The 115,343-nt window shown below is 42.8% G+C and carries 112 protein-coding genes and 1 tRNA gene (2 of these 113 cut by a window edge); 55 read left to right on the top strand and 58 right to left on the bottom strand.

The features are described from left to right. Both QY309_11870 and QY309_11865 read right to left on the bottom strand, forming a co-directional pair. A protein-coding gene (locus tag QY309_11870; GenBank protein ID WKZ58563.1) for a cupin domain-containing protein crosses the window boundary here: on the bottom strand, positions 1 to 168 show its 5' portion. The gene continues 192 nt to the left of window position 1, outside the view; the window shows 168 of its 360 coding nt (coding positions 1-168); it begins with the start codon at positions 166 to 168; the stop codon falls past the left edge of the window. Next, a complete protein-coding gene (locus QY309_11865; protein WKZ58562.1) occupies positions 165 to 1,019 on the bottom strand; it encodes a CPBP family intramembrane metalloprotease in 855 nt (284 codons plus the stop codon). Before QY309_11865 ends, QY309_11870 begins: the two co-directional genes overlap by 4 nt. Before the next feature lie 185 nt (positions 1,020 to 1,204). On the opposite strand from QY309_11865, the gene QY309_11860 reads away from it, so the two are divergent. Beyond that, positions 1,205 to 1,528, top strand: a complete 324-nt coding sequence (locus tag QY309_11860) for a helix-turn-helix domain-containing protein (protein WKZ58561.1) — start codon at positions 1,205 to 1,207, stop codon at positions 1,526 to 1,528. A gap of 82 nt (positions 1,529 to 1,610) precedes the next feature. Here the strand turns inward: QY309_11860 and QY309_11855 are convergent, their stop codons facing one another. The 6 genes from QY309_11855 to QY309_11830 form a co-directional block, all read right to left on the bottom strand. Further along, entirely contained in the window at positions 1,611 to 1,760 is a 150-nt protein-coding gene (locus QY309_11855) for a hypothetical protein (GenBank protein ID WKZ58560.1), read from the bottom strand. 102 nt (positions 1,761 to 1,862) lie between these two features. Continuing rightward, a complete protein-coding gene (locus tag QY309_11850) occupies positions 1,863 to 2,486 on the bottom strand; it encodes a hypothetical protein (GenBank protein WKZ58559.1) in 624 nt (207 codons plus the stop codon). A 37-nt stretch (positions 2,487 to 2,523) separates the two neighbouring features. Then, on the bottom strand, positions 2,524 to 2,895 hold the full coding sequence (locus QY309_11845; protein WKZ58558.1) for a hypothetical protein: 372 nt from the start codon (positions 2,893 to 2,895) through the stop codon (positions 2,524 to 2,526). 222 nt (positions 2,896 to 3,117) lie between these two features. Next, positions 3,118 to 3,741, bottom strand: coding sequence for a hypothetical protein (locus QY309_11840; GenBank protein WKZ58557.1), 624 nt, complete (start codon positions 3,739 to 3,741; stop codon positions 3,118 to 3,120). Positions 3,742 to 3,822: 81 nt separating this feature from the next. Next, positions 3,823 to 4,404 carry a cyclic nucleotide-binding domain-containing protein gene (locus QY309_11835; GenBank protein WKZ58556.1) on the bottom strand — a complete coding sequence of 194 codons (582 nt, stop codon included), beginning with the start codon at positions 4,402 to 4,404 and terminating at the stop codon, positions 3,823 to 3,825. Positions 4,405 to 4,921: 517 nt separating this feature from the next. Beyond that, positions 4,922 to 5,920, bottom strand: coding sequence for an aldo/keto reductase (locus QY309_11830; protein WKZ58555.1), 999 nt, complete (start codon positions 5,918 to 5,920; stop codon positions 4,922 to 4,924). A 233-nt stretch (positions 5,921 to 6,153) separates the two neighbouring features. Between QY309_11830 and QY309_11825 the strand changes: the two genes are divergently transcribed. The 4 genes from QY309_11825 (at position 6,154) to QY309_11810 (ending at position 8,504) form a co-directional block, all read left to right on the top strand. Next, the gene (locus QY309_11825) at positions 6,154 to 6,945 is read left to right on the top strand and encodes a hypothetical protein (protein WKZ58554.1); all 792 of its coding nucleotides are present in this window, start codon (positions 6,154 to 6,156) and stop codon (positions 6,943 to 6,945) included. 229 nt (positions 6,946 to 7,174) lie between these two features. Then, a complete protein-coding gene (locus tag QY309_11820; GenBank protein WKZ58553.1) occupies positions 7,175 to 7,387 on the top strand; it encodes a hypothetical protein in 213 nt (70 codons plus the stop codon). 10 nt (positions 7,388 to 7,397) lie between these two features. After that, a complete protein-coding gene (locus QY309_11815; GenBank protein ID WKZ58552.1) occupies positions 7,398 to 7,901 on the top strand; it encodes a dihydrofolate reductase family protein in 504 nt (167 codons plus the stop codon). A gap of 24 nt (positions 7,902 to 7,925) precedes the next feature. After that, positions 7,926 to 8,504, top strand: coding sequence for a YkgJ family cysteine cluster protein (locus QY309_11810; protein WKZ58551.1), 579 nt, complete (start codon positions 7,926 to 7,928; stop codon positions 8,502 to 8,504). Here QY309_11810 and QY309_11805 read toward each other — a convergent pair. Next, positions 8,489 to 8,686, bottom strand: a complete 198-nt coding sequence (locus QY309_11805) for a hypothetical protein (protein ID WKZ58550.1) — start codon at positions 8,684 to 8,686, stop codon at positions 8,489 to 8,491. The genes QY309_11810 and QY309_11805 overlap by 16 nt on opposite strands. 230 nt (positions 8,687 to 8,916) lie before the next feature. Here QY309_11805 and QY309_11800 point away from each other — a divergent pair, with 230 nt between their 5' ends. Further along, positions 8,917 to 9,474, top strand: a complete 558-nt coding sequence (locus QY309_11800) for a DUF255 domain-containing protein (GenBank protein ID WKZ58549.1) — start codon at positions 8,917 to 8,919, stop codon at positions 9,472 to 9,474. An 81-nt stretch (positions 9,475 to 9,555) separates the two neighbouring features. Here the strand turns inward: QY309_11800 and QY309_11795 are convergent, their stop codons facing one another. The 3 genes from QY309_11795 to QY309_11785 all read right to left on the bottom strand — a co-directional run bounded on the left by QY309_11795 (position 9,556) and on the right by QY309_11785 (position 11,449). Continuing rightward, positions 9,556 to 9,684, bottom strand: coding sequence for a hypothetical protein (locus tag QY309_11795; GenBank protein WKZ58548.1), 129 nt, complete (start codon positions 9,682 to 9,684; stop codon positions 9,556 to 9,558). 77 nt (positions 9,685 to 9,761) lie between these two features. After that, entirely contained in the window at positions 9,762 to 10,301 is a 540-nt protein-coding gene (locus QY309_11790; GenBank protein WKZ58547.1) for an HD domain-containing protein, read from the bottom strand. Continuing rightward, entirely contained in the window at positions 10,301 to 11,449 is a 1,149-nt protein-coding gene (locus QY309_11785; GenBank protein ID WKZ58546.1) for a tetratricopeptide repeat protein, read from the bottom strand. Before QY309_11785 ends, QY309_11790 begins: the two co-directional genes overlap by 1 nt. Before the next feature lie 133 nt (positions 11,450 to 11,582). Between QY309_11785 and QY309_11780 the strand changes: the two genes are divergently transcribed. From QY309_11780 to QY309_11740, 9 genes are all read left to right on the top strand, one after another. Continuing rightward, the gene (locus QY309_11780) at positions 11,583 to 12,077 is read left to right on the top strand and encodes a nuclear transport factor 2 family protein (GenBank protein ID WKZ58545.1); all 495 of its coding nucleotides are present in this window, start codon (positions 11,583 to 11,585) and stop codon (positions 12,075 to 12,077) included. Between the two features lie 181 nt (positions 12,078 to 12,258). Further along, positions 12,259 to 12,768, top strand: a complete 510-nt coding sequence (locus tag QY309_11775; protein ID WKZ58544.1) for a phosphoglycerate mutase family protein — start codon at positions 12,259 to 12,261, stop codon at positions 12,766 to 12,768. Positions 12,769 to 12,877: 109 nt separating this feature from the next. Next, positions 12,878 to 13,867, top strand: a complete 990-nt coding sequence (locus QY309_11770) for an aldo/keto reductase (protein ID WKZ58543.1) — start codon at positions 12,878 to 12,880, stop codon at positions 13,865 to 13,867. 29 nt (positions 13,868 to 13,896) lie between these two features. Next, the gene (locus QY309_11765; protein WKZ58542.1) at positions 13,897 to 14,307 is read left to right on the top strand and encodes an OmpA family protein; all 411 of its coding nucleotides are present in this window, start codon (positions 13,897 to 13,899) and stop codon (positions 14,305 to 14,307) included. A gap of 133 nt (positions 14,308 to 14,440) precedes the next feature. After that, positions 14,441 to 15,118, top strand: coding sequence for an ABC transporter ATP-binding protein (locus tag QY309_11760; protein ID WKZ58541.1), 678 nt, complete (start codon positions 14,441 to 14,443; stop codon positions 15,116 to 15,118). Between the two features lie 4 nt (positions 15,119 to 15,122). Beyond that, positions 15,123 to 16,460 carry a TolC family protein gene (locus QY309_11755; protein ID WKZ58540.1) on the top strand — a complete coding sequence of 446 codons (1,338 nt, stop codon included), beginning with the start codon at positions 15,123 to 15,125 and terminating at the stop codon, positions 16,458 to 16,460. Positions 16,461 to 16,841: 381 nt separating this feature from the next. Then, positions 16,842 to 18,635 (top strand): 30S ribosomal protein S1, encoded by a 1,794-nt coding sequence (rpsA, locus tag QY309_11750; protein WKZ61702.1) that lies wholly within the window; start codon positions 16,842 to 16,844, stop codon positions 18,633 to 18,635. A 73-nt stretch (positions 18,636 to 18,708) separates the two neighbouring features. Continuing rightward, positions 18,709 to 18,779: transfer RNA gene (locus tag QY309_11745), tRNA-Cys, on the top strand. Positions 18,780 to 18,864: 85 nt separating this feature from the next. Continuing rightward, the gene (locus QY309_11740; protein ID WKZ58539.1) at positions 18,865 to 19,062 is read left to right on the top strand and encodes a hypothetical protein; all 198 of its coding nucleotides are present in this window, start codon (positions 18,865 to 18,867) and stop codon (positions 19,060 to 19,062) included. A gap of 653 nt (positions 19,063 to 19,715) precedes the next feature. Here the strand turns inward: QY309_11740 and QY309_11735 are convergent. Beyond that, positions 19,716 to 20,903 carry an FAD-dependent oxidoreductase gene (locus tag QY309_11735; GenBank protein ID WKZ58538.1) on the bottom strand — a complete coding sequence of 396 codons (1,188 nt, stop codon included), beginning with the start codon at positions 20,901 to 20,903 and terminating at the stop codon, positions 19,716 to 19,718. A gap of 3 nt (positions 20,904 to 20,906) precedes the next feature. Then, the gene (gene pyrE, locus QY309_11730; GenBank protein ID WKZ58537.1) at positions 20,907 to 21,557 is read right to left on the bottom strand and encodes an orotate phosphoribosyltransferase; all 651 of its coding nucleotides are present in this window, start codon (positions 21,555 to 21,557) and stop codon (positions 20,907 to 20,909) included. Positions 21,558 to 21,732: 175 nt separating this feature from the next. On the opposite strand from pyrE, the gene QY309_11725 reads away from it, so the two are divergent. Next, complete coding sequence (locus QY309_11725) at positions 21,733 to 22,386, top strand: NUDIX domain-containing protein (GenBank protein ID WKZ58536.1); 654 nt, start codon at positions 21,733 to 21,735, stop codon at positions 22,384 to 22,386. Here QY309_11725 and coaD read toward each other — a convergent pair. The 4 genes from coaD to QY309_11705 all read right to left on the bottom strand — a co-directional run bounded on the left by coaD (position 22,383) and on the right by QY309_11705 (position 25,139). Beyond that, positions 22,383 to 22,838, bottom strand: a complete 456-nt coding sequence (gene coaD / locus QY309_11720; GenBank protein ID WKZ58535.1) for a pantetheine-phosphate adenylyltransferase — start codon at positions 22,836 to 22,838, stop codon at positions 22,383 to 22,385. The genes QY309_11725 and coaD overlap by 4 nt on opposite strands. Positions 22,839 to 22,892: 54 nt before the next feature. Next, on the bottom strand, positions 22,893 to 23,774 hold the full coding sequence (locus QY309_11715; protein ID WKZ58534.1) for a DUF3822 family protein: 882 nt from the start codon (positions 23,772 to 23,774) through the stop codon (positions 22,893 to 22,895). Position 23,775: 1 nt separating this feature from the next. Continuing rightward, complete coding sequence (locus QY309_11710) at positions 23,776 to 24,588, bottom strand: hypothetical protein (protein ID WKZ58533.1); 813 nt, start codon at positions 24,586 to 24,588, stop codon at positions 23,776 to 23,778. 74 nt (positions 24,589 to 24,662) lie between these two features. Then, on the bottom strand, positions 24,663 to 25,139 hold the full coding sequence (locus QY309_11705; GenBank protein WKZ58532.1) for an NUDIX hydrolase: 477 nt from the start codon (positions 25,137 to 25,139) through the stop codon (positions 24,663 to 24,665). 121 nt (positions 25,140 to 25,260) lie between these two features. On the opposite strand from QY309_11705, the gene QY309_11700 reads away from it, so the two are divergent. Beyond that, on the top strand, positions 25,261 to 25,671 hold the full coding sequence (locus QY309_11700) for a DUF1573 domain-containing protein (protein ID WKZ58531.1): 411 nt from the start codon (positions 25,261 to 25,263) through the stop codon (positions 25,669 to 25,671). Between the two features lie 50 nt (positions 25,672 to 25,721). Here QY309_11700 and QY309_11695 read toward each other — a convergent pair whose 3' ends face one another. Both QY309_11695 and QY309_11690 read right to left on the bottom strand, forming a co-directional pair. After that, positions 25,722 to 26,102 carry a DUF423 domain-containing protein gene (locus QY309_11695; protein WKZ58530.1) on the bottom strand — a complete coding sequence of 127 codons (381 nt, stop codon included), beginning with the start codon at positions 26,100 to 26,102 and terminating at the stop codon, positions 25,722 to 25,724. Between the two features lie 5 nt (positions 26,103 to 26,107). Further along, the gene (locus QY309_11690; protein WKZ58529.1) at positions 26,108 to 26,800 is read right to left on the bottom strand and encodes a YggS family pyridoxal phosphate-dependent enzyme; all 693 of its coding nucleotides are present in this window, start codon (positions 26,798 to 26,800) and stop codon (positions 26,108 to 26,110) included. 51 nt (positions 26,801 to 26,851) lie between these two features. Here QY309_11690 and QY309_11685 point away from each other — a divergent pair, with 51 nt between their 5' ends. Both QY309_11685 and QY309_11680 read left to right on the top strand, forming a co-directional pair. Further along, complete coding sequence (locus QY309_11685; protein WKZ58528.1) at positions 26,852 to 28,408, top strand: GH3 auxin-responsive promoter family protein; 1,557 nt, start codon at positions 26,852 to 26,854, stop codon at positions 28,406 to 28,408. Continuing rightward, entirely contained in the window at positions 28,392 to 29,024 is a 633-nt protein-coding gene (locus tag QY309_11680) for a LysE family transporter (protein ID WKZ58527.1), read from the top strand. The genes QY309_11685 and QY309_11680 overlap by 17 nt, the downstream gene beginning before the upstream one ends. On the opposite strand, the gene QY309_11675 is transcribed toward QY309_11680, so the two are convergent. From QY309_11675 to QY309_11665, 3 genes are read right to left on the bottom strand one after another with little or no spacing between them, the layout of a single operon-like run. Further along, positions 29,021 to 30,073: a VWA domain-containing protein gene (locus tag QY309_11675; GenBank protein WKZ58526.1), complete on the bottom strand. Its 1,053-nt coding sequence runs from the start codon at positions 30,071 to 30,073 to the stop codon at positions 29,021 to 29,023. The genes QY309_11680 and QY309_11675 overlap by 4 nt on opposite strands. Continuing rightward, on the bottom strand, positions 30,066 to 30,977 hold the full coding sequence (locus QY309_11670) for a hypothetical protein (protein ID WKZ58525.1): 912 nt from the start codon (positions 30,975 to 30,977) through the stop codon (positions 30,066 to 30,068). The genes QY309_11675 and QY309_11670 overlap by 8 nt, the downstream gene beginning before the upstream one ends. A gap of 4 nt (positions 30,978 to 30,981) precedes the next feature. Beyond that, on the bottom strand, positions 30,982 to 31,860 hold the full coding sequence (locus QY309_11665) for a DUF58 domain-containing protein (protein ID WKZ58524.1): 879 nt from the start codon (positions 31,858 to 31,860) through the stop codon (positions 30,982 to 30,984). A 67-nt stretch (positions 31,861 to 31,927) separates the two neighbouring features. Here QY309_11665 and QY309_11660 point away from each other — a divergent pair, with 67 nt between their 5' ends. Together QY309_11660 and QY309_11655 are read left to right on the top strand one after the other, a co-directional pair. Beyond that, positions 31,928 to 32,326 carry a DUF4296 domain-containing protein gene (locus QY309_11660; protein WKZ58523.1) on the top strand — a complete coding sequence of 133 codons (399 nt, stop codon included), beginning with the start codon at positions 31,928 to 31,930 and terminating at the stop codon, positions 32,324 to 32,326. After that, positions 32,310 to 34,679 (top strand): endonuclease MutS2, encoded by a 2,370-nt coding sequence (locus QY309_11655; GenBank protein WKZ58522.1) that lies wholly within the window; start codon positions 32,310 to 32,312, stop codon positions 34,677 to 34,679. The genes QY309_11660 and QY309_11655 overlap by 17 nt, the downstream gene beginning before the upstream one ends. A 48-nt stretch (positions 34,680 to 34,727) precedes the next feature. Here QY309_11655 and QY309_11650 read toward each other — a convergent pair whose 3' ends face one another. The 6 genes from QY309_11650 to QY309_11625 all read right to left on the bottom strand — a co-directional run bounded on the left by QY309_11650 (position 34,728) and on the right by QY309_11625 (position 40,676). Next, positions 34,728 to 35,210: a hypothetical protein gene (locus QY309_11650; GenBank protein ID WKZ58521.1), complete on the bottom strand. Its 483-nt coding sequence runs from the start codon at positions 35,208 to 35,210 to the stop codon at positions 34,728 to 34,730. 127 nt (positions 35,211 to 35,337) lie between these two features. Beyond that, entirely contained in the window at positions 35,338 to 36,000 is a 663-nt protein-coding gene (locus QY309_11645; protein WKZ58520.1) for an ATP-binding cassette domain-containing protein, read from the bottom strand. 65 nt (positions 36,001 to 36,065) lie between these two features. Continuing rightward, positions 36,066 to 36,854 carry an acyl-ACP--UDP-N-acetylglucosamine O-acyltransferase gene (lpxA, locus tag QY309_11640; protein WKZ58519.1) on the bottom strand — a complete coding sequence of 263 codons (789 nt, stop codon included), beginning with the start codon at positions 36,852 to 36,854 and terminating at the stop codon, positions 36,066 to 36,068. Next, complete coding sequence (locus QY309_11635; protein ID WKZ61701.1) at positions 36,851 to 38,245, bottom strand: bifunctional UDP-3-O-[3-hydroxymyristoyl] N-acetylglucosamine deacetylase/3-hydroxyacyl-ACP dehydratase; 1,395 nt, start codon at positions 38,243 to 38,245, stop codon at positions 36,851 to 36,853. Before QY309_11635 ends, lpxA begins: the two co-directional genes overlap by 4 nt. A 110-nt stretch (positions 38,246 to 38,355) precedes the next feature. Beyond that, positions 38,356 to 39,414, bottom strand: coding sequence for a UDP-3-O-(3-hydroxymyristoyl)glucosamine N-acyltransferase (lpxD, locus tag QY309_11630; GenBank protein WKZ58518.1), 1,059 nt, complete (start codon positions 39,412 to 39,414; stop codon positions 38,356 to 38,358). 35 nt (positions 39,415 to 39,449) lie between these two features. Continuing rightward, positions 39,450 to 40,676: an HD domain-containing protein gene (locus QY309_11625; GenBank protein ID WKZ58517.1), complete on the bottom strand. Its 1,227-nt coding sequence runs from the start codon at positions 40,674 to 40,676 to the stop codon at positions 39,450 to 39,452. A 40-nt stretch (positions 40,677 to 40,716) separates the two neighbouring features. Here QY309_11625 and QY309_11620 point away from each other — a divergent pair, with 40 nt between their 5' ends. The 4 genes from QY309_11620 to QY309_11605 are packed head-to-tail and all read left to right on the top strand — an operon-like array spanning position 40,717 to position 44,674. Continuing rightward, entirely contained in the window at positions 40,717 to 42,279 is a 1,563-nt protein-coding gene (locus QY309_11620; GenBank protein ID WKZ58516.1) for a bifunctional response regulator/alkaline phosphatase family protein, read from the top strand. Continuing rightward, positions 42,269 to 42,739 (top strand): tRNA (adenosine(37)-N6)-threonylcarbamoyltransferase complex ATPase subunit type 1 TsaE, encoded by a 471-nt coding sequence (gene tsaE, locus QY309_11615; protein ID WKZ58515.1) that lies wholly within the window; start codon positions 42,269 to 42,271, stop codon positions 42,737 to 42,739. Before QY309_11620 ends, tsaE begins: the two co-directional genes overlap by 11 nt. Next, positions 42,711 to 43,934: an alanine dehydrogenase gene (locus QY309_11610; protein WKZ58514.1), complete on the top strand. Its 1,224-nt coding sequence runs from the start codon at positions 42,711 to 42,713 to the stop codon at positions 43,932 to 43,934. Before tsaE ends, QY309_11610 begins: the two co-directional genes overlap by 29 nt. 11 nt (positions 43,935 to 43,945) lie before the next feature. Continuing rightward, on the top strand, positions 43,946 to 44,674 hold the full coding sequence (locus QY309_11605) for a hypothetical protein (GenBank protein ID WKZ58513.1): 729 nt from the start codon (positions 43,946 to 43,948) through the stop codon (positions 44,672 to 44,674). On the opposite strand, the gene QY309_11600 is transcribed toward QY309_11605, so the two are convergent. Together QY309_11600 and QY309_11595 are read right to left on the bottom strand one after the other, a co-directional pair. Next, positions 44,675 to 47,308, bottom strand: coding sequence for a valine--tRNA ligase (locus QY309_11600; GenBank protein WKZ58512.1), 2,634 nt, complete (start codon positions 47,306 to 47,308; stop codon positions 44,675 to 44,677). A gap of 82 nt (positions 47,309 to 47,390) precedes the next feature. Next, positions 47,391 to 48,761 carry an rRNA methyltransferase gene (locus tag QY309_11595; protein WKZ58511.1) on the bottom strand — a complete coding sequence of 457 codons (1,371 nt, stop codon included), beginning with the start codon at positions 48,759 to 48,761 and terminating at the stop codon, positions 47,391 to 47,393. Between the two features lie 60 nt (positions 48,762 to 48,821). Here QY309_11595 and fahA point away from each other — a divergent pair, with 60 nt between their 5' ends. Both fahA and QY309_11585 read left to right on the top strand, forming a co-directional pair. Continuing rightward, positions 48,822 to 50,093 carry a fumarylacetoacetase gene (gene fahA, locus QY309_11590; protein ID WKZ58510.1) on the top strand — a complete coding sequence of 424 codons (1,272 nt, stop codon included), beginning with the start codon at positions 48,822 to 48,824 and terminating at the stop codon, positions 50,091 to 50,093. A 10-nt stretch (positions 50,094 to 50,103) separates the two neighbouring features. Further along, positions 50,104 to 50,964: a flavin reductase family protein gene (locus tag QY309_11585; protein WKZ58509.1), complete on the top strand. Its 861-nt coding sequence runs from the start codon at positions 50,104 to 50,106 to the stop codon at positions 50,962 to 50,964. 10 nt (positions 50,965 to 50,974) lie between these two features. Here QY309_11585 and QY309_11580 read toward each other — a convergent pair whose 3' ends face one another. Then, positions 50,975 to 51,955, bottom strand: coding sequence for a pyruvate dehydrogenase complex E1 component subunit beta (locus tag QY309_11580; GenBank protein ID WKZ58508.1), 981 nt, complete (start codon positions 51,953 to 51,955; stop codon positions 50,975 to 50,977). A gap of 154 nt (positions 51,956 to 52,109) precedes the next feature. Then, a complete protein-coding gene (locus tag QY309_11575) occupies positions 52,110 to 53,888 on the bottom strand; it encodes a hypothetical protein (protein ID WKZ58507.1) in 1,779 nt (592 codons plus the stop codon). A 182-nt stretch (positions 53,889 to 54,070) separates the two neighbouring features. Here QY309_11575 and QY309_11570 point away from each other — a divergent pair, with 182 nt between their 5' ends. Next, the gene (locus QY309_11570) at positions 54,071 to 54,298 is read left to right on the top strand and encodes a PspC domain-containing protein (GenBank protein ID WKZ58506.1); all 228 of its coding nucleotides are present in this window, start codon (positions 54,071 to 54,073) and stop codon (positions 54,296 to 54,298) included. Here QY309_11570 and QY309_11565 read toward each other — a convergent pair. Genes QY309_11565 through hisS form a run of 5 tightly spaced genes read right to left on the bottom strand, consistent with a single transcriptional unit; the run spans position 54,282 to position 60,867 of the window. Next, positions 54,282 to 55,313 carry a glycosyltransferase family 2 protein gene (locus QY309_11565; protein ID WKZ58505.1) on the bottom strand — a complete coding sequence of 344 codons (1,032 nt, stop codon included), beginning with the start codon at positions 55,311 to 55,313 and terminating at the stop codon, positions 54,282 to 54,284. The genes QY309_11570 and QY309_11565 overlap by 17 nt on opposite strands. A gap of 28 nt (positions 55,314 to 55,341) precedes the next feature. Further along, positions 55,342 to 55,677, bottom strand: a complete 336-nt coding sequence (locus tag QY309_11560; GenBank protein WKZ58504.1) for a YbaB/EbfC family nucleoid-associated protein — start codon at positions 55,675 to 55,677, stop codon at positions 55,342 to 55,344. Positions 55,678 to 55,724: 47 nt separating this feature from the next. After that, positions 55,725 to 57,620: a gliding motility-associated C-terminal domain-containing protein gene (locus QY309_11555; protein ID WKZ58503.1), complete on the bottom strand. Its 1,896-nt coding sequence runs from the start codon at positions 57,618 to 57,620 to the stop codon at positions 55,725 to 55,727. Beyond that, positions 57,617 to 59,152, bottom strand: coding sequence for a histidine ammonia-lyase (gene hutH, locus QY309_11550; GenBank protein WKZ58502.1), 1,536 nt, complete (start codon positions 59,150 to 59,152; stop codon positions 57,617 to 57,619). Before hutH ends, QY309_11555 begins: the two co-directional genes overlap by 4 nt. Beyond that, on the bottom strand, positions 59,116 to 60,867 hold the full coding sequence (hisS, locus tag QY309_11545; GenBank protein ID WKZ58501.1) for a histidine--tRNA ligase: 1,752 nt from the start codon (positions 60,865 to 60,867) through the stop codon (positions 59,116 to 59,118). Before hisS ends, hutH begins: the two co-directional genes overlap by 37 nt. A 139-nt stretch (positions 60,868 to 61,006) precedes the next feature. Here hisS and QY309_11540 point away from each other — a divergent pair, with 139 nt between their 5' ends. The 4 genes from QY309_11540 to QY309_11525 all read left to right on the top strand — a co-directional run bounded on the left by QY309_11540 (position 61,007) and on the right by QY309_11525 (position 64,262). Then, positions 61,007 to 61,159, top strand: a complete 153-nt coding sequence (locus QY309_11540) for a hypothetical protein (GenBank protein WKZ58500.1) — start codon at positions 61,007 to 61,009, stop codon at positions 61,157 to 61,159. 126 nt (positions 61,160 to 61,285) lie between these two features. Next, entirely contained in the window at positions 61,286 to 61,861 is a 576-nt protein-coding gene (locus tag QY309_11535) for a hypothetical protein (protein WKZ58499.1), read from the top strand. Between the two features lie 12 nt (positions 61,862 to 61,873). After that, positions 61,874 to 63,409 carry an SPFH domain-containing protein gene (locus tag QY309_11530; GenBank protein WKZ58498.1) on the top strand — a complete coding sequence of 512 codons (1,536 nt, stop codon included), beginning with the start codon at positions 61,874 to 61,876 and terminating at the stop codon, positions 63,407 to 63,409. A gap of 76 nt (positions 63,410 to 63,485) precedes the next feature. Then, positions 63,486 to 64,262 carry an exodeoxyribonuclease III gene (locus QY309_11525; GenBank protein ID WKZ58497.1) on the top strand — a complete coding sequence of 259 codons (777 nt, stop codon included), beginning with the start codon at positions 63,486 to 63,488 and terminating at the stop codon, positions 64,260 to 64,262. Between the two features lie 271 nt (positions 64,263 to 64,533). Here QY309_11525 and QY309_11520 read toward each other — a convergent pair whose 3' ends face one another. The 4 genes from QY309_11520 to QY309_11505 all read right to left on the bottom strand — a co-directional run bounded on the left by QY309_11520 (position 64,534) and on the right by QY309_11505 (position 70,114). Beyond that, positions 64,534 to 65,562 carry an outer membrane beta-barrel protein gene (locus QY309_11520; GenBank protein ID WKZ58496.1) on the bottom strand — a complete coding sequence of 343 codons (1,029 nt, stop codon included), beginning with the start codon at positions 65,560 to 65,562 and terminating at the stop codon, positions 64,534 to 64,536. 164 nt (positions 65,563 to 65,726) lie between these two features. Continuing rightward, positions 65,727 to 67,031, bottom strand: coding sequence for a UDP-N-acetylglucosamine 1-carboxyvinyltransferase (murA, locus tag QY309_11515; protein ID WKZ58495.1), 1,305 nt, complete (start codon positions 67,029 to 67,031; stop codon positions 65,727 to 65,729). 107 nt (positions 67,032 to 67,138) lie between these two features. Continuing rightward, on the bottom strand, positions 67,139 to 67,819 hold the full coding sequence (locus QY309_11510; protein ID WKZ58494.1) for a DUF4290 domain-containing protein: 681 nt from the start codon (positions 67,817 to 67,819) through the stop codon (positions 67,139 to 67,141). 36 nt (positions 67,820 to 67,855) lie between these two features. Next, the gene (locus tag QY309_11505) at positions 67,856 to 70,114 is read right to left on the bottom strand and encodes a 3'-5' exonuclease (protein WKZ58493.1); all 2,259 of its coding nucleotides are present in this window, start codon (positions 70,112 to 70,114) and stop codon (positions 67,856 to 67,858) included. 115 nt (positions 70,115 to 70,229) lie between these two features. Here QY309_11505 and tcmP point away from each other — a divergent pair, with 115 nt between their 5' ends. Then, positions 70,230 to 71,081 carry a three-Cys-motif partner protein TcmP gene (gene tcmP, locus QY309_11500; GenBank protein ID WKZ58492.1) on the top strand — a complete coding sequence of 284 codons (852 nt, stop codon included), beginning with the start codon at positions 70,230 to 70,232 and terminating at the stop codon, positions 71,079 to 71,081. Positions 71,082 to 71,335: 254 nt separating this feature from the next. Further along, positions 71,336 to 71,896 (top strand): DUF3109 family protein, encoded by a 561-nt coding sequence (locus tag QY309_11495; protein ID WKZ58491.1) that lies wholly within the window; start codon positions 71,336 to 71,338, stop codon positions 71,894 to 71,896. Positions 71,897 to 71,942: 46 nt separating this feature from the next. Here the strand turns inward: QY309_11495 and accC are convergent, their stop codons facing one another. From accC to pdxA, 8 genes are all read right to left on the bottom strand, one after another. Continuing rightward, on the bottom strand, positions 71,943 to 73,292 hold the full coding sequence (gene accC, locus QY309_11490; GenBank protein ID WKZ58490.1) for an acetyl-CoA carboxylase biotin carboxylase subunit: 1,350 nt from the start codon (positions 73,290 to 73,292) through the stop codon (positions 71,943 to 71,945). Positions 73,293 to 73,393: 101 nt separating this feature from the next. Then, the gene (accB, locus tag QY309_11485) at positions 73,394 to 73,888 is read right to left on the bottom strand and encodes an acetyl-CoA carboxylase biotin carboxyl carrier protein (protein WKZ58489.1); all 495 of its coding nucleotides are present in this window, start codon (positions 73,886 to 73,888) and stop codon (positions 73,394 to 73,396) included. 92 nt (positions 73,889 to 73,980) lie between these two features. Continuing rightward, positions 73,981 to 74,544: an elongation factor P gene (efp, locus tag QY309_11480; protein ID WKZ58488.1), complete on the bottom strand. Its 564-nt coding sequence runs from the start codon at positions 74,542 to 74,544 to the stop codon at positions 73,981 to 73,983. A gap of 52 nt (positions 74,545 to 74,596) precedes the next feature. Then, positions 74,597 to 75,592, bottom strand: coding sequence for a beta-ketoacyl-ACP synthase III (locus QY309_11475; protein WKZ58487.1), 996 nt, complete (start codon positions 75,590 to 75,592; stop codon positions 74,597 to 74,599). Between the two features lie 142 nt (positions 75,593 to 75,734). Continuing rightward, a complete protein-coding gene (gene rpmF, locus QY309_11470; protein ID WKZ58486.1) occupies positions 75,735 to 75,926 on the bottom strand; it encodes a 50S ribosomal protein L32 in 192 nt (63 codons plus the stop codon). Between the two features lie 2 nt (positions 75,927 to 75,928). Further along, on the bottom strand, positions 75,929 to 76,456 hold the full coding sequence (locus tag QY309_11465; GenBank protein WKZ58485.1) for a DUF177 domain-containing protein: 528 nt from the start codon (positions 76,454 to 76,456) through the stop codon (positions 75,929 to 75,931). 91 nt (positions 76,457 to 76,547) lie between these two features. Further along, a complete protein-coding gene (locus QY309_11460) occupies positions 76,548 to 76,934 on the bottom strand; it encodes a TerB family tellurite resistance protein (GenBank protein WKZ58484.1) in 387 nt (128 codons plus the stop codon). A gap of 94 nt (positions 76,935 to 77,028) precedes the next feature. Continuing rightward, complete coding sequence (pdxA, locus tag QY309_11455; protein WKZ58483.1) at positions 77,029 to 78,045, bottom strand: 4-hydroxythreonine-4-phosphate dehydrogenase PdxA; 1,017 nt, start codon at positions 78,043 to 78,045, stop codon at positions 77,029 to 77,031. Between the two features lie 97 nt (positions 78,046 to 78,142). On the opposite strand from pdxA, the gene rsmA reads away from it, so the two are divergent. The 5 genes from rsmA (at position 78,143) to QY309_11430 (ending at position 82,425) form a co-directional block, all read left to right on the top strand. Then, positions 78,143 to 78,979: a 16S rRNA (adenine(1518)-N(6)/adenine(1519)-N(6))-dimethyltransferase RsmA gene (gene rsmA, locus QY309_11450; protein ID WKZ58482.1), complete on the top strand. Its 837-nt coding sequence runs from the start codon at positions 78,143 to 78,145 to the stop codon at positions 78,977 to 78,979. Then, on the top strand, positions 78,957 to 80,312 hold the full coding sequence (gene mgtE / locus QY309_11445; protein ID WKZ58481.1) for a magnesium transporter: 1,356 nt from the start codon (positions 78,957 to 78,959) through the stop codon (positions 80,310 to 80,312). Before rsmA ends, mgtE begins: the two co-directional genes overlap by 23 nt. Before the next feature lie 278 nt (positions 80,313 to 80,590). After that, positions 80,591 to 81,436 carry a pentapeptide repeat-containing protein gene (locus tag QY309_11440; protein WKZ58480.1) on the top strand — a complete coding sequence of 282 codons (846 nt, stop codon included), beginning with the start codon at positions 80,591 to 80,593 and terminating at the stop codon, positions 81,434 to 81,436. A gap of 111 nt (positions 81,437 to 81,547) precedes the next feature. Further along, positions 81,548 to 82,024 carry a transcription elongation factor GreA gene (greA, locus tag QY309_11435; GenBank protein ID WKZ58479.1) on the top strand — a complete coding sequence of 159 codons (477 nt, stop codon included), beginning with the start codon at positions 81,548 to 81,550 and terminating at the stop codon, positions 82,022 to 82,024. A 2-nt stretch (positions 82,025 to 82,026) separates the two neighbouring features. After that, the gene (locus QY309_11430; protein ID WKZ58478.1) at positions 82,027 to 82,425 is read left to right on the top strand and encodes an HIT family protein; all 399 of its coding nucleotides are present in this window, start codon (positions 82,027 to 82,029) and stop codon (positions 82,423 to 82,425) included. Here QY309_11430 and QY309_11425 read toward each other — a convergent pair. Genes QY309_11425 through QY309_11415 form a run of 3 tightly spaced genes read right to left on the bottom strand, consistent with a single transcriptional unit; the run spans position 82,422 to position 85,441 of the window. Then, positions 82,422 to 83,483: an NAD(P)H-dependent glycerol-3-phosphate dehydrogenase gene (locus tag QY309_11425; protein ID WKZ58477.1), complete on the bottom strand. Its 1,062-nt coding sequence runs from the start codon at positions 83,481 to 83,483 to the stop codon at positions 82,422 to 82,424. The two genes, QY309_11430 and QY309_11425, sit on opposite strands and share 4 nt — an antisense overlap. Next, a complete protein-coding gene (locus QY309_11420) occupies positions 83,461 to 85,155 on the bottom strand; it encodes a 1-acyl-sn-glycerol-3-phosphate acyltransferase (GenBank protein WKZ61700.1) in 1,695 nt (564 codons plus the stop codon). Before QY309_11420 ends, QY309_11425 begins: the two co-directional genes overlap by 23 nt. 46 nt (positions 85,156 to 85,201) lie before the next feature. Next, a complete protein-coding gene (locus tag QY309_11415; GenBank protein WKZ58476.1) occupies positions 85,202 to 85,441 on the bottom strand; it encodes a hypothetical protein in 240 nt (79 codons plus the stop codon). 142 nt (positions 85,442 to 85,583) lie between these two features. On the opposite strand from QY309_11415, the gene QY309_11410 reads away from it, so the two are divergent. The 3 genes from QY309_11410 to fabD all read left to right on the top strand — a co-directional run bounded on the left by QY309_11410 (position 85,584) and on the right by fabD (position 89,860). Further along, on the top strand, positions 85,584 to 88,496 hold the full coding sequence (locus QY309_11410; GenBank protein ID WKZ58475.1) for a gliding motility-associated C-terminal domain-containing protein: 2,913 nt from the start codon (positions 85,584 to 85,586) through the stop codon (positions 88,494 to 88,496). Next, a complete protein-coding gene (locus QY309_11405) occupies positions 88,493 to 88,909 on the top strand; it encodes a thiol-disulfide oxidoreductase DCC family protein (protein ID WKZ58474.1) in 417 nt (138 codons plus the stop codon). The genes QY309_11410 and QY309_11405 overlap by 4 nt, the downstream gene beginning before the upstream one ends. Positions 88,910 to 88,984: 75 nt before the next feature. Continuing rightward, positions 88,985 to 89,860, top strand: coding sequence for an ACP S-malonyltransferase (fabD, locus tag QY309_11400; GenBank protein WKZ58473.1), 876 nt, complete (start codon positions 88,985 to 88,987; stop codon positions 89,858 to 89,860). Here fabD and folK read toward each other — a convergent pair. Continuing rightward, a complete protein-coding gene (folK, locus tag QY309_11395; GenBank protein WKZ58472.1) occupies positions 89,857 to 90,351 on the bottom strand; it encodes a 2-amino-4-hydroxy-6-hydroxymethyldihydropteridine diphosphokinase in 495 nt (164 codons plus the stop codon). The two genes, fabD and folK, sit on opposite strands and share 4 nt — an antisense overlap. Before the next feature lie 64 nt (positions 90,352 to 90,415). Between folK and sppA the strand changes: the two genes are divergently transcribed. The 9 genes from sppA (at position 90,416) to QY309_11350 (ending at position 105,671) form a co-directional block, all read left to right on the top strand. Next, entirely contained in the window at positions 90,416 to 92,164 is a 1,749-nt protein-coding gene (sppA, locus tag QY309_11390; protein WKZ58471.1) for a signal peptide peptidase SppA, read from the top strand. A gap of 246 nt (positions 92,165 to 92,410) precedes the next feature. Then, complete coding sequence (locus QY309_11385) at positions 92,411 to 96,454, top strand: PKD domain-containing protein (protein WKZ58470.1); 4,044 nt, start codon at positions 92,411 to 92,413, stop codon at positions 96,452 to 96,454. A gap of 4 nt (positions 96,455 to 96,458) precedes the next feature. Further along, the gene (locus QY309_11380) at positions 96,459 to 100,703 is read left to right on the top strand and encodes a DUF6443 domain-containing protein (GenBank protein WKZ58469.1); all 4,245 of its coding nucleotides are present in this window, start codon (positions 96,459 to 96,461) and stop codon (positions 100,701 to 100,703) included. Beyond that, positions 100,697 to 101,230, top strand: a complete 534-nt coding sequence (locus tag QY309_11375; protein WKZ58468.1) for a hypothetical protein — start codon at positions 100,697 to 100,699, stop codon at positions 101,228 to 101,230. Before QY309_11380 ends, QY309_11375 begins: the two co-directional genes overlap by 7 nt. A 100-nt stretch (positions 101,231 to 101,330) precedes the next feature. Next, entirely contained in the window at positions 101,331 to 102,068 is a 738-nt protein-coding gene (locus tag QY309_11370; protein ID WKZ58467.1) for a hypothetical protein, read from the top strand. 3 nt (positions 102,069 to 102,071) lie between these two features. Continuing rightward, the gene (locus QY309_11365) at positions 102,072 to 102,644 is read left to right on the top strand and encodes a hypothetical protein (protein WKZ58466.1); all 573 of its coding nucleotides are present in this window, start codon (positions 102,072 to 102,074) and stop codon (positions 102,642 to 102,644) included. Continuing rightward, complete coding sequence (locus QY309_11360; protein ID WKZ58465.1) at positions 102,641 to 103,882, top strand: hypothetical protein; 1,242 nt, start codon at positions 102,641 to 102,643, stop codon at positions 103,880 to 103,882. Before QY309_11365 ends, QY309_11360 begins: the two co-directional genes overlap by 4 nt. Positions 103,883 to 103,935: 53 nt before the next feature. After that, positions 103,936 to 104,547 (top strand): response regulator transcription factor, encoded by a 612-nt coding sequence (locus QY309_11355; GenBank protein WKZ58464.1) that lies wholly within the window; start codon positions 103,936 to 103,938, stop codon positions 104,545 to 104,547. A gap of 74 nt (positions 104,548 to 104,621) precedes the next feature. Further along, positions 104,622 to 105,671, top strand: a complete 1,050-nt coding sequence (locus tag QY309_11350) for an IS481 family transposase (GenBank protein WKZ58463.1) — start codon at positions 104,622 to 104,624, stop codon at positions 105,669 to 105,671. A gap of 201 nt (positions 105,672 to 105,872) precedes the next feature. On the opposite strand, the gene QY309_11345 is transcribed toward QY309_11350, so the two are convergent. Further along, on the bottom strand, positions 105,873 to 106,571 hold the full coding sequence (locus QY309_11345; protein WKZ58462.1) for a histidine kinase: 699 nt from the start codon (positions 106,569 to 106,571) through the stop codon (positions 105,873 to 105,875). Positions 106,572 to 106,636: 65 nt separating this feature from the next. Here QY309_11345 and QY309_11340 point away from each other — a divergent pair, with 65 nt between their 5' ends. Continuing rightward, on the top strand, positions 106,637 to 108,187 hold the full coding sequence (locus QY309_11340; protein ID WKZ58461.1) for a tetratricopeptide repeat protein: 1,551 nt from the start codon (positions 106,637 to 106,639) through the stop codon (positions 108,185 to 108,187). 12 nt (positions 108,188 to 108,199) lie between these two features. Further along, the gene (locus tag QY309_11335; protein ID WKZ58460.1) at positions 108,200 to 109,663 is read left to right on the top strand and encodes a tetratricopeptide repeat protein; all 1,464 of its coding nucleotides are present in this window, start codon (positions 108,200 to 108,202) and stop codon (positions 109,661 to 109,663) included. Between the two features lie 598 nt (positions 109,664 to 110,261). Here QY309_11335 and QY309_11330 read toward each other — a convergent pair. Both QY309_11330 and QY309_11325 read right to left on the bottom strand, forming a co-directional pair. After that, a complete protein-coding gene (locus tag QY309_11330) occupies positions 110,262 to 110,435 on the bottom strand; it encodes a hypothetical protein (protein ID WKZ58459.1) in 174 nt (57 codons plus the stop codon). Between the two features lie 29 nt (positions 110,436 to 110,464). After that, positions 110,465 to 110,605, bottom strand: coding sequence for a hypothetical protein (locus QY309_11325; GenBank protein WKZ58458.1), 141 nt, complete (start codon positions 110,603 to 110,605; stop codon positions 110,465 to 110,467). 56 nt (positions 110,606 to 110,661) lie between these two features. Here QY309_11325 and QY309_11320 point away from each other — a divergent pair, with 56 nt between their 5' ends. Together QY309_11320 and metG are read left to right on the top strand one after the other, a co-directional pair. Beyond that, on the top strand, positions 110,662 to 112,893 hold the full coding sequence (locus tag QY309_11320) for a tetratricopeptide repeat-containing sensor histidine kinase (GenBank protein ID WKZ58457.1): 2,232 nt from the start codon (positions 110,662 to 110,664) through the stop codon (positions 112,891 to 112,893). A gap of 66 nt (positions 112,894 to 112,959) precedes the next feature. Then, entirely contained in the window at positions 112,960 to 115,047 is a 2,088-nt protein-coding gene (gene metG, locus QY309_11315) for a methionine--tRNA ligase (protein ID WKZ58456.1), read from the top strand. A gap of 1 nt (position 115,048) precedes the next feature. Here the strand turns inward: metG and pth are convergent, their stop codons facing one another. Further along, positions 115,049 to 115,343, bottom strand: partial view of an aminoacyl-tRNA hydrolase gene (gene pth / locus QY309_11310; protein ID WKZ58455.1) — the 3' portion only. The gene runs 266 nt beyond the window's last position; only the last 295 of its 561 coding nucleotides appear in the window; the start codon falls outside the window, past its right edge — the gene reads right to left on this strand; it ends in the stop codon at positions 115,049 to 115,051.

The following is a 115,343-nucleotide window of genomic DNA, read 5'->3' as shown; positions in this document are numbered from 1 at the left end:
CAGTTGCCCGTCAATGATATAGAATAACTCATCTTCATTCTCATGATTATGCCAAGGGACTTCTTGTCCTTTTATTTTTACGACTTTAATATACTGGTCATTTACTTCACCTATAATCCTTGGTGAGAAATAGTTGTCAAGACTTAAAAAAGCATCTTTCAAATTCATCTTTTAAACAGTTTGCTTTTTACAATTTTACCCTCGCTTTTTGCACGATAATAAAGTGTTATTCCAATAAGCAATAAAAATGTTGCTGTAAAAATTGAACCTTCAATTCCAACTGCACCGCCAGTTAATAGTTGATGACCATTAAATTTTGATTGAATGATACTGCCCGCATCATTTAGCCCTGTGAGATTTGAGCCATAAAAAGGCTGAGCAAAATTCCACCCTAAATGGAAGAAAAAGGGTAGCCATATTCTTTTAGTATAGATGAACATCATTGCCATAGTAAACCCCCAAATCATATAAAAGAAAAGACTAAATAGGTTGGAATCGGGATTAAAAATGTGCTGCATTTCTACTAGCATTCCAATAACGAGAGTTAGATTAGTGCCTAACCAATTTTCACACACCCTGATTATTAATCCTCTATGAAATAAATCTTCAACTATGGCCGCAAACATTAATAGCGTGAAAAACTTTATTGAATAGTGAGCTGTTGAAATACTAATAACCTGATAATTCCCTAATAAGTATAAAATGAAAATAGATAATGAAATGGTTAAAAAACCAAAGAAAAACCCTCCAAACATTTCTTTAAAAAAGTATTTTATGGATAGCTCTGTTATTTCTCTTTTATCATATAATCGGAATAAATAGTAATAAGCGGCTAATAAAACTATAATGGAAATACAATGAATGATGGGGTTGGCAATATTTTTATCTTGAATAATGCTGTAAAAAATTGGCTTTAATACAAAGTTTTGAATTACTACGAATAGTGAGAAGCAAACGACAATGCCCACGATAATTTTAGTAATTGGAAAGTACAGTACTCTTTTGATTGTGGCATTCATAATTTTTTCGATTTGTTGTCGCTTTGATTTGGAATTTGGTGAACGCGTTACCCGGTATCTCCAGTATTTAAAGTTTGTGTAAATAGAAATACATAATACCTTTATAACAAGTACATACAAAAATGTACCTTACATACCAGAACTATACTATTGTTGATTGTCAACACTTTAAAAATTTCAAGAAAGTGAAAAAGAAATCGAGTAAAGCATATTGCGCAGTGGATTACGCCTTTCAACGAATTGGAGGAAAGTATAAAGGAAGAATTTTGTGGGTCTTGAAAGATGGTCTTTTACGTTATGGAGAGTTGAAAAGAGCAGTGGTGGGGATAACGCCAAAAATGCTTACCCAGACTCTAAAAGAGCTGGAAGGTGACGAACTTATTACAAGAAAAGTCTATCTGGAGGTTCCACCAAGAGTGGAGTACGCACTTACTTCTACCGGGAAGGAGTTGATTCCGTTTATTAAGCAAATGCGCGCCTGGGGTGAAAGGCAAATGTCTTTAAAGTGAATGGATTTAAATTCCATGTGCATCGTCAATCATGTCACTTGATACGAAGCCATCCCGGTCCACCGTCCAGCCAAAAGATTGGTTATGATACGTTTGCATGAGCAGCCTTAATAATTTGCACAGGGATTTTTAATACTCTTGAACCAGGTTTACTTCTATCTTCTGGAACCATTGGTTCACCTCTCAGTAAAGCATACTCTTGATCCTCAATTTTTAACACTTCTTTCTTCAATAGAGTAAAACCCACATTGTTTTGAGAATAGACCGCTGTAAAAGGTTGTAGAAGTCTCCCAATGCATTTTGTGGTATTTTTTCTGTATTCATAAATGATCAATTAAAAATTAAATCCGAAATGCAGGCCTGGTTCTGGTGTATATTTTGGCCACTTGTCATCTTGTTGTTTAAAACCATCAGGCATTTCAGTGTAATAAGGACGGAAAGCGATACCAAGTGATGGTTCTATAAAGAATCTATCATTAAAGAGTTTAATGTGATAGCCAACGCGAGTAGTGCAGAATAACTGAAAACCACTATCCACCTTGTTCCCGTTTTCATCCTTAAATATTTGATATGTAGGCATTACGTGTTGTGCTGCGTAAAGCCCTTTCCAGAAATACCTCTGATAGGCAAGAGCAATACCATATTCCCTTATATACCCTGGAAATTCATATTCAGGATCTCCATATGAATCGTTATAAAAGGGATTCATACCAAGTGGCCAGGCATATTTCCAAGTTATTAGTTCAATTGAAACAACATCCTTTCCTGTAATCCGATAACCTAAATTAAGTTGAACGAAGCTGGGGGGATTTGTGGGAGCCAAATTACCCAACATAAATAGTGTACTGCCAATAAAGTGTTTTCTGAAAGTATCGTCCTTTTTTGCATATTGAGCATTCACCTGTACACTGCTTACCACCATGAAGGCCAGTCCAATACTTAAAATTTTATTTTGCATTTTTTTAGTTTATGTCAAACAGCTCATTTCTTTGAACTCATCTCGTAAATTCAATTACCTGGGCACTCACAGTTATAGTTCTTCTGACGAAGAAGGGGAAAAAGCCATTGACATGTTCCTCACTCATCACATTGATAATTGCTTTGGAACCATTCAGTAAGTTGGCTTTTTTCAGCATTTCTGAATAAGCATTTTCGTACAATTGCCTTTTATCCATACCTCCAATTGCCATTACATAAGATACCTCTGAACTTCCACTTACCTGATCAATTACCTTGAAGTTGTTGGCACTTAAGTGCACCTCAGTGGCGTTTTGATTGTGGTTGGCAATAAGGGCGGTGCCGATGCCACATGAACTAAGAAATGCCATGAGCAATAATAACACTGAATAAATGATGATCTTTTTCATTTTCGTAATTCTTTGTTGTTAAACATGTATTAAATCTAAAATCCGAGATGCAGGCACAAAGTACCTTCAGCTAGTTCATTAAAACTTTTCCGACATATTGGTGCGCACGGAAAAGTGGCTATGCAGGAAGGTTCTATAAAAAAATGCGCTTGATCAGGGGATGCTGCTGTAGGGAGTTTATACTATGACGAATGGTCTTCGGATAATTTCCAGATATAGATGCTAAAACCTAAATCCAAAATCAAGTCCAGGCTGAATAAAGTAGTTATTCCATTTTTGGTCTTCTGCTTTAAAAGATTCCGGAATATTAGTTCTTACTGGCCAAGTACTAATTCCAATAGCAGGTTCAAAAAAGAAACGGCCTTTGAAAAAATTAAACTGGTAACCCAAATAGAAGTCTAGATATAAGGTGTATCCATTTCCGATCTTCTTATCATTTTCATCCATATATTTTTCAAAAGCATTCATTGCATATACAGATGTATAAACTCCTTTCCACAAAAATCGTTGGTATCCTAATGTAGGTCCAAGTATTCGCACATGGCCGGGATAGTTTAATCCAGGTGCATCAAAGTCAGGCCCAAAAGGAATACCGAGTGGCCATGCATAAATGGATCTTTTGAATCTAAAGGAAACAACATCTTTAGGTGTTACTCTATATCCAACATTTAATTGTATGTACTCAGGTGGATTTGGGTCGTCAGGAATAAAATTTCCCAACATCAGGAGTGAACTCCCCACAAACCACTTTTTATAAGTACCGTCTTGGTTGGTATTTTGCGCATTCACCTGTAAACTGCTTGCCAGTACAAAGGCAAGTCCCATTGAGAAAAAATTCTTTTGCATATCTTTTTTACTGTTAAACGATACTGCAAAAGTGGACTGGCGAGCTACAATAACTCGTTCACTTAAGTGAAGAAATGACTCTTAACCTATATTTTTCTCTGAAATCCTTGCCCTTAACCTGCTTAATGATTGAGGTTTGATGCCTAAATAGCTCGCTAATTGGTGTTGTGGAACACGTTGAGTAAGGTCCGGTCTTTTTTGTAATAGGTTCAGGTACCGCTGTTCGGGTGAGGAGGTCTTAAACTCGTCAAAGTCTATTCGTTGCTTGGCTAACAATTCTTCCGAAAATTTTCTACACATGATTTCGAACTTTGGAAATTTAGTATTTACTTCTTCCTCCATATCAGAATTGGAAACTAAAAGTATACTATCTTCTATACAACCTATATAATATTCAGACGGAGTTTTGTTTATTACACAGGGAGGGGTTAACGCTTCCATTTCTGTGTAGAATGCTGTTGTTTTTTCTTCGCCATCTATGATGTAATAAACCCGAATGCAGCCTTTTAAAACAAAATAGCTCTCTTGTGATTTCTGTCCCACTTTGAGTAAGACCGTCCCTTTCTTTACCGAGCGAAACAAGTCTAACGAAAGCAGTACATTTTTCTCATCTTCTGTCAGAGAAACGTATTTTGATATAAAGTCAAATAGTATATTTTTCATTGTTTTGTTATTACACCTCTTTTTCAGCCATTCAGAGTCCATTTTTAGACTGTCTTTCAAATATAACGTTATTGTCTTTAATTCGGTGGGAGCGGTAGGGATTTGGCTCTTGCCATAGCTTTGGTGTCGCGGTGGGTTTGTGCGGCTATGGCATGTGCCAAATGTGCGGGCAACTCGGAGGGATTTCTTCTTAAAAAAGCGCAGGGTCGGCCTTTATTATCAATCAAGTCTTAGCGTTGATGGTTAACGTTCATCGATTTGTTAGTCGTGTAATTGTCCCATGCTGAATCGCTGTTGGAAAAATTGTCCACCGTTTTTTGGGTTACTTTTTTTGTCGCGACCCTATGGTTGGCAACTTCAGAATATATTCATTGAATATATATCTAATATCTCAACCCTCCAACAGCAGGTCTTTGCGGTAATGATTAACAATATTTTAGCCCAAATTTCCTATGTTTTCTATTGAACCATAGGTACGCATTTCGATTTTTAGGAGCAGAATAGTCATTGACTAGCCTCAAGCTTTAACAAGCTCTAGCGATTTCAATTGTGCATTGATCATTTTAATTTCCTCTTTGCTTAATTGAATATCTACTGCTTTAGCATTTTCAATAGCCTGCTGTGCATTGCGGGCACCGGCAAGGGCAATGGTTATACCCGGTTGTTCAACGGTCCAGCGTAATACCAATTGGCCAAGCGTGGCTTTCTTTTCTTCAGCAAGCGGTTTTATCTTTTCAAGGAAAGCAGTTGTGCGCTTAATGTTTTCATCCGTAAAAAAGTAGGTGGTGCTGCGGTGGTCACCTTCATTGAACTGATAGCCGGGCTTCATTTTTCCGGTAAGCAGACCGCGTTGCAACGGACTGTATGCCAAAATCCCTTTGTTGTGTTTCTGGCAATAGGGCACCAAATCGGTTTCAATGTCGCGCTTCACCATGCTGTAGGGCACCTGGTTGGAGACCAGCTTTAAGGATTGCTCAGCCTCTTCCATCTGGGCTGCATTGTAATTGCACACTCCGGCATAACGAACCTTGCCGGCTTTAATTAATCGATCAACGGCTTCCATGGTTTCATGGATGGGTGTGGTGCTATCAGGCCAATGGATTTGATATAGATCAATATAATCGGTGCCTAACCTACGCAGGCTGTCTTCGCATTCCTGTATGATACTCTCCTTGGCAGCGTATTTATAGATGTCAATGTCCTTGCCTAAATTATCTTTGCTCTTGAAATAAAATTCACCCTTTGCCAGGTTCCAGCGCAAACCAAATTTTGTCAGAATCTGCACTTTATCGCGCGGCAATCCTTTTATGGCCTTACCGGTAATTTCTTCGCTTTCGCCTTGCCCGTAAACCGGTGCGGTATCAATGGCCGTTACGCCTGCATCGTACGATGCCTGGATGGCCTTGATGGCTTCGTTACGTTCTGTTCCGCCCCACATCCATCCGCCAGCAGCCCATGCACCAAAGGTGATAACCGGTAATTTCAGATCAGCGTGGCCGAGGTTTCTGTATTCCATATGTTTTTTTTATAGACAATAATAAAAACATAGGATACAGAATGCTAATGTTAATTGTACAGAATAGTCAGCTATTTTCTCGAGACAAGCAATTTCCAGTGTGATAGATATTGTTCATGTGTTGATTTATTCTGTAGTTTTTTTTAACTTTAATAAATATCTAATCTATTTCTTCCTTACCAATGATTAGAGCCGGATTCAATGTATTTACTCTTTTAACTACACTGCTTTTCATGAGCCAGTGTAATGAAGAAATGGTCGTTGCAGTAGAGTTTCCTGATGACAAGTTTTTAATGGCGCTGATTGACCAGAACGTTGACAAAAATGGCGATGGTATCATCAGTCATTATGAAGCACAGGTCATAACTTCCTTAGATGTAAGTGATTATGGTATTACTGATTTGAGGGGAATTGAAGCATTTGTTAATTTAGATACACTCTTATGTGGGTTTAATTCATTATCCAGACTTGACGTACCGGCAATCACCGGATTGGTATATTTGAGTTGCTCAAGGAATCAGATTAAGACACTGGATGTGTCAGGGCTTGTTTCTCTGAGACGGTTGTATTGTGAAGGAAACGAGCTTTCAGCCCTTGATGTTTCCACTAATTCGGCATTGGAGCTATTATTCTGTCAAGAAAACGAACTTCAGGAAATAGATGTTCAAAATAACTCAGCTTTAAAGATGTTATACTGCCAACACAATTTATTGAGTAGCCTGGATTGTTCTAATAACAGTGCGCTCCAGGTGTTAAGGTGTCATAATAATTTGCTCGAAAACCTAAATGTTTCCAATTGTGGATCTTTGTTTCAATTATTTTGTCATAATAATCCGAATAGACCAACAAACAATCAATTAGTAAACCTCGATATTTCAAGTAATACCGCATTAATAAGCATCCAACTCACTAGTTTGCCTACTCTTCAGCAGGTGTGCGTATGGCAAACACCATTCCCACCCGATGGCGTTTCAGTTAATACTAGTCTCAGTCCCAATGTGTATTTTGCAACGGATTGCAATTAATAAGTTGATCCTGACATATGGCTGTCAGTGCCATTAAAAATATTACAAACTATTTTTTCCTGTTGCCATAGGGCTGTCACTAGTCAATCGTTTTTTTGGTACATGATTCATGCAAAATCTTCAACACCGTTTATTAAGGTTTTATGGCTAATAGCCGGAGTACTTATCGGAGTGTTGATCCTGGTGATTTTGCTTTCGGATCCCTTGTTAACCTAAGTCAATCTAAATTATGGATGTAATTGTGCTTTCAACCTCCGTTCAATCTCCGCTTCAGGTAAAGTCGTTGGCCCCGGTATTGAACGATTTGGCGGGTCAGGGTAACTGGAATTTTGCGTTGGATGACGTAGACCGGGTGCTTCGTATTGTATCGGATAAGGTTAAGCCTGTCGATGCCGTTCAACTTTTGCGTAGCTGGGGTATTGAGTGTAAGGAACTTGAATAAATCTAACGATATGCGAAAAGTAATTTTGGGAGTAGCCGTAAGCCTCGATGGCTTCATCGAAGGCCCGAATGGGGAATACGACTGGTGTCCACCCCCATCAGGTAATGAAATGAGTAATTTCTTAGATGGAATTGATGTGGTGTTTTTCGGGCGAAAGAGCTACGAATTGTTTGGTACAGCCGAGTATGCCAGCAAAACCTGCTATGTATTTTCCAATACGTTGAAAGCTGTAAAAGGTAAGAATACGCACCTGCTTAGTGGCGATGTGGTAAGTGCGGTGAAGAAAATCAAAGCGGAGGAAGGAAAGAACATTTGGTTATGGGGTGGGGCAAGCCTGACAACCACATTTATGAACGCTGGCCTGGTGGATGAATTGTGGCTTGGACTCGTACCGGTAGTGCTGGGTGCAGGAAAGCCATTGTTTCAGGATATCAAACAGCGTGAGCATTTTGAGTTCATCGAAGTCGACAATCAGCAAGGCTATCTTTCACTGAAACTTCGCTACAAAGGCTGATGGTGTTTCCGTTATCTTTGCCTCATGACAATGGAGGAAAAGGTACAGGCCGTTGAATTGGTTTTTGAGAAACTCGATCAGCAAATTTCACAGTTTCAGGGTTGGTCAGGCCTGCATTGTAAGTGGGGGTGTGGCAAATGCTGTTTCAAACCCGACATTGAAGCCACTATTCTTGAGTTTCTTCCATTTGCACATGCCTTGTATCATGCTGATCAGGCATTCGTATGGTTGGAAAAACTAGAGCAATCAGACTCATCCATTTGCTTGATCTTAAGCCCAACTCAATCGGGCGCTGGCTTGTGTACAGAATACAAACATCGGGGGTTGATTTGCCGCCTCTTCGGATTTTCAGCGCGCACAAACAAACACGGGAAGAAGGAATTGGTCACGTGTGAAATCATTAAAACGGAACAAGTTGATCAGTATACAAAAGCGCAAGAGAAAGTTGCGCAGGAACACGAATCAATACCCGTGATGCATCAATACTACATGCAATTACACGCCATCGACTACGAACTCACCAAAGATTTTTATCCGATTAACGTGGCTATCCGAAAAGCTATTGAAACGGTGTTGGGCTGGTATGCCTACAGAAACAACTGAACAACAACCTGTGCCTTCTGCAGTATCAGTTTAAAAGCCTGAAGGGTTACTGCGGGTTGTGCCGTTCCAATATCCGATGATTCAGCAGAAACGGGATTTAACCAGATGACCATTAAAATGATGGCGGCCACCACAATGCCGAGCAGGAGAGAAAGTTCTTTATAGGTTAGCCGCGTTTTCACAAGCCGGTTTTTTACGAAAGCTGTGCCAGTCTTAAAATCGCTTAAAGACGCTTGTTTTGCGGCTTTGCTGGAATTTATGTGTGCGATTCTGGACATACAATTGATTTACTCGTACAGTATACCGGTGGTTTTTGCCAAGGTTACCCGGAAAGCGCCAAAAAGATTAAATCCTGTTTGAACCACATTCCGTATTAAATTTGTTGCTGAACTAACCTCAGGATTACAGGGCCATGCGAATATTCTTCAATATCCTTCTTTTTTTAGTGCTGCTAGTCACCACTTCCTTCCGTTTACCAAAGGAAGAGAGTCCGGTAAAGTGGTTAACCTTTGAGCAGGCCGTTGAAAAGGCCAAGGTTGAAAAACGGAAAATCTTTATTGATGTGTACACCGATTGGTGTGGTTGGTGCAAGGTGATGGATAAGAACACATTCAGTGAACCCCGGATAGCGAAAATCCTGAATGAGAATTTTTACCCGGTTAAATTAGATGCCGAGCAACGCGAAGATATCGTGTATGCAGGGCATACCTTCAAGTTTGTGGAGTCGGGTAGAAACGGATATCATCAACTGGCTGCTTCTTTACTAAATAATAAGTTAAGCTATCCCACGGTTGTTTTTCTGGATGAAGACTTTCGGATCATTCAGCCTTTACCCGGGTATCAGAAACCGGAAGAGTTTCATAAGATCATTCAGTTTATTGGAGAGGATCACTTTAAAAAAATATCCTGGACCGATTGGCAACTCAAGTATAAGTCGCCCTACACAACCGGTACTTCTTCCGGTAGGTAAATCTCAAAAATCCGGGCATAAAAAAACCATCAACGGGTAAACCTGCTAATGGTTGTGATGTGTTAAGCGGGTGTTACCGGCTTAATCCTTATTTTCTTGTTTCTTGGTTTTTTGGAAATCTACGTAGCCGATAGCTGCAGCAAAGCCAATAATCACGGCTACAATGGTGATAAACAGGTTGGCGCCACTTCCTACATATTGTTCAAACATAATGATATCGGTTTTTAATGAAGCAAATGTAGCCGATTGAGGCTAATCGGTAAAATTAATTTGTTATTAATTCGGCATTAAATGCCCAATTCTTCACGGTTTTCGCGTAAAACACCAATAATAAAAGCAATGTGATCGGGCAGGGCCACACCCAACAGTTCGGCTCCTTTGTACACCTCATCGCGTTCCACTTTGGCAGCAAAACTTTTGTCTTTCAGTTTTTTAATAACCGATTTGGGTTCCAGACTGGCAATGCCATCTGGCCGCACCTGGCAGCAAGCCACAATAAAGCCGGTGAGTTCATCGCAAGCCAGTAAAGCTTTGTCGAGTTGGTTGGTATATGGCACATTCCATTTGGCATAGTGAGCCGAAATGGCGTGAGCGATTTTTTCTTCGCCCAGGCTTTTTAACTTTTCAACAATAATGCCCGGATGTTTCTCAGGATAGGCCTCGTAATCTGCATCGTGCAACAACCCGGCTATTGCCCATTCGTCAGCATTTTCGCCATACTGTTTGGCATAGGCTTCCATAACCAATTCAATGCTGCGCATGTGCCGCAGCAAGCTTTGGCTTTTGGTCATTTCAGCTAACAGGGTGCGGGCTTCTTCGCGCGTCATTACTTGAACAACTCTTTTCGTTTGTTCATGAAGATGAAGTTGAAGGCAGCGATTACGAGCAGTATGGCGAGTATAATCAACACAATAAACAGGCGACTACTTTTCAATTGAAGGGTTTTAACTTCATCTTCCTTTTTCAATATTTCATATTGACGTTCCTTCTCGCTTAACTCAAGGGCCATCTCCATTTGAGCAATTCTGCGTGTACTTTCTTCACTGTGAATTCGTTCTCGCGCTGAATCGTATTTAAGCAGACTCTCGTACGCATCTTTTAATTTGTTTTGCCGGTAGTAACTGTATGAAATGTTCTTCAAAATTTCAGGCACCTCGGCATACACCTGAAGTTCATTGGAAAGCGCAAGCGCTTCATTGAGGTATTGCTGTGCAGGACCAGGTTGATTAGCTTTGGTATACGAAATACCAATGTTGGTGAGGCTGTTCAGCATGCCCAGTCTGTTGTTGGTTTGCCGTTCCAGGTCAAGCGCCTTTTGGTAATGTTCAATGGCGCGCTGATAATTGCCTTGTTTGAAAAACACATTGCCCATGTTGTTCAATGGATCTGCCGTAGGCTTACCAATCTTTTCACTGAGTTGATACGCTTCAGAAAAATACCGCATGGCTTTTTCGTATAACTGCAAATCGTTATTCAGGTTACCTAGGTTGTTCATGGAACCCACAAGCTTTTGCGGATCGCCTAACTCTTTAAACAACGCATTCGATTCTTCCAGGAATTTCATGGCCTGACCATAATCCTTTTTGATGGAGTAAATGGTAGCGATGTTATTCTTGGTAGTAGCAATACCTTCTTTGTTTTGAAGTGTATCGTAAATGCTGAGTGAGCGGATGTAGTATTCCAAGGCTTTGTCGAGCGCACCTTGGTTACGATAAACAACCCCCAGGTTGTTATAGCAAGCCGCCATGCCTTTTCTGTCGTCAATTTCGGTTGCCAGGCTTAATGCTTCACGGGTGTAGCCAAGCGCCTTCACAGGATCCGATTGGATGTTCGCACGAAAGAGTTCGTTCAGGGTTTTCACCCGGCCTTCATTTTTGGCGGTATCCAGGGCCGTCATCAGGCTATCGGTTACCAGGTCTTGTGCGAAGGTAGAATATGCGAAAAAGAGGACTAAAAGGGGCAATTTAAACCTCATAGCAAATGTTTTAAGGCGTTAAAGTTAATCTAAAATGCGGTAATTCCGGTAAATTCTCTCCGGCCATTTCCGTCCGGATAAAATATCTTTACCTTCAACGTGGGGATGTTCAAATTTGACAAATTTTACCCATATGAAGAAACCAACCATACTCCTTTTCGCTTTGCTTTCATTTTGTTCGATGCACCTGCAAGCGCAGTCGACCGATGAACAACAGGTTCAACAAGTTATTGAAAATCTTTTTATCGGAATGAAGAAAAGTGACAGCGCTTTGGTGCGCAGCGTGTTCCACGAGACCGTAACCATGGCCACCGCTTTCAAAAATCGCGAACAAAAATCCGTGTTGCGAAGGGAGTCATCCATTGAAGATTTTGTAAAATCAGTAGGCACACCCCGAGCCGATGCCTTGAATGAAGAAATCTGGAACCTGGAAATAAAAGTAGATGGCGATCTGGCACAAGCGTGGTGCGACTATGCCTTTTATGTGGGGAAGAAGTTCAGCCATTGTGGTGTGGATGCGTTTCAACTGTTTCGAACTGAAAAAGGTTGGAAAATTTTCCATCTTGCCGATACACGCAGACCTGCTGATTGCAAAATTCCTGATGCTGTTAGCGCAAAGTATAAATAAGTCTAAAAATCAAATGAACACGTCCAGTTTTCAGTGTGCTCAGACAGCGCCTCGGTCTCCCGATAGCAATCGGGATCGGACTGGAAAGGGCAAGTGGGGATTGGGCGCAGTGCTGGATGAGTACGCGGGGCCATGCGGCCCAGGAGCAAAAGAAATTCAATTCAACTCAAACTTTCACCAAATGAAATCACTGTATCTGAAATTACTTCTTCCGGTCCTGTTTCTTTTTTCTGCTGAACTTTCTGCCCAAGAAAAACTTACCACCTTTATTCTCATCCGCCATGCGGAAAAAGATATGACACAAAGCACCAACGATCCGGATTTATCCGCAGAAGGAAAAAAGCGCGCGGAACGATTAGCGGCATTGTTAAACGAAGGCGAAGTAAACGCGATTTACAGCACGCCCTACAAACGCACCCGACAGACGGTTGAAGTACTGGCCAAGGCCAAAGGACTTTCCATTAATGATTATCAGGTTAACAAGGAAGAAGAAATTGACCGGATGATTACGAGTCATGCTGGAGGTACAATAGTAGTGTCTGGTCACTCGAACACCATTCCCTGGTTTGCCAATAAGTTATTGGGTTACGAAAAATATCGTCCATGGGAAGATGGTGATTATGACAATGTGTTGCTGATCACCGTAACAGAAAGAGGAAAACTGGCCAAACTGGTTTGGTTGAATTATTAGTTATCAAAAACAAGTTGAACTAATTTCTGTTTAAAAGTTAAGCATTGGTTAGAAAAACAATCATATTTATTGCCTACTGCCTACCGCACTTTGCCTACTATCTTATAATATGGAATACAGACGTCTCGGAAAATCAGGATTACAAGTTAGTGCCCTCTCACTCGGCTCATGGTTAACCTTCGGTAAACAAATTGATAATTCAGTAGCTGAAGAGTTGATGGTGCTGGCGTACGATCAAGGCGTAAACTTTTTCGACAATGCCGAAATCTATGCCCGCGGTCGATCGGAGATTGTGATGGGGGAGATTCTAAAGAAATACAACTGGCAGCGCGACAGTTATATTGTTTCCAGCAAAGTATTCTTTGGTTACTTAGGCAAGGATGCAAAACCAACCCAAAAAGGGTTGAGTCGTAAACATGTGGTAGAGGCATGCGAGCAAGCATTAAAGCGCCTTCAACTCGATTACCTCGATTTATATTTCTGTCACCGGCCGGATAAGGAAACCCCCATTGAAGAAACGGTGTGGACGATGCACAACCTGATTCAACAGGGAAAAATTTTATACTGGGGAACCAGCGAATGGAGTGCACAGGAAATAATGGAAGCACACATGGTGGCGCGACAGCATCATTTAATTGGTCCGGTAATGGAGCAGCCACAATACAACATGCTGGAACGTGCGCGTGTAGAGGTTGAGTATGCTCAACTTTATAAAACCGTTGCTTTGGGTACCACGATCTGGTCGCCATTGGCCAGTGGTGTATTAAGCGGAAAATACAATGCTGGTTTTGTAGAAGAAACACGCTTGAGTATACTGGGTATGGATTGGTTGAAAGAATCTGCCCTTCAGGAGGAGAAACTTGAGAAGTCGCGAAAGCTTACGGCATTTGCAAAAGAGCTTGGCGTAAGCTTGCCCGTGCTGGCCATTGCGTGGTGTTTGAAAAATCAACAGGTGAGTACTGTAATCTTAGGAGCATCCAAAAAGGCGCAGTTGCAGGAAAACTTCAATGCGTTGGAAGCGCAACAATTGCTCACCGATGAGGTAATGAACAAAATCGAAGAAATTCTTCAAAACAAGCCCAAATTTCCCGACTACTGATTTAGCGTTTTGCTTCGTAACTTTAAGCTATGCGAAGTTCATTTGCATTTCTGCTGGCACTCATACTAACAACCGGCTTCGGACAGGGTGAAGATGAACTGCGCAAATCCATCTACTTTGGTGGTGGTAGTTTTTACATCGATGAATACCAGGCCGATGAATTGTTTCATTGGCTGGATTCCATCCCCAACCTGTTAGACAAATACGACATTCACCTGATCAGCCACACCGATCCCATTGGTGGTCGGCAATACAACGAGTGGCTTTCCAAAATGCGCAGCCAGGCCGTGTTCGAGTTGCTGTTGCAGCGCAATATTCCCGAGCATAAAATCTCTACCAAAGACTGGGGCCTAGAAAATCCGGTTTACCGCAACGACTCCCGCAGGGGCATGAGCATGAACCGCAGGGTGGACGTTATCCTGTATCCCATCATTTTCTAGCTGTCCGATTTCAGACACCTTTTTGCATAAGCGGACGTACTTTGGTGCAACTTAGGCCACTTTTCTGCGTCTAATACCCGAAATAGCCCCTTGGCACCATAATTGGCTAATGGGCACCTAACCACATGTTAACATGATCAAGCTACGCGACATCGACAAATTTATTGACTCACGCTTTCAGCGCACCTTCATTTTAAAAGGGGTAAACCTTGACGTTGAGCAGGGTGAATTCCTGACCATTATGGGCCCCAGCGGGGCCGGCAAATCCACCTTGATGAACATCATCGGCATGCTGGATGAACCCTCAGCCGGGGAATATTACTTCTACGACCAGCCGGTGCATAAACTCAAAGAGAAGCAGAAGTCGGAGATGCATAAGAACCACATCGGCTTCATCTTTCAGGCGTATCACCTGATTGATGAACTTACGGTTTACGAAAACATTGAAACTCCCTTGTTGTACAAAGGTGTTAGTGGCAGTCAGCGTAAAAGCATGGTAGCCGAAATGCTGGATAGATTTAACATGGTGGCCAAGAAAGACTTGTTTCCCGAGCAGCTTTCAGGCGGGCAGCAGCAGTTGGTGGGTATTGCGCGCGCCATTGTGGGGCAACCGAAAATGCTTTTGGCCGATGAGCCTACCGGAAATTTGCATTCCGATCAGGGCAAACACATTATGGACATTTTCCAGAAACTGAATGAAGAAGGCATGACCATCATTCAGGTAACGCACTCGGAAGAAAATGCACAACGTGGCAAGCGTGTGGTGCGTGTTGCAGATGGGGCGATTGTATCAGACGAAAAAGTGAATTGAATTTATGACACGTAAAAATTACTTAGTTGCAGGATTGTGCATGTTGGTTTTTCAGATTTATGCACAGGAGAGTTTAACATTTAAAGAAGCTGTAAGCATTGGATTGAAAAACAATGTGACATTAAAGCAGCAAGAAAATCTTCTTATTAGTTCGAATATTGCAAAACAATCAAGTTTATTGGCGTTGGGGCCAACTGTTAGTATTAATGGAGAAGCAGCGCGAACTGATGGAAATTCATTTAATCAACAAGAAGGAACGGTGGTAAATGGGGTGGCTGATGCGGTCGGTGCACAAATTTCTGCTTCAATGCCTCTTTTTAGGGGATTATCTACACTTAACAATTACCGACAATCCGTAAGTCAAAATGATGCGCAAGTGCAGTTTGTTAAGAGAACAAAGCAGGATGTCATTCGCAATGTGGCAAACCAGTTTTTGACATGCCTTCTTGATCAACGCTTGGTTTCAATTAGAGAAAGAAGTCTCGAGTATCAGAAAAAACAGTTTGAACAAATTAAAGAGCAAGTTTCTGCTGGAAGTCGTGCAGAGGCAGACCTTCTGAATCAAGAATTTCAAGTTAAGAATGCCGAACTTTTGCTTCTGCGTGCAAAGACCACATTAAGGAATGATAAGACTACTTTAGCCCAAACTTTAATGATTGACCCATATTCCGAATTTACTTTAGTTGATCCTAGTTGGGATATTAATATTTTGAGTTCGGAGCAATTGAATGTTGAATTACTCTATGAGACAGCCAAAAGTCAAAGGGCTGATTACATCCGAACTAAAGCCAATGAAAGGGCATCAGAATTGAACTACACATCATCTAAGGGTAGTTATTTTCCCAATGTATCATTGTTTGCAAATTATGGGTCATTTTACAATTATATTCATGATAGGCCCAACAGGACATTCGAACAACAATTCACGCAGGATAATACTCGATTGAGATATGGGGTTACATTTAGTATACCCATTTATGGTGGCTTTACCAATCGAGCTCAAGTGGTGCAAAATAAAATGCTGTATCAGAATGCACAGTTGGAAAGCGAAAATATTGAAATGACTATTAAGAATGATGTTTTGCGGGCTATGCAAAATTACCAGGATGCCATATTGAGTTATGAATCAGCTGAATCGCAGTTGAGAGCATCTGAAATCTCCTATAATTTGGAGAATGAAAGGTATACATTAGGTGTTTCTGACATTGTTGCTTTGACTTTGTCATTGCAAAACTATACACAAGCGCAAGCTGATTTTGAAAGTGCGAAATACACGCTAATGTTTCAGCGTTTGTTACTAAACTATGCAACAGGAACCCTAAAATTTGAGGATATACCCTAAAATCACCTCATTTCACTCATAATTATCTGATTATCCGGTATTAACGTTCGCTTTTTTTAGCGAAAAGCGTACCTTTGCAGCCCCCAATAAGTATTGGGGGCTTTTTGCTGAAAATCGGCCAAAAAGCAGTGTTTAACCAAAATTTGCGGTACGCTGGCCCGGCTATCGCATGTACATTCGGGCACATTTTATTTTATGGCAAAAGAAAAAGCAAAACCCACCGCTCAGGATGAAGAAGGAAAAGCGGTAAAAAAGAAGGTAGTTGACTCCAAAATCGAGATCGATGAAGAGGATCCGATGAAGGAAGTGAAAGCCCTCGAAAAGGAAGAAATCGTTTCGGAGGCTATTCCGGCTACCGAATTGCGCAAGGCTGTAAAGGCCATGGCCGTTCCCGGTGAATTCGACTGGGATGCCTTTGAAACCAAAGGCTTTGGCGAAGGCTACTCCGCCAGCGACCGTGAAAAAATGGAACAACTGTATGCCGGCACGGTAACTACGGTTGACAGCGGTGAAGTAGTGGATGGTGTTGTGGTTGGTATTAACGACCGCGATGTAATCCTGAACATTGGATTTAAGTCGGACGGACTTGTGCCATTGGCTGAATTCAAAGACATGACCGACCTGAAGATTGGCGATAAAGTTGAAATCTTCATTGAAGAACGCGAAGACAAAATGGGTCAGCTTGTGCTGAGCCGCAGAAAAGCGAAACTGGTGAAAGGCTGGGAGCGCATCCAAAAAGCATTGGATGAAGACCTGGTGATTGAAGGTTTTGTGAAACGCAGAACAAAAGGTGGATTGATCGTAGATGTATACGGTATTGAAGCCTTCTTGCCGGGTTCACAAATTGATGTTAAGCCAATTCGCGATTTCGATATTTATGTGAACAAGTCGATGGAAGTGAAAGTTGTGAAAATCAACTACACCAACGACAACGTAGTGGTATCGCACAAAGTGCTTATCGAGAAAGACCTCGAAGAGCAGAAGGTGGCGATCCTCAGCAACCTGGAGAAAGGCCAGGTACTGGAAGGTACCATCAAGAACATGACCAACTTCGGTGTGTTTATCGATTTGGGTGGTGTTGATGGATTACTTCACATTACGGATATTTCATGGGGCCGCATCAACCATCCTGAAGAAGTGCTTAAGCTTGATCAGGTGGTTAAGGTTGTGGTACTTGAGTTTGACGAAGACAAGAAGCGCATCAGCCTGGGCATGAAGCAACTCACGCCTCATCCTTGGGATTCATTGCCTGCTGATATCAACGTGGGCTCTAAGGTTAAGGGTAAGATTGTGAACGTAGCCGATTACGGAGCGTTTCTCGAACTGCAACCGGGCGTTGAAGGCTTGATCCACGTAAGTGAAATGAGCTGGTCGCAGCACCTGCGCAATCCGCAGGATTTCATGAAAGTGGGTGATGAGATTGAAGCCGTTGTATTGACCATCGATCGCGAAGAGCGTAAGATGTCACTCGGCATCAAGCAACTCACGGAAGATCCTTGGACACGCCAGGATGTAATGACCAAATACGCCATCGGTACCAAGCATGAAGGTATTGTGCGTAACCTGACCAACTTCGGTTTGTTCATTGAACTGGAAGAAGGTATTGACGGTTTGGTGCACGTATCAGATTTAAGCTGGACGAAGAAGATCAAACATCCTTCAGAATTTGTGAAGGTTGGCGATAAGATGCAGGTAGTGGTGTTGGAGCTGGATGCGGCTAACCGCAGACTGGCCCTCAGCCACAAGCATCTGGAAGAAAATCCTTGGGATACATTCGAGACCGTGTTCACAGATGGTTCTGTACACAAGTGTACCGTTATCAGCAAGAACGATAAAGGCGCTGTACTGGAATTGCCGTACGGAATTGAAGGCTTCTGCGCCAACAAGAACCTGGTGAAGGAAGATGGCGGCAAGATTGAAGTGGGTGAATCACTCGACTTCAAAGTGCTTGAGTTTTCTAAGGATGACCGCAGAATTTCCCTGTCGCACAAGGCCATGTTCTCTGCTGAAGAGGATAAGCCAGCTGCCAAGAAGAAAGCTCCTGCTGCCGGTAAAGGCAAGACCATCGATAAGATCAACCAGGAAGTGGAGAAATCTACCTTGGGCGACCTGGAAGCATTAAGTGCGTTGAAAGACAAAATGAACGCGCCTAAGGCTGACGACTCGAAAGAGTAATTCATAGCAGGCGTTGGGCGTTTGGTGGCGGGGTGTTATTTTTACCCGCATCAAGTGATCAACGCCTGATTTTGGTCTCGTGGCCGAGTGGCTAGGCTGAGCTCTGCAAAAGCTCCTACAGCGGTTCGAATCCGCTCGAGACCTCGAAACAAACCCTTCCTGATAAAACCGGGAGGGGTTTTGTTTTTTAAGCCCTGAGTTGATTATTTTTCATTATCAATTTACACCCATGACCGAACGCGACCTGCGAAAACTCGAAGCCACCATCCGCAACAAAATGGAAGAAATTAAAAAGCAGCGCGTAAGCCTGAAAGATTCTGGTATAGGTTCGCTTATGAACATGTTGAAGAAAGTGGATGAAGCTTCCTATGAGAAGATAATGCCCGAGTATAAGCAGATGGTGAAGGAGTTTAATATTTTTAAATGATATCGGTGCAACTGCATGTTAATCCTTTAGTAAGCTCCGTAGAAGCGACCATTGGGTAACAAAATATAGCTGTGTCGTCTGCGCATGTGCTATGAAATACACAATTCATTGCGACACGCATGCACATCCTAAGATCAGGATTCATCTCTTCCGCGCCATGATCAATTTGCTTTTCAAATGCATTTCACCTTTGGCGCGGTTGTGGATTTACTTGGTAGCCCCGACCTGCCGGTCGGGGCTACCAATATGCCGCCCCTTCGGGGCTTAGAGCTCCATAGGAGCGACATTATGGTTATGCAAGGAATTTTGGTTGTAGCCGTGTCGCCTGCGATTGTTCTATGAAATACACAATTAATTGCGACACACATGCACACCCTGTGATCAGGATTCATTTATTCCGCGCCATGATCAATTTGCTTTTCAAATGTATTTCATCTTTGGCGCGGCAATCATTTTACTTGTTAGCCCCGACCTTACGGTCAGGGCTAACAATATGCCGCCCCGCCGGGGCTTTAGGTAAGCTCCAGAGGAGCGGCATTATGGTTGCATAAGATGTTTATTAACTGTGTCGACTGCGTCTGTTCAAGGAAATGGATTATTCATTGCGACACGATATGCACGCCTGATGATGATCAATGCTTACCTCTTTGTATCTATCTGGTTAGCAGAAATTGTTGAGGTATAACTTTGTTACCAGCTACGATTTCTGAAACCAACTCACCTAATGCAGGGCCATGCTTAAACCCATGACCTGATCCTCCGCCTAAGAAGAATAAATTACTGGCTTCCGGATGATGATCGAATAAAAAATTTCCATCGGGTGAATTCTCATAGGGGCATACGCGACTTTCAACTAAGGGCGCATCTTTTAATCCGGGAAAACGATGGGCTAAAAATTTTCTGGCTTTTTTTAATACCTGCTCATTTGAAATCCGGTCGCCATGGGTTGGGTCAAATAGTTCACCCCGTTCATCCACACCTACTTTAAATCCACGGTAGTTGTTTCCGGGAATGCCGTAATAAAAATCTTTACCATCCACATCTACCCACACCGGAAATTGTTCATACGCGGATGTGTGTTGCGTAGGCACACCAAAGTAATACACTTCCTGTTTGGTGCAGGTAATGGTGTTGCCCAATACTTCGGGGAACAATTTGCCCAGCCACGATCCACAGGCAAAAATGAATCGATCTGCTGTGAGCGATTGTCCGTTCGATAGTTGTATATATTTTAACCTCTTTTCTTCAACCTTTCCGGGCATGGCCTGCACCTGGAGTATGGTACCGCCCTCTGCAATAAAACCTTTGTATACGGCCTGACAGGCCTCTCGTGCGCGTAGGCAGCCACCATAAGGATCGAGCCAGGCATGACTCAAATCACTGGTGTTAACAATGGAGTATCGTTTTGAAATTTCTTCAACCGTTAATCGCTCGTAAGGCATGTTGTACTTTTCAGCGAAGGGTATTGAATCATCAACAACGGGTGTGTGTGGCTCGTAACACATCCACAGCACACCTTTGTTTTGAAAGAGTTTTGTCTTCCACCGTTCCTCATGTTCTTTCCATAGTGTAAGTGCCCGCACATTCAGGTTGAAATAAAATTCATTGGCGCCATAGGTGGAACGGATCACGCGCGTTTCATCGCCCGAGCTTGATCGTGAATTCCCCGGACCCCAGGTATCGATCAATGTAACTTTGTAGCCCTTACGTAGCAGGTGGAGGGCTGTCCACCCGCCAAATGAGCCTGCCCCAATAACCGCAACTGAACTTCCTTTAGGAAGTTGCTCGATTGTTTTACCAGTAGCCTTTCCGGTTTGAGGTGCAAAGGTATTCAGCGACATGGGTTATGGTTTCCAATGAGCAGGATCGTATCGCCAGGCTTTTAGCGAGGTAAGCTCTTTTTCACCCACATACTTTTTATCCAGTGCGCAGGCGACTAAATGATCGTAATCGCTCAGGCTCACCAACGAGACGTCATCTGAATAGAAGTTACTTTGAGCAATATCAAAGCCATAGGTGAAGATGGAAACCATACCCAATACTTCAGCACCACCATCGCGAATGGCACGGACGGCTTTCAACGAACTACCTCCGGTAGAGATGAGGTCTTCTACAACCACAACTTTTTGTCCTTTTGTTATCTGCCCCTCAATCAGGTTTTCCATACCATGATCTTTCGGCTTTGGTCGTACGTAGGCAAAGGGCAGGTTTAGCGCATCAGCAACCAGCGCTCCTTGTGCGATGCCAGCTGTTGCCACACCGGCAATGGCTTCTGCAGCAGAAAAATTTTCCCGAATAGCCTGAACCAGCCCATTGGTAATGGCCTTGCGTATGGTTGGGTGCGAGAGGGATAGCCGGTTGTCGCAATAAATGGGTGATTTCCACCCAGAGGCCCATGTAAACGGTTTTTGTGTGCTCAGTTTAATAGCTTCAATTTCGAGTAACATATTGGCCACAGCTGTGGCTGTGGAGGCTTGAATTTTAATGATAGGCATAATGAATTTTTCTGACCCTAAAATCCGGCAATCGGATGGTTTAATCAAGTTCCTGCCCTAAAACGGCCAAAATTCTTTTGGAGCCTCTTGCCTGCAAGCGGAATATTTATTCTTTTGCGATCATGGCGAAGCGCATTACATTTTCAGGATGATCATTTTTATAAATGATATCCCCGTGAGCCTGTACAAGGCTGATGACCGTCCTGCTGATGGACATTATAATCATGTAATTGATGCAGCCACAGAGCCTATCACGCGGGCAAAACTCATCCAACACGTTTGGGTGCAAAATGTAAAAGAGGAGGAGTTTGAAACCTTACTCGGTTACCTGAATTCAAAAGTTCCTATCGGGATATCATCGCTTCATATCAGTGCCCATGATTACATCGCCCTGAAAGTTTACCTCACAAGCAAATTTAAAGTGGTGAAGGCGGCCGGTGGCCTTGTTCGAAAGAAGGATAAGTTTCTGATGATATACCGGTTAAAAAAGTGGGATCTGCCAAAAGGTAAGAAGGAACGCAAAGAAAAATATCCACAGACTGCCGTGCGGGAGGTTGAAGAGGAGTGTAACGTTTCCGTTAAACTGGTTGGAAAAATTTGCACCACCTGGCATACCTACACCATGAACCGCAGGGCAATGCTGAAGAAAACAAAGTGGTATGCGATGGACCTGGTGGATGATTCAAAAATGAAACCCAGCACAGAGGAAGATATTGAAGATGTACGCTGGATGAAAACAAAAGAGGTTTACCACGCACTTGAACATTCATACAAATCCATCCAATACGTGTTTGAACGCTACTACGAATTGGTAGACGTAAAATCCTAGAGTTTATACGGTAAGAAGCTACTCACATCACCCTGATAGCGATGAACTTCGCGAATGATAGATGAGCTTATAGAAGCAAACTGGGGCGAGGTAATCAAAAAAACAGATTCAAGGTCTTCATTCAGGTAGCGGTTCACCTGGGCTATGCTGTTTTCGTATTCAAAGTCGGTGGTGTTGCGCAAACCTCGAAGCAAGTAGCGGGCGCCATTTTTTTTAGCAAATTCAGCTGTCAGTTCCGAAAAGGTAACAACCTTTATGTTCGGGTAATCTTTAAACGTGGTGTTGATGCGTTCAACCATAAAGTCGATTTCGAAATACCGGACACTTTTGCTGCTGTTAAAACCAATCGCCACAATAATTTCATCAAACAACTTAAGTCCACGAAGAACAATATCTTCATGCCCTTTCGTGAAGGGATCAAATGATCCGGGAAATAAGGCGATTCGCTTCATAGGCATGCATTTGTTGATGATTAAAGGTCGGTAAATAAGGTTGGAATAGCAACGCTATTGAAACAGATCCACGCTGTACAGGTCAATGAAGTGGTGGTCCTGAACCTCATCAAACATGTAACCGAATTTCAGGTTATCGGGTCGTTCACCAAAGGTTACATTTTGAATGTATTTATAAAACTCGTGGTAGTGCGGTGAGTTTTTACCAATGTATCCCCACATTACCACGTTGCTGGTTTGCTGATCCATATTCAGGGTCTTCATCACCAGCATAATGTACCGGATATAATCCTGAAAGCTGAGGATGGTAAACTGGTTGTAATAGACCAACTTCCCCTGATTAACCGAGATGATGTGGAGTTTAAACCGATCGACATACAGATACAAAGGATTGTCGGTACGTTTTTCGGCTATGCGCATAACACCTTCAATCAAGGCAGCCGATTGATGTAAGAGTGTAAACTGCTTTTGCGGATATTTTTGTTCTACCCACGTCTTAAGTTCCTTCTGAATGGCAAACACGGTAACTGCTTCACTTTTTTCCATAGGAATAAAAGCAGTTTCTTCCTGTGCAGAAGGCTGTGCGTTCAGTTTTAAATATTCCTGAACAGCTGATTCATCGAACAAAGCCTGGGGCACTTGAACAAGTTTCTGATTTTTCAGGGCAATTTTTATTCGTTTCCAAAAACCGGCACGAATAAAGGCATGGTAATCGAACAATTGTTCGAGCGTGTAAATCAGATCATCGCTAGAGGAGACAGATGGAAGTACGTAATCTTCCAGGTAAAGTAATCGGTTTTGATTACCGTCAACTACGCCAACCTGAACATCGCGGGGACCAACGTTTAAAAGCAGGGAGTATTCGTGGATGTTGTCTTCTTCGAAGCGATCATCCTTGATTTTCTTGATTAGCTTGAACGTGGCAACGTTTTGCAAATTATTCCCAGTTTCCGGCAGTGGTAACGTCAGTCTTTGATCCGAACCGTAATGGTCTGCGGTTTTTAGCTTCGTTTTCTTCTCTGCGAGCAGGATTGATAGGCGCTGGATCTTTCACTTCAATAACCCAAACCTTAATGCCGTTCCGATCAATAGCGGCAGTATACAAATCAAATGTTTTACCCGATCCTGGAACGATGCTCAACGACTTGATATCAACATTTGGATTGAGTTGGTAATCCCAAAAGGTGATCAGGTTTTGTCCCTTGGTTACACGATCGCCAACTTTTACATCAGCCTGGCTGCTGATGGTTCCTTTATCCAGGAAAGCATATTCATCAACCCGATCAAAATTGTCTTTCTGCATTTTGTACGACTTGGTTCCTTTGGCCACATAATCGCCAACATTTTTTGCAAAACCTAGAAATACACCGTTGTCAGCAGCGTTTACCGAATAGGTCTTTCTGAAGATCTTTTCTTTGGCGGAGACCTCAGCAATGGTATCAATATTCACGATGATACTGTCTACCCCGTAGCTAAGTGGAATAATGGTTTCTGATTTTACGGTAATCGGTACAACCCCGGTTTCGATGAAATTAATAAGGGTATCCCAGCTGCTGGTGTATCGGCCATGTTGTTCCAGGTACACTTTCTGGGCTTCCCGGATAACATTCAGTTTTTCAATGATCTGGCTTTCGGTAGAGGAGATATTCTCGCGGAATTTTATCGTTGAGTTGATGCTATTGTAGAGGTAATAGGCCAATGCTAAGCTAACAACAAAGAGAACGTAGGCGAGTATCTTGGTCAGGTTCATTTTTAAAGGTTTAAGGCCACAAGTATAAATATTTTAGGGGGTATAAAACAAGGTAAAATCCGTGTTTGGGCGAATTATATTCTATAAAAACCGGTCAATAATTTCAGCTCGTTTGGGCTTTTGCAAAGCCTGAGTAACCCATGTTTTTCCTTGTCGGGAAGTGCCATTATTTCGCACCAAGGCATAAACCTGACGTCCCGGATCAGTTGTTTGTCTGCGGGTAATTCAGGGTCGTGCCCAACCGTAGGCGATCCACCGGTTTGTTCCACCTCAAAGAACAATTCAAGGGCATGGAGGGGCGGATTTACGAATTCAGCCACACAGCGGAAATCCTTCACACGTATTTCCAGGTTTGTTTCCTCCATGAATTCCCGAATAAGTGCCTCGGTAGCCGATTGCCCATACGCAATGCCCCCACCCGGAGGGGCCCAAAAGTCCTGACCGGGATAGAGGTTGTGGTTAATGAGCAAGAGGCTATCGCCCTGCAGGCATAAACCACACACCCGTATTCTTATCCGTTTACCGAAAATCTCTTCAATGTGTTGATCCATGCCGGTTACCAGGGGGTATAATTCAAGATGGACGGCTAAGTCACAATTTGCCTTGAAATATTGCACTTTCCTGGCAGAATTGTTGTTCGTTGATTGTTAAATTTGACCAAAAATAAGCGCTATGAAGAAGACAGTATTGATGATGGTTTTGATGGCTTTTGCATTTTGCGGATTTGCCCAGGAGGCTAAGCCGGCAGCAAAGCTTAACGGACCTATTCTCACATTTGAAAAAAATACCCATGATTTCGGTGACATTTACCAAGGTGACCAGGTGGCACAGGTTTTCAAGTTCACCAATACCGGTAACGAGCCTTTGATTATTACCAATATTCAGGTTACCTGCGGATGTACCGCACCCGAGTGGCCGCGTCAGCCAATCCCTCCCGGAGGAAAAGGCGAAATTAAAATCGGGTTTAACAGTGCCGGAAAGATGGGACGGCAAAACAAAACCGTTACGGTCTTATCCAATGCTGCAAACGATGAAAATACAATTTCATTCGTGACCAACATTTTGACGAAGACACCACAATAAGAAATAGATTTAACGATTATAAAAGGCCATCTGTAAACCGGATGGCTTTTTTATTTTATACTCTTGGCGATCGCGATCACCATTACCAGCCATCCGCCCATGAGCAAAACCCCACCGAAAGGCGTAACCATCGCAACCGCAGAAATTCCGGTGAAGCATAATACATATAAACTTCCGCTGAACAGCAAGATTCCTGACAAAAACAAAGTAGCAGCCCACTGATACAGTGTGGAAGAAAAGAGATGTTGCAGTATGCCAGCAACCAGAAGTGCACCAGCATGATAAAATTGGTAACGAACAGCCAGTTCAAAAGTATCTAACCGTCCCGTTTCAATAAGCATGGGTTTTAACGCATGTGCTCCAAAAGCTCCGAGCGCAACGCCCAACAATCCCATAAGTGCACCTGTAATCAATGTGTTTTTTGTATTCATATTTTTTATTGCTGGGTAGAGGATGCCGAAGCATAATTACGTTCTCCAAAAATAGCGGTACCGATGCGTATCATCGTACTGCCTTCTTCAATGGCAATTTGGTAATCGCCACTCATGCCCATCGACAATTCCTGCATCACCACTTGTTTGGGTAAAGGTTTATTTTTAAGTGTCGTAAACAAATGATTGAGCGAATGGAATTCTTTCCGTACCTGCTCCATGTTTTCGGTAAAGGTGGCCATGCCCATCAGTCCGGTAATGCGGATGTGATTCAGACTTTTCAGTTCTTCACTTTTTAGAAGTTCGTGAATCTCTTCTGCCGAGAAACCAAATTTCGATTCTTCCTCAGCAATATGAACCTGTAACAGGCACGCAATTACCCGGTTATTTTTTTTGGCTTGCTTGTCAATTTCGGTTAAAAGCTTCAGCGAATCTACCGAATGGATCAGGTGTACAAATGGCGCAATGTACTTTACCTTATTGGTTTGCAGGTGGCCGATCATGTGCCACTGAATGTCACGCGGAAGTTGCTCGTGTTTGCGGGCCATTTCCTGTGCTTTATTTTCCCCGAAGGCTCGCTGTCCGGCATCATAAGCCTCCTGTATTTTTTCAGGGGGTTGCGTTTTACTCACTGCGATGAGTGTACAACCGGGAGGCAGGTTTTGCGTATACCGGACTATGTTATTTTTGATCGTCATTCGTTATTTTTGGTGCCTTTACCGGCAAAGGTAAAACATAAACACTTCACGATGGCGATAATCGGCACATTGCTCAAAAAAGGAATCCGCATCCGCGAGATGATGGAGCAGGAATACTCTTCGCCTTTCGATTTGCAGAAGAAGGAGTTGAAGGAGCTGCTCATTGAGGCGGATCAAACCGAGTTTGGTAAACATTACAATTTTGCTGACATCCTCAAGGAATTCCGAAAAGGAAACAAGAGCTTCTACCACGCCTTCTCCGAACGTGTTCCGGTTCATAGCTATAATAAAATTTATAACGAGTGGTGGAAGTTGGCACTGCAAGGCGGTAAAAATATTTGCTGGCCAGGTCGTGTAAAATATTTTGCGCTGAGTTCAGGTACTTCTGAAGCGTCATCCAAGCACATACCGGTAACCAAAGACATGACGAAGGCCATTCAGAAGACCAGCATTCGTCAGATACTTACCTTATCGAAATATGATTTGCCCGATGATTTTTTTACGTCTGGTATTCTCATGCTCGGAGGTAGTACACACTTGAATAAAATCGGAAATTATTTTGAAGGTGATCTGAGTGGTATTCAAGCCGCAAAACTTCCTTTTTGGTTTCAACACTTTTACAAACCCGGTAAGCGCATTGCCAAAACGCGCAACTGGGAGGCGAAGCTGGATGAGATAACGCATAAGGCGCATGAGTGGGACATCGGGATTATTGTGGGCGTGCCAGCGTGGTTACAAATCCTGATGGAAAAAATTATTGATCATTACAAGGTAAAGCACATACATGAAATTTGGCCTAACCTGAAAGTGTATGTGCATGGCGGTGTCTCCTTCGATCCATATCGAAAGGGATTCGAAAAATTATTGGGTAAGCCCATTCACTACATTGAAACCTATCTGGCTTCTGAAGGCTTTATCGCCTTTCAAGCTTACCCAAACAGACGCTCCATGCGACTGGTATTGAACAATGGTATTTTTTACGAATTCATTCCTTTTACCGATAGCAATTTTGATGAGAATGGCGAAGTAAAACCCAATGTAAAACCGCTGATGATTGACGAAGTGGAGGAGGGTAAGGAGTATGCTATTTTGTTATCAACCTGTTCGGGTGCGTGGCGCTACCTGATCGGTGATGTGATAAAATTTGTTTCATTGGAAGAATCCGAGATCGTGATTACCGGTCGTACCAAGCATTTTCTCAGCCTGTGTGGTGAACACCTTTCAGTGGATAACATGAACAAGGCCATTGAGCTTGCTTCAAATGAATTGAATATTGATGTGCCTGAGTTTACCGTTGCTGGTATTCCTCATGGCTCCTTATTCGCGCACCACTGGTTTGTAGGTACAGATGACAACGTAGACAATCAGATTTTGCGTGAAAGAATTGATGCACACCTTAAGGTATTAAATGATGATTATGCCGTGGAGCGCAGTGCCGCATTGAAGGATGTTTATGTGGATGTACTTCCAGTGAACACATTCTACGAGTGGATGAAATCAAAAGGAAAGGTTGGAGGACAGAATAAATTTCCAAGGGTAATGAAACGCAGTCAGTTGGAAGACTGGCAAGCCTTTATCGAAAATCATGTAAATGGAAATCGTCCTTAAAGGTATTGTTTCCGGACTGGTACTGGCCCTGCTCATTGGTCCCGTTTTTTTCTCCATCATTCAAACCAGCATTGAACGCGGATTTCTGAGCGGTGTACTGGTTGCCGTTGGTGTTTCCCTGAGTGATGCACTTTATATTTTCCTTGCCTACATGGGACTATCACAAGTATTCAGCAATGGCGATAATCAGCGATACATGGCGTATTTCGGTGGTATCATACTTTTTGCCTTTGGAGTTTATTATTTGTTTATAAAAAGTCGGAGAATTCTGGATTTCAAATCGGTTAATATCAAGTCCACAAGTCCATGGCGCCTCATTTCCAAAGGGTTTATCATTAATGGGCTAAGCCCGATGGTGTTGATTTTTTGGTTGGGGACGGTGAGTGTGGCAACTGGTGAATTTGGTTACACCACAACAACCCAGGTAGTCACTTTTTTTAGTGCCATTGTAGCTACCGTTTTGCTAACCGATATCATCAAAGCCAAACTGGCCGATAAGCTTCGCACGGTAATGACACCCCGTTTGGTACGCGTGATGAATCTTATATTGGGTGTGGTGATGTTGATTTTTGCAGGGCGATTATTGCTTTATGCCGATAACTTCAACTTTCATTAATCCTGCAATACATTGCTGATGAAGGTGGATTTTGTGAAGAGCCAGAGCAACAGCAATACAATTCCCCAGGTGAGGTAGTGGTAGTAATAATCCGCAGTGTCTTTAAAGCGCGTTTCTTTGATTTCCGCTTTTTCGTACTGATCAATTTTATCGAACACTTGCTGTAGCGCCTGGTTGTCGCTTACGCGGAAAAATTCGCCCTCTCCAATTTCAGCAATTTTTCGCATGGTGGTCTCGTCCACCGTATTTTCAATCATGTTCGGCCGACCGAAGAAATCTTTTCCGTACGGAACCATGCCTTCCTTCCCGACAACAATGGTGTACATTTTTATTCCATACGCTGCAGCCAGTTCAGCGGCCGTAATCGGATCAATGTTACCGGCTGTATTGTCACCATCACTTAATAAAATACACACCTTCGATTGGGCAGTCGATTCACGCATCCGGTTGGTCACTACACCTATGGCGCTGCCAATGGCAGTACCCCGGTTTTCAATCATGGAAAAGTCAATTTCTCTGATGTACGACTTCAATAAATTATAATCGGTTGTTAATGGGGCGAGTGAAAAGGCATCTCCGGAGAACACCACCAATCCAATCCGGTCCTGGATGCGACCATCAATAAAGTCTATGGCTACCTCTTTGGCGGCTTCAAGTCGGTTGGGTGTGAAGTCGGATATTTGCATGGATTGCGAAATATCTACTGCTAACATGATATCAATCCCTTCTGTCCATTGATCCACTTTTTCATTCGTGCGTTGTGGCCGGGCCAGCGCCACCAGCAATAGAGCAAGCATGAGCAGAAAAAGTATATCGGGTATAAGCCGAACTAAATTCAATGTGGACGATTTCAGATCTTTTTGCGTTAAGGCAACCGGCAATTTTTGATTGAACTTGTAGCGCCACAGCCAGCGTATGAGCAACAAGAGTGGTAATGCGGCTATGGCATACAGAAACTGTGGTCTTTCCCAACTAAACGATTGCAGGGTTGACCAGCTAAACCACTCCAGCGAATACCACACTTCCGATATTTGTTCCGCGCTATCCATGGCTGATTTCTTCTACTTTCTTTCCAAATTTTTCTTCGGCCAATGTTTTCAATTGATTGAGTGGTTCAAGCACCAGGCTGTTGTGCCCATAAATAGCTTTGTCCAATAAAGGAAGGGATTCACGCAACCGTGTATCCGTCTCCAGCATAAGTGTTTCTCGGGTAGTCAGTTTTGTGTACGGCTTTCCGTCTAAGTTTTCAATATACTTTTTCCACAGAAAAAGCGCGCGTTCGGTTTGCTCCGGGCTGAACTGCGCTTGAAGTTGCTGTATGTATGCTGAGAATGTTTGTAAAAATTTCTGATGATTGCCGTTCAGTCGCTTGAGTTTGAAATGTTTTCGAATACGTTTTCCAAAAATTAACCAGACAGCGATAGCGACAACAAGCAACGATACAAGTACAATCAACAGAATGGGATAGTTAAACAGGAAGAATACCCGTTGATACTCTGTGTTGGTTTTCAGTGGTAAATCCTGAGCGCTTAACGAATCGGGTATAGGTTCGGTTACCAATAAGCTCAACACAATGCTGTCGCGGGGAGGAATGTGATACGTGCAATCCGCCTTCTGTAATTGAAATACCGGTAAAGCCAGGTATTGCATCTCATCAACTTCAAACGTTAGCAAGGTATACACCGCGCTGTCATAACTTTCACCTTGCTGGGTAACGGTAGGAAAATATTTTTTTTGACTGAATTCAAATTCTTCAAACTTCCAGGTCGAATCCGGAAACAGAACTTGCAGGTTGCTGGGGTAGCGTGCGGTTAAATAATAGTTGAAGGGTATACCAATTTTAGTGCTGTCTTGAATAAACCCACCTGATACTTTTACTTGCGCGTAGGAAACACTCAGGCTGATGAACATGAGAACAGTAAGGCAACCTTTCAACACACACGCACGCATCATTTCCTCAGGTTGTTTTTACGTTTCGGTTTCTCACTTTAAACAGACGTAGAAGTTTGGGTACAAAGTCTTCGTCCGTATCCAGCGAAATAAAATTGATTTGGTGTTTTTTGCAAAAGGAAGATAGGGTTGCTTTCCGGTCATCCAGCCGGTGGCTGATCTTTTCCCGGAAATCTCCGAACGAAGTATTTATCCACAAGGTTTTTCCGCTCTCCTTATCTTGTACAGGTATAATCCCCAGTTTGGGCAAGCGGGTTTCGCGCTTGTCGCTGATGTGAATAATCACCAGGTCGTGCCTCCGGGCCAACGCCTTCAGGTTCTTTTCATAATCTTCGTCTATGAAATCGGAAATGAGGATGACTACACTTCTGCGCTTGATGGTGTTTAAGGCAAAAGCAAGGGCTCGGTTTAGGTTGGTTTTGAGGGAAGCTGGCTTCAACGAAACAATTCCACTAATGATCTGGTAAGCCTGTGAAATGCCTTTGGTTGGTTTGATGTAAAGTTCACGTTGATCAGAGTAACAGATCAATCCCACATGGCTGGATTCTTTAACGGCTGAAAGCGCCAGTACCCCGGTAATCTCTTTGCCGATGTCAACTTTGGTTTTTCCTTCCGAGCCGATTTCCTGCGAGGCACTCACATCCAGAATAAAGAATACCGTTTGTTCCTTTTCTTCCCGAAAGGTTTTGACAAACGTTCCGTGCCCTTTGGCCGATACATTCCAGTCGATGGTGCGGATGTCATCCCCATATTGATAGGGGCGTACGTCATCAAACTCCAGCCCAGTGCCCTTGAACACCGACCGGAAATCGCCCTGCATCTGGCTATTAATAGCCTTGCGTATCTGTATTTCGTATTTCCGTAACTTTTTTAGAAGCGTCTTCACGTTTAAGGGTTACGCTGGTGCGATTTTTGAGTTTCAAAAATAGCTAAATGTGACTACTTTGCCCGTCATGCTCATACGTCAGGCCAAATTTTGCTTTAAATGGACACACATCCCGATGTGGCTTTTGGTTGTACCCATGCTTTTAAGCTGTAAGGACGACAAGCGGCCAGACGGTATTCTAACTGAACCACAAATGGTGGAGGTGTTGCGTCATATGTACCTGTCAGAAGAGCGGCTAAACCAGGTGGCAATACCCTACGATTCCATGGGAAAGTTGCTGCCTTATGTAAAAAGCAAGGTTTATGAACAGGCTGGAGTGTCAGATTCCCTTTTCAGGGTTTCCATGCAGTACTACATGGCTCACCCCAAACAATTGGAATATATTTACACCGCATTGGTAGATTCCCTCGGCCTGGAAGAGCAGGGAAGGCCACACGAGATTCCTAAAAATGTTCAGTCAGAGTGATGTTGAAGTAAAGATCGGTTTCGATCAAATCCGTACCCGGTTAAAAACGCATTGCCTTTCTACACTCGGTACTGCCGAGGTGGATAGAATGATCTTTTTAAATGAACCCACACGGGTTTTGGAATGGCTTCAACAGACCACCGAGTTCAAACAGATTTTCGAGCGGGGTGATACGTTTCCATCCAACCATTTTTTTGATCCTACGGATTTACTCAGCCGCATTGCATTGGAAGGAAATTACATTGATGAGTCTGATTTTTTAAAGATAGCCTGGTCGTTGCAAACCATTATTTCCTGCCGGGATTATTTTGTAAAGAACCAGGCGTTGTGCCCAACACTTTTCAGACTTTCGGAGCCTGTAGGTATTTCCGCGCAACTTGTTAAACAGATACTGAGCATAATTGATGACCATGCACAGGTTCGCGATTCGGCCAGTACTGAGTTAGGCCGCATACGCAGAAAAATTCGTGAAGAACAAAGCAGGCTGCGCAAAATCATCGATCAGGTTTACCGGCATGCGATACAGGAGCAATGGATACCGGAAGGGGCGCTACCCACCATTCGTGGTGGACGCTTGGTGATTCCGATTTTGGCAGAACACAAGCGAAGGGTAAAAGGATTTATTCACGATGAGTCAGCAACCGGGCAAACCGTTTTTATGGAACCCGCGGAAGCGCTTGAGGCGAATAATGAAATGCGCGACCTGGAACATGCCGAGAAGCGTGAAGTGATTCGTTTGCTGAAAGAATTAACAACCGTTTTGCGGGCAGAATTAGATCAACTGGTACAGGCCTATAACTTTTTAGGGCAGGTTGATTTTATTCGTGCCAAGGCGCGAATGGCTCAGGAGTTACAAGCCAATATGCCAATCGTTCAACCTGTTCCGGCATTGAAGTGGATGAGAGCCCGGCATCCGTTGTTACAGCTGAGTTTGAAAGGTAAGCGCGAATTGATTCCGTTGGAAATCAACCTGAGCGAAGCCGACCGGTTTCTGTTGGTATCGGGACCAAATGCGGGAGGTAAATCAGTTTGCCTGAAAACCGTGGGCTTGTTGCAATACATGTTGCAGTGTGGCCTTCTTGTTCCGATGTCGCCTGATTCAACAGCTGGAATTTTTGAGCAGATCTTTGTAGACATTGGCGATCAGCAATCAATTGAAAACGATTTAAGTACCTACAGCAGCCACCTGAAAAATATGGCGCAGTTTATTCGTTCGGGCAATGCGCGTTCACTGGTGTTGCTGGATGAATTGGGATCCGGCACCGATCCGAACTTTGGTGGTGCCATTGCACAATCTATTTTACAGCAGTTGCTGCAAAAGAATGTGTGGGGTGTGGCTACTACGCATTACTATAATTTGAAATTATTTGCCGGACAAACCCCGGGCATCCGCAACGCAGCCATGCGCTTCGATGAAAAGAACCTGGTGCCCATGTATTTGCTCGACATTGGTAAACCCGGAAGTTCTTTTGCCCTGGAGATTGCACAGAAAACAGGTTTGCCAAACGAGGTATTGAATAGCGCACGTGAACTGGCTGGTAGTGATTTGGTGGGCTTTGAAACCTTGGTGCGCGACCTGGAAAAGGAGCGCAATGCGCTGATGAAAAAATCAGCGTCACTGGAGCAAAAGAATAAAGAACTGAACGTGTTGCTGAAAAAGTATGAAACGTTATCCGGTGAGCTGGAAGAGAAGAAGAAGGTAATTCTGGCGAAAGCCAAAGAAGAGGCGCAACAGTTGCTGGCACAAACCAACCGTGAAATAGAAAAGACCATCCGGCACATCCGGGAGAACCAGGCGCAAAAAACCGAGACCAAAAAAGTGCGGGAGAAGTTAAAGGAGATTTCGCAAAAAGTTACAGGCCCTGTTGTTCCGAAGAAACCAACAGTACCTGTTGAGCTTAAAATCGGTGATCGGGTACGCATAATCGGGCAAGAGGGAAGTGGTGTGGTACTTTCGGTGAAGGGAAAGTCGGCTATGGTTCAATTAGGCGAATTGAAAACCAATGTAGCGTTAACAAAACTTGAACGAGCGGATCAAAACAGTTCGGATAAGGCTGTAGAAAAAAAGTTGCGTTCCATTGGTCTTAGTCTGCATGAAAAGCGAGCCGGCTACTCGTCTGAATTGGATGTGCGCGGTAAGCGGGTTGATGAAGTACTTCCTTTGTTGGAAGCTTTTTTGGACACCTCTGTTTTACTGGCGCAAGGCGAAGTAAAAATCCTGCATGGAAAAGGTGAAGGCGTGTTGCGCAAAGTGATACGCGATTACCTGAAGCAATACAAACAGGTGGCATCCTTTGCCGATGAGCATGTGGAACGGGGCGGGGATGGGATTACGGTGGTGGTGCTAAAATGAATAAGGCTCCGAGTGGAGCCTTATTATTCTTTTTATGTTGAGCATTTTTTAATCTAACACAAAAACCCAGTCACCAATTACTTCTTCCACTCGACTTCCTGCATAATCACATTCTACACACGCAAAAGAAAGGGTTAGTTGATTATTTGATGAGATCGAATAAGTGACATCAACACCATCGCTTCTCAAAAGTGTTCCTGTATCACCTGTTCCAAGAACTGCAAATTCCCACTGTCCACTAGCTGGCCAAGGGCTCGGAGTTGGACGGGTTCCACTCACTGAATAATTGTAAGGTCCATCCGGGTCATTTGAATTGAATGTTCCACTAATAGTAAGTGTAAATCCTGTAAAGTCAGCGGTTCGGGTTGTACCATCAAGGGTGGCGCTTACGATATTCCACGTTGTTGAGAGCTTCTCCAGCTGAACTTTTTGTGCCGGATCCTTTGGATCATCCCCACCACAATTACTAAGGAACACCAATGCGCCAGCCACAATCATTAAAGACGCTAATCGGGACACTACTTTTATCATTGCTTATAGTTTAGAATTACGAATTTCATTTTTCTGACCCACAAAATCAAACCAAAAGGCCGGATTTGCAAATTTAACCCCAATTATGCTTTAAAAAGCATAAGGGATAAACAGGGTTTTATCGGTTTTATTGTGGGGTTGTAACCGCCTTTTCGGTCGTATTGACTTTATAGTCACTCAAATTGATTATTTCAGCCCCTTTCGGGTACTCTTCTGGTTGGTTGGAGGCTATAAAAACCAGGCGGTTTGCACACGCCTGCTCCAGATTTTCGAGGTACCATGTAAATGCCTGCCGGTCGAGATTGGTACCCGGTTCATCCAGAAACAAGGCAGGGGTATCGGTAAAAAAGGCAAGGCCAAGTTTCAGACGTTGTTTCATCCCTGAGGAGAAGTTGGAGATGTATTTATCTCCAGCCTGTTCCAGGTACATGCGGCTAATAATTTCGGAATGAGAATAGTTGTTTAATACGGGTCTTGATTTAAAGTGAAAGGCCACCTGTTCGTTCAACGTAAACTCATCAATCAACTCCATGTATGGTGTGGCTATGCTTACCAATTTAAAGATGGCATCTGATTCTATCGGTTGCCCATCAAGCGAGTAGGTGAGCGTACCTTCACTCATGGGCAGTTGCCCCCACAGTACCTGAAGCAACGTTGATTTTCCCGAACCATTCGGTCCGGTGATGGCGTAGGTTTTGCCTTGCTCGAATGTATAGCTCAGGTTACGGAATATCCACTCGCGGTTGTAGCGTTTGCTTAGATTGTTAGGGGAGATGGAAAGTTTACTCATGTGATTTTATTAGAGTAGATAGTGGGCAATCATCAATAGGCAATTTGCCTACCGCTTACTGCCTTTCAGTCCCCCAATCCATAACCTTTCATGATGCCACGCTCGGAAGATCGGATGAAGTTGATGATGTAATCCCGTTCTTCACTTTGTGGAACTGATTCAGCAATCATGTCAAGTGCTTTGGTGTTGTTGATGCCCTTCATGAAAATGTATCGGTAAATCTCCTGTATCTCACCAATCTTTTCAGACGAGAATCCCCTGCGTCTTAAACCAACAGAATTTATTCCTGCATACGCCAAAGGTTCACGTGCAGCTTTAGTGTATGGTGGTACATCTTTGCGTACCAATGATCCACCTGAAATCATTACATGCGCACCCACTTTAACAAACTGGTGCAAGGCACTTGCGCCACCAATAATCGCCCAATCGTCAATGGTAACATGCCCGGCCACCTGAACCGTATTAACCAATATGCAATTGTTGCCAATGATGCAATCATGGGCTACATGCACATACGCCATCAACAGGCAATTCTTACCAATAACGGTTTTGAATTTATCATGCGTGCCACGGCTGATGGTTACGCATTCGCGGATCACCGTGTTATCACCAATGAAGGTTTCGGTTTTTTCCCCCGCAAACTTCAAGTCTTGTGGGATGGCCGAAATGGAAGCACCCGGATAAACCTTTACATTTTTTCCAATACGGGCGCCATCAAAGATTACTGCGTTTGGACCAATCCAACTGCCATCATCAATAACCACATCAGCGGCAATGGTGGCAAAAGGTTCAATGGTCACATCCTTGCCTATTTTGGCATCGGGATGTACGTTGGCTAGGGGATGGTAACTCATGAGTCTTTGCGTACGATACTGGCCGTCATGGTTCCTTCACAAACTAATGTATTGCCCACAAATGCACGGCCGTACATTTTAGCAATACCACGTTTAATCGGTGCCAACAGGTCGCACTGAATCACCAGCGTATCGCCCGGCAACACCATCTTTCTGAATCTGAAATTTTCTATACCTAAAAAGTACGTCCAGTAATTTTCCGGATCAGGCACTGTATTCATAACCAATATGCCACCAATCTGTGCCATGGCTTCCACTTGCAACACACCGGGCATCACCGGATTTCCGGGAAAGTGTCCCTGGAAAAAGGGTTCGTTGGCAGTAACATTCTTTACACCTGCTACGCTTTCGGTATCGAGGTAAATGATTTTATCGATGAGCAGGAAAGGGTAACGATGCGGTAAGGTTTGTTTGATTTTATTGATGTCCATTACCGGAGGAAGACTTGGGTTATACTTTGGTCTTCCTTTCTTGTCGGCTTCGGCCATGGCTTTCTTCAACTTCTTGGCGAAGGCCACGTTGGCTGCGTGCCCGGGACGCGCAGCCAGCACCTGTGCTTTTAACGGTCTGCCGGCAAGCGCCAGGTCACCAACGATGTCAAGCAGCTTATGCCGGGCGGGTTCGTTTTTATAGCGAAGTTCAATATTATTCAAAATGCCTTCATGCTTAACGGCAACTTTTGGTTTACCGAGCATCTTGGCAATGTTGTCCAACTCATCTTCACGCACCACTCGATCAACAATAACGATAGCGTTATTTAAGTCGCCACCACGAATCAGATTGTTCTTGTATAACATCTCCAGCTCGTGCAAAAAGCAAAAGGTACGGCAGGAGGCAATTTCTTTTTCAAACTGGCGAATGTCGGTAATCGAGGCATGCTGACTTCCCAATACAGGAGAGTTATAGTCGATCATTACCGTTACGCGATAATCATCTAAGGGCAGCGCGGCAATCTCTACGTTGCGTGGAATTTCGCGGTAGAATATCGGTTCCTGCACTTCAAAGAAATCGCGTAGAGCATTTTGTTCTTCGGTGCCAACCGATTTTAACGTCTCCACAAACTCGATGGAACTTCCATCCATGATCGGGCACTCAGGTCCGTCAAGCTGGATCAGCACATTGTCAATTTCCAGTCCGACTAAGGCTGCAAGGGTATGTTCGATCGTACTTACGCGAGCACCGCTTTGTTCAATGGTTGTTCCGCGCGATACATCTACTACGTTGTCGCAATCCGCATCGATAATCGGTGATCCGGGAAGATCTACCCGTTGAAATTTTATTCCATGGTTCGGCTTGGCCGGCACAAAGGTCATATTTGTTTTGGCACCCGTATGCAGCCCCACACCCGATAGGGATACCGATTTTTGAATCGTCTGTTGTTTGATATTCAGCATGTTTACCCGTAAAAAGATGGCAAATTTAACCCCGAATAGGGGGATAATCCAAACCCTGATGAAAAGGGCCTTTTTGGCCTGATTACAACGTTATAGGGAGTTGATTTCTACTCGGATTGAGACTCTACCGTACTTCCTTGAACTTTCCTTTCCAGTTCCCTGAGGCGGTCGTTAAGGTCGGGGAGGCGCTTAAAAACGGCATACGACCTGAAGTATTCTTTAACATCAAATGCCGGATAGCCAATAATTTTCACTCCCTCATCCTTAATTGACTTGGAGATACCCGCCTGTGCGCCAATGCCCGTTTTGTTTGCAATAACCAAGTGGCCGGCAATACCCACCTGGCCGGCAATAACGCATTGTTCTCCAACTTTGGTTGAGCCTGAAATGCCCGACTGGGCTGCCATCACCGTATTCTTGCCTACTTCAACGTTGTGCGCGATTTGAATCAGGTTGTCGAGCTTTACACCCTGCCGGATGATGGTGGCATCACCATAAAGAGTGGCGCAGTCAATTACTGTATTAGCACCTATCACCACATCGTCTTCAATGATGACGTTACCCATTTGGGGTATCGACTTGTATGTGCCATCAGCTTGCGGGGCAAAGCCAAAGCCATCGCTTCCGATAACTGCACCTGCATGCAACACACAGTTGTTGCCGATTTTTGTATCTGCATACAATTTTACATTCGGATGGAGAATGACATTGTTGCCAATCACGGAATTGTCACCAACATACACGTGCGGATAAATTTTTACGTTGTCGCCAATCTTTACGTTGTTGCCAATGTAGGAGAATGCTCCGCGATAAATGTTTTTGCCTGTACTGCTGTTACTGCCTAAGAAGGAGGGCTCTTCAATACCGGCTTTTTGAAAGCTGACCAACCGGTGATACTCTTCCAATAAAACGGTGAAGCTGCTGTATGGATTATCAACCAAAATCAATGCAGACTGAATCGCTTTGCGTGGCTTGAACTCTTTACTAACGATTACGGCCGTAGCTTGTGTGGTGTAAATGAAATTTTCGTATTTCGGATTGGAGAGAAAAGCAATCTGGCCATTCTTCGCATCCTGAATTTTGGCCAGCATGCGAATTTTGGCATTCCCATCTCCCTGAACTTCTCCGCCAAGCATGGCAGCGATCTGACTAACGGTAAACTCCATAGGTGTTTAGTTGCAGGAAAGTTGGGTTTGACTGTTTACAAAGATACATTTTTAGGCCAGCAGAGGTAGTTTTTTTTAACGATTTTACTGATGGCCTTAATACTGGGTAAATCCGAGGCATGGGCAATATCCAGTACTTCGCCACTTTTCATCAATATGTTAATCTTCTGTCCTTCTGTATAGGCTTCGTTCGACACGGTGCCATGCGAAAACAAGTAAGGTGTTTCTGATCGAAGTGTATTGTAGGTTTTGGTAATCTCCTCACGCACCTTATCCACATATGTTTTTTGTATGGGTTGGCTACTTAGCATAATCCTGAAGAGGTTACGCTGATAGAGCATGGTTGCCAAGGTTGAAAGAATCTGGTCATTGTGATTCAACCAAAATTTAACAGCACCCCATATATCCTGATCATCAAGTTTGCCGAAATAATTGAGTACTTCGGGTTTGTCCTTGAAATCCTGCAGCGTTGCATTGTGTTTTAAAAAATAAAGCAAAGCTTCACTGGCAGGCACATGCTCACCAGCCTTAACCAGGTGTTGGGCTCGCTTAATCAAGTTTACCACCATGCGCTCGGCACTTACGGTTGTCTTGTGTAAGTACACCTGCCAATACATCAGTCTCCGTGCATTCAAAAAATTTTCAATGCTGTAGATGCCTTTCTCCTCCACAACCAGTTGATCATCATGTACCGTGAGCATGGCAATAATTCGGTCAACACCAATGGTTCCTTCTGGTACTCCACTGAAAAAGCAATCACGCATCAAATAATCCAGTCGGTCAATATCCAACTGGCTGGCAATTAACTGGTGAAAGAACTTTCGTTCATATCCGTTTCTGAAAATCTTTAATGCCAGGTCGAGCGAACCATTTAACTGCTTGTTCAGTTGTTGCATGAACAGGTAGGAGAGGCTTTCGTGTCGGATACCGGTAAGCAACGAATCTTCAAGCGCATGAGAAAATGGACCGTGACCAATATCATGCAAGAGCACGGCAATCAAGGATGCTTCATACTCCTTGTCGTTGATGGAAATACCTTTGCTTCGCAGGCTGTCGAGTACGCGTCCCATCAGGTGGAGGGCTCCTAAGGCGTGTTGAAAGCGCGTATGTTGAGCTGAGGGGTAAACGAAGTCGGTAAGCCCCAGTTGCTTCACGTGCCGCAATCGCTGAAACCAGGGATGTTCAATGATATCGAAGATCAACTCACCCGGAATCTTGATAAATCCGTAAACAGGATCGTTGATTATTTTCTTTTTATTCAAGAGAGCGGTTGAGATTAATTACCTTCGTAAAAATTTAGATATGCAAAGATATAGCATTTTGTGGGCCGATGATGAGATTGATTTATTGAAACCCCATATTTTGTTTCTGGAACAGCGGGGATATGATATCACGCCAATCAATAATGGTTCAGATGCTGTTGAACTAGCCAACGAAAAGCACTTTGATGTGGTATTTCTAGATGAAAACATGCCGGGACTATCGGGACTTGAGGCGCTTGATCAGATTAAGGCCAGTAAACCCAATCTTCCGGTAGTTATGATTACCAAAAATGAGGAGGAGCACATCATGGAAGAAGCGATTGGTTCGCAGATAGCTGATTATTTGATTAAGCCGTTAAATCCCAACCAGATTTTACTTTCCGTAAAAAAGATACTTGACAACAGGCGACTTATTATTGAGAAAACGAATCTTTCCTATCAACAAGAATTTCGGAAAATCAGCATGGCATTCATGGACGATATGAACCATGAACAATGGGCTGATATTTATAAGAAGCTTGTCCACTGGGAACTTCAGCTTGATCAGTCGGACAATGAAGATATGAGTGAAGTGTTCGATACTCAAAAGATTGAAGCCAACGCCAACTTTGCCAAGTTTGTTATCAAGAATTATGAAAAGTGGCTCAACGATGCGAATGCCGATAAGCCGTTGTTGTCGCATCAGTTGTTGAAGAAGAAAGTGTTTCCGTTACTGGGCAAAGAAGTTCCGGTGTTTCTGTTTGTGATTGATAATTTACGGTTTGATCAGTGGAAGATGATTGAGCCGATCATTGATGACTACTTCACCGTAACCAATGAAGAAACCTATTACTCTATTCTTCCCACTACAACCGCTTATGCACGCAATGCTATTTTTTCGGGCATGATGCCCAGTGAGATGGCTAAAAGTCAACCCGATTTATGGGTAGGTGAGGATGAAGACGAAGGAAAGAATAATTTCGAAGATGAGTTTCTTGGAAAGCAATTGAAGCGGAACAACATTAACACAAAGTTTTCTTATCACAAAATCAAAAATTTGGAGGAAGGACGATCGCTGGCGGACACGGTGAACAATCTCTTTCAAAATAACTTCAATGTTATCGTGTACAATTTTGTGGATATGCTTTCGCATGCCCGAACCGATATGGCTATGATTCGCGAATTGGCTCCGGATGAGTCTGCGTATCGTTCCATCACACGTTCGTGGTTTCTGCACTCACCTTTATTGGATATTTTAAAAACTATTTCGGAGCGCAAGGCTCAAGTCATCATCACCACCGATCACGGAACCATCCGCGTAAAGCGCCCCTTCAAAATTGTGGGTGATAGAAGTGTGAACACAAATCTTCGCTACAAGCAAGGAAAGAATCTTGGCTATGAAGGGGGCAAAGTAATGGAAGTTACCAAACCCGAGCGATTATTTTTACCGAAAATGAATGTATCTACCAGCTATGTGTTTGCCACCGAGGATCAGTTTTTCGCTTATCCGAATAACTACAATTACTATGTTAACTTCTATAAGGATACATTTCAGCATGGTGGAGTGAGTTTGGAGGAGATGATTATCCCATTAATTTTCTTAAATTCGAAGAATGCAACCTGATGGGGCTACACCAAATCTTGTATTTGACCGGGTGTCAACTACAGGCCTTGATGAAGTAGCTAAAGTGTTGTTAAGCCAGATGGGCGCCCGCAGGGTGTGTGTGTTGCAGGGTGAAATGGGCTCCGGAAAGACCACATTGGTGAAGGCATTTGGAAAGGCTTTGGAAGTAGTGGATACGATGGCCAGTCCGACTTTTTCGTTGGTCAATGAGTATATCACGGCTTCGGGGGAGCGGGTTTATCATTTTGATTTATACCGGTTAAAGTCGGCAAATGAGGTTTTTGATATAGGTGCTGAGGAGTATTTGTATTCCGGCCAGTATTGTTTTGTGGAATGGCCAGAAAAGATTTTGACCTTACTACCTGAGGAATATGCTGAAGTACGAATTTCAGTTGAAGATGAACATCACCGAACGATAGAATTTTTATTGCATGGCAGAAAAGAAGAAGAGCGGGTTTGAGACACTAGCCCGTGCCAGTCTGGCACCGCAGGAGCAATTGATGGCCGTGAAAAAGGGGAAGTATTCTTTTTTTCTGGGATTGCCAAGAGAGATTTCCCTTCAGGAAAATCGCATTACCCTCACACCTGATGCCGTTGCTTTGCTTGTTAATAATGGTCACGAGATTTGGGTAGAGACCAAAGCTGGGGTTGGATCAAAGTTCAGCGATCAGCAATACAGTGAAGCAGGAGCCAAAATTGTTTATTCACCACAAGAAGTCTATAAAGCCGATGTGATTCTGAAGATTGAGCCGCCCACGCTTGAAGAGATTGAGTATATGCGACCGGGACAAACGTTGATCTCTGCGTTACAACTTGGGCACCTTCCGGTGGAGTCGATTCAGGCTATGCTCAAAAAGAAAATTACAGCCCTGGCATACGAATTTATTGAAGATAAAGTAGGAGGGATGCCGATCATCCGTGCTATGAGCGAGATAGCCGGCAGTAGCGTAATGCTGATTGCAGCGGAATACCTGAGTACCGCCAATAATGGCAAAGGTGTTATTTTGGGTGGTATTACCGGTGTGCCGCCAACCAAAGTAGTTATTATTGGTGCGGGAACCGTGGCTGAATATTCGGCTCGTGCGGCTATTGGAATGGGTGCAGAGGTTCAGATTTTCGATAACCACTTGTACAAGCTGCGCAGAATAAAGCATTTACTTGGTTCGCAGGTTTATACCTCAACCATTGATACGTTGACCTTGAGTGAATCACTCAAAACTACCGATGTAGTTATTGGAGCATTGCGTGCAGAGAAAGGCCGGGCACGGGTAGTGATCACTGAAGAGATGGTGAGCAAGATGCGCCCCGATTCACTTATTATTGATTTGAGTATTGATCAGGGCGGATGCATTGAGACTTCCGAAATTACAAGCCTGAAGAAACCCGTTTTTAGAAAATATGATGTGATTCATTATTGTGTACCTAACGTAGCATCTCGTGTAGCACATACCGCAACAACAGCACTGAGTAATATTTTTACGCCCACTATTCTACGGGCTGCTGAAGAAGGAGGCGTAGAGGCCATGATCTATTCTCATGCCTGGTTTATGAAGGGTGTATACACCATTAAAGGAAGTCTGACCAACGAAGCAGTTGCTCGTAAGTTTGGGATGAAATTTAAGAATATTGAATTGTTGCTGGCGGCAAGGTTGTAAATAGTGTAATTATGAAAATACTGCTCTGCATTTTACTGTGTCCATTATCAGGTTTACTTTTTGCACAAAAATCTGGAACAATTCCTCCGATTATCAGAGCGCAAACAACTTTGGATGACATGTCCAGAGGTCCTATTGGTTCGAATACAGTTCTATATGGTATCCCTATACGGGAGCCTAATCTTATAGGAGATTTCTATATTGATGAAAAGTGGAATGTAACGACTGTATTGTTGCACAACGATAAGTTGATTGAGAACTGCCAAGCTCGTTTTGATCTTAAGAGTAACATTCTCGAAGTAAAGGTCGATAATCGAACGATTAAGGCTTTAGATCTTGAGAAAATAAAGAGTATTGTTTGGCTTGATGCAGTTACATCAAATCCAAGATACTTTATTAGTGCAAAAGGTTATAAGGTCGAAGGAACAGAGCTTGTTGGTTTGCTGGAGGTTTTGTCTGATGGTGATACTCCATTGTTAGAGCATATTGTTGTAAGCATTAAACGGGCAGACTACAATATTGCGTTGGATGTTGGTAGTAAAGATGATAAAGTAATTAAAAAGGAAATGCTTTACTACGGTAGAAACAATGAACTCATTAAAGTGTCAGGTAAGCGGTCTCTAGAATCTGCTTTTGGGGAAAGATTTAAGATGGTTGAGAGCTTTGCAAAAGAAAAAGGTTTGTCATTTGGTAAGTCTTCTCATTTGGTCCACATTTTTGACTACTTCAATAGTCTATAACTAAACCAGTCTGTTCAGACTGTCTTCCAGAGCCTTTATCTTAGCTTCTGCATCGGCTTTCTTCTTACGTTCCATTTCCAGCACGTGAGCAGGGGCTGAGTTCACAAACCGCTCATTCTCCAGTTTCTTACTTACGGAATTCAAAAAGCCACGTTGATATTCCAAATCCTTCAGCAGGCTTGCTTTTTCTTTTTCATGATCAATGGCTGTATCGAATGGAATAAAAAATTCCAATGACCCTACCAGAAAAGATGTTCCGCTTCCTTCTTTGTCTTTTGTGATCCGTACTTCAGCCAGGTTGCCCAGTTTCTCAATAATAGGTTGAAAGTTTTTTAAGCTGGCATCAACTGCAGGATCCATGTTCAGCTTCAGTGGTTCTTTTGGTGAAAGCCCTTTTGAACTCCGTGCATTACGAATTTGCGTTATGATTTCCTGTGCTATGCCCGACTTCTCAATGATGCTGGCATTGAATGATTTTACCTTAGGCCATGAGGCAACAAGAATACAATCTTTTGCATCACGATCTTTCAATTCATGCCATAACTCTTCGGTAATAAAAGGCATAAAAGGATGCAGTCCTTTTAGTAAGGTTTCAAAAAATGCAACCGTATTGGTATAGGTTACTTCATCAATCGGTTTTCCAAATTCCGGCTTAACCATTTCCAGATACCACGAACAGAAATCATCCCAGATTAATTTGTAGATGGTCATCAACGCATCCGACATCCGGAACTTTTCAAAATGATCGTTGAGTTCAGTAAGTCCTTGGTTTACCCTTGCTTCAAACCATTCAATGGCAATTTTATTTTCAGCAGGAGTCGGCTCATCTGAAACAGTCCAGCCCTTAACCAAACGAAATGCATTCCAGATTTTGTTGGCAAAGTTTCTGCCTTGCTCCACAAGCTTCTCATCGTAAAGCAAATCGTTACCGGCCGGTGAACTAAACAACATACCAGTGCGCACGGCATCCGCTCCAAAGTTGGCAATCAAGTCGAGCGGGTCAGGGCTGTTGCCCAACGACTTCGACATTTTACGTCCTTGTTTGTCGCGTACAATGCCGGTCAGGTACACATTTTTAAACGGCATCTCCTGGCGGTATTCGTAACCCGCAATGATCATGCGTGCTACCCAGAAAAACAAAATTTCAGGTGCAGTAACCAGATCATTCGTAGGGTAATAATAATTAAGGTCTTTGTTTCCTTTGCTGGAAGAATCCTTAAATACAGAAGTGTCGAATACGGCAATGGGCCAAATCCAACTGGAAAACCAGGTGTCCATTACATCTTCATCTTGCTTTATTGATGCGAATGGTTTGTTCTGACTTTTAAATTTTTCTTTTGCTTCTTCTTCGGTTTTAGCTACCACAAATTCCCCTTGTTCATTATACCAGGCAGGTATGCGGTGCCCCCACCACAATTGTCGCGATATACACCAATCGCGCACGTTAGCCATCCAATGATGATAGGTGTTCTTGAATTTAGGTGGAATGAGTTTAATGTCATCATTCATTACATGCTCCAGCGCAGGCTTGGTGATGGTGTCCATCTTCAGGAACCATTGTAAGGATAAGCGCGGTTCAATTACGGCATCGGTACGCTCAGAAAATCCAACATTGCTTTTATAGTCTTCAACTTTGGCCAGGTGATTCCCCTCCTCTAAAAGTTTTGCAATTTTTTTACGGGCTACAAACCGGTCTTCACCGATCAGGATTTGTGCTTTTTCGTTAAGGGAACCATCCTCATTCAGGATGTCTATAACCTCAAGGTTGTGCTTCTTTCCAAGTTCATAGTCATTCAAGTCGTGTGCAGGCGTAACTTTTAAACAGCCTGTACCAAAATCCATGGTCACATAGTCATCTTCAATGATTGGAATGGAACGATTGATCAACGGAATAATCGCCCGTTTTCCTTTTAAGTGTTTGTAGCGTTCGTCATTCGGGTTGATACAGATGGCTGTATCTGCCATAATGGTTTCAGGCCTAACCGTTGCGATGGTCACAAACACATTGGATGCACCTTCGATGGCATACTTGATGTAGTATAGCTTCGATTGAACGTCTTTATAGTTTACTTCATCATCCGACAAGGCTGTTTTACCCAATGGGTCCCAATTCACCATGCGCAACCCGCGGTAGATGTAGCCCTTGTTGTATAAATCAACAAACACATCAATAACCGCTTCATAATACGTAGGATCCATGGTAAAGGTGGTGCGATCCCAATCGCATGACGCCCCCAGTTTTTTTAATTGTTCCAGGATGATGCCGCCATATTTCTCTTTCCATTCCCACGCATATTTCAAAAATTCTTCGCGGGTGAGGTCAGATTTCTTTATGCCTTTTTCGCGTAGCATAGCCACCACCTTCGCTTCCGTGGCAATGGAAGCGTGATCGGTTCCGGGTACCCAGCAGGCTTCCTTGCCTTCCATGCGGGCTTTACGGATCAATACATCCTGTATGGTGTTGTTGAGCATGTGCCCCATGTGCAATACACCCGTTACGTTTGGCGGAGGAATGACAATGGTGAAAGGCTCTTTTTCAGAATCGGGCTCAGAATGAAAGAATCCGTTCTCCATCCAGTACGTGTACCACTTTTCCTCTACCTCAGCAGGATTGTATTTGGTTGATAAAGACATGCTTATAAAAATTTTGAACCCTGCCTGCCGGCAGGCAGGTGCAAAAATAAGGGTATGGGGTGCAGCTTCCAAGTTTAGGCCGCTAAACCGGGGAGTTGCCCATTCGAATCCGCCATGCTTTGGGGTACAGGTTGTTCGATCGGTTATCGAGTACGTTTAACCAACCCAAGGGAAGGTTCTGATGTGTAACCAATAAATGGCCGCGGTTATAACCCGTAAGGTGAATATTTACCTTTCTTAAAAAGTTAAGTGCATCTGCTTGATTCAGTTTAGCTGTTTGAAAATATTCCCGGTTTATGCGTGTTGATAATGCCAGTGCATGTTCGGGTATTAACTTATCACCTTTTACAGAAGCTACTGCGGTTCCGCTATTGATGATACGCAGTTTTTGATAGAGAAAAAGATGATCAGTCACCAGACTTTTGCTGAATAGTGAAATCAAATCTTGGTGTTGATGGAAGGCAAACTGATCTGGATCAAGAATCCAATGGGATAGTTGTTCCTGAATTTTTTTTGATGGGGAAGTTGGTGCTACTTTTCTATTAATGAAAAAAGGTTCGGTCGACTCCCGTTTCTGTACAACCGAGAGAAAAAATCCTTCGCCCATTACATGATGCGGATAAAACCGATAGCCAATAATATTTTTATGCTTTACATCTTCAATTCCCCAACGTGAATCAAGTTTTAGTGCAACTGATTCAAGTGAATGCTGGTCAGCAAGCCATTGCATGTTCTCTTCATTCTCCAATGCGTTGTAGGTGCAGGTTGAGTAGATCAGTATACCATCCGATTTAAGAGCTGGCCATACATCACTCACAATGCGTTGTTGTCGTTTAGCGCAGAGTTGCACATTGTTCACCGACCACTCCGTCATGGCTCCATGATCTTTACGGAACAATCCTTCCCCTGAACAGGGTGCATCCACAACAATCACATCAAAGAATCCGGGAAGATTTTCGAAGTCGCGCGGATCGTTGTTGGTGACGACAATATTTCCAACTCCCCATTTAGTCAGGTTTTCATCCAGTATGGATGCCCGGGTACGAATAACTTCATTGGATACCAGTAAAGAGTCTTCATGCAGCAAACCTGCCAGGTGCGTTGATTTCCCTCCCGGAGCTGCACACAAATCGAGTATACGAATCGGCTTTTTATCAAGATCAAGTTGTTTGATAGCCTGTTCCAAAAACATCGAGCTGGCCTCCTGAACATAATAGGCTCCGGCATGAAAAGCGGGATCAAGGGTAAATGTCGGGCGTGTTTTTAAATACCGACCTGTTTCGCACCACGGAACCGGTTCACCTTCATTGGAAAAATTTTTATGTTGATTAAGACGAATGCTGATCGGAGACGTCTCTTTCAGACTTTTCAGAAAGTCGGGGAAAGCACGTTGCAAGGAGCCTTTCATCCGGATAAAAAAATCTTCTGGTATTTTAATGTCCGATTCAGTCATGATGCTAAATTAAGCTTTCTTTACAGTTGAATATCTATTGTTATCAGAAACTCATCTGACATGATTAAAGCGAATGATCCGAAATTAAAGTCCTGGGTGGAAGTGCCGCCTCAATCTGACTTTCCGATACAAAACCTTCCGTTCGGAATTTTCAAAACGAAATACCTTTCACCGGTGGCCGGTGTAGCTATCGGTAATCATGTGCTTGACCTGGTGTATTTGCATGAACATGGCTACCTCGATGGACTAGGTCTTCCTCCGGGAATTTTCAATCAGAAGTACCTGAATGATTTTATGGCGCTGGGTCGTAAGAAATGCCGCGAAGTTCGTGAGCGCATTTCGGAATTACTAAGACACGATAATGATGAATTACGAGATAACGTAGCCGCACGGGAAATAGCCTTGGTTCCTATTGGAGAAGTACAAATGCTGATGCCCGTGCGTGTACCAAACTACACGGATTTTTATAGCAGTGAAGAGCACGCTACCAATGTGGGTTCCATGTTTCGTGACCCGAAGAATGCGCTACTGCCAAACTGGAAACATTTACCGGTCGGTTATCATGGCCGCGCGTCATCCATCGTGGTTTCGGGTACGCCCATCCATCGCCCAAAAGGGCAGATCAAGCTTCCGGATTCAGAGCAACCGGTTTTTTCGGCATCACGCAAAATGGATTTTGAATTGGAGGTGGCCTTCATCACCTGTGGTGAGACTAAGCTTGGCCAATCAATATCAACAGCTGAAGCGGAGAACCATATTTTTGGTTTCGTGTTGTTTAACGATTGGTCAGCACGCGACATTCAACAATGGGAATATGTTCCACTGGGGCCGTTTCTTGGAAAAAATTTCGGATCTACAATTTCTCCGTGGATTGTTACGCTGGATGCACTGGAGCCTTTTCGTGTTGCGGGCCCCGAACAATCCCCTGAAGTACTGTCGTATTTGAAATATTCTGGAGCGAAAAATTTTGATATTGCGTTGGAGGTTTTATTGCAGCCTGAAGGTGATGATCCGGTTACCATCAGTCGCTCGAATTTTAAATACATGTATTGGAATGTGAATCAGCAGTTAGCGCATCACACCGTGAATGGTTGCAACATTCAGGTAGGCGATATGTATGCTTCCGGCACCATCAGTGGCCCTTCACCCGGATCATACGGATCGTTGCTTGAGTTAACCTGGAATGGCTCCAGACCACTTCAACTAAGCGATCAGACGCAACGTTCTTTTATTGAAGATGGGGATACTATCATTCTTCGTGGACATGCAGAGAATAATGGCGTTCGCATCGGTTTTGGATTGTGTTCAGGAAAAATTTTACCTGCACTTTAAAGCGTGAGCTATGGTAATCGATCCTAAAGAAGTTCATTTTAGTAAAGTACACGGTTACCTGCTGAGTGCTGTAGTACCCCGTCCAATTGCATTTGCAAGTACTATTGATAAAGATGGAAATGTAAACCTGAGCCCATTCAGTTTTTTCAATTGTTTCGGGGCGAATCCGCCCATACTGGTTTTTTCGCCTGCCCGAAGGGGACGCGATAACACGGTGAAAAATACATATGAAAATGTGCTGGAGGTTCCTGAGACGGTGATTAGTATGGTAAGTTATAATATGGTGCAGCAGATGTCGCTGGCTAGTGCAGAATATCCGAAAGGTGTTAACGAATTTGTGAAAGCCGGTTTTACAGAAGTGAAATCAACGTTGGTAAAACCACCGCGGGTAGGTGAGTCGCCCGCATCGTTTGAATGTAAGGTGCTGCAGGTAATTAAAACCGGTGAAGAGGGAGCGGCTGGAAACCTTGTGGTATGTGAAGTGATACTCATGCACATTAAGGATGAGATACTGGGTGATGATGGAAAAATTGACCCGTTTAAGCTGGATGCTGTTTCGCGTATGGGTGGTGACTGGTATTGCCGTGCAGCTGGCGATAACCTGTTTAAATTGCCACAGCCGGGAAACAAACTTGGAATTGGCATGGATCACCTTCCGGAAGCTATTCGCAATAGTAAAATACTTACTGGTAATGAACTGGCTTTATTGGCCGGTGTAGAAAAAATTCCGGGGGTAGCTGATCACATGCTCACCGATCAGGATAGGGGTGCCTTGCAACTTGGTGATGAGGTTGTACACAAACATGCACAAGCATATCTCAAAGCGGGTAAAGTTGCTGAAGCCTGGAACTTACTGCTTTCGCAGAAGTAACAATCAGATTTTAGTCGCGGTACATTACGGCTTTCACAGCCTTCACGGTACGCTCCACGTTTGGCAATATGGCCTGAATCAACGTTGGTGCATACGGGAGCGGTGCATCCGCATTGGTGATGCGGTGAACAGGTGCATCTAAATAATCGAAAGCGTGTTTCTGCACGTGGTAGGTGATTTCTGTTGAGATGGATGCCAACGGCCACGCCTCTTCAACAATAACCAATCGATTTGTTTTCTTTACGGATTCAACAATGGTTGCGTAGTCGATCGGCCTGACGCTTCGTAAATCCACGACTTCAACGGAGATGTTATCTTTGGCCAACTCTTCGGCAGCCGCCATAGCAACCTTGGTTATTTTACCAAAGGTGGCGATGGTAACATCTGTACCGGAACGCTTTATATCAGCCTGACCAATCGGGATTAGGTATTCCTCTGCAGGAACTTCTCCCTTATCACCATACATCAATTCTGATTCCATGAAGATTACCGGATCGTTATCGCGGATGGAAGATTTCAATAATCCTTTTGCATCATATGGGTTGGAAGGAACAACCACTTTTAACCCCGGACAGTTGGCATACCAGTTTTCAAAGTTTTGCGAGTGTTGTGCACCCAACTGGCCGGCATTACCGGTTGCACCACGGAAAACAATGGGTACGTTGTACTGTCCGCCCGACATGGAATACATTTTGGCGGCAGAGTTGATGATTTGGTCAATCGCAACCAGCGAAAAGTTGAAGGTCATGAATTCAACAATCGGCCTCAGGCCGTTCATGGCTGCACCGATACCAACACCAGTGAATCCGAGTTCTGAGATAGGGGTGTCAATAACCCGCTCAGGTCCAAATTCATCCAGCATGCCCTGGCTAACCTTGTAGGCGCCATTATATTCGGCTACTTCTTCACCCATTAATAAAACGCTTGGGTCTCTCCGCATTTCTTCGCTCATGGCCTCACGCAGGGCTTCTCTGAATTGAATTTCTCGCATAGTACGTTACTGGTTATTGCCATTTACAAACACGGCCACTGATTGGGCGGGCTTCAAAGGCAGGCGTAAAAATAGTACCTGTGGGGTGATTGACAAAATAAAAAACCATCCCGAGACCTCGGGATGGTTTTTAATCCAATGATATGTTTTAGCCTTATTTAAGGGCGTTTCTGAAAGCTTCATTAGTAGCCCACTTGCTGAACTCAAGGTCAGTCAAAGCGGCTTCTTTCAGTGAAGGATCAACCTTAACGGCATTGGTCAGATTGCTGATCACACCATCAGCATTTCCTAAGCGAGCAGATGCTACGGCAGCTCCGTAGAATGCCAGTGCGTGGTTGCTGTTCAGGCGTGAAGCCTCACCAAATGAAGTAAGGGCATTTTGATAATCTTTGTTCAAAACCTGTGCAAGACCTTTGTTAAACAGGTTGTCGGCTGTATTGGCAGCAGATGACTCAGCGCTAACGGCTTCGCTATAACGAGCGATTACAATAGCAGCAGAACCTTTTACGCCATTTACACCGGCAGCGTTATCGCCACGTAAGCCGCTGCTTAATGCCTTGTTGGCACTGTTGTACGCTGCATAGGCGTTACCCTGCATCATGGATACAGAAGCCAGGTTGGCATGTACTTCAGGTGCATTTGCGTTAATACGAGCAGCAATGTCAAGCTGAGCTTTTGCCTTGTCGGCAAGAGCAGATGCATTTGACGGATTTTCGATTGCCTGAGCGATGTAAACTGCAGCCAGGTTGTTGTGTGCATTCCAGTTGGTGCCTTTTTTGGTAGCAGCCTCGTAGATAGCAGCTTTCTCTTCCAATGAAGGAGTAAGGGTAGCAGAATACATCAGTTCTTCAAAAGAAAGTGCATCAGCACTAGCCTGACCAGTTGCAATTTGCTTGGATAATACAGCAATCTCAGCATCAGTCTTTTTGTCTTTGATGGTAAGGATTTCAGTTTTTGCCGTTCTCAGTTTAGGATAAACATCTTTGAAAACCTTCTTATAGGTCTTCAGTTTTTGCATTTGTTTCTCCTGGCTTTCAAAAGTACCGCCACCGTTGATGATGTTCAGGTACTCAGCTTTTTCTTCAGAAGTGATGCCATCGTAAGCAGCAAGGGCAGTCTGGAATTCAGTCCACTCACGTACTACTGGCTTCAGGATAAACTGAATGGAATCAGCTTTACCTTGGTAGTCGTACTTCTTCATTTGCTGGCGATAGAATTTCTCAATCGCAGCAGCACGATCCGGAGATAATTTGCTGTTGATACGCTCAGCACCTTCAGGTGAGTGCGTACCGGTAATGGTTACCGTCTTAGTTACGTTTTTGGAAGCGATGAAAGCATCTAATTGCTTTCCTTTATCACTTTTTATTTCAGATGTACGCAATACAGAACGGCCTTGTTCAAAAATGAAATCAGGGATTACCACCGGGATAATTTCTTCCTGGTTGTTGTAACCGTGGTCAGCATATGAAGCATATGATACAGGCTTAACCAGTTTGGAAGTGGTGATTACACCAACAGCTACATCCATACGTGGAGAGGCCTTTGATTTTGTGCCTTTTGAAGCAACGCCTTCAACCTGCAATACGCCCGACTTCATGGCCGGAGAGTAAGGGAACGCAAAGCTTTGTGTTACGCGAGGCTGTTCGGTTGCGGCATTCGGATAGTCCTCAGATTTGAATTCAATAGCAGGGAGGGCAGTTTCCTGATCTCCGTATTTGTAGAAAGAGTTTACCGAATAAGTGGTACCCTTTTTCAACATTTTAACAGGGAGGTTAGCAGCCATGTCGTAAGCCACAGTGTCCTTGTGAACCTCAAGCGGGTTGGGGGTCACAGTCAGTTGCTGTTCTTTCGACATTTTTACCATCTGGGGGAGGGTACACCCAGCCAGGCTAAGTACTCCTACGATCAAGAATGCGTAAAGTAATTTTCTCATTGGATTTTGATTTTTGGTTGTTTTTAAGCGAGTCGCAAAACTACGTTTATATGATTTTTTTTGCAATTATACTCAAAAAATAAAGATTTTGGCCTTTAGTAAAGGTTTCAGGGAACCGTATATTTGTAAAAGTGTTTAATGAGTCGTTAAACGACCTTTAATAGGGATGAAAGCCATTATTTATGGGTAATCTGATGGAGAAAATTCAGTTTAATCTTGAAGAATACACCTTTGGAGTGTGTACCAGGCTTGGTGAAAAGCTTGGAATTGCCACATCTCATATCCGGTTGTTCTTCATTTATGCCTCGTTTATCACGTTTGGTTCCCCGGTTATCATTTACCTGGGGTTGGCCTTTATCATGAATTTGCGCAAGTCTTTGCGCAAGAGAAGTCCTATTTGGGATTATTAGGTGGTAGCTTTTTAGCTGAAATATGCTTACGGCCTAACAGGTAGTAGTCGAAAATTACCATGCCCTGATAAACCTGGCTTAGTGACGGAGAAAATTGCTTGAGGAGAGATTGTCTTTCTATTCGTAAATCCTTTTTGTTGTTGAGAAAGTCCCGAATTGCCCTGTATACAGCCTTTCCATCTTGATGATGCCCTTCCAGTATAAACTTTAGTGCGGCTATAAAATCGAGTAGTATTCGGATGGGTAATTTATACCAAAGCTGATTACCAGGAAGATGTTTGTATATGAGGCTTAGCCCGTTGCGAAAATTATAATAGGTTTTTCGTGGATTGTTTCGAGGTAGCGTGCCTGCACCAACATGAAATACCGTGCTTGATCCGCAATAATATACTTGCTTGCCCATGCGGTGAATCTTCCAACACAAATCGATTTCTTCCATGTGCGCAAAAAATGTCTCATCTAGCCCGCCAAGGTGGTGATATACTTCTGAGCGAATGAACAAGCATGCTCCGCTAGCCCAGAACACTTCGCGTGTATCGTTGTATTGGCCGGTGTCTTTTTCGGTATAGTTGAACATGCGGCCCCGGCAAAAGGGATATCCCCATGAATCGATAAAGCCGCCACCGGCCCCGGCATATTCAAACTGATCTTTCTGGTGATAGGTTAATATTTTGGGTTGTACAGCTACTATCGATGGGTTTTCATCCAGCAACTGCATCATGGGCGCAAGCCAGTTGTCTGTTACATCAACATCAGAATTCAGCAGCACATAGTACTCGCTGTTTACCAGTTTGAGCGCTTTGTTGTATCCTCCGCAAAAACCATAGTTGGCATCCAACTGAATGATTTCAACGGATGGAAACTGATTTTTAATCAGCTCGATTGATTTGTCCGTTGAGCCGTTATCGGCAACAATAATCCGTGCCTGTTTCGTGTGGGTGATTACGCCTGGCAAAAACTGTTGCAGTAGTTTTTCACCATTATAGTTCAATATAACAACAGCCGTCTTGCTCAAGTTTGATGGTTAACCAAGTGAAAAAAAATTAGCCCATCATGCCACTCAAGTCCATGCCCGGAATATTGGGCAACAACCCTTCGGTACTTTTGCGCAATTCTTCTTTTGCCATTACTTCTGCTTCTTCAGCAGCTTTATTCACAGCAGCAACAATCAGGTCTTGAACTATGATTTTATCTTCGGCTTTGAGTAAGGTAGGATCAATATCCACCGCGAGCAATTTGCGTTTTCCGTTAACCGTTACTTTAACCATGCCACCTCCTGATTCTCCGTGGGCGGTTAGTTTTTCCAGGTTATCCTGGGCTTCTTTCATGCGGGCCTGAACTTCTTTCATTTTGCCCATCATCTTCATCATGTCAAACATAGCGCAACAGTTTTGGTGTTTTAGCAGGGTGCAATCTACGACTAATACTACTTCTTACGAAGCAGCACTACAGATCCGGTGCGATTAAATGATCGGCCAGCAAGATCAATGAGGTCAGCGGTGAATACGTACGTGCCTTCGGGTTGTTCTTTACCTCTAAACGTTCCGTCCCATCCATTGTCGCGATCGGTAGTAACAAACAACAACTCGCCCCAACGGTTAAAGATGCGCATCTCAAACGATGCGATGTATTGCCCAAAAACTACAAAGGTTTCGTTGGCGACAGGTCCCTGTCCATCCGGGGTGAAGGCTGTCGGGTAAAATAATTTTGGTTCCTTGATCAGGATGATTTCATTGGAGACCGCTTCACCCAGTCCGGCTTCATTCGCAGCTGCTTTTATGATGTACCGGTTTTCCTGATTGAAAGGATCTATGTCTGTATCAATAAAACTGGTTTCGCTGGCATTAACCGTAAAGCTTTGAATTAACGCGCCTTGTCCGTCATACTTTTCAATTCGATATTCATCAACGCCAGTTGCCCAGCCAGTGTACGCGCTCCATGTGAGTGAAGAGAAATTTTCAGCTGTGAGGTTTCCGGTCAATCGAATCGGACAAATCTCAGCTCCCGCAGGTGCTGTATTGTCACACACATCGGTGTAGTTTATTTGGTAGCAAAAACCATTCTCGGTGGCGTACTCGTTATCGATGAATTGGGTAGTTGCGGTTTGTCCAATCAATCCAAAATTTTCTCCATCCGGCTTCCGTAAAATTCGATAATTATTTGTTTGAAAGGCTGGATCTTGTTGCCAGGTTATATCCACACCACTTTGTGTTACAACGGCTGTTGCATTGGTGATGGGTGAGGGAATGTCGGAAGAAAACGCTGTTACGCATTTTTCCAACGAAATGCTTTGGCTGCCATTCGCATAGTTTGATATGAGCTGATAACAATAAGCTGTTTTGCAAACAACAAGATTATCAATATGCGATGTTGACCCTGTGGTTGTAAGCAGAGAGCCATCCCGTTCAACGGTATAGTTGGTAATTCCGGTGGTGTTGGTGATCCAGTTTAATTGGTTCTGATTGTTTTGTGCGGTCGCATCAAAATTAGCGCTGCAAATAATGTTGGAATAATTGGTTGTGTTGTTACACGGATCGTATGCGCCTAACCGGAAGCAATAGTAGTTATCATCGGGACGTAAGTTGGGGACAGAAACCGATGATGTGTTGATTACGGTTTGCGCCAGTTGAAATGTGGCGTTGCTGTTAGTGGCAATTTCAAGCCGGTATTGAATGTTTGGTGCGCTTGTAAAGTTCAGATCAATGCGGTCGGTACTGGTAACGCGTAATTCATCAATGAAAGGAGCCGGTAATGCAGCCAGTGCGGTAAACGGTTGAGTGTTGGAACCGCAGTTATCATCGGCATTTACATCCTTGCCGCGCACCGATATGGTTTTGTTGCCGGAAGTTGCATACGTGTGATTTGCAATGGCGGATACGCCTTTGGGTACCAGTGTTTCCGGACTACCATCATTGAAGTTAATAATATAGCCATCGTAATTGGTATCGGTTACGCGAACCTCCACTTCATTTCCGCTGCATGAAACGATTTCAAAAGCAGGTGGTTTGTTGTCTGTAACTACAATTTGAATTTGATCCGCACCAATACTTTGGTATAGAATGCTTAAGGTATATGTGCCCGGTTGCGTATAGGTGTGCACAAAAGAATTCTGTTGTGCCGTCCCATCGCCCCAATTCATATCACAAGGCTGGCCAGGCGTACATTCATTGGTGGTTGCGAGGTTGGTGTCGAGAATGGTAACAGTTAATGGTGCGCAACCTTTTCGCTCGTCCACCTGAAACCTTCCAAGTTGGCTCACATACTGCGCCTGAAGGAACAACGGAAAAATAAGAAATGCGCCAAGCAGCAACCTTACCATCATGCTATCGGATAATCGCGAATAAACTTCTCAGCATTAACCATATCGTGATGCAGCACACGATCTTCTTCTACAAACGGAATATGATCACGGAAAGTATGTATAAATTCTTCCAGTACGGGTGAAGTTTTCAATGGCCTCCGGAAATGAATGGCTTGTGTTGCGGTTAGTAATTCAATAGCCAGAATGGCATATACGTTATTTACTACCCGGTACGCTTTGGTTGCCGCATTTGCGCCCATACTCACATGGTCTTCCTGTCCGTTGGAAGAAACGATGGAATCAACTGAGGCAGGAGTGCAAAGCTGTTTGTTCTGACTAACCAATGAGGCTGCGGTATATTGTGGAATCATCATGCCCGAGTTAATACCGGGATTGGCCACCAGGTAATTGGGCAGGTTACGTGATCCTGAAATGAGTTGATAGGTTCTGCGTTCGGAAATACTGCCCAATTCAGCAACGGCAATGGCCAGATGATCAAGCGAAAGTGCTAATGGCTGACCATGAAAATTGCCCCCGGAAATGATCAAATCTTCTTCCGGGAAAATCAGCGGATTATCGGTTACGCTGTTTACTTCAGTCAGGATGATTTCTGCAACATGGTTTAGCGCATCCAGACTGGCGCCATGTACCTGCGGAATACACCGGAAGGAGTATGGATCCTGAACGTGTTTTTTTGGTTGCACGATCAGTTCACTTCCCTGCAACAGGTTATAAATCTCTTTCGCCACTTCACCCTGACCCTGTTGGGGCCGGATGTTGTGAACCTGTGGAAAAAACGGTTCGATGCGTCCGTCAAAAGCATCCAGCGACAGAGCGCTGATCAGGTTGCTAAGTTTGAGTAATCGTTTGGCATGAAGCAGGCACCACACTCCGTACGCACTCATAAACTGTGTGCCGTTCAGTAACGCCAATCCTTCTTTTGCCTTGAAATGAATCGGTTGCCAATTCATCTGCCGGTTAATTTGCTTTCCGGATTTCCGTTCACCGTTTACCGTTACTTCACCATCGTCAATCAAGGTAAGCGCCAAATGGGCGAGTGGAGCCAAATCACCCGAAGCACCAAGTGAGCCCATCTCATAGATTACCGGAAAAATGTTATGATTGAAATAATCAGTCAGGCGTTGAACGGTTTGCAACTGAACACCAGAATGACCATAAGAAAGAGACTGCACTTTGAGGAACAACATCAGGCGCACGATCTCTTCAGGCACTTCAGGACCAGCACCACATGCATGCGACTTCACTAAATTTTCCTGCAGCTTTTCAAGCTGATCGGGAGCGATGTAGGTGTTATACAACGAACCAAAACCCGTGTTGATGCCGTATATGGGTTGTGATGTACTCTTGATTTTTTCGTCCAGGTATTCGCGGCAACGAATAATTTTTTGCTGTGCCTCATCCGATAGCTCAAGCGTTAATGGTTGAAAGGCAATCTTATCAAGATCGGACAACGTAAGTTTAGCGGTAGAAATGGAGTGCTTGAGTTTCACGCTGGTTAGGATAAGTGTTGAATGATTTGTTCCGTACTCCATTTTTGCTGCTCACCTGTAGTCATGTTCTTGACAGCAAATGCTCCTGTTTTCAATTCTTCTTCGCCAATAACAATGGTAAACGGTATGCTTTTCTTATTGGCATAATCCAGTTGCTTTTTCAATTTAGAAACTTCCGGATAGATCTCACTGGAAATGCCTTTTTGACGCAGGGCAGTAAGCAGTGCAAGTCCACGTTGTAATGTGGCGTCATCAAAATGACAGATCAACACTTTTGATGAGGCCGTGGCTTCTTCCGGAAACAGGCTGAGTTCATCCATCGCATCGTAAATGCGATCAATGCCAAACGAAATACCCACACCCGATAGCCTTTCTTTTGAACCGAATGCTTGAGTAAGGTTATCATACCTTCCGCCCCCGCTTACGCTGCCAATGGCCACGTTATTGATTTTTACTTCGAAGATGCAACCAGTATAATAACTGAGGCCGCGCGCAAGGGCTACATCAAAATCTACATGATCGGATGACGATTGATAATGACCTAACAGATCAAAAACTGTTTTTAGATCATCAATACCTTTTTGGCCGGAGGCTGAATTGTCAAAAGCGTTTAAAAGTGTATTCAGTTTCTGCTCCGGACTTCCGGAAGTTTTCAGTAGTTCGAAAAGTTTATCCTGTTGTTGTGTCGTAAATCCTTTTTCCGATAATTCCTTCCTGACATTTTCCTCTCCGATTTTTTCAAGCTTATCAATGGCAACAAACAAATCGGTTTCTTTTCCGGTGGCGTTCATGGTTTCGGCAATGCCATTGAGTACACCCCGGTGATTTATTTTGATGATATAATCTTCAATCCGCAGCAGCGCCATCACCTCCGTGATCATCAGAATAATTTCCGCCTCACAGATAAGCGAATCAGTGCCCACCACATCAGCATCGCATTGGTAAAATTCACGGTACCTTCCTTTTTGTGGCCGGTCGGCACGCCATACCGGTTGTATCTGGTAGCGTTTAAAGGGCAATGTTATCTCATGCCGGTTCATCACCACATAGCGCGCGAAAGGAACGGTGAGGTCATAGCGAAGGCCTTTCTCGGATACTTGGTTTCTTATTAATTTAGCATTAACAGTAGCCCCAATAATTGAATATAGTAAGTTGTAGTTTTCGATTAAGTAGTAATTTAAAATATGATCAATTTCCTCTTTTGATCGATTTTCTAAGTTACTAGAATGATCTTTTAAAAATTTCGATATGAATTCTGCTATTTGACGAAGAAAATTTTCATAGGCTAGATGTGAATTAATTAAAAAATCAAAATTATAATAGAGACTTTCCACCATCCTACCCTTAAGAATATTGGTATGGTAGTATTTCTGTAACCACTTGCGAAGAATTTCAGGGTTAGTCAGTTCTTCTTTTTGAGGGTATTCAACAAACTTGTATCTTTCTTCATTTGGGATAGCGAAGAACTCGTAAACTAGATGTTTCAGAGATTGAATTAGATAATGGCTAGCCTTAGCTACAACCACAGAGGAGTCAGCGAAGAATTCTCCGCTATCAAGAACTCGAAATAATAGCTGATCCCCCTCATCCCCATACTTCCCCGTTAAAGTTGACAGGTTTTCCATGGCTGGGGTTTCCAGGGGCTGGAATCCGAACTTTTGAAAAACGGAACGGATGGATTGAAGAATGAAGTTACGCCTGGCCATGGTTTGGGGGCCAAAATCGCGCGTTCCTTTTGGTAATGAAGGTTTTTCCATACGAGGGCAAAGCTAATACGATTGCCGATAGCTAGGGAAAACAGGGGTAATTTTGCACCCAAAATCATAATATTTCAGGTGGGCTTTTGCCCATCTGCCGGAAACCCTTATTTTTGCGCTCCTTTTAACACTAAAAGTCATGGCAGTTACCCGTTTAAAAAGAAAGAACCGTAAAGATAAATCGAAGGCAGCGGTAAGGCGTCAATCGCTGAAAAACCAGAATGCCAAGCCGGTTATCAAGAACGTGGATATCGAAAAAATCAAGGAAGAATTTAAGGCTAAGAAGGCTTAATCTTTCTTTTCTGGTGAAAGACATTATAAACCCTTGCCGTTGGCGAGGGTTTTTTGTTTTGGCGGGTTACCATTCTGAGTTGTATTTGATAAAATTTCAAATTACTTTAAAAGCAGATTAACCACTATGAACGATTTCACCACCTGGTGGGAGGGGCTTAACCTCTCGTTAAAAATTTACTGGGCGCTGGCCATCCCTTTTACCTTATTTTTCTTGTTACAGCTTGTACTCTCGTTTATGGGAGGCGATGTACCGGATGATACTCCGGATGCTGAGGTAGAGGCTGACACCGGAATTGCCTTCCAGTTCTTTACGTTAAAAAACCTGGTCGCTTTCTTTTCCATCTTTGGTTGGACAGGCATCGCGTGTATCGATTCGGGTTTATCGGAAACTACTTCCTTGATTATTGCCCTGGTTGCTGGCCTGATTATGATGACGGTGATGGCATCTATATTTTATTTTCTAGGCAAAGCCAATGCAGACGGTACATTGAAAATGAAAAACGCGTTGGGTGGAGTGGGTGAAGTTTACATGACTATCAAAAGCAAAAGAGGAGGCATTGGCAAGGTTCAGATTAAAATTCAGAACTCCTTGCGTACACTTGATGCCATGACAGATGATGACCAGGATATTCCTACCGGAAAAATCATTACGGTCAAGCAAGTTCTTAATGATTCTATATTGGTTGTAACTGCTAAATAAATTTCCATATAAATGAATGTTTTTATTCTGCCCATTGCTACGCTGGCCGTATTGTTTGTCTTCGTGGTGCTTGTCACGTTTTTCAGACGTTACAAACGTTGTCCTTCCGATCGGATTTTAGTTGTGTATGGTAAGGTTGGTGGTGGTTCTGCCCGGTGTATTCACGGAGGTGCTTCCTTCATCTGGCCGGTTTTTCAGGATTACGCTTTCATGGACCTTACACCAATTTCCATTGAAGTTAACCTAACCAATGCCCTGAGTAAGCAGAACATCCGGGTGGATGTGCCTTCACGTTTTACCGTGGGTATTTCTACTGAGACGGGAATCATGGAGAATGCCGCTGAGCGTTTGCTCGGTTTGCAACGTCAGGATATCCATGCACTTGCGCATGATATCATTGTTGGTCAGATGCGTTTGGTGGTGGCCATGATGGATATTGAAGAAATCAATACCAACCGCGAACAGTTTCTAAGCAACGTATCGCACAACGTGGAGGCGGAATTGAAAAAGATCGGTTTAAAACTGATCAACGTAAACTTCACTGATATCCGTGATGAGAGCGGGTATATCGAAGCGTTGGGTAAAGAAGCCGCTGCAAAGGCGATTAATGAAGCAAAAATTCGCGTGGCTGATCAGGAACGACTTGGTGATATTGGTAAAACCGAAGCTGAGAAAGAGCGCGACATCAAAGTAGCTGAAATGATTCGCGACCGCGATACGCAAGTAGCGGTAACGGTTAAGGATAAGGAGGTATTGATTGCCGGTGCGAAACGCGATGAATCGATCGGTAAGGTAGAAGCAGAACGGGATACCCGTGTTAAGTCAGCCGAAGCAAATGCGGTTGCTGTACAAGGTGAAAACCAGTCGAAGATTGCCATTGCCAATTCCGATTCCGAAAGGAGGGAGCGTGAAGCAGAAGCGTTACGTAAGGCTATTGCAGCTGAAAAAGTTCAATCTGCGAAAGCCCTCGAAGAAGCTTACGTAGCGGAACAACTGGCGGAAAAGGCACGTGCAGAACGAGAACGCGCTTCACAAAATGCAAACATTGTGGTGGCTGCCGAAATTCAGAAGCAAAAGGCCATTATTGAAGCGCAGGCAGAAGCTGAAAAAATTCGTGAGCGTGCAAAAGGTGAGGCTGATGCTATCTTTTTGAAGCAACAGGCAGAGGCCAAGGGTATTTTTGAAATACTAACCAAGCAAGCCGATGGTTTGAAACAGATTGTAAGTGCAGCCGGAAACAATTCAAAAGATGCGGCCATGCTCATCATCGCGGATAAACTTCCGGAATTGGTACGCTTGCAAACAGAGGCTATCAAAAATATTCAGATTGATAAAGTTACTGTATGGGAAGGCGGTCAATCGAAAGATGGTAAAACTTCTACGGCAAACTTTATATCGGGGTTGTATCAATCGGTGCCGCCATTGCATGAGGTGTTTAAAATGGCCGGACTCGACTTGCCAACTTATTTAGGTCAGCAAACCGAGCAGCCAGCAAAAGTCACTCCCCCTGCTGATCCGGATCCAACGCCTCCGGAGAAGAAAAAGTAAAATTCAAACCCACTTCGGTTGCGATCGGAGTGGGTTTTTTATTTCTTGCAGGCCTTAAAAATTTACTACTCAAAGCATGGCGGTTCTGAATCTTGTTTGCTGGAATGTGAATGGCATCCGATCGATTATCAAAAAGGATTTTCTGAAAGATGTAAAGGCCATGGCACCCGATATGCTGTGCCTGCAGGAAACAAAGGCAACGGTTGAAGATGTGAAGAATGTGATGGAGTTGATGCCTGAATATAAGAGCTATGTGAATGCTTCAAAGGCGCGTCAGGGCTATTCAGGTACAGCCATTTTAACCAAGACTGAACCCATTTCCGTAACCTACGACATGGCCATTGAAGAGCACGATCAGGAGGGACGCGTAGTAACAGCAGAGTTTGACAATTTCTTTCTCGTTACTGTGTATACGCCCAATGCAGGCGAAGGATTAAAGCGATTGGAGTACCGCGCCAAGTGGGATGAAGTATTCCGGAATTTTGTTACCGGTTTGAACCGAAGAAAGCCTGTAATCATTTGTGGTGACTTGAATGTGGCTCATCAGGAAATTGATATTGCACGGGCAAAAGAGAATTACAACAAGTCGGCAGGTTATACACAGATAGAGATTGATGGATTTCAAAAGCTATTGGATGCCGGCTTTGTCGATACCTTCCGTCATTTTAATCCAGAAGAAGTAAAGTACACATATTGGAATTACATGTTTAATGCGCGTGCCCGCAATGTAGGCTGGCGTATCGACTATTTTCTTACCAGTACATCTTTGCTTGAAAACGTGAAAAGCACTGCCATCTATAATGAGTATTTCGGATCAGATCACTGCCCGATTGGGTTAACTGTAGATCTTTAGTTCAGAATGTATAGAATCAAAACAGCTGTTGAAAGTAAAATAAAGAGCTTCTGAACTCGCTGATCAGCCCGATAGGCAGACCATGTGGTTGCTGCAGTCAAAGTGAGAAAAAACCCGAAATCAAGCAGTAATCTGCTTTCGTCTTTATTAACAAATTTTAAACAGGGTAAAGGAAAATTGAAAGTTACAGAAAGAAAGTAGGCTACGGATACAATTGTAATGATCAGGTGTATCAACGCAAATATCAATCCTATTTTCTTTGTCATGATTTCTAATGATCACTATTGAATCTGACTCCAATTAGAATTTGAATGAGGTGGTGTGTTGCTGATTGAAACTTTGATTCGCGTCCAACTCCGTTTTCATAATTGTAACGGGCCTCAATAGTGATCGATTTATTGGTTTTCAATGGAAAGTCGTATCCAGCACCCACCATCATACCAAATTGTACATTTTTGAAATCAAAGGGTTTTGAGGTCTTGGTTGTTCCGTTTGTTTCGTTTACTTGAATACGCTGCACATTTGAATTGAAAATTGCTGACACGCTCCACCCAGCTGTAAGAAACAGTGAATTTTTTCTATTGATTTTTTGCTTTAAGATATTCAATGCTTTGAGCTCCGACCAGCTTAATGAAAAACTGTCTGTGTCGTAAAGTAAGCCACCGGATTCGTCAGGTCGAGTTTGGCTGTAAGAGAAGTGACTGAACCGAAGTTCAGGAATAAAAGTAGTTTTAGTATTAAATTTATTGAGTCGATATTCAAGCCCTATTCCGATACTTCCGGTATGATCAATTAATACTTCATTGGTGAATTGTGAAGATTGTGAAAGTCTAAATTTATAAGTACTGTTACTGTATCCAATTGAAAGGTTAATAGAGGGCTTTAATTTCCGCTTGGTGTATTCAGAAATGTAACTTTCAGCATTTACACACTTGTTGTAAGCTATTACAAAATCTGTCAACGATTTTTCGCGAGGTTTCAGTTTGGTTAGTTCATTTTGTAGTTCCTGACAGTCCTGGGTCAGGTAGGTTATTACTCCAATATACTTTTTACTCACGTGTTGAACTGGTTGCCCACCAACAGCTACGATATCACCTTTTGACTCCAGTTTATAGATTTTATTTTCTTTTTCTAAAAAGAAATTTTGATCCTGACTTAGCAAGGTTAAAGTACCTGAAACATGAATTTGAAAGATGGTTCGTTTACTTTCAAAATCCCTTGATACAAATTCACCAAATTCACCCAAGGTAATAACTTGAATTTGTTCGGGTGTGAATATACGCTCACCTGAATTTGACATATAGGATGCCTGCGCTGAGTTTCGGTTATATGCAATTGATCCGCGAAGAGTGTCATTGCTTGTCAGAACTATGTAACCATGCCTACGTTCCTGACCATAAATTTGGAAAGCAATAATGAGAAATAGTACAAGTAAAGATGATTTTGTATAAAGCGAATTGAAAATCATATACGTTCAATTTCTGCCCCCAGCTTTTTTAATCTGCCATCTATATTCTGATATCCCCTGTCAATCTGGTCAATACTTGAAATTTCACTCACACCGTTTGCGGATAACGCTGCAATTAATAAGGCAACCCCTGCACGAATATCGGGTGAAGCCATCTTAATACCCTTCAGTTGTTGCCTCCGGTCAAGGCCGATTACGTTGGCGCGATGCGGATCACATAAAATAATCTGCGCGCCCATGTCGATTAGCTTATCCACGAAGAACAAACGGCTTTCAAACATCTTCTGGTGAATCAATACGGTGCCTTTGGCTTGTGTAGCCACCACCAACACAATGCTGATCAAGTCTGGCGTAAATCCAGGCCAAGGCGCATCAGAAATAGTTAAGATAGAGCCATCTATGAAAGTTTCGATTTCATAATGATCCTGAGCGGGAATGTAAATATCGTCTCCGCGAAATTCCATCTTAATGCCTAATCGTCTGAAGATTTCGGGAATAATGCCCAGCATATCAATCCGGCAATTCTTGATGGTAATTTCAGATTGGGTCATCGCAGCCAAGCCAATAAAACTTCCGATCTCAATCATGTCGGGCAGTAAGGTGTGTTCGGTGCCTTTAAGTTTCTGCACACCTTCAATTATAATCAGGTTTGAGCCAATGCCGCTGATGTTTGCGCCCATGCGGTTCAACATCAGGCAAAGCTGTTGCAAGTAAGGTTCGCAGGCTGCGTTGTAGATGGTTGTTTTGCCTTTCGCCAAAACAGCAGCCATGATGATGTTTGCTGTTCCGGTAACCGAGGCTTCATCCAACAACATGTAGGTACCTTTCAATTCGGAGGCATCAATGTGGAACAAGTGGTCGTCAGCATTGAAGTTGAACCGGGCACCTAGTTTCTGAAATCCAATGAAGTGAGTATCTAGTCTTCTTCTCCCAATTTTGTCGCCACCGGGTTTGGGTATGCTGGCTTTTCCAAAGCGTGCCAAAATCGGACCTAATAACATTACCGAGCCGCGCAATGCAGCTGCCTTGCTACGGTATTCATTGGTTTCAAGAAAATGGGTGTTGATCTTTGCGGCCGTAAAGCGATAAGCGCCTTCATTGAGTTTCTCAACCTTGCAGCCTAAATCGCCAACCAACTCAATGAGTTTGTTTACATCACGTATGTCAGGAATGTTGTGGATGGTTACCGGCTGATCGGTGAGTAATACTGCGCTGATAATTTGAAGGGCTTCGTTCTTGGCGCCTTGTGGTGTTATTTCACCCTTTAGTTTTTTGCCGCCCTTTATTCGGAATATACTCATGTAATCAATTGGCAGTTGACAAGTAACAATTATCAATATTAAAAAAATCTATTGGCAGTTTCATCATTCGCAATTGTCAATTGCAAATTGTTACCTGTTAATTGACTTTAGTCTCTGCGTCTGCGGTTCTTGTTTTTGTTGAATGGCTTCTGGTGGCGGTGCTTACCTCCGCCTCCGTTTCGTTCGCGTTGTTCGCGCTGAACCGGCTGAAGCTGCTTTTTCTCTTTATAGAGTTTTTCAAACAGGTTGTCTTCTCTAACCTTCTCAATGTTTAAGGTCAGTTTCCCTTCCGACATTATTTTAATATCGTTTAGAATCACCGAATCATCCAAGGTTTCTTTGTTCCAGTTTCCGTAGAAGGTCTTCATGAGTTTTCCCAGGTAGATGATGGCATCTTCTTTTTCCTGCGGATCTTCTTTTTTCAAGGCTTCCTTCACCAGCTTTTCAATGTTCTTTCCGTAATGCTTAAAGCGAACTTTGCTTTGCGGATAGTTAACCTTCATGGGTTTCTTGAAGAGAATTTCGCGCTCCGGTACTGGGTAAGGATTGTTTATGTCCAATACGAAATCGGCAATAATGTATAGGTCGTCCCACAAACGTTGCGGATTTTCAGGCTGATCTTTCAGGCTTGGGGTAAGCTGCTTGATCAATTCAATCAGTGTTGTGGCTAATTCTGTGCGTTTATTTTTATCGGGTACACTACGGATGTATTCTACCAAATTTTGAACATTGCGGCCGTATTCCTTCAAAATAATTTGAGGCCGTTGGGTGTTGTATTCTGCTATCATGTACTTGGATTTTATGCAGGTTATGTAAAACCTGGCTTAATTATGTATTCTGAGTTTGGCAAAGCTAAGTAATAAGGTCTTTTCACCAAAATCATCAAACTGTATTTTCGCCTTCCGGTCGGCCCCGGTATTATCCATTTTAACTACTGTTCCAAAGCCAAATTTGGGGTGTTCTACCTTCATTCCTTCCTCTAAAATTGAGGTGTCACTTGGGGTAAAATCGGCTGGCACTTTGTAATTGGTTGCGGCCGGCTTGGGTGTGGAGGTTGTCTGGGTTCTCTTTATTCCATTTACCAGCGATTTGGCATAATTGCCTGACGGACGCGGTGAAGATTCAAGTCCTCCGAATTTCGTGCTTACTTTTATAAAGCGCTGATCCAGGTCATCAATAAAACGACTGGGCTCACAATTCTTCAATCGGCCAAAGCGATAGCGGGTAAGGGCGTAAGAGAGAAAGAGCCTATCCTGTGCGCGGGTTATGGCCACATAAAAAAGTCTTCGCTCTTCTTCCAGGTCGGCACGACTGCTCAACATCATCTGTGATGGGAACAAATCCTCCTCCAGTCCAACGATGTACACGTATTTAAACTCAAGCCCCTTGGCCATATGAATGGTCATCAGGGTAACTTTATCCGGATCTTTGTCTTTGTCTTCATCCTGCCCGGTAACGAGCGATACTTCCTGAAGAAATGCACTTAATGACTTATCGACTTTTTCAGGATCATCCACATACTCTTTAATCGCGTTGAGCAATTCCTGAACGTTTTCGTAACGACTTAGGCCCTCAACGGTTTTATCTTCATAGAGTTCGCGCAACAATCCGGAACCTTTTGCAATTTCAAAGGCCGCATCGTAAGCATCTTTGCGTTCAATCTCCAGGCTGAATCGCTTGATCAGCGTAACAAAATCATCAATGGCACCTGAAGCTCTTCCACCCACAAAGCTGCCGGCATTTTGAAGGGCTTCCCAGATAGTAATGCCATGATCGTTGGCTGCGACAATCAATTTATCAACCGTAGTATCGCCAATGCCGCGCTTGGGTAGATTTATTATTCTTCTGAAAGAAGCCTCATCATTTTGATTGATGGCGAAACGCAGGTAAGCGAGCAGGTCTTTGATTTCTTTTCGTTGGTAGAATGAAAGGCCACCCACTACTTTGTATTTGATGTTCATTCTGCGCAAGGCTTCTTCTATTGCCCGCGACTGACTGTTGGTTCGGTACAGAATAACAAAGTCGCTGAACTTAAGCTGGTGCTGCATCTTTTCTTCGAAGATCGAAGAGGCCACCAGTCGGCCTTCTTCATTATCCGATACTGCCTTGATTAATTCAATCAGCCTTCCTTCTTCGTTGCTTGTCCAAACATTTTTTGGAAGTTGCGCGCTATTTTTTCGAATAACAGAGTTCGCTGCCTCTACAATGGTTTGCGTGGAGCGGTAGTTTTGTTCGAGTTTGAAAATTTTAAGATCGGTATAATCGCGCTCGAAGTTCAGGATGTTGGTGATGTCGGCACCACGAAAGGCGTAAATGCTTTGCGCATCATCGCCCACCACACAAATGTTTTCGCGTACCGAACAAAGTTTACGGATGATGAAATACTGGCACAGGTTGGTGTCCTGAAACTCATCAACCAATACGTATTGTATACGATGCTGGTATTTGTTCAATACCTCCAGGTGCTCCTTGAAAAGCTTATCGGTGTTGAACAGCAGGTCATCAAAATCCATGGCGCCCGCCTTGAAGCAACGCAAGGCATAGGCTTTATAGATGTTGCCCATCTCCGGGCGCATGTTTGAAGCATCATCGCTGCGCAATTCGGGATTCGCCAGGTATTCCTGCCAGCTGATCAATCGGTTTTTGGCAGCTGAAATGCGGTTGTATACTACATTGGGTTTATAGGTGGCCTCGTCAAGCCCCATCTCCTTTACGATATTTTTAAGGAGCGTTTTGGAGTCATCCGTATCGTAAATAGTAAAGCTGTTCGGATAGCCCAGTAAGTGCGCTTCTGCGCGAAGGATGCGGGCGAAAACCGAGTGGAAGGTTCCCATCCACAGGTTGCGGGCATCAGGTCCAACAACGGTTTCAATGCGGTCGCGCATTTCTTTTGCGGCCTTGTTGGTGAAGGTAAGCGCCATGATGCTGAACGAGTCAACACCTTTGTCTTTAATCAGGTGTGCAATCCGGTAGGTAAGTACCCGGGTTTTTCCGGAGCCGGCACCCGCTATAATCATGGTGGGGCCTTCTGTGTTGATTACCGCCTCACGTTGCGCTTCATTCAGTTGATCCAGGTAATTCATATCCGTGCGCAAATTAAGATTTGCGTTGCAGCTTTAAGGTGCCCATTTTGAATTTTTGTGAAGTTTTATTGAATTTTTTCTGTGAGGCGGTCTACCTTTGTTAAACCCTTCGAACTTGTTACTGCAAACCTCTTCAACTCCTTTAATCAATGACGGTTTCACCATAACGGCAGCGGAGCCATGGTTTAAAGTAAAGGTTCAACTCATCCAGCAATATTTACGATCATTTGTTACGCACTGTGCAGATAAATCAGATGAGATTATTGTGGTGGATTTGTTTGCCGGTAGCGGTTTGTACTCCTTAGGTTATCAACGCGAATTGTTTGCCGGCTCTTGCCTGGGTTCATTGAGTGATGAACTGCCGATTTCAAAATGGATTTTTTGCGAACGTGATCCCGAGTCTGTCAAGGCGCTGAAGATTCGTGTAAACCGGTATTTCAAGGGGAAGCATGTGCTGATTTTCGATGATGCTATCGATCGGTTACCCGAAAAGCTACAGTACTACATTCCGGTTTCAAAGCGTGGTTTTCGGGTGAGCGTGCTTTGTATCCTCGATCCATTTTCGATTGATATTCCTTTTTCTTTGCTGGATAAATTGCAATCGCTTGGTTTGAGTTTTATTATTCCCTTCACGTTTAGTTTGAACGAGCGTCATAATTATCAGTTTTACCTGCATGAGCATCGCGAAAAGCTGAAGCGCTTTTTAGGAGAGTTTACCGACTTAACCCGGTTGGATGACGTGAAAAGCAACCTGGAGTTTTACAAGCGGGTGGTGCGCACCCTGCGCAACAATTTGTTGATGCTGGGGTTCAACAGCTCCTTATCCGTACAACGATTGGATTCCGGATTGATGGAATTGCCGATTTATTATATGGGTGTGTTCTCTAAAACACTTCCTGCCCGTGTTATTCAGCGCGAAGTAGAAGAAACCCTGCACAATCAATTTACCTTGTTTGATAAGGTGTGATTTAGTACCGCTAGTTTCACGCAAAACCCGCAAAGTCAAATGCCGCGCAAAGTCCGCAAAGTGAAACTCAGCATCTTTTTTGCGTACTTTGCGTAATTCTTTGCGATTTCTTTGCGTGAAAATGATTGATCTGGTAGATCCAATTTTTTATAAAGTTGATAAAGTGGGATTAGGAAAGAATGCTTTATGTTTACGTTTCGACAGACTCAACGTAAAAGTATGATACTATTGTAACATAATTAATTCAGGTTTATATGATTCAGGTTGGTGAAGTTTTGGTTTCCGATGATATAAAAGAAAAGGAGTTTGTCTGCAATCTTGAAAAATGCAAGGGCGCATGCTGTGTGGAGGGCGATTATGGCGCGCCATTGGAAGATGACGAACTTGACATCCTGAAGAAAATTTATCCGAAAGTAAAGCCATACCTGACAAAGGAAGGCATCAAAGCCATTGAAGAGCAGGGTACCCACGTGCTGGATGATGATGGCGATTTTTCAACACCCACCATTGGCGGAAAGGAATGTGCCTACGCCATTTATGATGATAAGGGAGTATTGAAGTGCGGCATTGAACAAGCCTATTACGATGGGAAAATAAAATGGAAGAAACCGATTTCCTGTCATTTATACCCGATACGAATCACCAAAAAGAAAGGCTTTGAAGCAGTGAACTACCACAAGTGGAGCATCTGTTCACCAGCTTGTGCCTTGGGCAAGGAATTGCAGGTGCCACTTTATAAGTTTTTGAAAGAAGCGCTGGTCCGTAAATATGGACAACCGTGGTATGATGAGTTGGTGAAAGTTATTGAGGGTTAGGATTTAGGTATCTACACCGACACCCAAGTCCCAACACCCCGAATGCTTACTTTAAATCTGAAAAATCGAAATTCGTTTCCAGGAATTTAGTAGTGAACTTACCTGAACGGAAAGTTGGGTTGTCCATCAACTTAATATGGAAAGGAATGGTTGTTTTAATTCCTTCAATCACAAACTCCTGTAACGCACGCTTCATACGGGTAATCACTTCTTCACGCGATTGACCACTTACAATCAGCTTGGCAATCATCGAATCGTAGTTAGGCGGAATGGTGTAACCCGCATACACGTGGCTATCAATACGAACGCCATGGCCACCGGGCATGTGCAGGTTGGTAATTTTACCAGGCGAAGGACGGAAACCGTTTGCCGGATCTTCCGCATTAATGCGGCATTCCATCGAAAATAAATTCGGGAAGTAGTTTTTACCGGAGATCGGAACACCGGCAGCAACCTTTATTTGTTCTTTTATTAAGTCGTAATCGGTTACTTCTTCAGTAATCGGGTGTTCAACCTGAATACGCGTGTTCATTTCCATGAAGTAGAACTTGCCGTGCTTATCCACCAAAAATTCAATGGTACCCGCACCTTCGTAGTTGATGGCCTGTGCACCCTTAATGGCCGCTTCACCCATTTGTTCACGCAATTCCTGACTCACAATTGGAGAGGGCGTTTCTTCTACCAATTTCTGATGCCTGCGCTGAATGGAGCAATCGCGTTCAGAGAGGTGACATACCTTTCCGTATTGGTCACCTACAATTTGTATTTCAATGTGGCGTGGTTCTTCTACAAACTTTTCAAGATACAGACCATCGTTACCAAAGGCTGCACCGGCTTCGCGTTTGGCATCATCCCAGGCTTTTTGAAACTCACTTTCATCGTTGATGATGCGCATGCCTTTACCACCACCTCCGGCAGTTGCTTTTACAATTACCGGATACCCAATTTCTTTCGCGAGTTTTTTACCTTCTTCCAAAGAACTCAACAAGCCATCTGAACCTGGAATGGTGGGTACTCCGGCTTTCTTCATGGTGTCCTTAGCCGTAGACTTATCACCCATGGCTTCAATCATAGCCGGTGTTGGGCCAATAAATTTTATTCCATATTCATGGCAGATGGAGGAGAACTCCGAACGCTCCGACAAAAATCCGTAGCCCGGATGAATCGCATCGGCACCGGTAATTTCGGCAGCCGAAATAATGCGTGGAATATTCAGGTATGAATCTTTACTCGGTGCTGAACCAATGCACACGGCCTCATCAGCAAAACGAACATGCAGGCTTTCACGATCCGCAGTTGAATAGACAGCAACGGTTTTAATGCCCATCTCTTTGCAGGTACGAATTACACGCAGGGCAATTTCTCCTCGGTTAGCGATTAATATTTTTTTGAACATAGTTCTGATTTTAGATTTTTGATTTACGATTTAAGATTTTGATTTTACCCGAATGGCTTCAGGTAAATCAAATATCCCAAATCTAAAATCTTAAATGTGCCTTAATCGGGTTCAACTACGAACAACACCTGATCGTATTCTACCGGTGAAGCGTTCTCCACATTTACTTTTACAAGGGTACCCGATACTTCCGATTCAATTTCGTTGAAGAGTTTCATTGCTTCAATGATGCAAAGGGTTTGACCTTTGGTCACTTTATCGCCAACTGAAACAAACGGAGGTTGATCGGGGTTTCCGGAGCGATAGAAGGTTCCGATCATAGGTGATTTAATGTCAACCGTTTTCTTTCCTGATGTTGCCTCTGCTGCCGGTGCAGCTTTTTGCTGAGGCGCTGCAGTTTGCGCTGCAGGTTGTGGTTGGGCGGTTTGTGCAACTGCCTGAACCGGTGCAGCCATTACGGGTGCTGCAGATTTTAATACTTTTTGATCTGGTTCACGTTTGATGTGAAGCTTCAGCTCACCGGTTTCAATGTTTACTTCGTTTAATCCGGTTTTGGAAATGAAGTCGATAAGGTCTCTGATTTCTGAAGTTTTCATATTCGTAGGGTTGGCGGAACTTGCTGTCGGGGCAGGTCTGGTTCCGGTTTTGGGTGATTTAGATGTTTTGGTTTTGGCCATGATTCACAATATTATTTTACCCGTTCAATATAAGCACCTGTTTTGGTATCAATTTTAACATTATCACCGGTGTTGATGAATAAAGGTACTCGTATTTCAACACCATTTTCAAGTGTAGCCGCTTTTAGTGTTCGGGTGGCTGTATCGCCTTGCAACCCCGGCTCTGTATACTGAATTTCCATCACTACGTTAGGCGGAGCTTCGGCAGAAATAGGGGAAGTTCCGTTTTCGAAAACAATGAGTATGGTTACACCCTCTTTAATGTAGTTTACTGAATCGCCTAATAACGCTTTGTCCAGATAGATCTGATCAAAAGTTTGATTGTCCATACACACCAGGCTTTCACCTTCGGCATACAGGTATTGATATTCTTTTGTTTCAACGCGAAGCAAGTCAACTTCATCACTCGGACGGAAACGGTTCTCAGCAATTTTTCCGTTTCGGATGTTTCTCATTTTTACCTGATAAAAAGCGCGCAGGTTTCCGGGTGTGCGGTGCTGAAGTTCTTCAACCTGAAGAATTTCACCGTTGTAGCGCACATAGTTTCCGCGGCTTAAATCTGAAATAGTTGCCATAGCTTAAAGTAGTTCTAAAGTTATAAATCCTGTTTAATTCTGCTGATTATTATTAAGCGTTGTATGCCCATTTTACATAAACGGCACCCCATGTAAAGCCACCTCCAAAGGCCGCCAATATCAGGTTGTCGCCTTTTTTGAGTTTCTTCTCATAATCCCACAACAACAAGGGAATGGTACCAGCCGTGGTGTTTCCGTACTTTTCAATATTCATCATTACTTTATCTTCGGTAACACCCATCCGGTTAGCCGTGGCATCGATAATTCGCTTGTTTGCCTGGTGTGGTACCAGCCAGGCTACATCTTCACTTTTCAGATTATTTTTTACCATGATCTGTGCCGATACATCCGCCATGTTGGTTACGGCAAACTTAAACACAGCCGAACCTTCCTGGAATACAAAATGCTGTCGGGCATCTACCGATTCATGCGAAGCGGGAATGCGGCTTCCACCGGCTTTCATATGCAGGTAATTGGCTCCTGATCCGTCACTCTTGTGGATGGAATCCATTACGCCCACTTCTTCGGTTGTTGGCTCAAGCAATACAGCCCCCGCGCCATCGCCAAAAATGATGCATGTGGTACGATCCTGGTAGTTGATGATAGACGACATTTTGTCGCCACCAATTACTACCACTTTTTTATAGACGCCCGATTCAACAAATTTGGCACCTGTGGTGAGGGCATAAATAAAACCTGAACAGGCCGCACTGATATCGTAGCTGAAGGCGTTAGTTGCTCCGATTTGATCAGCCACCAGGTTTGCCGTTGCAGGAAAGGGCATATCGGGAGTAACCGTAGCAAAAATGATCAGGTCAATTTCTTTCGGATCGGTTTTGGTTTTGCGCAGCAACTCTTCCACGGCCTTTGTGCCCATGTACGATGTGCCGAGTCCTTCACCTTTAAGGATTCTTCGTTCTTTAATTCCTGTTCGTGAGGTGATCCATTCATCGTTGGTGTCCACCATGGTTTCCAACTCGTGATTGGTGAGAATGTAGTCGGGAACATAACCGCCTACGCCAGTAATGGCTGCCCGGATTTTTGTCATGAGCGTTTCAGATAGGGTATAAAATACAAAACCTGTAAAAAGAAAAAGCCCGACTTGCATCGAGCGTTTTGTAACGTGTTAAGCATCAGGCGCTTCGATAAACCGTAAAACGGTTGTTCCGATTGGCCGTGATGGAGACGCATTAAGCCAGCACTTCGTTTTCCATTACCACTTTACCGTTGTAGTAAAGTTTGCCTTCGTGCCAAAATGCACGGTGCGGCAAATGGTGTTCACCTGTTGTAGGGCATACTACCAGTTCTTTCGCTGTTGCCTTGTAATGCGTTCTTCTTTTATCTCTTCGCGTTTTCGAGGTTTTTCGTTTCGGATTCGGCATAACTATTTGTTTTTATTCAAGTTCTTTAATTTTTCCCACCGGGGGTCTGTTTCTTCATTGCTGGGTTCTTCCGTTTCAGAGGTGTAGATAATTCTGCCCTCTTCATCACCTTCTTCTTCGTCCTCCTCACTCGCAAAGCGCGGATGAAGCTTCTTCATCGGAATCGCCAGGCTAATAAACTCGTACATATACTGCCCGAGTTCAAGGCTTACCGTGTTGAAGTCGATGATGACAATCTCATCGGTAACCTCAGCAACCTCATGACCAAACTTGAAGATTATTCGCTTATCAATTGAAACGGGATAATCGAATACTTCCAGGCTTCGGTCACAAACCAATTTTACCGTTCCGTTCAGGTCAAAATGTGCTTCAATGAAGGTTTCGCGCTTATCCAGGGTAATTTTCGCCTTAAAAGCACCGGCCGACACCAGGTCAGCTCCGTACTGGCCAAAAAACTCATCACCGAATTCATACTCAAAATGGTGAATGTTGTTGCTTAACCCTTGAATATTAACACGATACGCCTCCAAAGAACAAGCCCTTGCGGGTTTTAAAATTGGTCGGCAAATTTAGGAGAATTAATCAGAATATAAAAGAAAGGCCATTTTTGGGCGATTTTAGCTATAGCAGCTGGCTTATAGCCAAAGCCTTAAACTCCTCCCGGCTTTTCTTGCCGTAATGCTCAACAAAGTAGTCTATAACGTTTTTACGGAAGCCTAACTTAATGGCCACGTTTTTACAGAACAGAATTTCACTGTCGAAAATATTGTGATCGGCAAATACAAGCTCAATGATGGCATACAGGTAATCGAACTTCTGATCGTGAGAAAGTGCGCCTAGCGATTCAATGGGCTCCGGGTTTCTGATCAGGGCAGTAACGGATTCTTCGGGAAAGTTTTTGTCCTTGGCAATTCTGAATATCATGTCACGCTCGGCACGTGCAAAATGCTTATCTGCTTCAGCAAGCTGTATTAAAATATTGATGAGCTTTTTGGTTACAATATCCATAGGTCTTTCGAGAGACAGCCAAAGATAGAAAATTAATGATCTTTTAAGGTTATGAATCAGTCGCTTCGCTTAAAAAATCATTACACGTTGTGTTTTATTCTTTGATCAGTTCTCTTCGGGCTTCTACAATATCAACTGCAGTGTAAAGCGATTGACGTAATGAACCTTCTTGCGCTAAATTTTTTCCGGCAATTGAATATCCTGTTCCATGATCGGGAGAAGTGCGCACAATTGATAGACCTGCTGTAAAATTCACTCCGGTTTCGAAGGCTAAAAGCTTGAACGGTACCAATCCCTGATCGTGATACATGGCCAGGATGGCATCATACTTGGCATAATTTCCGGAAGCAAAAAATCCATCGGCAGGGAATGGCCCTGAAACTAGTTTTCCTTTGTTTTTCCAATCCTGTATTACGGGTTTAATGAGTTGATCGTCTTCTGTTCCGATTACACCACCATCACCAGCATGCGGATTTAAACCAAGTACAGCAATTTTGGGTTTGGTAATTCCAAAGTCTTTTCGAAGACTTTGCTCTAACACGTTTAGTTTCTTATTCAGCAACTCAGTGGTAATTGTACCGGCAATATCTTTTACCGCAATGTGTTCAGTAACAAGTCCAACGCGTAGCTTTTCGCTCACCATCATCATTACAAAATCTTTTGTGTTAAATGCGTTGGCGAGATATTCGGTATGTCCGCGATATGGAAACTCTTCACTGGCAATCGTGTTTTTATCTATCGGAGCAGTGACCAGCGCATCCAACATATCTTCTTTTAAATCTTGAGTAGCTTGTTTCAATGCGAGCCACGCAGCCTTGCCCGTTTCCTTTGAAGGTTTGCCAGGGTTTATTTCAATCACATCTTCCCAGCAGTTTACTACATTGATGGTTTTAGGGATGTACTGCCCACGTGTTTTCGCATGACCGTAGTTGAATTCTTCCAGGTTCAATTGTTTTTTATAAAACGATAATGCACGGGTTGAGCCGTAAATCACCGGGGTAATCAGGTTTAATAAGCGGTTGTCCTGTAGTGCCTTCATCACAACTTCAGGCCCAACGCCATTCAGGTCGCCAAGTGTAATGCCTATACGTGGTTTCTGCTGCTGACTCATACGTAAAAATTAATTGGCTATTTACTTAAAAATATGGTGGGTTACAATGTTGGTGGTTGTCGGTTAAAACCTCAACACGACTTTGTACTTTTACAGGATGCGCATGAAACAAACCGATCGTGTAAGGCCGAAGAAATCATTAGGGCAACATTTTCTTCACGATAAGCATATCGCAGAAAAAATTGTTCAGGGTTTAATCGCTCCGGATGGTGCAGAACAGGTGTTGGAAATTGGCCCCGGCATGGGCGTGCTTACACAGTTTTTGGTTCAACGTAAAGATGTTGCCTTAACGGTTGTGGAGATTGATCGCGATTCGGTGGCTTACCTTGAAAAGCATTATCCAGGTTTGCCCATTATTTCGGGCGACTTTCTGGAGCTAGACTTGAGCAAGCAGTTTTCAGGTAAATACTCCATCATCGGAAATTTCCCTTACAACATCTCTTCACAGATTTTTTTTAAAGTACTTGAAAAAAAAGACCATGTGTGGCAGGTGGTGGGCATGGTGCAAAAGGAAGTGGCTGATCGGATTGCCGCACCGCATGGAAATAAGACGTATGGGATTTTAAGTGTGCTGCTGCAGGCATTTTATACGATTCATTATCTCTTCAAAGTTCCTCCCGGAGTGTTTAATCCTCCACCCAAAGTAATGTCGGCAGTTATCAGGCTTGAGCGTAATGCACGAAAGACTTTACCCTGCAATGAAGCGTTGTTCTTTAAAGTGGTAAAACAAGGCTTCAATAACAGACGGAAAACCTTGCGTAACGCCTTAAAAAATCTAATTTTGCCCGCCTTTGCGCATGTTCATCCGGATACCGTGCAGGATTTTTTGAAGCTCGCCATTCTGGACAAACGTGCCGAGCAATTGTCGGTTGATGAGTTTATACACTTGACTCAATTAATAGAGAAGAGCAGTGGAGCAGCAGATACAATTTGAGCTAACCAAAGAGTTTGTTGATCGTTTTCAGCAAGCCCTTGATGAACGCGACCAGGCGTTTATACTGGAAAGCCTGCAAGGTGTAAAAGCAGCTGATATTTCTGCGCTTCTATATGAATTCAATTCTGAAGAATCTAAGTATGTGCTTGATCAATTGCCGTTGGAAGTGCAGGCAGAGATCATCAATGACCTGGATACCGATACACGCGTAAAATACCTCAAGGTTTATCAGGTAAATGAAATTATTCCGATTGTTGATGCATTGCATTCGGATGATGTTGCAGATATTTTAAATGAGTTGCCTGTTAAAGAACGGGAAGAAGTTCTATCCGGACTTAACCATGAACTTCGAACCCAGGTAACCGAACTGCTTCGGTATGAAGAAAATGTTGCCGGTGGTTTGATGGCAAAAGAACTCATCAAAGTACGGGATCACTGGACGGTGGTTCAATGTATTGATGAGATCAGGAAGCAAGCTGAGAATGTAGATAAGTTCTACGCGGTTTATGTGGTGAATGATCGCGATGTATTGGTTGGTCGTGTGTCACTTAAAGACCTTGTACTTTCTGATGCGCGAAAAGTTGTATCCGATATTTGTGAGCGCGATATCACTTCGGTTGAAACGTATTTGTCTGATTTGGAAGTAGCCGACATTATGCGGAAATATGACCTTGAATCTGTTCCGGTAGTAAATGTACAAGGGCAATTGGTAGGAAGAATTACGATCGATGACGTGGTTGACGTAATTACCGAGCAGGCTGAAGAGGATCGCCAATTGATGTCGGGTATCAGTGAAGATGTGGAGGAAGATGACAGCGTATGGCGCAATACCCGTGCACGTTTGCCGTGGCTGCTAATTGGAATTGTTGGCGGTTTGATGAATGCCAAATTTATGGGACTCTTCGAAGCCGAGTTGAGCCGCATTACTGCCATTGCATTCTTTATTCCACTTATTCAAGCAACGGGAGGTAATGTGGGCATTCAATCATCATCATTGATTGTTCAAAGTCTGGCTAACCCGGGCTTTGTGTATGACGGACTTTGGACACGCCTCGCGAAAGTATTTTTAGTTGCATTACTCAGCGGAATATCATTGGCATTACTTGTTTACGGAGCCAATGTGTTAATCTTTAGTGAGCAAAAATTGTCTATTATCGTTTCGGTGGCGTTGCTGAGCGTAGTTGTGTTTGCTTCATTTGTCGGAACGATCACACCCTTGATATTGAATCGTTTCGGGTTCAACCCTGCGCTGGCATCAGGCCCCTTTATTACTACAACAAACGATCTGTTGGGGTTAACCGTTTATTTTTTTACCGTTCATTTGATGCTTTAATCGGTATAAAGTCCCTTTTTAGGATGTAAGTTTTTCAGGCAGTTCTTGGTCATCAACAAAACTTATTGACTTTGAAAGCAAATACGTAGCGCTGAAAGCGCTCAATGCGTGTAATGTATGGGGTAATCAAGAGGCTTTGGCTTTTGGTTTGCTATCAGCCTACAGATGTAATAATTTACATTTACGTTAAATCATCTGGTATCAAAGGCATTAAAAAAACGTGTAATTTTGATGCTTCTTAATTTTTTACATCTTGCACATTCAGTAGTGTTATTCGAATGAGTTTTTTAAAGAACCGGTTAAAGCGATTAAGTGAGACATTCAATAGTGTTATTGAAAAACCATTGCTTACGTCTACCATCGTATTGGTTGCGATAGCCACGCTGGTGATTGGGCTTAGCTTGCGCTACTACATTAATGATTTTGATAATTTCTGGGCGCAAATTCTGGCCGAAGCCCACGGTATGATTTTCGACATTGCTGTAATCGGTATTCTTATATTTTGGTTGAATCAAAACGGTCAGATTCGTCAACGCATTCGATTCTACCGTGATGAAATTGATGACTTTCGTTTGTGGGAATCTGAAGAAGCGGCTTTTCGTACGGTGGGTAACATCAAGCGACTTAACCGCCATCAAATTTATGAAATCAACCTGGTAAACTGTTTTCTGGCTCGCACAAACCTAAACTACGTTAACCTGTCGGGTTCTAATCTTAATTCGGCCAATATTTCTCAATCCTCATTAATTGAAGCAAACCTGGAGAATACGCGTTTAAATCAAACGAATTTTGAGAATTCAAACCTTAACCAGGCAAACCTGGGAGGTGCTTATGCCAGTGGTGCCAATTTTAAAGATGCCTTTTTAATTAAAGCTCAATTCGAGAATGCTTTTTTGATCAAGGCAAATTTTAATAACGCCTACCTGATGGAGGCAAACCTGCAAAACAGCTACCTGATGGGGGCCGATCTGGAGAATGCAAGTTTATATAAAGCTGATTTACGTGGAGCAAAAGGCCTTACGATAGAACAACTTGCAAAAGCAAAAACGTTGTACCTGGCGCGCTTTGACGATGATTTGTTTTCTGAAATCCAAACCGCGCTTCCCGAGCTGGTTGGTTCCTGATTTTTGTTCAAATGATTTAAAGCATTACCTTTGTAGCGATATCTGACAACGGTCTCCTTCCGGAGGCCGTTGTTTCTTTTTTATTGCTTGTCGTATTTTGATATTAGTGTTATGAGTAAAAAAATTTCTTACTACACCCGTGAAGGTCTTGATAAACTCAGGAACGAACTTACTGAATTGAAGTCCAAGGGACGTCAGGAAATTGCACGCCAGATTGCTGAAGCACGCGATAAGGGTGACTTAAGTGAAAATGCTGAATACGATGCGGCCAAGGATGCCCAAGGCCATTTGGAAGCCAAGATTGCCCAGTTGGAAGATTTACTGGCCAATGCACGTTTATTGGATGAAGCCAATGTAGATACTTCCAAAGTTTCCATCTTGTCGAAGGTAACGATCAAGAACAAAAAGAACGGTGCTTCTTTTACGTATACACTTGTGTCAGAAGAAGAAGCTGATTTAAAAGCAGGAAAAATTTCAACCATGTCACCGATCGGAAAAGGATTATTGGGAAAGAAGAAAGGGGAGATGGCATTAATCAAAACGCCAGCTGGTGAAGTTGAGTTTGAGATCACAAACATAGCTGTTTAACTATGGCATCCATTTTCACGCGCATTATCAATCGTGAAATACCCGGGCATATTGTGGCTGAGGATGATCGGTTTATTGCTTTTCTGGATATTATGCCATTGGTAATGGGGCACACGTTGGTGGTTCCTAAAACTGAAGTTGATTACATTTTTGATTTAGATGATGAAACGCTTGCAGGCCTTCATGTTTTCTCAAAGCGTGTTGCAGCTGCTATCAGGGCGGTAGTTCCATGCGAACGGATTGGAGTTGCTGTAATCGGGTTGGAAGTTCCGCATGTTCATGTGCACCTGGTGCCTATGAACACCATGAGTGATATAAATTTTTCGAAGCCGAAACTTCAGCCCACAAAAGAAGAGCTTTCGCAGGTTGCCGAAAAAATCAAAAAAGCCTTTTCTGCTTAATCGAGAAAATCAATATCCACATTGAGTGGATAGCGCATCAGGTAGGTGAGTGCCTGTTCAACGGTCAGGTCTTCAAACAACACTTTGTAGAGCATGCTGGTAATCGGGGCGCGAAGTTTATAATAGTCGGCACACTTTTTTACAATCTGTACGGTACTAACCCCCTCAGCGACCTCATCCATGCTACTCACAATTTCCTGAAGGGTTTTACCTTTCGCCAGTTTATAGCCTACCTGAAAATTTCGGCTTAGGGTACTGTTGCTGGTGGTTACCAGATCCCCAATACCTGCTACGCCCAGAAATGCTTTTACGTTTCCACCCAATGCCTTGCCCACGTGAATCATCTCAACGACTCCACGACTTATTAACAGGCCGCGTGCATTTTCTCCATATCCCATCCCGCTTAAAGCTCCCGATGCAATGGCGATAATATTTTTCAGTACACCAGCCAATTCAACGCCAACCAACTCGTTGTTTCCATAAACCTGAAACTGATCGCTGCGCAGCAATTTTTGTCCCAGACTAATCACTTCATTAAACGGACTGGCGATTACAGTTGCGGCAGGATGGCGTTCGGCTAATTCTTTTGACAGGTTTGGGCCGGCCAGGCAACCTACGCGAACCACTACGCTCTCTTCACGAATCACTTCACTCATGGTTTTCACCTGTTCGCGACTGAGCTTGCTTACGGTATCAATGGTTTGACCCTTCGGCAGGGTAATGTCCAATCCCTTTGTGCCGTGTATCAGAATGTGATAAGGATGCAGGTGCGGTGAAAGTTTCTGCATCATCGAGCGGAAATGTGCAGAAGGAACGATGGGGAAAATCACTTCACAACTTTCCGCTAAATATTTCAGGTCGTTGGTGGGTGTAACCCGACTGTTCATTTTGTAACCACGGTTTTCTCGTGTATCCAAAATTCGCTGCACTACTTTTTCATCGCGTGCATATAACAAAACTTTATGCTGGCGCGACAGCAGGTTGGCCACAACACTGCCAAAGTTACCAGCGCCAATTACACCAATGGGCTTGTTATCAGATGAACTTTTCGAGGTCATAGCCCGCCAGGCGATTGTGGTAATAGTATAACAGGTTAAGATCCTGCGTAACAATGTTGCCCTTTTTGTTCATGACCAACGGGCGCTTGAGGTGAAATATGCCAACGTTATCCAGTCCGTGTTTTATTACCAGGTCAATTTTTCCTTTCAGGTGCGTGGCGTGGTTGGCTTTTCCTTCTTTTTTGAGGTGATATATTTTTTTTCGGATACGCTTACAGGTTTTTCTGAACTCTGCATAATCCAACTCCAGTTCTTCTTCGGGCAAACGCAACAACCCAAACAAATCAAGTTTAGGATGTTTCTTTTGCCATAGTTCGAACGCAACAAAAGCAACCAGGTGGCTGGCAAAAATGCGATTGATACGATGGTATTCCGAAACAATGCGCTGGCTGAGCATGCGTGTGTATTCGTTCTCGCGTTGTGGGTCGACCGTTATCTTACCATTAGCAAGAAAATAGTCGCGCGTTTCAATTATGCGATCATGCGAATCCAGACTGTTACCTTCTTCATCAACATAATTACCCATCACATCCAGGGCTCGTCCAATAGAAACAGAAATATTGGAGCCCTTGGTGAAAAATTTGAATAAGAATTTTAGCAATCCCCAGCTTCCATGCGGGTCTTCTTCGGGTAAGTACCGGTCTTGTCCTTTAATAGACAGGTAATCATCAATCAACTCAGGCGCTTCCAGTACGAAATGGTAATTCAAGGTTACCGGAACCACAAATATTTTTTGTGGAGGTTGCCCCTCAGCTGTATTCAGGTAGATGTTGCGTTGCGCTTCAATGGTGGTGGAGAGCAAGCCAAGCTTTAGCGTTTTTTCAATCATGCCTGAGCGTGATCGTGTTCCGCCCGGAAAGAATAAACTGTGTGCACCCCGTTGAATGGCTATGCTGGAGTACATCTTTAATGTTTCAAGGTAAGGCAGGTTTTTCTTTCTCCGGTCGACCTTGTAAGCCCCGAGGCTGTTCATGAAGTAGGCAAATATCTTCATGTTAAATAGGTTCAGCCCGGCACCATAAATAAAGGCGGGCAAGCCAAGTGCATGAATAATCCACCCGATCAAAATGGAATCGAGGTTGCTGAAATGCGTAGGCACCATTACAATGGTTCCTTTGCGGGCAAGGCTGCGCAATTGCTTCACCTTGCCTACAATCTGAATTTTATCGCGCAGGGTATATTGATTGCGAAAAAAGCCACCAAACTTTTTTACCCGCGAAGCATTAAGCAAACGGGCAAACCAGAACTTAATCATTTCCCGCGCAAAGCGGTATGAGCTCGGCTTAAAATTGCCGGCAATTTCATTGGCATAACGGTGAACAATCTTTGTAAGAAGTTCCTGCGATTTTTTTTGCTTCTCTTCTTCTGGTACAGCCCCCAGATCAATCAACTCTTGTTTGATACCCGACCAGAATTTACTTTCATCCGGCGGATCAACGCGCCAACGGTTCCGTTTCATGCGCTGTTGTTCCCGGTAAACAGTTGCCTCCAGCTCATCCAGCAATTGTTTGGTTGATGGACGTAACTGGGTAATGCGTTCAGCTGATCGGGCTGCTACTTCTTCTATAAATTCTTTCCGGTTACGGCTAAGCCTATACACCGGCCAATCCGGAATGCCTTCCAGAATGGGCTCATACTTTTTATTCTTATTCTTTTTCTCCAGTACTTCCACGGGCACAAAATACTACATTTTCACGCATCTGTAGTATGCGTATTTTTTATAAGGCCTGCTGTGCTTTTCGAAGCGCGGCCTCCATTTCGGAAAAAAGATTGGTGGCTTTGGTAAGGAACTCCTCACTTAAAATCTGGTGTAGCTCCTGCTCACCGCTTAATTCAAACTGATCTATCTTATACGTTTGTTCGAGGAGTCCTTGCTCCAGTTTAATTAAGTACCGGTTGTTCCAGCTAAAGAGTGTTATTTTGCAGGAGGGATGCGGTATTTCTCCAATGATTCGCATGAAAAGTGAATTTTTACAGCGTTTATAACAACAACTTAACCTTTTCGGGGGTTAAAAGACTAAAATTGACGCTATATCGTTGAATAATTTGAATTTTTTCGATCGGCATAAGGGTTTTATATTGTAACCTGATTGGTATCACATGGGCGGAATATTGAAGTTTGAGGCGGGCAAGGCGGGAATAGTTTTATTCTTCATCGCCATTTTGCAGGTTTTGTTTATTCCGCAAGCCAATGCAACCCATTTACGGGCAGGTCAAATCGTAGCCACACGGGTAAGTTGTACAGGTTTAACGTTTCGCATTACCGTTACCGTTTATACCAATACTGGGTCCACCGTGCTTTTTGGAGGTGAAATGGATTACCTGGATTTTGGAGATGGTTCGGCTCCAATTCTTGTTCCCGAAACGCCAAATAACCCCGACCTGTCTCTTGGGCCAGATGTTGCTTCGGCCTCCTTCACTATTGAACACACGTACTCCGGTCCGGGCCGGTATGTTATCAGTTACGTTGAGCCAAATAGAAATGGAGGGGTTTTGAATATGGCAAACTCTATTTCTACCACCTTTTATATTGAGACTCAAATTAATATTGATCCTTTTTTTGGTTGCAATAACACACCTCAACTTTTAATCCCTCCAATCGATCGGGCTTGCACAGGTGTGGCGTTCTTTCATAACCCCGGTGCTTTTGATCCGGATGGCGATAGCTTGTCTTATGAGTTTGTAATTCCTTTCCGAAACAGGAACGAGACCGTAGCGCAATATAGAGATCCAAATGATCAAAGTTTCTACGCCAATTTCCCGAATGGAAATGAAGCTGGAAATGGACCCCCAACGTTTACAATAAATCCTGTTGACGGAACAATTATTTGGGATGCTCCTGGTTTGAGCGGTCAGTATAACATTGCTTTTATTGTAGTTGAATGGCGGAAAATAAATGGGCAATGGTTCAGATTAGGATTTGTTCGCAGGGACATGCAGATTATTGTAGATGACTGTGACAATGAACGTCCTGATTTAATTGTTCCGGAAGATATATGTGTAGAGGCGGGCACAACAATTAACGCAACAATATTCGGTATAGACCCGGAAAGCCATGATGTTAAAATCGAAGCATTTTCTGAGATTTTTAATTTTGAATCCCCAGCTACATATTCGCCTGTTCCCGGGTTGAATGATTATCAACCTTCCAATCCTCCTGCAGAACTTGAATTTGAGTGGGAAACCCAATGTTTTCATGTAAAGGAGCTTCCTTACCAAGTCGTTTTCAAGATAACAGATAATCCACCAGATGCAAACGGAAATCCTGGGAGAGGACCAAAGCTGGTTACATTTAAAACATGGCGCATTCGTGTGGTAGCACCACCACCAGTATGGTCATCGGCAACACCCGATTTTACGAACCGAAGTGCATTGCTCACTTGGCAAGATTACACCTGCAGCCAGGAAGCTGCCTTTATTCAAGTTTGGAGAAGAGTTGACAGTATTACATTTGAACCCGATAGTTGTCAAACCGGTATGCCTCCATTTTTAGGATACACACAGGTTGGACAGGTGGCAGCAACGGCAACTCAGTTTAATGATACAGGTTTGGATGTAGGTGCACGCTATTGTTACCGGTTAGTGGCCGTGTATCCTCAACCTGGTGGTGGAGAAAGTTATGTGTCCCAAGAAATTTGTATACCTCCCATTTTAGCTGATGCTCCTGTAATTACGCATGTTACCATAGAAAAAACCTCGTTAACAGATGGAGAAATTCGGGTTAGTTGGCGCGCTCCATTTGATGCAGATGAGGGCCAATTTCCGAAAGAGCCGTATGGATATGATTACGTGGTTGAGCGTGCAGATGGTTTTGCAGGTACCAACTATGTGGCCATTCACACGGGAACGTTGCCGGGTGATACAACCATTCTGGATACAAATTTGGATACAGACAGTAAGATTTATAATTACAGGGTAAAGGTGTTTGCTCAAAATCAAACAACACCTTTTGATCAATCGGCTTCTGCCTCAACGGTTCGACTTGAACTCAAACCTTCTTCAGGCAGAATTGAACTTAACTGGAATGCCTTTGTACCCTGGTCGAATCAAATTCAAAGCTTCCCGTTACATGATATTTATCGTGGGCCGGAAAATGCGACAGAGGGTGATCTTACTTTGATTGCCAGTGTGAATGTGTTCGATAGTTTATTCCGATACACGGATGTTGGTCAGCACAACAATGAACCCTTGGATAATAACACAGTGTATTGTTACCGGGTAATGACCCGAGGCGGGTATGGTAACCCGGCTATTGCGGTACCCCAAGAAAATTACTCCCAGATTATTTGTGCGCAGCCTGTTGATGATGAGGCACCTTGTAAGCCAGTGCTACAGGCCGAGTTAACCAACTGCGAAGATTTTGTTCAACAGGAGGTTTGTAATTTCAATACGTTCAGCAATACCATATTCTGGAATCGCCCGGAAGACGAGACATGTCGGGCCGATATCCGAACCTATAATGTGTATGTGGCGAATTCGGTTGGTGCGCCCTTCTCACTATTGGCTACAAACGTTACGGATACGTTTTATGTCCATAACAACCTGAATACATTTGCTCGTTGTTACCGCATTTCTGCGGTTGATCGCTCCGGTAATGAAAGTGAATTGAGCGACCCGGTATGCAATGATAACTGCCCATATTACGAGCTGCCTAACATCTTTACACCAAATGGCGATGGCTTCAATGACTTGTTCAGCGCGTTTAATGTTCGTGAATACCAGAATTGCGGTAATGGCGAAGAAGGTTGCCAAGTACCTGCACATTTGCAAGGCCGATGTGCCCGCTTCGTACAACGTGTAGAGCTGACTATTATTAATCGGTGGGGTGGTGAGGTTTACAACTATACTTCAGGTGGTGAGAATACCATTTTTGTGGATTGGGATGGCCGTGATAATGGAGGCAAGCCATTGGCCTCAGGTATTTACTTCTACAAGGCCGATGTGACCTTCGATGTGGTAGATCCGAAGAAACGCGTTCAGACCATTAAAGGATGGGTTCACCTCGTTCGATGAGTTCTGTCTCGGATCAGTTTAATAATATTGTTTTATTCGATGGTGTCTGCAACCTGTGCAGCAGTTCCGTTCAGTTTATCATCAAGCGTGATCCGAAAGCCAGGTTTCGGTTCGCTTCATTACAATCTCCAACGGGACAGCAATTGCTGGAAAAATTTCAACTTCCTACGGATGCCCTCTACAGCATTATTTTGGTTCGAAGAAACTCGTTTTTGGAGCGAAGCGATGCCGCCTTGGAAATAGCCCGCCAGCTTACGGGCTTATGGCCATTGTTTTATGTTTTTAAAATTGTTCCAAGATTTCTTCGGGACCCAATCTACAATTGGATTTCACGTAACCGGTATAGCTGGTTTGGTAAAAAAGATGCTTGCTGGCTGCCCACGCCTGAGCTTAAGGGTAGGTTTATTGATTAAGGACTTAGGCGCACCATGCTTTGGCGAAAGCCTGTCTTTTGTATTTTCGCGTGTTAATGAATAAAACTGAATAGTATGAAGGCTTATGTATTTCCCGGTCAGGGTGCACAGTTTACCGGAATGGGTAAAGATATTTATGAATCAAATCCGAAGGCAAAACAGTTGTTTGATGAAGCAAATGCCATACTCGGATTTGATATAACCTCCATTATGTTTTCAGGTACAGCCGATGAGCTGAGACAAACGAAGGTTACACAGCCGGCTGTATTTATTCACTCGGTTGCGGTAGCACTGTCTAATGATTCGTTTAAGCCTGATATGGTGGCCGGTCACTCGTTGGGTGAATTTTCCGCGCTGGTAGCCAATAAAGCATTATCCTTTTCAGACGGATTAAAGCTGGTGTATAAACGTGCGATGGCCATGCAGCGTGCCTGTGAAATAAATCCATCAACCATGGCTGCTATTCTTGGATTGGATGATCACGTAGTTGAAGGGGTGTGTGCATCCATTAAGGAAGAGATTGTTGTAGCCGCAAACTATAATTGTCCGGGTCAACTGGTTATTTCCGGATCGTTAAAAGGAATTGAAATCGCGTGCGAAAAACTAAAGGCGGCCGGGGCGAAACGAGCCTTACCCCTTCAAGTAGGTGGTGCTTTTCATTCGCCCTTAATGGAGCCCGCACGTGAAGAGCTGGCTTCAGCCATTGACGCCACACCGTTTCATACTCCCATTTGCCCGGTATATCAAAATGTAAATGCTTCTCCTTCTTCAGATGTGCAGGCAATTAAAAAAAATCTGATCGATCAACTTACGGCTCCGGTTCGCTGGACTCAATCCGTACAAAAAATGGTGGGAGATGGTGCCACAACATTCATCGAATGTGGTCCGGGTAAAGTGTTGCAAGGTCTGGTGAAAAAAATAGCTCCTCAGGTCGAGGCCATGAGTATTTAGGAATCTTGGTGTTGTAGCCTTTCAACGGGTAAATTATCCGTACAATCTTCCAGTAGCTTTTCAATGGTTTTCTGAAGAATGGGATGAACCAAGAGTGGAGCAATTTCAGCTAATGGAACGAGGGTAAATTTTCGATCCGGAATTCCGGGGTGTGGAATTTTCAGATCAGGGTTTGCAACCACTTTATCATCCCAAAGCAGGATGTCAATGTCAAGCGTTCTGGCACCCCATCTTTCTTTACGTATGCGCCCCGCCTGTTTTTCTATGTGTTGAGTAATATTCAAAACTTCATAGGGCTGCGATTCTGTATCTACCCAAACAACCTGATTGAGAAAATCATCTTGATTTTCTTCGCCCCATGCAGCTGTTTTATAAATGGAAGAAGCTGTAACAATTGGCCCAATAAGCCGACTGATTTGCTGGCGTGCCTCGGTTAACTGGCCGATTTTATCGCCCAGGTTGCTGCCTAGTAAAAGGAAGACATTTGCCATTCAGCAAACTTAACTTTTAAAAGGCAGACTGAGTTGCTTAATTTCGAGACTTAATTTCCGGTTTATGAATTTCTTTAAAACGTTCCTTGCCTCATTTTTGGCCCTGCTGGTTTTTTCAGCAATTAGTTTTGTATTGATGATAGCCCTACTCTTTGCTTTAGGCTCAGAGGAGAAAGTGGTGATTACCAGCAACTCGGTGCTTCAGTTAAAACTGGATGCCCAGATTACAGAACAGGAAATAGATGACCCCTTTTCAGGAATGCCTTTTTTTGGAAGCGGCATACAGAAAATTGGCTTGCTGAACTTAAAGGAAACTATCAGGCATGCGAAATCTGACCCCAAGATTAAAGGCATTTTTCTGAACGTAAGTTACCCGATGGCAGGGTTTTCAACCCTTGAGGAAATTCGGCAATCGCTGATCGATTTCCGCGAAAGCGGTAAGTGGGTGGTAGCGTATGCCGATGTGATGTCGGAGCCAGCCTACTACCTTGCAACAGCAGCTGATAAAGTTTATTTGAATCCTGAAGGAGAGGTTGAGTTTAACGGATTAACCGTGGAGGTAACATTCTTTAAAAAGCTATTCGATAAGCTTGAGATCAAACCTGAGATTTTCAGGGTAGGGGATTTCAAAAGTGCAGTGGAACCGTTTATGCTTGAAAAAATGAGTGACGAAAACAGGTTGCAATTGTCTGAGTTGCTCAACTCCATTTATGATCACATGCTGGTTGGTATATCTGAAGGACGAAACATTCCCCTTGATAACTTGAGAGAATTGTCAGATAACATGACGGTGCGTAATTCCAAGCTTGCAGTTGAGCATGGTTTGGTAGATGGTCTGTTATATTATGATGAAGTGTTGAATGAACTTCGCGGACGCCTGGAATTGGAAGAAGATGCCCGTATTAAATTTGTAACCAGAAAGAAATACAGTAAAAGCATTCAGGCTAAACAAGGTGGTGCAAATGAAGTTGCTGTAATCGTAGCGGATGGAACCATCATGCCCGGTAAATCAAGTGAAGGCATTATTGGTGGAGAAACTATTGCAGAGGAAATCCGCAAGGCAAGACTGAATAAAAAGGTGAAGGCCATTGTAATCCGGGTGAACTCACCGGGTGGCGCATTTCAGGCATCCGATATGATGTGGCGCGAAGTGAAGCTTGCTACAGCAGTGAAACCGGTAATTGCTTCTATGTCTGATTATGCTGCTTCGGGTGGTTATTACTTAGCCATGGCAGCAGATACCATAGTGGCACAGCCGCACACCATTACCGGTTCAATTGGCATATTCAGTGTATTGTTTGATGCGAGTGGATTTTTGGGAAACAAGCTTGGCATTACGTTCGATGAGGTTAATACGGGCAAGTATGGAGAGTTGGTAACGATCAGTCGACCGTTAACGCAAGCTGAGAAGGATGTCTGGCAAAATCGCACCGAAGAGATCTACGAAACTTTTACGGGTAAAGCCGCGGAGGGAAGAGCTATGTCACAGGACGCGTTAAAGAAAGTGGCTTCCGGAAGAGTGTGGTCAGGTTCACAGGCAAAAGATCGTGGCTTGGTTGATATTCTGGGTGGTTATAGTGATGCAATCAACATTGCTGTACAGGCTGCAGGCTTAGATGACTATACCGTAAAGCAGTACCCTGTTCAGAAGCCGTTCTTTGAACAATTTATGGAGCAGCTCACCGAGAACGCTAAAACCAAAGCGTTGAAAGAAGAACTTGGTGATCAGTACTACCTCTATCAACAGGGGCTGAAATTGAAGGAATTATATGGTGTTCAGGCCCGCATGCCGTTTGAGGTGACAATCCATTAGTGTTTCAAATAAATTTTATTTCTAGCATAAAAGGCCCTCTCGGGTCTTTTGTGTTTTAGTGCAATTATAAATTGCAGTTCATGTCAGGAAAACCTGACATACTTTATGCAGGATTTCCTGAATAAAATTTAAGCAATTATTAAGTCTGATATTCTCAATATAATATCACGATGGAATATGCTTGGATAAATTATTTTAAGAATGAGCAGAGTAATTATACCCCTCCTGATTTGTTCCTTGGTTACAGTGGTGAATCTATTTTCACAAACCCCTGCCACCGGGGAATATGCAAAAAGCGACTACCATGCCAACTACATACCCAAACCGTCTGAGTCAGCGTCTTTAGGTTCGTTTGGAAATATACCTGTTAATTATTTTACAGGTTTGCCAGAGATAAGCCTTCCCCTTATCACGCTTACCAGTAGAGAACTGTCATTGCCCGTTTCCTTAAACTACGATGCCTCTGGCGTTAGGGTTGACGAACTTGCGGGTCAGGTTGGTTTAAAGTGGACACTCAATGCGGGTGGATACATTGCAAGAGATATGAACGGATTGCCAGATGAGCATCCATCGGTGGGGTATTGGAAATATGCTTTAGCAACAGATTATTGGAATAATCTCTCAAACGCTTCAGACTGGGTTTCATATAGTGAAAAGAATGAACGTGATACTCATCCGGATGAATTTGTGATAAACATCAATGGCCGCTCAATACGGTTTGTATTTGATAAATACAAACGACCTGTTCCGATACCACGACAGAATGTTAAGATCTCATATACATTGAGTAACAACAAAATCAACAGGTTTGAAGTAACTACTGAAGATGGTATAAAGTATATTTTTGGTGGCGATGTTACTTCTGTGGAGGAAAGAAAAATTGAGACACTAACCATGAAGGCAAGGTTTAAATGGACAGCAACAGTTGAATGGTATTCATATTCAATTAATGAAAGGGCTAGCGTGTACTATACTGGTGACGAATATTTTGATAATGCAAATGAAAACGAAACTAATACAATTGACTTTTATAATTCAAAGTGGTTCTTAAAGCAAATTATAGCTCCATCTGGTGACAATATTGTACTTAATTACCTTAAAGGAAGTGATGTAAAATATGTAACCGCGCCTAGTTCAATTCGATTTTCCCCGGTAATGGTTAGACTCGATGAGTACACCAGAAAGTTAAAAACTCGAAAGTGTACTTTTTTTGGGTTAATATGCGAAGACCCCATCACGTTTACATGGGTGCATCCATCACCAGAAGGTTGGACAATTCATCCAGCAACCATGATTACGGACCCAAACTATTTGCTGGCTTTAAGGAAATTTACAGAACCGGTGCATGGAAGTGGTGAACCATTACCAAATTTCAACACCGTTAATAACCGAGTTCCACAGGCAGAAACAAATCACTACTTTAAGCCAGAATCTCATGCGGCTCATCCGGGAGGTGTTTTTATGAATCATTCTGTAATCACAGAAAGCAATATTCGTTTAAATTCCATTGTGGCTGCAAATGGGAACAAAATTACTTTTCAAACTTCAACGCGCGAAGATTTACCCGGTGCCGTTAAATACGAAAGAGTATATCTTCAGAATATGGATAATGTGTATGTAAAATCAATTAAACTAAACTATGCAACTATAGAAACTTCAGATTCACAAGCACAGAACGATCTCTTTTGGATTTCAGAGGCAATTACCATCAGAAAAATTAGTTCCTATAGCCAAAGCTCCACTTACTTTTATCCACATTACGCAAAGGCCTATACTGAAACTACAGTAAGTAATGAGACCCTTCGTAAGTTTGTTTTTGAGGGACTTAAAGCCTATAACTTTAAAAGACTTTATCTGGAAGGCATTGTAGATGAAACCGGTGGGCTCAACGTACCTCTTTATTCATTTTTGTATGATGGCCGTAATTTGCTACAAAGGCGTACAACACCACTTAGCGATGGATTACGGTTTGCCAAAGTAAATGCAAATAATGAGCTGGACTTTGATCTTCATTCAGGAAAAAGGACTAAGATTTATCGTGGTTATGATCCTGCTGACGCAAGTGGTGTGCGAGTACCAACGCGAGGTATTTTAAAAAGAATCACTTATCCCACTAAGGGGTATACGGAATTCCAATTTGGAAGCGTTTTAGGGCCACAACTTCAACGGATTCTTGATTTTAATGAGCAAGCAAATCTCATTAGTCAGAAGGAAATTCAATACCTGAACTCAATAAATCAAACAGAAGGCCAATTTGTATCCTATGCAAACTATGAGTTGCATGCTGAAGAAGCTATGTTAGACGGGACAACATCCTTAGGTTGGATGAAAAATATGATTATTTCCTCCCGACCGCAAAATGAATCATCTTTTAGAGGTCCTTTAACCTATTATCCAAAAGTTCGGGTTTACAATGGGTTAAAAAATAATCATAATGGTTACGAAGACTTTGTTTTTACTGGCTCCAATTCACCTACAGCTGATGAGCCAGATGCACGAGATCAACGTACCCCTTTGTTTTCTAACCCAAGCTACAGTGCCCCATACACTGCAATGGACATTTTCCCTTTTCCACGAAAGGAAATGAGAGACCACCTTAGGGGGATGCTATTGGAACATATTGTATATAATAATGATGGTAAACAGGTTAAAAAGGTTTTGAACAAATATGGGATAAACCTCCATAATTACTTGAGCCCCGTGATGTATGGATTTTCTGCTGGTACTGAGCCAACCCCGCAAAATCGAAAGCGCTATGGACGATATAAAATCTCAGCCGATTGGATTGTTCTTGAAAGAACCACTGAAACTATATTTGATTCTCAAAATACACCAATCGGTTCTTTTATAACTGTTTCTGAGTTTATTTATGATCCTCAGAATTTGCAACAGATTGAAAGTATCAAGTATAACCTGGCTGATCCTAGTTCGAAAATTGTTACCAAAACAAAGTATGTAACACACCCTGATTATAATTACACACCTACTGCTATGGCTAATTGCCAGCAGACCTATGATAATTGTATGGCGAGTTGTGACACAGAGCCTGACCCACAGGTTCAAAATTACTGTTGGCAAAGTTGTTATGACCAGTTTTACAATTGTGAACTGAACATTGCAGCTAATGCATCACCTGAAACAGGTGCATTGGTAGCTCTGGTCAATAATCATCAGATAACATCGCCAGTGGAAATTCAAAATTTTGTTCGGGAGCAAAGTGATGAAAAATTGATTTCATCGGTAGTTTATAAATATACCCGTGAAGGAAGCCCTACGATTTTTGTTAAACCAAAAACAATTTGGGGTACTAAGGAAATTATGAATCCTTCGGCTTATCAAACGTCAAAGGTTGAGAGTAATGGTATGTTTACTGCTGATACGCGTTTGAGATTACTTCATTCCTTTGATAGCTATCAACAGAATACCGGTAACCTGCTTCAGCAAACATCGATGGATGGTATTAAAACGCAATATACCTGGGGACACAATAATTCCCTTGTAACACAATTTTCGGTAAACCCCGGTTCATCGATTTCACAAACGTTCTCTTACAATCACAAACCGTTGGTAGGGTTAAACTATGTAACCGATCAAAATGCCATTAAGTATTATTACGATTACGATCGGTTAAACCGACTTAAGCTGGAAAAGGACAACGATGGAAATATTACTGCACGTTATCGGTATCACTATAAAACCAGTAAAGGTTTTAATACATCAATTTCCGGAACTAATTATGGCATTGTGGGGCAGTCTGTGCATTTATCATCATCAGATGACCTCGAGTATGGTCAAATCTCCTACGAATGGAATATGGGTGATGGTAATATTCGGACTTCCACATCTGTAAGCCACATTTATCAGATTCCCGGCAATTACACGGTAACGTTGAAGAAAACTAATCCGGAATACGGAACAGTCACCATCACGCATCCCATGACTGTAAATAGTCCACCCTCCATACTTATTGGTGTCACCGGTCCAACAAGTATTGACTTATGTAATTACAATTTTGAGCCAACATCCTTCACTGCAACCGTACGCTTAGGCTGTCCCCCTTATTCCTTTACCTGGGAGTACCGTTACAATGGAGGTTCATGGATCACATACGCTTCTGGATCCCCTGTTCAGGCTCCACCAGGCTTTGTTTATCAGGAGGGTTATTGGGAGGTTCGATGCACAGCTTACAGTGGTGCATGCAACAATCAAGTTACTTCCCAGTCAATTTGGCTCACAACATACAGAAGCGACCCTAATTGTTTTGGCGGACCAATAATGCATCAAAACTAGTGCTATGAAACAAAGTTTTATTTCCATTTTGATTTGGTTGGCTGGCGTCCCAATGGTATGGTCACAGACACAACCCCCGGTTAATGCTCCTGCTGATCTGAACCGAAATTTTGTTCGAACAGAGAAGATGCTTGTAAAAGGAGTAACGAGCGAAAACAATGTATCGAATTTGCCTGTCGAACAAAAAACAACGATCTATTCCTATGTTGATGATATGGGTAGACCTGTGCAAAGCATCACGGTACAAGGTAGCCCATCTAAACAAGATGTTATTCAGTTTCAACACTATGATGCTTTCGGCCGCGAACTTCAAAAGTATCTTCCATACACATTCAATAATGCGAGTGGATATGGTACCTACAGATCTAACTACGTTAATGAACAAGCAAACTTCTATTCAAACACACAAGCAGTTGCGCATGATCAAAACTCTTACAGCGTTTTGCGATATGACAATTCGCCATTAAATCAGATTCGAAAAACATGGGGTACAGGATGGAGCTGGCACGAGTCACAGGAAAATAAACCTGTAACTGAGAGCTTAAGATTTAATACTGAAGGCGAAGTTTTTAAGTATACCTACTCAGGCACAGGTTTCCCTATGATTGGGATAGGAACTTATCCGGCTAATGTACTCGCAATTAGTGAAATGGTTGATGAGCAGGGTTTAATCAAAAGGATATTCAAAAATTTTAAGAATCAGGTTTTGCTGGAGCGAACCGGTGACGGTACACTATGGCACGACACTTATTACATCTACGATTATGCCGGTAATATTACTTTTGTTTTCCCTCCAGAAGCTTCTTCCAGGTTAGTTGAGTACAATAATTTTTGGGCCAGCAGGCAGCAATTTCTCGACACCTGGTGCTTTCAATATAAGTATGATCAGTCAGGTAGACTTATTGAAAAAAAAGTACCTGGTTCGGGCTGGGTGTACAACATCTATGACAAATGGGACAGATTAATTCTTACACAAGATGCTAAGCAACGGATTGGAGATATGTGGTCGTACACAAAGTATGATGAACTTAACCGACCGATTCTTACTGGCTCTATAAAGGGCTCAAGAACTTTCTTTCAAAATACCATTGATGCAATAAATAGCCGGTTTTTTGAAGTAAGACAAAATAATTCAATCGGTTATACCAACACTGCCTTTCCTGTTCATAACGCACCGCTCACCATTACTTATTATGATGACTATTCTTTTAAAAATTATTCAGGCTGGGATGAGGTAGCAGGAACAAACTACAACTACGTTTCTGAAACCGGGTTTTTGCCTGTTGCTCAAACCCTTACAATAGCAAAGGGTTATACAACAGGTACCAAAACTTATGTACCAGGTGATGACCGTTGGTTAAATACAGTTACGTATTACGACAAGCAGTACAATGCTGTTCAAGTAATTGCTGAAAATAATATTGGCGGTCGCGACCGCATTACCCATGATATAGACTTTGCAGGCCGAACCGTAAAAACCTTGCATGTGCATACCAGTAGCATGGGCGGGCTAACGCGGCTTAGCGAATTCACGTACGACCATGCCGGTAGGTTGAAAAATGTCTTTCAGACTTTTGATAGTGGACCCCGTATACTGGTGGCTTCTCATGTCTACAATGAATTGGGTCAGTTGATTGAGAAGAACTTACATTCAGAAAATAATGGCACTACCTTTTTACAATCGGTTGATTACCGTTATAATATCCGGGGCTGGCTGACGAATATCAATAACGGCACGTTGACAAATGATAACGGAGCCACGAATGATGATACCAATGACCTGTTCGGCATGGATATCATTTACAACCAGGAAACGGTTAATGTTGGTGGAACCAATGCAGATAAACTGTATAATGGTAATATTTCCGCTATCCGTTGGAAGACTAACAACCTGAAAGATGCACCACAAGAAAGAATATACCGGTACAAGTATGACGCATGGAGCCGTATGGAATTGGCATACTATGCACAAAAAAACAGTAATGTATGGAACGGAAACGCAGGCCGGTTTAATGAAACGGCCGGGTACGATAATAATGGTAATATTCAAAACCTGGTTCGAACCGGGCAAATAGGAACCAGCACGGCCACCATAGACCAACTTGGTTATACCTATACAGGTAACCGGTTACAAAATGTTCATGATCAAACAGCAGCCTATTGGGCTGCCTCGGCCAATAACCCTGACTTTGGTTTTACAGAAGTAAGCCACACGCTGGGCATTACCGAGTATGGGTATGATGCCAATGGCAACATGACATACGACCTGAACAAGGGAATTGAAGAGATAAAATACAACCACTTAAACCTGCCCACACAAATCAAATTCGGTGGCAATCGTATTATTGATTATACCTACGATGCCCTCGGCAATAAACTACGCACCGTGGTGCGTACCGGAAATGCAACAGCACATTCTACAACTGATTACGTTGGCGGCATTCACTACCAGGATGGACAACTGGCCTTTGTACTCACCGATGAAGGACGGGCGGTTAAACGCAACGGAACTTACGAATATGAGTACTTCCTTAAAGACCATCAGCGAAATGTACGTGTGGTGTTTGGATCTTTGAAAGTTACCGATGCGTACAAGGCAACCCTGGAGCCCGAGCGGGATCAGCAAGAGAAGAATGTTGACGGATTTAAAAACATAACCCGCATTACCGGGTATAACCGCACTGCCAAAAGCTACGAAGTACCTAACCCTCAATATGCGGCCGGGTTGAACGGGGCTGTTGGCCCAGCCAAAATGTTAACCGTACAACCGGGCGACAAGGTAAGGCTGATGGCGCATTCACGCTATACAGGCTCAGTTAGTGGTACAAAAATAATCCCATCCGTATTGGCCGCAGCGGTAACCTCAGCCTTCCAGGTAATGCCAACGGGCGAAACATCAACCGCTTATAGTGCCTTGAATAATGCGGTTATTGGCGCTACTGCTAACCCGAATGCTGGGGCGCCAAAAGCCTACCTCTGCTACTTCATTTTCAACTCTACCTACACCTGGTCGCAGTTTGGGTACCATGCCATCAGCACCACATCAGCGGTGGCATTTGAAGCCTTGCAAATTGACCTGACCATTGCCCTGCCTGCCGGCAGTACTACGGGATATATGTACGCCTATGTGGCCAATGAAACAACCGGTACCACGGTGTATTTCGATGATGTTGAAATTGTACACGAAAAAAACCAACGGGCGTTACAGGTAGTGCAAACCAGCGATTATTACCCGTTTGGGCTACCCATACGGCCGTTGAGTTATCAGAAACAAACCCTTGACCTGGCCCGAACCAAAAACAAATACACCTTCCAGGAGCAGGAAGTGCAGGATGGGTTTGATCTGGGCTGGTACCAGTATAAATACCGCATACACGACCCGGCCATTGGCAGGTTTGGATCAGTGGATCCATTATCTGAAAAGTTCTACTATAATTCTACTTATGCATTTAGTGAGAATAGGTTAATTGATGCAATCGAATTAGAAGGCCTTGAATCTATAAGATATGATTTTATGAAATATATTTCTCCAATTGCATTTAATATTAACTATGCACATGGAACTCATAGAACAGGGATTGGTTTTGATATTTCAATTGGCGTACCTAAGGTTTTTCCATTCAGTTATAGGCAGAGCTTTGGTGCAACGCTTTGGGGGTACGATGCGCTTCAACAAAAACCAATTGTGGAGACACGAACTGGTAGAGAAACGAGTTACTTCGGTGTCTTGTCTATAGAAAGTAAGGATTATAGTAGCGGCTTAACTTCTCAAGGAACTGGAACAATAACCTTGGGTGGGCCATTGCTAAATATCAGGAATGAGAATGATTGGTATCCAAACTGGATTACTAAAGGATTAGATCCTTTTAATATTCATCCCCAGCATATCGGGGATTCAAGAGATGGATTTAGGACTGAGGCTTTTAATGCACGATTTGGAGCATTCAATTTTGGTTTTAATTTAGCAACTGGTATGCCAGATAAAAATCCGTCTGGTGTTGATCTCCTTATTGGAGGTAATAAAGGAACATATATAAAAAATGCACCATTTGATCCAGATCAGTTTAGACTAGGGTTAGGTTATATTGGATTTGGTAACTTTAAATTCGGAATTAATAGTGAGCAGTATATAAGGGCACCCATTCAGAACTCATTTCATAGTTTAATTGGGAGTCCCTGGTTTAGGGTAATGCCTGGTAACACTCAGTTATTTTTGGAATATTCTTCTTCAACAGGAACAGGATGGTAAGGGTAAGTATTCTTTTAATTTTATTCCTAGCCTTAAGCGGTTGTAAGCATGTGCTGGGACCAGATGAGGAACTAACTTTAGAATGTAAGTCATTTAATAATTACTCACTTAGGCTTGATGGTTATTATTATGTTTCAAAAGACAAATCCAGTGAAAACACCGCGGCTTTTTTTTTATATCAAAATGGCGTGATTCATTCTTTTGGCGCATTTCCAATTACTGAAATTAAAGAAAGAGAAAAATTATTCTACGATAGTATATTCATTGAAAAGGTTAGGAAAATTAAATTTTTTTGGGGTGTCTTTGATGTTGATGAGAAAGATATAACTATTGAGATGTGGTATCCTGGAAATGGGCCTTTGTTAGTTTATAGAGAGTCAGGTAAGATCTTAAATGACACAACATTTATTATCATTGAGTCTAGTCGATTAGATGGCACTGAAAAAAAAAGTGTAAATCATGTTTACAGATTTAGAGAATTTTCACCAAAACCAGATAGTTTAAATGTTTTTTTATGTACAAAGTAGTTCTCAATAATTAATGAGGTTCATTTATAAATCTATATTAGGATTCATTATCACTTCCTGCTCACTTTTTAGTGAAGATGAACCAAAGGTTTTGTTGGAAATGTTTAACGAATCAATTAGCGATGCTTGTGTTTATGGTGGCGTAAGGGTTGCAACCGGTTTAGACGAGAACCATAATGGTGTGTTGGATGAGGCTGAAATAACGGATTTTCAATACCATTGCCACAAGGCGCCAAGTAATGGTGTACAAAGCAAAATTGAGTATGAACCTTACCGGAATTATGAACGGTCAGATAAGGAAAAAGGTCTCAGGCTATCCATCGGGCATGACCTGGATGGTGATGGCCACCTTCTCAAGAAAGATGCCTTGTACTATGATATTTATCCAGACAAAGTCAATGAAGTAGTATATAACACTGAAATTTATACAAAAAAGTCAGCGCTCGTTAACCTGAACCAATCGTTTAAATTACCGGATGTTCTTTCCGTCTCTGGAACAGAGACAATAAGTTTAGCAGGAAACGTGCCCAACATTAACCTGAGCGATTTTCCTAAGTACTATTACATCACTTATGAAATACGGGGTTTTTGGGAGGGGGAGGATAACCTTGTAAACATTGAATTGTATAATGTAACTGACGGTGTGACTTTCACCAACTCAAAGGGAGTTCAATATACCGAAGGAATAGAAGATTTATTTGGTGCGGTAATTACCTCAGCTTTTCCTTATCCTGATAAAGTCATAGAAGTGGGTTTGAAAATATCGGGCAAGTTGCCTGGGCAAAAAGTTTATGTGGAAAACGGTAACCTTAATTTCAGAACCTTGCGAGAGGAATAGTGTATGAAAACAGTTCTTTTACTAATAGGGCTTGGTTGCTTTGTATTTGCTGAGGCCCAGCAAATAGAAGAAGCACAGATCGGCACTTGGACAGCTTATGGTGAATTGGGAGGTGCCGGTGTACAATTTTATACCGTTAATGCCGAGTACTTGCTGTGGAAAGTTGGAAGATTTAATGTTCATGTTCGTGGAGGGATTGGTTTTGGTAAATTTATCAGTCACAACTGGAAAATTAATGGTGAGGAACGTTACTTAAATTTTTTAGCCATACCTGTTGGGTTAAGTGCGTACAATTTTGTTGGCTCCGATCACCATGTAGAATTTGGATTTTCTGTTGGGTACGTGAATGGAACGGAAATTAGCTTTAAGAACATCCAAAATAGCACGATTTTACTTACGCCAGCATTTGGATATCGTTTCCAAAAGCCTTCCGGGGGTTTGATTTTTAAACTATTATATACACCTAATATTCCTTTGCATGAATTTAATGAACGGCATTTTAATACAGATTATGGAAAAAATTTTAGACAAGGGATTGGAATATGTGTTGGATATGCTTTTAAAAAGCGGGTATGAGCAGGATTTTTCCCATAGTATTATTTTTTCTCTGGGTACTACATGCAGTGGCGCAAGTTCCTTTTGATGTTAAGCTGAGCCAAAAGCATCTTGCGAAGATTGAGCAGGCTAAATCGGGTAAGAATAAATTACGCTTATACCGTAAGTTTTTTAAGGAGGATAGCCTGCAACAAGCCAAGGCGTACGAAACGCAATTGCAGAAACACTATGATAGCCTATTGGCTTCAAATGGCCTTGAGCGTTTGGCTCTTGATTCAGCTCGTATTGACTCTTTGATCAAGCAAAATATGGAGGAGATGTTATTGGATACAGCCGAAATCAGAAATAGAGCTGAGGCGGTTATTCGATCATCTGGTATTGGGGATGGTGTTGAAAAAGTAAGCGGGTATAAGGATCAGTTGCGCGATTTCGATGAGGATTCATTAAAAAGTGGAGTTATCAGCATGTTCAATGAAAAAGCCTTAGAGAAGGTTAGCTCCATTGAACAAATACAAGACCTTAAAGATATTCAAGCTCAGAAGGAAAGTCTGGATCCTTGGAGGAATGACCATGTTTCAATAAATCAACTACAAGACACTGCATTCATAAAAAATTTGGCGCGTAAAGAGGCAGAGGAGCTGGCATTGGAATATTTATCGGAGCATTCAGAATTGCTTGATCCGATTCAAAAGAATATGGATCGGTTGATGAAAAAATTCTCTGTTGTCCCCAATTCAAATGACCTTGGTTCAGCCATTAAACGAAGTTCCCTCAAGGGTAAAGGTATCCGAGAACGCCTGTTTCTTTCCCTTAATTCTCAGGTTATAAGTATTGAACCTGTTTCAGTGGATATTTCTCCTATGGTGGGATATAAGTTTACTAGCAAGTTTATTTTAGGATTTGGCGGGCTATATCGTCAAACCTTTAGCCAAAATCAGGTTTCATTTGCTCCCGATGTGTTTGGATACAAGGGATTTATGAGCTATGAGCCTCTGAATAAGCTCTTTGCGTATACGGAGTATGCACGCAATTCACCAGGTGTAAATCGATCAGAAACAGGTGCCCAGCGCATTTGGAAAGATGCCTGGTTGATTGGTGCAGGTCGTAGATTTGAAGTGCATCCTAAGCTGGATATGACCATTTTGATAGCCTACAACGTGCTAAAAAACATAAATGATCCCGTTTACCCGGGTCGCTGGAACGTTCGAATTGGATTTCAGTTAAGTGAATTAGGCCTTAAGAAGATCAGGAATAGGTAGAGTTTGGACGGGTTCCATCTATCTTTGTCTGTATGGACAAAGCCAACTTTCTTATGGTCGAAAACGACACCTTGCTCCGGCAAGGGTTTGTTAATTTGCTAAAGCGGGAATACTTTGTTCGTAATGTTTATGAGGCTGCCAATGCGGTTGAATTTGAGGCTCAACTAAATAGCCATGCCATTGACATAATCCTGCTGGATATTCATTTAGGGGGGGTGAGTGGGGTTGAATTACTTTTGAAACTTCGAAAGATGCCTGTACAGCCAAAGGTTATTGTTGTTACGGGGTTAGAGGGCATTGAGTTAGTGATTAACCTATTGAAAGCTGGAGTAGATGCCATCGTTTCGAAATTGGATGGATACGCAGAAGTTGTAAGAGCAGTAAAGGTGGTTATGAAGGGTGAGACATATTTTCCAGACCATGTTGTACAGGTAATCCGGAATAATGCCAGCCGGTGGGAGAGTGTGCCACCGGTAACCCTTACTGACCGGGAAAAGGAATTTTTGAGGGCGCTTTCGCAAGGCCTTACAACAAAGGAAATTGCTGTGAACTTAAAAATGGCTGAGAGCACGGCAGAAACTTACAGATTAAGGTTGCAGAAAAAGTTAGGGGTACATAATACGGCCGCCTTGCTGGCGTATGCGTATTCGAATGGTATGAAGTAGTTTCGACTTAATCTGACAGTTGGGTTAACTTAGAAGTGCAAACAATCAAGTTAAACCCTTTAAACTGTCAGAAAATGAGAACAGAAACGAAGTTAATCAAAACGAAATTAGGTCTTATCAATTTAGCTGAACATTTGGGTAATGTCAGCCAGGCATGTCGGATGATGGGTTACTCCCGCGACAGCTTCTACAGAATCAAAGAGCTTTATGATACAGGTGGTGAACTGGCTTTGAAAGAGGTCAGTCGCAGGAAAGCTATTCCAAAGAATCGTGTCGAGCCAGAAGTTGAGCAAGCCGTTGTCCGGATGGCTATCGATCAACCCGCTCTAGGGCAGGTGCGCGTGGCCAATGAACTTCGCAAGCGCGGTGTATTTGTGTCTCCTGCTGGCGTGCGCTGCGTTTGGCAGCGCCACGACATGGAGACTTTCGCTAAACGGCTAGCTGCGCTTGAAGCAAAGGTTGCTCAGGAAGGAATCATTCTCACCGAAGCACAAATGATCGCCATGGAGCGTAAGCGAGAAAAACGCGAAGCCCTCGGAGAGATTGAGACTGAACATCCGGGCTATCTTGGCGCACAGGATACTTACTACGTTGGCAATATCAAAGGGGTAGGCAGAATCTATCAGCAGACCTTCATTGATACGTATTCGAAAGTTGCTTTTGCCAAGCTGTATGATCGTAAGAACGCTATCACCGCAGCAGATATGGTAAACGACAAAGTCGTTCCATTCTTCGAGGAGCAGGAAATTCCATTGCTGCGTGTCCTTACCGATCGTGGCACCGAATATTGCGGAAAAGCAGAGTATCATGAATATGAGCTCTATCTACGAATCGAAAACATCGAACACTCAAAAACGAAGGTAAAAAGTCCTCAGAGCAACGGAATCTGCGAACGCTTCCATCGGACCATCCAGGATGAATTCTATGCGGTGGCCTTCCGGAAAAAGTTGTATCAGTCACTGGAAGAACTTCAGGCAGATCTTGATGTGTGGATCAAAGAATACAACGAGCAAAGAACGCACTCAGGAAAGTATTGCTTTGGAAGAACTCCCTGGGAAACGTTCCTGGCTTCCAAAGAGCTTGCTATCCAGAAGATGGTTGATCAAAATTATGAATCAGCATGATCACTCGTCCGCATTGCTTCCTCATAGGCCGCAAACAGCCGCAAGCGGAAAAGAAGTCAAGGGTGGCTTTGGCTGTGTGTAGGATTTTGCGCGGCCACTCGCGCAGCCCTTGACTTCTTTGGAGCGGTGGCTACCTTTGCCTTTGAGGAAGGAATGCCTACCTGACTGTCAGATCAAGTCTTAGCTATTACAAATGGTATTCTATAAATTCAAAGTTCTATTCTTCCAAGTAATGGTCGCAAGTAGGCCTTTTTTTCCAGAACCATATTTGATTTTTGCCTGAATAGCTTCTGCCCGCATTCGCAGGCTGTTGTACTTCTCATTTAGCTTTTTTATAGTTTCGTCTAAAGTCACCTCACCTGTTCCATCGTCCTCAACTTCAACTACTAATTTGTTTTTGTCCCAAATTAGGCGCACCCATATGTGCCAGGCCGTAGAGTGCTTAAACGCGTTATGAATAAGTTCCTGAGTCATGCGGTATAGGTATTTTTTTACTACTTCCGGTAATATGAATTCTACACCAACCTGCTCAAAGTGAATGTGATTACCTCCTCGTATTTCCATGTTCTGACAGAGAATAGATATTTGCTGTGCAAATGGTGCTTCAGCATTTTCAGCCGCATTTAGTCTTTTGGAGATGCGCCTGATCGATTCAATAGCCATTTTCAAATCCGCTTCCATCTTTATCAAGCCATTCTGTAGTTCAATTGGATGATCAACAGCTTGCTCCAAATGCTTTAGGTTAAGTTGTAAAAGGTATATTTTTTGAATCAGGTCATCGTGTATTTCAGCGCCCATTTCATTGACAATATTTTCAAATATTTCAGCTGCCTGGGCAGAAATTTGGTGGGAAAGGTCTTTTTGTGGGATAATACTGAATCCAAGAAAATTGAAATTCATACTGAGCTTGCTTTCTGGTATACAAATGTATTAAATTGTACTTTGTACTACTGTCCCATTTACATATGAAAAGGAGATATTGTTATACTATATTTCTTTCCATCTTTTTTACTTCATTAGTGGCGCAAAAATCAAATCTTGATTCGCTTGAATTGGTTTTGAACAAAAGTTCTTTGAAGGATAGTATTCCGCATCAAGTATTTGATCAATTAATAACGGAATATGTATTGGTTGATCGCAAAAAGGCAATTCGTTATGCTCGTCAATACCATAGCCTTACAAGTGAAAAGGGCGATTCACTTAGGTTTTTGCAATCTGGCTGTAAGTTGGTTATTGCTCTCTTTTATAACGAGCTATATGATTCATGCCAAATACTAAATGCATATTTATTGCCGTTAGCAAAAAGACTTAAATCAAACAGACACATAAATTATCTTACCTCCGCACGAGGAACAGTTCATGCTTTTCAAGGCGAATATGAAAGTGCTCTCGTAGATTTATCGAAGGCATTGGAATTACGGAGAGCAGATGGTGATCCCAGTTACATTAGTCTTTCATTAAACAATTTGGGATTGGTTTATTATAAGATGAAAGCATATCAAAAAGCTTTGGATTTTATAAACGAGAGTATCAGCCTGAAAGAACAGCATCAGGATTATTTTGATTACGATATCGCCCTCACTAACGCAGCACTTTGTCATGTGCATCTGGGCAACTATAGTGAAGCAAATCAATTATTTGAAAAAGCCATTGCCGGGAGCCAAATGAGCCCATTTTCAGAAGCCATGGTTTGCTATGGTCGTGGTATTATAGCGTACAATTTAGGTAGGTACAATATCGCTAAGAATGAGTTTTGGAAATCTTTTCAGATTGGTCAAGTTATCAATGATTTTCGGACGCAGGCTGATAATTTATTGTTCATAGGAAAAATAAACTTTCTTCAAGGCAACACTGACGCAGGTTTTAGTAACCTGTTAAAAGTTGAGCAGGTTGCCGAGCAATTCAAGTATCGTCAAATGTTGATTTCCGTAATTGAAGAATTGATATTGAATTATGAGATATTGGGTGATTTAGGTCGACTCGTGTATTATCAGGATAAATATATTTTGTTAAAAAATGAGGTATACAATACCCGTTTAACTGAGCAGATGGCCACAACAGAAGTAAGATTGAAACGGATGGAGAATGAGGAGACATTAGCGAGACAGGAACAAATGGTTAATTTAAGCAAACAAGTTTTGAGATCACAAAACTTAGTAATTATTGCAATTGTAGGGTTGATTATTTTAGCCGTTTTTGCAGTTATTCTGATAAGAAGAAAATCGAAGATTGAGAAGCGACTGAGTAAAATACTTGCAATTCGAATAAAGAACCGAGTAAGGAATCTTGAGCAATTACTTGATGATGAGTTGCATCGATGTCAGCAGCAAAAGATTTTCTTTGAACTGGAAGCTAAACAACTTGCCGCAAAGTTGGCTACTTTAAAAGGCATTGAGTATGTTACAAAAGTAGGTAATGGAAATAATGAATTTTGGCTAAAGAGGTTAATCAAAGATTTGGAAAGTTCATTAGTAGAATCGAAAGCTCGAATTAATGACCTTGAGAAGATGAGTTAATTCTTAAAACCTATGATAAGGACATTCAGCAAAGAATTTATACTATTTATTGCTTGCTTATCATTCGGTAATGGTTTAGCACAGACCACATCTAAAGACAATCGGTACTTAGAATTGGTTATAATTGACTCTTTGAAGGCAGCATTGAATCATTATACTGACCCTCATCAGATCATTGATTTACAATGTGATTTGGCATACGAATACACAGCAACCGATCTCCAGAAAGCTCTTGAATGCTCAAAAGTATCCTATCGGGATGCCAAGTTATTGGGTGATAGTTTAAAAATGGTTAGCGCAGGCAGAATGGTTTTATCAGCCCACCGCAGATTGAACAATAATGATTCTGCTACATGGATGGGAAATGAGATTTTGCAAGTTGCTCGTAGGAATCAATTTGTAAATGAAGTATTAGCAATAATTAACCCTTTGTCAGATGCATATGTAAATTTGGGTCAGTATGATAGTGCATTGAGACTTAATTTTGAAAGACTAGAAGCTTCATATAAGATGAACAATATCCCATCTTACCAATCATTGAATAACATTGGTTTTATTTTTTACAAAATAAAAAATTATGAAAAAGCGCTACTCTATTTTAACATGGCCCTTCAGGATTGGTTTCAAAGTGTGAAAATTGATAGTGCTGACTATGCTTTAATAGCAATAAATAAAAGTCTTAGCTTAGTGTACTTAGATAGATGCGAGGAGAGCAGTAGAATTATCAAATCAATTGTTTATAGCCATCGTAATTGTACCGATGATGACCTTTCAAATGCCTTTTATGCTCTTGGCTTAAATAATTTAAGGCAAGGCGAATATGAGAGCGCAACAGTAAATTTCGAGACTTCAATTATTTATGGTTTACAAGCCAATAATTTTCGACTTGTATGCGATAGTTATATTGGTTTGGCGAAGGCTTCTAAGTCGGAAGGTAATGAGTTAAGTGCCAAAAGATTTTTATACAAATCGTTGGCTATAGCGGATCCCTTGATGTACTCTGAAATTTTATTAACTGCTTACGAAGAACTTTTAATTCTAAAGAGCTTATCAATCAGGGAGAAGGCAACGATTCAAGGTAATTATATTGATCTAAAGGAATCAAAATACAATACTATGCTCCGTGAGCATCTAGCCAAGCAGGAGGCTGAATTTTATGAGCGGAATAATGCGGAGCAGATTAAATATCAAAAGGAAGAATTAGTTTTCCTTGAAGATTTAAAAGAACTTCAATTCTATATTATTGTTGTTATTACCATAGTACTACTTGTAGTCATTTTTATTTTATTTTCGATATATCGCCTTCGCAATTGGAAAATTCGATTAAAGCTGAAATTAGAAAGGGGGTTTCGCAGTAGAGAAATGTTTTTGTTGCAGGAAATTAGTTCAGCCACAACCAAAAAGAAGCATTATGAAAAATTGCTTTTTAGAATCAGACAACACTCTGAAGATTCGTTCGACCAGCTTCTTACCTAGTTTAAGGAATTTTTGACCTATTGTATAAAACCCGTTGTAAATCAGTTTTCGTTTCAGTTATCCATTCAATAGCGAACACTTATTAGGTTGAAAAATAAAGTGTTACAGATGCTAAAAACGCTCAAATTTTGATGTAAGGTTTTACCTGATTTTGTCAAAAAAGGTACTTAAAGTAACACTTTAAGTACCTTTTTCTACATGACCAGATTGATGATAAGTCATGACTTTAGGTTGTTCACCTCATTAATAGGTCTGTTTATCTGCTGATTTTATAAGGTTTTGAGGTTTTAAGAGGCTTTCACTATAGCTTTTCAATCAGGTTTGACACCTGTATTGTTTTACCGTAACCCTGAAAATTATACTGGTTACCAGGGATTTACTTGCATTAACGTGAATGATAGGAGAAACCAAGTTGGTTTTTTAGGGCGTTGTTTCGTTGAGAATTTTCTGGCATGCAATTGTTATTTGAAAGGGTGATTACAGCTTGAGAGTGATTGATCCTTAACTAAGGATTCGAGTAGGTCGGTCATAAAAGGAAAACAGTACCCACAACCGTAGTTGCAAGTACTGTAACCCCTTGACTTTCAATAACTCAATGTTAGAATTTATCTTCTGTAACAAATCCTCCTGCGGGCTCATCATATGCCCTCTGTGGTTGAGTATTTGTGGTTTCTTTAATCTCATCCCCAGTGGATTTGCTTATGCTCGTTACAGTAAAAGAAGCTGTTGCTATTGCAACTATTGCCAAAAGTATTGATGCTTTAGTTTTCATGTTGATGCTGATTTAAATAGCTGAAAGAATCAATTTTTGCCTTGATCACCTTGCACACCAGCTGCTCCGTTATCAAGTTCCGTTGTAGGCTTAATCTCTTCATCACTGCAAGCAGATAAACCAACTGAAACGAATAATGCCAAGGCTAAAGAGTAGAGTAACTTTTTCATAATCTTATGGGGTTTAGTTTTAGAGTTGTTCTTAATGTTTAAATTGTAACCCAAATATGCAGGATGTAATGGACTCCATTTCAGTTAAAAATTTTGCAAAATTACCAGTGTACCAATTTTTCAACAAGTTTTCATTTAATGCTCGGATACTCCATCCTTCCCAAATTCTATTGATCCTAGTTTCTGTTACTGCTTACAGTCAAAATGCTCGTATTGATTCTTTAATTAAATTAAATGCTTCTGCTTCAGGTGGGGAGAAAGCTGATGTTTTGTATGAATTGGCATATGAATTTATTGATGTTGATAATATTCAAGCAGTTGAGTTTTCAACTGAGAGTCGACTATACTCAGCTCGTATCGGTGATAGTCTAAGAATAGTAAGGGCTTGCCGTTTACAAAGTTCAGCTTATAGAAGACTTGAAATTTTGGATAGTGCGATTTCGACAGCAAAGTTTGGTCTAGATATCGCGGTGCGTAATGGCTTTAGGGATGAAGTCAAGATTTTATTAAACTCTGTAGCGATTACCCATTCATTGAAAGCGGAGTATGATGTGGCTTTAGCTTATCATTTTGAATCATTGATAATACGAGAAGAAATAGGAACTCAGAGTGAAGTCAGTGTTACTTTAAATAATATCGGCTTCATCTACTTCAAATTGAAAAATTATCAAAAGGCATTGGAGTATTTTGAAAGGGCTTTAAACATTAAAAGAGAAATTAATGATGTTTACGGCCTGGACAGACTTTTGATTAATCTTGGTGTTTGTAATATACATCTAAAAGATTTTGCTCGGGCTTTAAATTCCATTAAAGAAGGATTGAAGGTATGTGGAGAGAATTGCGGAAGTGATATTTTGATTGAAGGTGAGTCAGGATTAGGAGTTGCATATTACTATTTGGATGATTTTGATGAATCACATAGACACTTCACTCAGTCCTTAAATTTTGCAACCGATAATGATAACAAGAGGTTTCAAGCAGAGAATCTTGTATATCTCGCTAGAATAGAGTTAAGAAGAGAAAACCTAAAGCAAGCTGAGGCGCACCTTCTCAGAGGTGAGGATATCGTTACATCACTGGGTTATAATCAACTGGTTTTGGATTTTTATAAGGAATTCTCAAATCTTTATAGCCTGCAGAGAGAATTTGAGAAAGCCTCGATTTATCAAAAGAGATATATTAATTTAAAAGATAGCCTTATTGGCGAAGAACTTATCAAAAACATCGCCAAAACCCAAACCCAGTTCGAAGAACGTGAGAACCTGAGAACCATTGAGCTTAAGGATGAAGCCCTCGCCCGCCAGCGTATGCTCAACCTGGCAATCGGTACCATTGCCTTTCTGGCGGCCTTATTGGTGTTTGTATTATATCATAATAACAAAGTAAGAAGGAGAGTAAATGCGAGGTTATCTGTAACGAATACAAAACTGGCCGAAGCCAATGCCACCATTGAAGCCCAAAACAAGCAATTGCAGTCATACAATGACAAACTTGAAGCCGAAGTAAAAAAGGCTACAGCCGATTTATTGGTGGCCAATACTTCCCTGGAAAAGGTGAACAAAGAACTGGATAATTTTATTTACAAAACCTCTCACGATATACGTGGCCCTTTGGCTAGCCTTAAAGGCATGTGCAATGTAGCGTTGATGGATGTAAAAGACCAGTTGGCGTTGGGCTATTTGCAAAAACTTGATGAAACCGCTACCAAACTGAACCGCATATTAACCCGGTTGCTCATCATCAACCAAATCAACAGTGCAGCTATACATCCTGAGCCGTTGGATATGGATAAAGTAGTGGACGATATTATCTTGCTTGAATCGAAGAAGGGATTGCCAAAAGGTTTTCAGTTCAAAAGGGATATTCAACGGAACATGATCTTCCGCTCCGATGATGCATTAATCCGTATCATCCTCGAAAACCTGATCGACAATGCCATCAAGTTTCATAATGATTCCGAGCGTGTGGTTCCTTTTGTGCATATTAAGATCTTTATCGAAGGGCCGAACCTACACGTTCATGTAATCGACAATGGTGTGGGTATTGCCCTGGAGAACCCCGACAAAATTTTTCAGATGTTTACACGGGCCTCTGAAAAGTCGGGTACAGGCGGACTTGGTCTGTACCTGATCAAGCAAGCTGTTAGCCGCCTGGGCGGGGATGTCGGTCTGCAATTAACTTCAGAAGGATTTACTGAATTCTATGCCACCTTGCCGCTCGAAATTCCAAAGGAATTAACAGAGGCGTCCCAGGAACAGGAGAACGAAGAGACCAAAGCCAGCGCCTGATTTTTTTACCTCCCGATCAATGCACATCTTTGCAATTCACAAATTTGTGATTGGTGTTTTATTGTTATGAAGAAATTTAAGCGAACCACTGTAACCGCAGCTTTGCCCTATGCGAATGGGCCATTACATGTTGGACACATTGCAGGTGCTTACCTGCCTGCTGATACCTATGTGCGCTATTTAAGGTTGCGTGGCGATGATGTGATTTTTATTTGTGGCTCTGATGAGCATGGAGTGGCCATAACGTTAGGTGCAAAGAAGGAGGGAGTTTCACCCCGTCAGTTCGTAGATAAGTATCATGGGTTGATGAAGCAAGCCTTTACGGATTTTGGGATTTCATTTGATATCTATTCCCGAACATCATCCGAGGTTCACTACGAGACTGCCCAGGAATTTTTTAAGAAAATTTATGAGCAGAAGATATTTCTGGAGGAGACCTCTGATCAATATTATGATGAGCAGGAGCATATTTTTCTGGCAGACCGGTACATCATTGGTACCTGCCCGAATTGCGGACATGCCAATGCGTATGGCGATCAATGTGAGAAGTGCGGCACGAGCCTGAGTCCACGACAGTTGATCAACCCACGTTCTACGGTTTCAGGGAAAACTCCGGTTCTTAAGCCCACGCGTCATTGGTATTTCCCACTGGATAAATATGAATCGTGGCTACGTGAGTGGGTTATTGTCGGCCATAAGGATGACTGGAAGATAAATGTGTATGGTCAATGTAAATCGTGGATAGATCAGGGCTTACAACCCCGTTCCATTACCCGCGACCTGGATTGGGGTGTGCCTGTTCCACTGGCGGATGCAAAAGGTAAAGTGTTGTACGTGTGGTTCGATGCGCCAATCGGCTACATTTCGGCTACAAAAGAATTAAAACCAGAGGGCTGGGAGAAGTATTGGAAGGATCCGGAAACGCGATTGATTCACTTTATTGGTAAGGACAACATCGTTTTTCATTGTATCATTTTTCCGGCCATACTGAAAGCCGCTGGGGATTATATTCTTCCGGATAACGTTCCGGCAAATGAATTTTTAAATCTGGAGGGTGATAAAATTTCTACCTCGCGTAATCATGCCGTTTGGTTACATGAATACCTGAAGGATTTTCCGGGCAGACGCGATGAATTGCGGTATGTGCTTACATCCATTTCGCCTGAAACTAAAGACTCGGATTTTACCTGGAAGGATTACCAACAGAAAGTAAACAGTGAGTTGGTGGCCATTTTCGGAAATTTTGTGAATAGGGTAATGGTGCTCACCTGGAAGTATTTTGAGGGTAGGGTTCCTTCCGAGCACGAGTTACCAGGAACAACCGATCGCAGAAAGAAAATCCTTGAGCATTATAACAAGGCACACGATGAGTTGAATGTTTCGGTTAAAGAAATGATTGGTGCACTGAATGATTTTCGTTTCCGTGAAGCTCAGTTTCAATTAATGAACATGGCGCGTATCGGGAATAAGTTCTTAGCGGATACCGAGCCGTGGAAATTGGCCAAGGAAGATATGGAAGCCGTAGGCTGTATTTTAAATTATGCCATAACCATTGTGGGCAACATTGCCATAGCCTGCGATCCCTTTTTACCCGATGCAGCAGCCAGTCTGCGTAAGCAACTAAACAGTGCCTCATTTGAGGTAAACTGGAAACAATTTTGGTTAAAAGAAGAATTGGTCAATTCGGTCCCACAACATCACCAACTGGGTCAACCCGAATTGCTGTATAAAAATGTGGAGGACGAGGAGATTGAACAACAGGTGCAAAAACTACGAAAGACAAAAATGGAAAATGAAAAGCCGGTGGCCTCAGTTAAAGCTTTGAAGCCTGAAATAACCATTGATGATTTTGGTAAGCTTGACATTCGGGTGGGTAAGGTGTTGGCAGCCGAAAAAATGGAGAAATCTAACAAGTTATTAAAGCTAACGGTCGATACAGGCGTTGATCAACGAACCGTATTAAGTGGAATCGCGCAGCATTATTCACCTGAAGAAATGGTAGGAAAGCAAGTAACCTTGATTGCCAATCTTGCCCCTCGTAAAATGATGGGTATTGAATCGCAGGGCATGATTTTAATGGCCGAAGATGTGGATGGAAAACTACGCTTGCTTCAACCGAACGAAATTGTTACTCCAGGTTCAACCGTGAGCTAAATCAGGAGTTGTATAGGCTCATGGTACGATCAGGTCCGATTGTGCAGAATGACAGAATCATTTCACTGGCCTTATCCATCAGTGGAGGCAATGCCTGGAATTCTTCCTGGGTGAAGTTTCCGAGTACATAATCCACCTGCTGACCTTTATTAAAATTGTTACCGATACCAAAGCGTAAACGAGTATAGTCAGCACCTCCAAGCACCTGCTCGATATTGGTTAGTCCGTTATGACCGGCTGCACTACCTTGTTTGCGCATGCGCAGGGTACCAAACGGCAAAGCGATATCATCTACA

The organism is Cyclobacteriaceae bacterium (assembly GCA_030584025.1).
GTDB lineage: Bacteria > Bacteroidota > Bacteroidia > Cytophagales > Cyclobacteriaceae > UBA2336.
Note: the sequence above shows the minus strand (reverse complement) of the source record. Positions and strands in the feature narration are given on the sequence as shown.

Excerpts from the sequence above, each read along its gene's own strand:
- QY309_11325 (WKZ58458.1), bottom strand. The coding sequence starts at position 110,605 with ATGAAAAAGTTACTCTACTCTTTAGCCTTGGCATTATTCGTTTCAGTT.
- QY309_11475 (WKZ58487.1), bottom strand. The coding sequence starts at position 75,592 with ATGACAAAAATCCGGGCAGCCATTACTGGCGTAGGCGGTTATGTTCCC.
- QY309_11785 (WKZ58546.1), bottom strand. The coding sequence starts at position 11,449 with ATGAGGTTTAAATTGCCCCTTTTAGTCCTCTTTTTCGCATATTCTACC.
- QY309_11735 (WKZ58538.1), bottom strand. The coding sequence starts at position 20,903 with ATGTCGCTGAATACCTTTGCACCTCAAACCGGAAAGGCTACTGGTAAA.
- rpsA (WKZ61702.1), top strand. The coding sequence starts at position 16,842 with ATGGCCGTTCCCGGTGAATTCGACTGGGATGCCTTTGAAACCAAAGGC.
- QY309_11850 (WKZ58559.1), bottom strand. The coding sequence starts at position 2,486 with ATGCAAAATAAAATTTTAAGTATTGGACTGGCCTTCATGGTGGTAAGC.
- QY309_11350 (WKZ58463.1), top strand. The coding sequence starts at position 104,622 with ATGAGAACAGAAACGAAGTTAATCAAAACGAAATTAGGTCTTATCAAT.
- QY309_11655 (WKZ58522.1), top strand. The coding sequence starts at position 32,310 with ATGTTCAGTCAGAGTGATGTTGAAGTAAAGATCGGTTTCGATCAAATC.
- QY309_11370 (WKZ58467.1), top strand. The coding sequence starts at position 101,331 with ATGTTTAACGAATCAATTAGCGATGCTTGTGTTTATGGTGGCGTAAGG.
- metG (WKZ58456.1), top strand. The coding sequence starts at position 112,960 with ATGAAGAAATTTAAGCGAACCACTGTAACCGCAGCTTTGCCCTATGCG.
- lpxA (WKZ58519.1), bottom strand. The coding sequence starts at position 36,854 with ATGAGTTACCATCCCCTAGCCAACGTACATCCCGATGCCAAAATAGGC.
- QY309_11705 (WKZ58532.1), bottom strand. The coding sequence starts at position 25,139 with ATGGATCAACACATTGAAGAGATTTTCGGTAAACGGATAAGAATACGG.
- QY309_11530 (WKZ58498.1), top strand. The coding sequence starts at position 61,874 with ATGAATGTTTTTATTCTGCCCATTGCTACGCTGGCCGTATTGTTTGTC.
- greA (WKZ58479.1), top strand. The coding sequence starts at position 81,548 with ATGAGTAAAAAAATTTCTTACTACACCCGTGAAGGTCTTGATAAACTC.
- QY309_11415 (WKZ58476.1), bottom strand. The coding sequence starts at position 85,441 with ATGCGAATCATTGGAGAAATACCGCATCCCTCCTGCAAAATAACACTC.
- QY309_11345 (WKZ58462.1), bottom strand. The coding sequence starts at position 106,571 with ATGAATTTCAATTTTCTTGGATTCAGTATTATCCCACAAAAAGACCTT.
- QY309_11680 (WKZ58527.1), top strand. The coding sequence starts at position 28,392 with ATGGAAATCGTCCTTAAAGGTATTGTTTCCGGACTGGTACTGGCCCTG.
- hisS (WKZ58501.1), bottom strand. The coding sequence starts at position 60,867 with ATGGAAAAACCTTCATTACCAAAAGGAACGCGCGATTTTGGCCCCCAA.
- QY309_11430 (WKZ58478.1), top strand. The coding sequence starts at position 82,027 with ATGGCATCCATTTTCACGCGCATTATCAATCGTGAAATACCCGGGCAT.
- QY309_11525 (WKZ58497.1), top strand. The coding sequence starts at position 63,486 with ATGGCGGTTCTGAATCTTGTTTGCTGGAATGTGAATGGCATCCGATCG.
- QY309_11555 (WKZ58503.1), bottom strand. The coding sequence starts at position 57,620 with ATGATGGTAAGGTTGCTGCTTGGCGCATTTCTTATTTTTCCGTTGTTC.
- QY309_11800 (WKZ58549.1), top strand. The coding sequence starts at position 8,917 with ATGCGAATATTCTTCAATATCCTTCTTTTTTTAGTGCTGCTAGTCACC.
- QY309_11330 (WKZ58459.1), bottom strand. The coding sequence starts at position 110,435 with ATGAAAACTAAAGCATCAATACTTTTGGCAATAGTTGCAATAGCAACA.
- accB (WKZ58489.1), bottom strand. The coding sequence starts at position 73,888 with ATGAAAACTTCAGAAATCAGAGACCTTATCGACTTCATTTCCAAAACC.
- QY309_11610 (WKZ58514.1), top strand. The coding sequence starts at position 42,711 with ATGGCAGAAAAGAAGAAGAGCGGGTTTGAGACACTAGCCCGTGCCAGT.
- pdxA (WKZ58483.1), bottom strand. The coding sequence starts at position 78,045 with ATGAGTCAGCAGCAGAAACCACGTATAGGCATTACACTTGGCGACCTG.
- QY309_11815 (WKZ58552.1), top strand. The coding sequence starts at position 7,398 with ATGCGAAAAGTAATTTTGGGAGTAGCCGTAAGCCTCGATGGCTTCATC.
- QY309_11375 (WKZ58468.1), top strand. The coding sequence starts at position 100,697 with ATGGTAAGGGTAAGTATTCTTTTAATTTTATTCCTAGCCTTAAGCGGT.
- QY309_11840 (WKZ58557.1), bottom strand. The coding sequence starts at position 3,741 with ATGCAAAAGAATTTTTTCTCAATGGGACTTGCCTTTGTACTGGCAAGC.
- QY309_11650 (WKZ58521.1), bottom strand. The coding sequence starts at position 35,210 with ATGATAAAAGTAGTGTCCCGATTAGCGTCTTTAATGATTGTGGCTGGC.
- QY309_11695 (WKZ58530.1), bottom strand. The coding sequence starts at position 26,102 with ATGAATACAAAAAACACATTGATTACAGGTGCACTTATGGGATTGTTG.
- QY309_11820 (WKZ58553.1), top strand. The coding sequence starts at position 7,175 with ATGGATGTAATTGTGCTTTCAACCTCCGTTCAATCTCCGCTTCAGGTA.
- QY309_11320 (WKZ58457.1), top strand. The coding sequence starts at position 110,662 with ATGCAGGATGTAATGGACTCCATTTCAGTTAAAAATTTTGCAAAATTA.
- QY309_11600 (WKZ58512.1), bottom strand. The coding sequence starts at position 47,308 with ATGTCTTTATCAACCAAATACAATCCTGCTGAGGTAGAGGAAAAGTGG.
- QY309_11775 (WKZ58544.1), top strand. The coding sequence starts at position 12,259 with ATGAAATCACTGTATCTGAAATTACTTCTTCCGGTCCTGTTTCTTTTT.
- QY309_11670 (WKZ58525.1), bottom strand. The coding sequence starts at position 30,977 with ATGATGCGTGCGTGTGTGTTGAAAGGTTGCCTTACTGTTCTCATGTTC.
- QY309_11535 (WKZ58499.1), top strand. The coding sequence starts at position 61,286 with ATGAACGATTTCACCACCTGGTGGGAGGGGCTTAACCTCTCGTTAAAA.
- QY309_11380 (WKZ58469.1), top strand. The coding sequence starts at position 96,459 with ATGAAACAAAGTTTTATTTCCATTTTGATTTGGTTGGCTGGCGTCCCA.
- fabD (WKZ58473.1), top strand. The coding sequence starts at position 88,985 with ATGAAGGCTTATGTATTTCCCGGTCAGGGTGCACAGTTTACCGGAATG.
- QY309_11440 (WKZ58480.1), top strand. The coding sequence starts at position 80,591 with ATGAGTTTTTTAAAGAACCGGTTAAAGCGATTAAGTGAGACATTCAAT.
- QY309_11410 (WKZ58475.1), top strand. The coding sequence starts at position 85,584 with ATGGGCGGAATATTGAAGTTTGAGGCGGGCAAGGCGGGAATAGTTTTA.
- efp (WKZ58488.1), bottom strand. The coding sequence starts at position 74,544 with ATGGCAACTATTTCAGATTTAAGCCGCGGAAACTATGTGCGCTACAAC.
- sppA (WKZ58471.1), top strand. The coding sequence starts at position 90,416 with ATGAATTTCTTTAAAACGTTCCTTGCCTCATTTTTGGCCCTGCTGGTT.
- QY309_11660 (WKZ58523.1), top strand. The coding sequence starts at position 31,928 with ATGCTCATACGTCAGGCCAAATTTTGCTTTAAATGGACACACATCCCG.
- QY309_11700 (WKZ58531.1), top strand. The coding sequence starts at position 25,261 with ATGAAGAAGACAGTATTGATGATGGTTTTGATGGCTTTTGCATTTTGC.
- QY309_11360 (WKZ58465.1), top strand. The coding sequence starts at position 102,641 with ATGAGCAGGATTTTTCCCATAGTATTATTTTTTCTCTGGGTACTACAT.
- QY309_11765 (WKZ58542.1), top strand. The coding sequence starts at position 13,897 with ATGCGAAGTTCATTTGCATTTCTGCTGGCACTCATACTAACAACCGGC.
- QY309_11790 (WKZ58547.1), bottom strand. The coding sequence starts at position 10,301 with ATGACGCGCGAAGAAGCCCGCACCCTGTTAGCTGAAATGACCAAAAGC.
- QY309_11795 (WKZ58548.1), bottom strand. The coding sequence starts at position 9,684 with ATGTTTGAACAATATGTAGGAAGTGGCGCCAACCTGTTTATCACCATT.
- QY309_11340 (WKZ58461.1), top strand. The coding sequence starts at position 106,637 with ATGAAAAGGAGATATTGTTATACTATATTTCTTTCCATCTTTTTTACT.
- QY309_11740 (WKZ58539.1), top strand. The coding sequence starts at position 18,865 with ATGACCGAACGCGACCTGCGAAAACTCGAAGCCACCATCCGCAACAAA.
- QY309_11505 (WKZ58493.1), bottom strand. The coding sequence starts at position 70,114 with ATGAATTACCTGGATCAACTGAATGAAGCGCAACGTGAGGCGGTAATC.
- QY309_11510 (WKZ58494.1), bottom strand. The coding sequence starts at position 67,819 with ATGATAGCAGAATACAACACCCAACGGCCTCAAATTATTTTGAAGGAA.
- QY309_11690 (WKZ58529.1), bottom strand. The coding sequence starts at position 26,800 with ATGACGATCAAAAATAACATAGTCCGGTATACGCAAAACCTGCCTCCC.
- QY309_11755 (WKZ58540.1), top strand. The coding sequence starts at position 15,123 with ATGACACGTAAAAATTACTTAGTTGCAGGATTGTGCATGTTGGTTTTT.
- QY309_11845 (WKZ58558.1), bottom strand. The coding sequence starts at position 2,895 with ATGAAAAAGATCATCATTTATTCAGTGTTATTATTGCTCATGGCATTT.
- QY309_11580 (WKZ58508.1), bottom strand. The coding sequence starts at position 51,955 with ATGCGAGAAATTCAATTCAGAGAAGCCCTGCGTGAGGCCATGAGCGAA.
- lpxD (WKZ58518.1), bottom strand. The coding sequence starts at position 39,414 with ATGGAGTTTACCGTTAGTCAGATCGCTGCCATGCTTGGCGGAGAAGTT.
- QY309_11760 (WKZ58541.1), top strand. The coding sequence starts at position 14,441 with ATGATCAAGCTACGCGACATCGACAAATTTATTGACTCACGCTTTCAG.
- QY309_11830 (WKZ58555.1), bottom strand. The coding sequence starts at position 5,920 with ATGGAATACAGAAACCTCGGCCACGCTGATCTGAAATTACCGGTTATC.
- tsaE (WKZ58515.1), top strand. The coding sequence starts at position 42,269 with ATGCAACCTGATGGGGCTACACCAAATCTTGTATTTGACCGGGTGTCA.
- QY309_11560 (WKZ58504.1), bottom strand. The coding sequence starts at position 55,677 with ATGTTTGACATGATGAAGATGATGGGCAAAATGAAAGAAGTTCAGGCC.
- fahA (WKZ58510.1), top strand. The coding sequence starts at position 48,822 with ATGATTAAAGCGAATGATCCGAAATTAAAGTCCTGGGTGGAAGTGCCG.
- QY309_11620 (WKZ58516.1), top strand. The coding sequence starts at position 40,717 with ATGCAAAGATATAGCATTTTGTGGGCCGATGATGAGATTGATTTATTG.
- QY309_11825 (WKZ58554.1), top strand. The coding sequence starts at position 6,154 with ATGAGCCAGTGTAATGAAGAAATGGTCGTTGCAGTAGAGTTTCCTGAT.
- QY309_11810 (WKZ58551.1), top strand. The coding sequence starts at position 7,926 with ATGACAATGGAGGAAAAGGTACAGGCCGTTGAATTGGTTTTTGAGAAA.
- QY309_11645 (WKZ58520.1), bottom strand. The coding sequence starts at position 36,000 with ATGAGTAAACTTTCCATCTCCCCTAACAATCTAAGCAAACGCTACAAC.
- QY309_11365 (WKZ58466.1), top strand. The coding sequence starts at position 102,072 with ATGAAAACAGTTCTTTTACTAATAGGGCTTGGTTGCTTTGTATTTGCT.
- QY309_11585 (WKZ58509.1), top strand. The coding sequence starts at position 50,104 with ATGGTAATCGATCCTAAAGAAGTTCATTTTAGTAAAGTACACGGTTAC.
- rsmA (WKZ58482.1), top strand. The coding sequence starts at position 78,143 with ATGCGCATGAAACAAACCGATCGTGTAAGGCCGAAGAAATCATTAGGG.
- QY309_11770 (WKZ58543.1), top strand. The coding sequence starts at position 12,878 with ATGGAATACAGACGTCTCGGAAAATCAGGATTACAAGTTAGTGCCCTC.
- coaD (WKZ58535.1), bottom strand. The coding sequence starts at position 22,838 with ATGAAGCGAATCGCCTTATTTCCCGGATCATTTGATCCCTTCACGAAA.
- QY309_11355 (WKZ58464.1), top strand. The coding sequence starts at position 103,936 with ATGGTCGAAAACGACACCTTGCTCCGGCAAGGGTTTGTTAATTTGCTA.
- QY309_11520 (WKZ58496.1), bottom strand. The coding sequence starts at position 65,562 with ATGTCAAATTCAGGTGAGCGTATATTCACACCCGAACAAATTCAAGTT.
- QY309_11605 (WKZ58513.1), top strand. The coding sequence starts at position 43,946 with ATGAAAATACTGCTCTGCATTTTACTGTGTCCATTATCAGGTTTACTT.
- QY309_11540 (WKZ58500.1), top strand. The coding sequence starts at position 61,007 with ATGGCAGTTACCCGTTTAAAAAGAAAGAACCGTAAAGATAAATCGAAG.
- QY309_11405 (WKZ58474.1), top strand. The coding sequence starts at position 88,493 with ATGAGTTCTGTCTCGGATCAGTTTAATAATATTGTTTTATTCGATGGT.
- QY309_11425 (WKZ58477.1), bottom strand. The coding sequence starts at position 83,483 with ATGACCTCGAAAAGTTCATCTGATAACAAGCCCATTGGTGTAATTGGC.
- QY309_11495 (WKZ58491.1), top strand. The coding sequence starts at position 71,336 with ATGATTCAGGTTGGTGAAGTTTTGGTTTCCGATGATATAAAAGAAAAG.
- folK (WKZ58472.1), bottom strand. The coding sequence starts at position 90,351 with ATGGCAAATGTCTTCCTTTTACTAGGCAGCAACCTGGGCGATAAAATC.
- QY309_11570 (WKZ58506.1), top strand. The coding sequence starts at position 54,071 with ATGGGTAATCTGATGGAGAAAATTCAGTTTAATCTTGAAGAATACACC.
- hutH (WKZ58502.1), bottom strand. The coding sequence starts at position 59,152 with ATGGAGTACGGAACAAATCATTCAACACTTATCCTAACCAGCGTGAAA.
- accC (WKZ58490.1), bottom strand. The coding sequence starts at position 73,292 with ATGTTCAAAAAAATATTAATCGCTAACCGAGGAGAAATTGCCCTGCGT.
- QY309_11460 (WKZ58484.1), bottom strand. The coding sequence starts at position 76,934 with ATGGATATTGTAACCAAAAAGCTCATCAATATTTTAATACAGCTTGCT.
- QY309_11575 (WKZ58507.1), bottom strand. The coding sequence starts at position 53,888 with ATGAGAAAATTACTTTACGCATTCTTGATCGTAGGAGTACTTAGCCTG.
- QY309_11595 (WKZ58511.1), bottom strand. The coding sequence starts at position 48,761 with ATGACTGAATCGGACATTAAAATACCAGAAGATTTTTTTATCCGGATG.
- rpmF (WKZ58486.1), bottom strand. The coding sequence starts at position 75,926 with ATGCCGAATCCGAAACGAAAAACCTCGAAAACGCGAAGAGATAAAAGA.
- pyrE (WKZ58537.1), bottom strand. The coding sequence starts at position 21,557 with ATGCCTATCATTAAAATTCAAGCCTCCACAGCCACAGCTGTGGCCAAT.
- QY309_11835 (WKZ58556.1), bottom strand. The coding sequence starts at position 4,404 with ATGAAAAATATACTATTTGACTTTATATCAAAATACGTTTCTCTGACA.
- QY309_11865 (WKZ58562.1), bottom strand. The coding sequence starts at position 1,019 with ATGAATGCCACAATCAAAAGAGTACTGTACTTTCCAATTACTAAAATT.
- QY309_11710 (WKZ58533.1), bottom strand. The coding sequence starts at position 24,588 with ATGAACCTGACCAAGATACTCGCCTACGTTCTCTTTGTTGTTAGCTTA.
- QY309_11335 (WKZ58460.1), top strand. The coding sequence starts at position 108,200 with ATGATAAGGACATTCAGCAAAGAATTTATACTATTTATTGCTTGCTTA.
- QY309_11685 (WKZ58528.1), top strand. The coding sequence starts at position 26,852 with ATGGCGATAATCGGCACATTGCTCAAAAAAGGAATCCGCATCCGCGAG.
- QY309_11675 (WKZ58526.1), bottom strand. The coding sequence starts at position 30,073 with ATGGATAGCGCGGAACAAATATCGGAAGTGTGGTATTCGCTGGAGTGG.
- murA (WKZ58495.1), bottom strand. The coding sequence starts at position 67,031 with ATGAGTATATTCCGAATAAAGGGCGGCAAAAAACTAAAGGGTGAAATA.
- QY309_11780 (WKZ58545.1), top strand. The coding sequence starts at position 11,583 with ATGAAGAAACCAACCATACTCCTTTTCGCTTTGCTTTCATTTTGTTCG.